Origin of the sequence: Pseudomonas sp. SK3(2021) (assembly GCF_016772375.1) — a bacterium.
Taxonomy (GTDB): Bacteria; Pseudomonadota; Gammaproteobacteria; order Pseudomonadales; family Pseudomonadaceae; genus Aquipseudomonas; species Aquipseudomonas chlororaphis_I.
This window is the reverse complement of the sequence record NZ_CP061943.1, coordinates 2,196,861-2,312,203: the sequence shown is the minus strand read 5'-3', so window position 1 is coordinate 2,312,203 and position 115,343 is coordinate 2,196,861. Positions and strand designations below refer to the sequence as shown.

At 63.1% G+C, this 115,343-nt stretch carries 93 protein-coding genes and 1 other RNA gene (1 of these 94 only partly in view); 53 read left to right on the top strand and 41 right to left on the bottom strand.

Going from position 1 to position 115,343, the window contains the following annotated elements; all coding sequences use genetic code 11:
* Positions 1-1,059, bottom strand: the 5' portion of a protein-coding gene (locus tag IF690_RS10525; RefSeq protein WP_023968535.1) for an ATP-binding cassette domain-containing protein. Its footprint begins 861 nt before the window's first position; the window shows 1,059 of its 1,920 coding nt (coding positions 1-1,059); it begins with the start codon at positions 1,057-1,059; its stop codon lies beyond the left edge, outside the window.
* Positions 1,060-1,272: 213 nt separating this feature from the next.
* On the opposite strand from IF690_RS10525, the gene IF690_RS10520 reads away from it, so the two are divergent.
* The gene (locus IF690_RS10520) at positions 1,273-3,201 is read left to right on the top strand and encodes a transglycosylase SLT domain-containing protein (RefSeq protein WP_202700004.1); all 1,929 of its coding nucleotides are present in this window, start codon (positions 1,273-1,275) and stop codon (positions 3,199-3,201) included.
* A gap of 60 nt (positions 3,202-3,261) precedes the next feature.
* Here the strand turns inward: IF690_RS10520 and IF690_RS10515 are convergent, their stop codons facing one another.
* Positions 3,262-5,037 carry an ABC transporter transmembrane domain-containing protein gene (locus tag IF690_RS10515; RefSeq protein ID WP_202700003.1) on the bottom strand — a complete coding sequence of 592 codons (1,776 nt, stop codon included), beginning with the start codon at positions 5,035-5,037 and terminating at the stop codon, positions 3,262-3,264.
* A 351-nt stretch (positions 5,038-5,388) separates the two neighbouring features.
* Between IF690_RS10515 and IF690_RS10510 the strand changes: the two genes are divergently transcribed.
* Entirely contained in the window at positions 5,389-5,568 is a 180-nt protein-coding gene (locus tag IF690_RS10510) for a PA1571 family protein (RefSeq protein WP_007921326.1), read from the top strand.
* An 81-nt stretch (positions 5,569-5,649) separates the two neighbouring features.
* On the opposite strand, the gene pdxB is transcribed toward IF690_RS10510, so the two are convergent.
* Complete coding sequence (gene pdxB / locus IF690_RS10505) at positions 5,650-6,795, bottom strand: 4-phosphoerythronate dehydrogenase PdxB (protein WP_202700002.1); 1,146 nt, start codon at positions 6,793-6,795, stop codon at positions 5,650-5,652.
* Between the two features lie 179 nt (positions 6,796-6,974).
* Here pdxB and IF690_RS10500 point away from each other — a divergent pair, with 179 nt between their 5' ends.
* A complete protein-coding gene (locus IF690_RS10500; protein ID WP_202700001.1) occupies positions 6,975-8,381 on the top strand; it encodes an MATE family efflux transporter in 1,407 nt (468 codons plus the stop codon).
* Here the strand turns inward: IF690_RS10500 and tusA are convergent.
* Both tusA and rlmM read right to left on the bottom strand, forming a co-directional pair.
* The gene (gene tusA / locus IF690_RS10495) at positions 8,378-8,629 is read right to left on the bottom strand and encodes a sulfurtransferase TusA (protein WP_202700000.1); all 252 of its coding nucleotides are present in this window, start codon (positions 8,627-8,629) and stop codon (positions 8,378-8,380) included. The genes IF690_RS10500 and tusA overlap by 4 nt on opposite strands.
* A 79-nt stretch (positions 8,630-8,708) precedes the next feature.
* Complete coding sequence (rlmM, locus tag IF690_RS10490; RefSeq protein ID WP_202699999.1) at positions 8,709-9,782, bottom strand: 23S rRNA (cytidine(2498)-2'-O)-methyltransferase RlmM; 1,074 nt, start codon at positions 9,780-9,782, stop codon at positions 8,709-8,711.
* 207 nt (positions 9,783-9,989) lie between these two features.
* Here rlmM and acnA point away from each other — a divergent pair, with 207 nt between their 5' ends.
* From acnA to IF690_RS10475, 3 genes are all read left to right on the top strand, one after another.
* The gene (gene acnA / locus IF690_RS10485; protein WP_202699998.1) at positions 9,990-12,731 is read left to right on the top strand and encodes an aconitate hydratase AcnA; all 2,742 of its coding nucleotides are present in this window, start codon (positions 9,990-9,992) and stop codon (positions 12,729-12,731) included.
* 161 nt (positions 12,732-12,892) lie between these two features.
* Positions 12,893-13,684 (top strand): CPBP family intramembrane glutamic endopeptidase, encoded by a 792-nt coding sequence (locus tag IF690_RS10480; RefSeq protein ID WP_202699997.1) that lies wholly within the window; start codon positions 12,893-12,895, stop codon positions 13,682-13,684.
* A 170-nt stretch (positions 13,685-13,854) separates the two neighbouring features.
* Entirely contained in the window at positions 13,855-15,420 is a 1,566-nt protein-coding gene (locus IF690_RS10475; RefSeq protein WP_202699996.1) for a methyl-accepting chemotaxis protein, read from the top strand.
* Positions 15,421-15,606: 186 nt separating this feature from the next.
* Here the strand turns inward: IF690_RS10475 and IF690_RS10470 are convergent, their stop codons facing one another.
* Positions 15,607-16,305: an alpha/beta family hydrolase gene (locus IF690_RS10470; RefSeq protein WP_252189543.1), complete on the bottom strand. Its 699-nt coding sequence runs from the start codon at positions 16,303-16,305 to the stop codon at positions 15,607-15,609.
* Positions 16,306-16,404: 99 nt separating this feature from the next.
* Here IF690_RS10470 and ccoN (IF690_RS10465) point away from each other — a divergent pair, with 99 nt between their 5' ends.
* The 18 genes from ccoN (IF690_RS10465) (at position 16,405) to IF690_RS10380 (ending at position 32,998) form a co-directional block, all read left to right on the top strand.
* Positions 16,405-17,829, top strand: coding sequence for a cytochrome-c oxidase, cbb3-type subunit I (gene ccoN, locus IF690_RS10465; protein ID WP_202699995.1), 1,425 nt, complete (start codon positions 16,405-16,407; stop codon positions 17,827-17,829).
* A gap of 10 nt (positions 17,830-17,839) precedes the next feature.
* Positions 17,840-18,448 carry a cytochrome-c oxidase, cbb3-type subunit II gene (gene ccoO / locus IF690_RS10460; protein WP_062823107.1) on the top strand — a complete coding sequence of 203 codons (609 nt, stop codon included), beginning with the start codon at positions 17,840-17,842 and terminating at the stop codon, positions 18,446-18,448.
* Between the two features lie 3 nt (positions 18,449-18,451).
* A complete protein-coding gene (locus tag IF690_RS10455; protein WP_023968526.1) occupies positions 18,452-18,676 on the top strand; it encodes a cbb3-type cytochrome oxidase subunit 3 in 225 nt (74 codons plus the stop codon).
* Positions 18,673-19,614 (top strand): cytochrome-c oxidase, cbb3-type subunit III, encoded by a 942-nt coding sequence (gene ccoP / locus IF690_RS10450; protein WP_202699994.1) that lies wholly within the window; start codon positions 18,673-18,675, stop codon positions 19,612-19,614. The genes IF690_RS10455 and ccoP (IF690_RS10450) overlap by 4 nt, the downstream gene beginning before the upstream one ends.
* A gap of 495 nt (positions 19,615-20,109) precedes the next feature.
* Positions 20,110-21,552: a cytochrome-c oxidase, cbb3-type subunit I gene (ccoN, locus tag IF690_RS10445; protein WP_007921354.1), complete on the top strand. Its 1,443-nt coding sequence runs from the start codon at positions 20,110-20,112 to the stop codon at positions 21,550-21,552.
* Positions 21,552-22,160, top strand: a complete 609-nt coding sequence (ccoO, locus tag IF690_RS10440; RefSeq protein ID WP_009042961.1) for a cytochrome-c oxidase, cbb3-type subunit II — start codon at positions 21,552-21,554, stop codon at positions 22,158-22,160. The genes ccoN (IF690_RS10445) and ccoO (IF690_RS10440) overlap by 1 nt, the downstream gene beginning before the upstream one ends.
* A 5-nt stretch (positions 22,161-22,165) precedes the next feature.
* Positions 22,166-22,351, top strand: a complete 186-nt coding sequence (locus IF690_RS10435; RefSeq protein WP_003175465.1) for a CcoQ/FixQ family Cbb3-type cytochrome c oxidase assembly chaperone — start codon at positions 22,166-22,168, stop codon at positions 22,349-22,351.
* On the top strand, positions 22,348-23,325 hold the full coding sequence (ccoP, locus tag IF690_RS10430; protein ID WP_007922407.1) for a cytochrome-c oxidase, cbb3-type subunit III: 978 nt from the start codon (positions 22,348-22,350) through the stop codon (positions 23,323-23,325). The genes IF690_RS10435 and ccoP (IF690_RS10430) overlap by 4 nt, the downstream gene beginning before the upstream one ends.
* A 166-nt stretch (positions 23,326-23,491) precedes the next feature.
* Positions 23,492-23,746 carry a type II toxin-antitoxin system Phd/YefM family antitoxin gene (locus tag IF690_RS10425; RefSeq protein ID WP_009047943.1) on the top strand — a complete coding sequence of 85 codons (255 nt, stop codon included), beginning with the start codon at positions 23,492-23,494 and terminating at the stop codon, positions 23,744-23,746.
* Positions 23,746-24,156 (top strand): type II toxin-antitoxin system VapC family toxin, encoded by a 411-nt coding sequence (locus IF690_RS10420; RefSeq protein ID WP_202699993.1) that lies wholly within the window; start codon positions 23,746-23,748, stop codon positions 24,154-24,156. The genes IF690_RS10425 and IF690_RS10420 overlap by 1 nt, the downstream gene beginning before the upstream one ends.
* A 205-nt stretch (positions 24,157-24,361) precedes the next feature.
* A complete protein-coding gene (gene ccoG / locus IF690_RS10415) occupies positions 24,362-25,777 on the top strand; it encodes a cytochrome c oxidase accessory protein CcoG (RefSeq protein ID WP_202699992.1) in 1,416 nt (471 codons plus the stop codon).
* Between the two features lie 11 nt (positions 25,778-25,788).
* On the top strand, positions 25,789-26,328 hold the full coding sequence (locus IF690_RS10410) for a FixH family protein (protein ID WP_023968521.1): 540 nt from the start codon (positions 25,789-25,791) through the stop codon (positions 26,326-26,328).
* Positions 26,329-26,418: 90 nt separating this feature from the next.
* Positions 26,419-28,869, top strand: coding sequence for a heavy metal translocating P-type ATPase (locus IF690_RS10405; protein WP_202699991.1), 2,451 nt, complete (start codon positions 26,419-26,421; stop codon positions 28,867-28,869).
* 24 nt (positions 28,870-28,893) lie between these two features.
* On the top strand, positions 28,894-29,124 hold the full coding sequence (gene ccoS, locus IF690_RS10400) for a cbb3-type cytochrome oxidase assembly protein CcoS (protein ID WP_009047938.1): 231 nt from the start codon (positions 28,894-28,896) through the stop codon (positions 29,122-29,124).
* The gene (locus IF690_RS10395) at positions 29,117-29,800 is read left to right on the top strand and encodes a sulfite exporter TauE/SafE family protein (protein WP_202699990.1); all 684 of its coding nucleotides are present in this window, start codon (positions 29,117-29,119) and stop codon (positions 29,798-29,800) included. The genes ccoS and IF690_RS10395 overlap by 8 nt, the downstream gene beginning before the upstream one ends.
* A gap of 141 nt (positions 29,801-29,941) precedes the next feature.
* Positions 29,942-31,324, top strand: a complete 1,383-nt coding sequence (hemN, locus tag IF690_RS10390; protein ID WP_202699989.1) for an oxygen-independent coproporphyrinogen III oxidase — start codon at positions 29,942-29,944, stop codon at positions 31,322-31,324.
* Between the two features lie 307 nt (positions 31,325-31,631).
* The gene (gene fnrA / locus IF690_RS10385) at positions 31,632-32,366 is read left to right on the top strand and encodes a Crp/Fnr family transcriptional regulator FnrA (RefSeq protein ID WP_009047936.1); all 735 of its coding nucleotides are present in this window, start codon (positions 31,632-31,634) and stop codon (positions 32,364-32,366) included.
* Positions 32,367-32,449: 83 nt separating this feature from the next.
* Positions 32,450-32,998 carry an adenine phosphoribosyltransferase gene (locus IF690_RS10380; protein ID WP_202699988.1) on the top strand — a complete coding sequence of 183 codons (549 nt, stop codon included), beginning with the start codon at positions 32,450-32,452 and terminating at the stop codon, positions 32,996-32,998.
* A 78-nt stretch (positions 32,999-33,076) separates the two neighbouring features.
* On the opposite strand, the gene IF690_RS10375 is transcribed toward IF690_RS10380, so the two are convergent.
* From IF690_RS10375 to dnaX, 5 genes are all read right to left on the bottom strand, one after another.
* Complete coding sequence (locus tag IF690_RS10375; RefSeq protein ID WP_202699987.1) at positions 33,077-34,225, bottom strand: acyl-CoA dehydrogenase family protein; 1,149 nt, start codon at positions 34,223-34,225, stop codon at positions 33,077-33,079.
* 133 nt (positions 34,226-34,358) lie between these two features.
* Positions 34,359-34,961: a recombination mediator RecR gene (gene recR, locus IF690_RS10370; RefSeq protein ID WP_009047933.1), complete on the bottom strand. Its 603-nt coding sequence runs from the start codon at positions 34,959-34,961 to the stop codon at positions 34,359-34,361.
* A gap of 65 nt (positions 34,962-35,026) precedes the next feature.
* Entirely contained in the window at positions 35,027-36,061 is a 1,035-nt protein-coding gene (gene curA / locus IF690_RS10365; RefSeq protein ID WP_202699986.1) for an NADPH-dependent curcumin/dihydrocurcumin reductase, read from the bottom strand.
* 285 nt (positions 36,062-36,346) lie between these two features.
* The gene (locus tag IF690_RS10360) at positions 36,347-36,685 is read right to left on the bottom strand and encodes a YbaB/EbfC family nucleoid-associated protein (protein ID WP_009047931.1); all 339 of its coding nucleotides are present in this window, start codon (positions 36,683-36,685) and stop codon (positions 36,347-36,349) included.
* Between the two features lie 66 nt (positions 36,686-36,751).
* On the bottom strand, positions 36,752-38,857 hold the full coding sequence (dnaX, locus tag IF690_RS10355; RefSeq protein WP_202699985.1) for a DNA polymerase III subunit gamma/tau: 2,106 nt from the start codon (positions 38,855-38,857) through the stop codon (positions 36,752-36,754).
* Positions 38,858-38,996: 139 nt separating this feature from the next.
* Here dnaX and IF690_RS10350 point away from each other — a divergent pair, with 139 nt between their 5' ends.
* Positions 38,997-39,770, top strand: coding sequence for a substrate-binding periplasmic protein (locus IF690_RS10350; RefSeq protein WP_202699984.1), 774 nt, complete (start codon positions 38,997-38,999; stop codon positions 39,768-39,770).
* Positions 39,771-39,773: 3 nt separating this feature from the next.
* Here IF690_RS10350 and IF690_RS10345 read toward each other — a convergent pair whose 3' ends face one another.
* Positions 39,774-41,474 (bottom strand): putative bifunctional diguanylate cyclase/phosphodiesterase, encoded by a 1,701-nt coding sequence (locus tag IF690_RS10345; RefSeq protein ID WP_202699983.1) that lies wholly within the window; start codon positions 41,472-41,474, stop codon positions 39,774-39,776.
* Between the two features lie 602 nt (positions 41,475-42,076).
* Here IF690_RS10345 and IF690_RS10340 point away from each other — a divergent pair.
* Both IF690_RS10340 and IF690_RS10335 read left to right on the top strand, forming a co-directional pair.
* A complete protein-coding gene (locus tag IF690_RS10340) occupies positions 42,077-42,391 on the top strand; it encodes a helix-turn-helix domain-containing protein (protein ID WP_007922376.1) in 315 nt (104 codons plus the stop codon).
* Positions 42,392-42,533: 142 nt separating this feature from the next.
* Entirely contained in the window at positions 42,534-42,908 is a 375-nt protein-coding gene (locus IF690_RS10335; RefSeq protein WP_202699982.1) for a VOC family protein, read from the top strand.
* Here IF690_RS10335 and IF690_RS10330 read toward each other — a convergent pair.
* A complete protein-coding gene (locus tag IF690_RS10330) occupies positions 42,842-43,825 on the bottom strand; it encodes a DMT family transporter (protein WP_202701372.1) in 984 nt (327 codons plus the stop codon). The genes IF690_RS10335 and IF690_RS10330 overlap by 67 nt on opposite strands.
* Before the next feature lie 102 nt (positions 43,826-43,927).
* Here IF690_RS10330 and IF690_RS10325 point away from each other — a divergent pair, with 102 nt between their 5' ends.
* Positions 43,928-44,794, top strand: a complete 867-nt coding sequence (locus IF690_RS10325; RefSeq protein ID WP_202699981.1) for a LysR family transcriptional regulator — start codon at positions 43,928-43,930, stop codon at positions 44,792-44,794.
* A 93-nt stretch (positions 44,795-44,887) separates the two neighbouring features.
* Here IF690_RS10325 and ffs read toward each other — a convergent pair.
* Positions 44,888-44,984, bottom strand: an RNA gene (gene ffs, locus IF690_RS10320) — signal recognition particle sRNA small type.
* A 664-nt stretch (positions 44,985-45,648) separates the two neighbouring features.
* Here ffs and IF690_RS10315 point away from each other — a divergent pair.
* Positions 45,649-46,035, top strand: coding sequence for a DUF6124 family protein (locus IF690_RS10315; protein ID WP_202699980.1), 387 nt, complete (start codon positions 45,649-45,651; stop codon positions 46,033-46,035).
* A gap of 110 nt (positions 46,036-46,145) precedes the next feature.
* On the opposite strand, the gene IF690_RS10310 is transcribed toward IF690_RS10315, so the two are convergent.
* The 5 genes from IF690_RS10310 to IF690_RS10290 form a co-directional block, all read right to left on the bottom strand.
* Positions 46,146-47,312: a zinc-binding metallopeptidase family protein gene (locus IF690_RS10310; RefSeq protein WP_202699979.1), complete on the bottom strand. Its 1,167-nt coding sequence runs from the start codon at positions 47,310-47,312 to the stop codon at positions 46,146-46,148.
* Positions 47,313-47,604: 292 nt separating this feature from the next.
* The gene (ligA, locus tag IF690_RS10305; RefSeq protein ID WP_202699978.1) at positions 47,605-49,971 is read right to left on the bottom strand and encodes an NAD-dependent DNA ligase LigA; all 2,367 of its coding nucleotides are present in this window, start codon (positions 49,969-49,971) and stop codon (positions 47,605-47,607) included.
* 128 nt (positions 49,972-50,099) lie between these two features.
* A complete protein-coding gene (gene zipA, locus IF690_RS10300) occupies positions 50,100-50,948 on the bottom strand; it encodes a cell division protein ZipA (RefSeq protein ID WP_202699977.1) in 849 nt (282 codons plus the stop codon).
* Positions 50,949-51,209: 261 nt separating this feature from the next.
* On the bottom strand, positions 51,210-54,698 hold the full coding sequence (smc, locus tag IF690_RS10295) for a chromosome segregation protein SMC (protein ID WP_202699976.1): 3,489 nt from the start codon (positions 54,696-54,698) through the stop codon (positions 51,210-51,212).
* Positions 54,699-54,700: 2 nt separating this feature from the next.
* The gene (locus IF690_RS10290) at positions 54,701-55,360 is read right to left on the bottom strand and encodes a GntR family transcriptional regulator (RefSeq protein WP_202699975.1); all 660 of its coding nucleotides are present in this window, start codon (positions 55,358-55,360) and stop codon (positions 54,701-54,703) included.
* A gap of 268 nt (positions 55,361-55,628) precedes the next feature.
* Between IF690_RS10290 and xdhA the strand changes: the two genes are divergently transcribed.
* The 4 genes from xdhA (at position 55,629) to guaD (ending at position 61,777) form a co-directional block, all read left to right on the top strand.
* The gene (xdhA, locus tag IF690_RS10285; protein WP_202699974.1) at positions 55,629-57,083 is read left to right on the top strand and encodes a xanthine dehydrogenase small subunit; all 1,455 of its coding nucleotides are present in this window, start codon (positions 55,629-55,631) and stop codon (positions 57,081-57,083) included.
* Positions 57,076-59,475: a xanthine dehydrogenase molybdopterin binding subunit gene (xdhB, locus tag IF690_RS10280; protein WP_202699973.1), complete on the top strand. Its 2,400-nt coding sequence runs from the start codon at positions 57,076-57,078 to the stop codon at positions 59,473-59,475. Before xdhA ends, xdhB begins: the two co-directional genes overlap by 8 nt.
* Before the next feature lie 130 nt (positions 59,476-59,605).
* Positions 59,606-60,448: a xanthine dehydrogenase accessory protein XdhC gene (xdhC, locus tag IF690_RS10275; protein ID WP_202699972.1), complete on the top strand. Its 843-nt coding sequence runs from the start codon at positions 59,606-59,608 to the stop codon at positions 60,446-60,448.
* Between the two features lie 24 nt (positions 60,449-60,472).
* Positions 60,473-61,777 carry a guanine deaminase gene (guaD, locus tag IF690_RS10270; protein ID WP_202699971.1) on the top strand — a complete coding sequence of 435 codons (1,305 nt, stop codon included), beginning with the start codon at positions 60,473-60,475 and terminating at the stop codon, positions 61,775-61,777.
* A 177-nt stretch (positions 61,778-61,954) separates the two neighbouring features.
* On the opposite strand, the gene IF690_RS10265 is transcribed toward guaD, so the two are convergent.
* Positions 61,955-62,719: a GntR family transcriptional regulator gene (locus IF690_RS10265; RefSeq protein WP_007932193.1), complete on the bottom strand. Its 765-nt coding sequence runs from the start codon at positions 62,717-62,719 to the stop codon at positions 61,955-61,957.
* 300 nt (positions 62,720-63,019) lie between these two features.
* Between IF690_RS10265 and IF690_RS10260 the strand changes: the two genes are divergently transcribed.
* Positions 63,020-64,210, top strand: a complete 1,191-nt coding sequence (locus IF690_RS10260; protein WP_202699970.1) for a benzoate/H(+) symporter BenE family transporter — start codon at positions 63,020-63,022, stop codon at positions 64,208-64,210.
* Between the two features lie 232 nt (positions 64,211-64,442).
* Here IF690_RS10260 and IF690_RS10255 read toward each other — a convergent pair whose 3' ends face one another.
* On the bottom strand, positions 64,443-64,787 hold the full coding sequence (locus IF690_RS10255; RefSeq protein ID WP_007932191.1) for a YggL family protein: 345 nt from the start codon (positions 64,785-64,787) through the stop codon (positions 64,443-64,445).
* 233 nt (positions 64,788-65,020) lie between these two features.
* Here IF690_RS10255 and dacB point away from each other — a divergent pair, with 233 nt between their 5' ends.
* Positions 65,021-66,481 carry a D-alanyl-D-alanine carboxypeptidase/D-alanyl-D-alanine endopeptidase gene (gene dacB / locus IF690_RS10250; RefSeq protein ID WP_202699969.1) on the top strand — a complete coding sequence of 487 codons (1,461 nt, stop codon included), beginning with the start codon at positions 65,021-65,023 and terminating at the stop codon, positions 66,479-66,481.
* Between the two features lie 60 nt (positions 66,482-66,541).
* Here the strand turns inward: dacB and IF690_RS10245 are convergent, their stop codons facing one another.
* Complete coding sequence (locus tag IF690_RS10245) at positions 66,542-68,941, bottom strand: sensor domain-containing diguanylate cyclase (protein ID WP_202699968.1); 2,400 nt, start codon at positions 68,939-68,941, stop codon at positions 66,542-66,544.
* Positions 68,942-69,067: 126 nt separating this feature from the next.
* Positions 69,068-71,332 (bottom strand): bifunctional 23S rRNA (guanine(2069)-N(7))-methyltransferase RlmK/23S rRNA (guanine(2445)-N(2))-methyltransferase RlmL, encoded by a 2,265-nt coding sequence (rlmKL, locus tag IF690_RS10240; protein ID WP_202699967.1) that lies wholly within the window; start codon positions 71,330-71,332, stop codon positions 69,068-69,070.
* A gap of 557 nt (positions 71,333-71,889) precedes the next feature.
* Here rlmKL and rmf point away from each other — a divergent pair.
* Positions 71,890-72,105 carry a ribosome modulation factor gene (rmf, locus tag IF690_RS10235; protein ID WP_002553055.1) on the top strand — a complete coding sequence of 72 codons (216 nt, stop codon included), beginning with the start codon at positions 71,890-71,892 and terminating at the stop codon, positions 72,103-72,105.
* A gap of 133 nt (positions 72,106-72,238) precedes the next feature.
* Here rmf and IF690_RS10230 read toward each other — a convergent pair whose 3' ends face one another.
* A complete protein-coding gene (locus IF690_RS10230) occupies positions 72,239-73,258 on the bottom strand; it encodes a quinone-dependent dihydroorotate dehydrogenase (RefSeq protein WP_202699966.1) in 1,020 nt (339 codons plus the stop codon).
* Positions 73,259-73,498: 240 nt separating this feature from the next.
* On the opposite strand from IF690_RS10230, the gene IF690_RS10225 reads away from it, so the two are divergent.
* From IF690_RS10225 to cobA, 8 genes are all read left to right on the top strand, one after another.
* Positions 73,499-74,710: a CmpA/NrtA family ABC transporter substrate-binding protein gene (locus IF690_RS10225; protein ID WP_202699965.1), complete on the top strand. Its 1,212-nt coding sequence runs from the start codon at positions 73,499-73,501 to the stop codon at positions 74,708-74,710.
* Positions 74,711-74,725: 15 nt separating this feature from the next.
* On the top strand, positions 74,726-75,301 hold the full coding sequence (locus tag IF690_RS10220; protein WP_007932173.1) for an ANTAR domain-containing response regulator: 576 nt from the start codon (positions 74,726-74,728) through the stop codon (positions 75,299-75,301).
* Between the two features lie 333 nt (positions 75,302-75,634).
* On the top strand, positions 75,635-76,846 hold the full coding sequence (locus tag IF690_RS10215) for a nitrate/nitrite transporter (protein WP_202699964.1): 1,212 nt from the start codon (positions 75,635-75,637) through the stop codon (positions 76,844-76,846).
* 7 nt (positions 76,847-76,853) lie between these two features.
* Positions 76,854-78,524, top strand: a complete 1,671-nt coding sequence (locus IF690_RS10210) for a bifunctional protein-serine/threonine kinase/phosphatase (protein WP_202699963.1) — start codon at positions 76,854-76,856, stop codon at positions 78,522-78,524.
* A gap of 443 nt (positions 78,525-78,967) precedes the next feature.
* Complete coding sequence (gene nirB / locus IF690_RS10205; RefSeq protein ID WP_202699962.1) at positions 78,968-81,436, top strand: nitrite reductase large subunit NirB; 2,469 nt, start codon at positions 78,968-78,970, stop codon at positions 81,434-81,436.
* A complete protein-coding gene (nirD, locus tag IF690_RS10200; protein ID WP_202699961.1) occupies positions 81,433-81,753 on the top strand; it encodes a nitrite reductase small subunit NirD in 321 nt (106 codons plus the stop codon). Before nirB ends, nirD begins: the two co-directional genes overlap by 4 nt.
* Entirely contained in the window at positions 81,750-84,467 is a 2,718-nt protein-coding gene (locus IF690_RS10195; protein ID WP_202699960.1) for a nitrate reductase, read from the top strand. Before nirD ends, IF690_RS10195 begins: the two co-directional genes overlap by 4 nt.
* 10 nt (positions 84,468-84,477) lie before the next feature.
* The gene (gene cobA, locus IF690_RS10190; protein WP_202699959.1) at positions 84,478-85,239 is read left to right on the top strand and encodes a uroporphyrinogen-III C-methyltransferase; all 762 of its coding nucleotides are present in this window, start codon (positions 84,478-84,480) and stop codon (positions 85,237-85,239) included.
* Between the two features lie 77 nt (positions 85,240-85,316).
* Here cobA and IF690_RS10185 read toward each other — a convergent pair whose 3' ends face one another.
* The 8 genes from IF690_RS10185 to ppsA form a co-directional block, all read right to left on the bottom strand.
* On the bottom strand, positions 85,317-86,303 hold the full coding sequence (locus tag IF690_RS10185) for an OmpA family protein (protein ID WP_202699958.1): 987 nt from the start codon (positions 86,301-86,303) through the stop codon (positions 85,317-85,319).
* Between the two features lie 107 nt (positions 86,304-86,410).
* Positions 86,411-87,001 carry an RNA polymerase sigma factor SigX gene (gene sigX / locus IF690_RS10180; RefSeq protein WP_009042922.1) on the bottom strand — a complete coding sequence of 197 codons (591 nt, stop codon included), beginning with the start codon at positions 86,999-87,001 and terminating at the stop codon, positions 86,411-86,413.
* Positions 87,002-87,089: 88 nt separating this feature from the next.
* Positions 87,090-87,914 carry a mechanosensitive ion channel family protein gene (locus IF690_RS10175; RefSeq protein WP_053260260.1) on the bottom strand — a complete coding sequence of 275 codons (825 nt, stop codon included), beginning with the start codon at positions 87,912-87,914 and terminating at the stop codon, positions 87,090-87,092.
* 2 nt (positions 87,915-87,916) lie between these two features.
* Positions 87,917-88,162, bottom strand: a complete 246-nt coding sequence (locus IF690_RS10170; protein ID WP_007927518.1) for a hypothetical protein — start codon at positions 88,160-88,162, stop codon at positions 87,917-87,919.
* A 63-nt stretch (positions 88,163-88,225) separates the two neighbouring features.
* A complete protein-coding gene (gene cmaX / locus IF690_RS10165; protein ID WP_202699957.1) occupies positions 88,226-89,221 on the bottom strand; it encodes a divalent cation transporter CmaX in 996 nt (331 codons plus the stop codon).
* A 25-nt stretch (positions 89,222-89,246) separates the two neighbouring features.
* Positions 89,247-89,738, bottom strand: a complete 492-nt coding sequence (gene rraA, locus IF690_RS10160) for a ribonuclease E activity regulator RraA (RefSeq protein ID WP_009042919.1) — start codon at positions 89,736-89,738, stop codon at positions 89,247-89,249.
* A gap of 267 nt (positions 89,739-90,005) precedes the next feature.
* Positions 90,006-90,995 carry an alpha/beta fold hydrolase gene (locus IF690_RS10155; protein WP_202699956.1) on the bottom strand — a complete coding sequence of 330 codons (990 nt, stop codon included), beginning with the start codon at positions 90,993-90,995 and terminating at the stop codon, positions 90,006-90,008.
* A gap of 100 nt (positions 90,996-91,095) precedes the next feature.
* Positions 91,096-93,471, bottom strand: coding sequence for a phosphoenolpyruvate synthase (gene ppsA / locus IF690_RS10150; RefSeq protein ID WP_202699955.1), 2,376 nt, complete (start codon positions 93,469-93,471; stop codon positions 91,096-91,098).
* A 173-nt stretch (positions 93,472-93,644) separates the two neighbouring features.
* Here ppsA and ppsR point away from each other — a divergent pair, with 173 nt between their 5' ends.
* The gene (ppsR, locus tag IF690_RS10145) at positions 93,645-94,463 is read left to right on the top strand and encodes a posphoenolpyruvate synthetase regulatory kinase/phosphorylase PpsR (protein ID WP_202699954.1); all 819 of its coding nucleotides are present in this window, start codon (positions 93,645-93,647) and stop codon (positions 94,461-94,463) included.
* 100 nt (positions 94,464-94,563) lie between these two features.
* Here ppsR and prpD read toward each other — a convergent pair whose 3' ends face one another.
* The 6 genes from prpD to IF690_RS10115 form a co-directional block, all read right to left on the bottom strand.
* On the bottom strand, positions 94,564-96,048 hold the full coding sequence (prpD, locus tag IF690_RS10140) for a 2-methylcitrate dehydratase (protein ID WP_202699953.1): 1,485 nt from the start codon (positions 96,046-96,048) through the stop codon (positions 94,564-94,566).
* A 182-nt stretch (positions 96,049-96,230) separates the two neighbouring features.
* Complete coding sequence (gene prpF / locus IF690_RS10135; protein ID WP_202699952.1) at positions 96,231-97,421, bottom strand: 2-methylaconitate cis-trans isomerase PrpF; 1,191 nt, start codon at positions 97,419-97,421, stop codon at positions 96,231-96,233.
* 60 nt (positions 97,422-97,481) lie between these two features.
* Positions 97,482-100,076: a Fe/S-dependent 2-methylisocitrate dehydratase AcnD gene (acnD, locus tag IF690_RS10130; RefSeq protein WP_202699951.1), complete on the bottom strand. Its 2,595-nt coding sequence runs from the start codon at positions 100,074-100,076 to the stop codon at positions 97,482-97,484.
* Between the two features lie 185 nt (positions 100,077-100,261).
* Positions 100,262-101,389, bottom strand: coding sequence for a bifunctional 2-methylcitrate synthase/citrate synthase (gene prpC / locus IF690_RS10125; protein WP_202699950.1), 1,128 nt, complete (start codon positions 101,387-101,389; stop codon positions 100,262-100,264).
* 176 nt (positions 101,390-101,565) lie between these two features.
* A complete protein-coding gene (gene prpB / locus IF690_RS10120; protein ID WP_044462104.1) occupies positions 101,566-102,462 on the bottom strand; it encodes a methylisocitrate lyase in 897 nt (298 codons plus the stop codon).
* The gene (locus IF690_RS10115; RefSeq protein WP_202699949.1) at positions 102,459-103,181 is read right to left on the bottom strand and encodes a GntR family transcriptional regulator; all 723 of its coding nucleotides are present in this window, start codon (positions 103,179-103,181) and stop codon (positions 102,459-102,461) included. Before IF690_RS10115 ends, prpB begins: the two co-directional genes overlap by 4 nt.
* A 269-nt stretch (positions 103,182-103,450) precedes the next feature.
* Between IF690_RS10115 and rloA the strand changes: the two genes are divergently transcribed.
* The 4 genes from rloA to pabB all read left to right on the top strand — a co-directional run bounded on the left by rloA (position 103,451) and on the right by pabB (position 108,101).
* Entirely contained in the window at positions 103,451-103,993 is a 543-nt protein-coding gene (gene rloA, locus IF690_RS10110; protein ID WP_202699948.1) for a retropepsin-like aspartic peptidase RloA, read from the top strand.
* 5 nt (positions 103,994-103,998) lie between these two features.
* Entirely contained in the window at positions 103,999-105,531 is a 1,533-nt protein-coding gene (gene rloB / locus IF690_RS10105; protein ID WP_180924780.1) for an osmotic stress tolerance membrane protein RloB, read from the top strand.
* Positions 105,531-106,517, top strand: coding sequence for an alpha-L-glutamate ligase-like protein (locus IF690_RS10100; RefSeq protein ID WP_202699947.1), 987 nt, complete (start codon positions 105,531-105,533; stop codon positions 106,515-106,517). Before rloB ends, IF690_RS10100 begins: the two co-directional genes overlap by 1 nt.
* Before the next feature lie 240 nt (positions 106,518-106,757).
* A complete protein-coding gene (pabB, locus tag IF690_RS10095; protein ID WP_202699946.1) occupies positions 106,758-108,101 on the top strand; it encodes an aminodeoxychorismate synthase component I in 1,344 nt (447 codons plus the stop codon).
* A 112-nt stretch (positions 108,102-108,213) separates the two neighbouring features.
* Here the strand turns inward: pabB and thrH are convergent, their stop codons facing one another.
* Positions 108,214-108,831 (bottom strand): bifunctional phosphoserine phosphatase/homoserine phosphotransferase ThrH, encoded by a 618-nt coding sequence (thrH, locus tag IF690_RS10090; protein WP_202699945.1) that lies wholly within the window; start codon positions 108,829-108,831, stop codon positions 108,214-108,216.
* 169 nt (positions 108,832-109,000) lie between these two features.
* Here thrH and IF690_RS10085 point away from each other — a divergent pair, with 169 nt between their 5' ends.
* From IF690_RS10085 to IF690_RS10075, 3 genes are all read left to right on the top strand, one after another.
* Positions 109,001-109,735, top strand: a complete 735-nt coding sequence (locus tag IF690_RS10085; protein WP_016704990.1) for a phosphoadenylyl-sulfate reductase — start codon at positions 109,001-109,003, stop codon at positions 109,733-109,735.
* Positions 109,736-110,285: 550 nt separating this feature from the next.
* Positions 110,286-111,833 (top strand): NCS1 family nucleobase:cation symporter-1, encoded by a 1,548-nt coding sequence (locus IF690_RS10080; RefSeq protein WP_202699944.1) that lies wholly within the window; start codon positions 110,286-110,288, stop codon positions 111,831-111,833.
* 55 nt (positions 111,834-111,888) lie between these two features.
* Entirely contained in the window at positions 111,889-112,617 is a 729-nt protein-coding gene (locus IF690_RS10075; RefSeq protein ID WP_202699943.1) for an aspartate/glutamate racemase family protein, read from the top strand.
* A gap of 56 nt (positions 112,618-112,673) precedes the next feature.
* Here IF690_RS10075 and IF690_RS10070 read toward each other — a convergent pair whose 3' ends face one another.
* Complete coding sequence (locus IF690_RS10070) at positions 112,674-113,597, bottom strand: LysR family transcriptional regulator (protein ID WP_202699942.1); 924 nt, start codon at positions 113,595-113,597, stop codon at positions 112,674-112,676.
* Between the two features lie 125 nt (positions 113,598-113,722).
* On the opposite strand from IF690_RS10070, the gene IF690_RS10065 reads away from it, so the two are divergent.
* Entirely contained in the window at positions 113,723-114,469 is a 747-nt protein-coding gene (locus IF690_RS10065; protein ID WP_023968471.1) for a 3-oxoacyl-ACP reductase family protein, read from the top strand.
* A 131-nt stretch (positions 114,470-114,600) separates the two neighbouring features.
* Here the strand turns inward: IF690_RS10065 and IF690_RS10060 are convergent, their stop codons facing one another.
* Complete coding sequence (locus IF690_RS10060) at positions 114,601-115,296, bottom strand: HAD-IA family hydrolase (RefSeq protein ID WP_009047886.1); 696 nt, start codon at positions 115,294-115,296, stop codon at positions 114,601-114,603.
* Positions 115,297-115,343 lie beyond the last annotated feature (47 nt).

Sequence of the window (115,343 nt, the reverse complement as noted above, 5' to 3'; positions counted from 1 at the left end):
GCCGTTGGCGCCGAGCAGGCCGATACGGTCACCGCGCTGCAGGACCATGGAGAAATTCTTGACCAGGAATGGCCCGCCCGGATGAGCGAAGCTCACGTCTTCGAGCACCATGACCTGTTTGCCGGACTTGTCGGCGGTTTCCAGCTGGATATTGGCCTTGCCGGTGCGCTCGCGACGTTCGCTGCGCTCGACCCGCAGGGCCTTGAGGGCGCGCACGCGGCCTTCGTTACGGGTACGGCGGGCCTTGATGCCTTGGCGAATCCAGACTTCCTCCTGGGCCAGGCGCTTGTCGAACAGCGCATTGGCCGTTTCTTCGGCCGCCAGCACCGCCTCCTTGTGCACCAGGAAGCTGGCATAGTCACCGTTCCAGTCGATCAGCCCACCACGGTCCAGTTCGAGAATCCGGGTCGCCAGGTTCTGCAGGAAGGAACGGTCGTGGGTAATAAAGAGGACAGCGCCCTGGAAGTCCTTCAGGGCTTCTTCCAGCCAGGCGATGGCGCCGATATCCAGGTGGTTGGTCGGTTCGTCGAGCAGCAGCAGGTCCGGCTCGGACACCAGGGCCTGGGCCAGCAGGACGCGACGGCGCCAGCCACCGGACAACTCGGCGAGGGTCTTGTCGGCCGGCAGCTGCAGGCGGCTCAGGGTGCTGTCCACCAGCGTCTGCAAGCGCCAGCCATCACGGGCTTCGAGGTCGTGCTGGACGTGCATGAGCTTTTCCAGATCGGCATCGGTGACAATGTTCTGGCTCAGATGGTGATACTGCGCCAGCAGCTCGCCAACACCATCAAGGCCTTGGGCGACGACGTCGAACACCGTCCGCTCGTCGGCCACTGGCAATTCCTGCGGCAATTCGCCGATTTTCAGACCGGGCGCGCGCCATACGGAACCGTCGTCGGGCTTCTGATCGCCCTTGACCAGCTTCAGCATGCTGGACTTGCCAGTGCCGTTACGGCCGATGATGCACACCCGCTCACCACGGGCGATCTGCCAGGACACCTTGTCCAACAACGGCATAGCGCCGAACGCAAGGGACACATCGCTGAATTTGAGCAGGGTCATGAGCTTCTCCAAAAACCGGGCGCGCATTCTACCTGAGTTGAGGCCTCAGAAGGCCGGCATTTTCACTGCTGAAGCGCCCTGAACAACATTTGCAACGAACTGGCGACAAGAGGCCGGCAAAGCTTTCACCCGCTGCTGGCAAAAGGCTAAGCTAGAGAGTAATCAGTGTTGGCATTGTCGGCACTTGTCATGATTTCTCTGCCCGGATGTCTCATGCGCAGTCGCCTTTTCAGTCTTTTGTCCTGCCTGCTTCTTTCTGCCTCTGCCGTGCACACTGCTCAGGCCGCGGACCTCTCACTCCAGCGTCAATATTACGATGAAGCCAAACGCGCCCTGGCCAAGGGCGACACAGGCCCGTATTTCCGCTACCGCCAGGTCCTCGCCGACTACCCGCTCGAGCCCTACCTGGCCTACGACGAACTGACCGCCCGGCTAAAGACCGCCAGCAACGCCGAGATCGAAAAGTTTCTCCGTGAACACGGCGACCTGCCCCAGGCCAACTGGATGAAACTGCGCTGGTTGCGCTGGCTGGCCGAACGCGGCGACTGGGCCACCTTCGTCAAGTATTACGACCCCAAGCTCAACTTCACCGAGCTGGACTGCCTGAACGCGCAATACCAGTTGGGCCACAACCTCAAGGCCGAAGGTTATGCCGCCACCGACAAGCTCTGGCTCAGCGGAAAATCCCTGCCGGCCACCTGCGACGCGCTGTTCGCCCAGTGGGCCGCCGAAGGCCAGTTGACCGAACAGAAGCGCTGGCAGCGCGCCAAGCTGGCCGCCGAAGCCCGCAACTACCCACTGGCCAATAGCCTGGTCAAAAGCATGAGCACCCTCGCCCCTCAGGGTCGGCTGCTGGTGGACGTTGCCCAGAAGCCCGAGCTGCTCAGCCAGCCATCGCGCTTCACTCCGGCCAGCGAAGCCATGTCCGACGTGGTCGGTCTGGGTCTGCGCCGCCTGGCCCGCCAGGATCCGGACAGGGCCATGGCCCTGCTCGACGGTTATGCCAGTAGCATGCACTTCTCCCGTGACGAAAAAGTGGCGATTGCCCGGGAAATCGGCCTGACCTTGGCGCGGCGCTTCGACAGCCGCGGCCTGGAGGTGATGACCAAATACGATCCCGAGCTGCGCGACAACACGGTTTCCGAGTGGCGCCTGCGCCTGCTGCTGCGCCTGGCTCGCTGGGAAGATGCCTACCAGTTGACCCGCAAGCTGCCCCAGGACCTGGCGACCACCAACCGTTGGCGCTACTGGCAGGCGCGCAGCCTGGAACTGGCCGAGCCACAGAACCCTCAGGCCCAGACCCTCTACAAGGGCCTGGCCAACGAGCGTGACTTCTATGGTTTCCTCGCGGCCGACCGTACCCAACTGCCTTATCAGCTGAACAACAAACCGCTGGTGCTCAGCCAGCAGGTGATCAACAAGGTACGCAATACGCCTGGCGTGCGGCGCGCGCTGGAGTTCCATGCCCGCGGCCAGATCGTTGATGGCCGGCGTGAGTGGTACCACGTCAGCCGTCACTTCAACCGTGACGAAATGGTCGCCCAGGCCAAGCTGGCCTACGACTTGAAATGGTACTTCCCGGCCATTCGCACCATCAGCCAGGCGAAGTACTGGGACGACCTGGACATCCGTTTCCCGATGGCCCACCGCGACACCCTGGTGCGCGAAGCCAAGGTCCGCGGCCTGCACTCGAGCTGGATATTCGCGATCACCCGCCAGGAAAGTGCGTTCATGGACGACGCTCGCTCGGGCGTCGGCGCGACCGGCCTGATGCAGTTGATGCCTGGTACCGCGAAGGAAACCGCGCGCAAGTTCAGCATCCCGCTGGCCTCGCCGCAGCAAGTGCTGAACCCGGACAAGAACATCCAGCTCGGTGCCGCCTACCTGAGCCAGGTGCACAGCCAGTTCAACGGCAACCGGGTGCTCGCGTCCGCCGCCTACAACGCCGGCCCCGGTCGTGTGCGCCAATGGCTCAGGGGCGCCGACCACCTGAGTTTCGATGTCTGGGTGGAAAGCATTCCGTTCGACGAAACCCGCCAGTACGTGCAGAACGTGCTGTCCTACTCGGTGATCTACGGCCAGAAACTCAATTCGCCACAACCGCTGGTGGACTGGCATGAGCGGTATTTCGACGATCAATAAGTAATAACGCCTCATAAAAATGCCCGCAGCGATGCGGGCATTTTTGCTTCCAGCGCAGGCTCAGGAAGCAGCCTGGCCATCGCTGAACTGCAGCGCCGCCAGACGCGCATACAGCGGATTGCTGGCAATCAACTCCTGGTGAGTACCCACCGCCACCAACCGCCCCTGATCCATCACCGCGATGCGGTCGGCATTTTTCACCGTGGCCAGGCGGTGGGCGATCACCAGGGTGGTGCGATTCTTCATCAGGCTCGGCAAGGCCTGCTGGATCAAATGTTCGCTCTGGGCATCCAGGGCGCTGGTGGCTTCATCCAGCAACAGGATCGGCGCATCCACCAGCAGCGCCCGGGCAATCGCCAGGCGCTGGCGCTGGCCACCGGAAAGCCCCAGCCCCGCGTCGCCGAGGTGGGTCTGGTAACCCTCGGGCATTTTCTCGATGAAGTCATGGGCGTAGGCGATCCTTGCCGCCTCCCTGACCTGCTCCGGGGTGGCCGAGGGTTTGCCATAACGAATGTTCTCCTCGATGCTGCCGAAGAACAGCGCCGGGCTTTGCGACACCAGGGCAAAACAGCGCCGCACATCCTGCGGGTCGAGCCGGGTCAAGGGCACGCCATCGAGCAGGATGCGCCCCTGCTCCGGATCGTAGAAGCGCAGCAGCAGATCGTAGAGGGTCGACTTGCCCGCCCCCGACGGCCCGACCAGTGCCAGGGTTTCCCCCTCGCGAACCGTCAGGCTCAGGCCATCGACAGCATAACTGTCCGGACGCGACGGATAAGAGAAGCGCAGGTTTTCCAGCACCAGCTCGCCCCGCACCCGCTCGGGCAAGCTGACCAGACCGTCGCTCGGCGGCTGGATGAGGTTTTCCGAACGCAGCAACTCGGCAATCCGCTCCGCCGCGCCGGCGGCCCGTTGCAGCTCGCCAATCACTTCGCTCAGGGTACCGAAGGCACTGCCGACGATCAGGCTGTAGAAGACAAAGGCCGCCAGCTCGCCACTGGAAATGCGCCCGGCAATCACATCCATGCCACCGACCCAGAGCATCACCCCGACCGCCCCCAGCACTAGCACGATCACCAGGGTAATCAGCCAGGCACGCTGGACGATACGCCGCCGCGCGGTGGTGAACGCCTCCTCCACTGTCAGGGCAAAACGCCGCTCATCCTGGGGTTGGTGGTTATAGGCCTGGACGGTCTTGATCTGGCCCAGGGTTTCCGCCACATAGCTGCCGACGTCGGCGATACGGTCCTGGCTCAAGCGCGACAGGCTGCGCACCCGGCGACCGAAAATCAGGATCGGCACCAACACCAGGGGCAAGGCGATCACCACGATGCTGGTGAGCTTGGGGTTGGTGACAAACAACAGCACGATGCCGCCGATGACCATCAATGCATTGCGCAAAAACAGCGAGAGAGACGAACCGATCACCGACTGCAGCAAGGTGGTGTCAGCGGTCAGCCGCGACTGGATCTCCGAGCTGCGATTGTTCTCATAGAAGCCCGGGTGCAGGTAGATCAGATGGTTGAATACCTGCCGACGGATATCCGCCACGCAGCGTTCGCCAATCCACGACACCAGGTAGAAACGCACGAACGTCCCCACCGCCAGCCCCAGCACCAGCAGCAGAAACAAGCCGATGGACTGGTTGAGCAGGTCCGGCGATCCGGTCATGAAGCCCTGGTCCACCAACAGGCGGATACCCTGCCCCATGGATAGGGTGATGCCCGCGGTCACCACCAGCGCCAGCAACGCCCCCAGGGCCTGCCAGCGATAAGGCGCGATAAAACGACTGGCCAGGCGAATCGCCCGGCGTTGACGCGAAGAAAGCATGAAGTTCATCCGGGAGCACACCTGGGAACGGCCCCGCCCCATTCACTGCTGCCTGATCCAGCAGAGCGTGAGGCGAAGCCCTGTTTGTCGGAATCGATTTCCTGGAACCTTCTTTTCCTGAAACCTTCTTTCTTTTTCTGGAACTTCGGTAAATCACAATGAGTCAGGTTAATTATGTCCGCTGACACTAGAGCCTAGATGCTATTGGTCTAAGGTCCGAGTGGAAGTCCACAGGCATTTCTGTTGGACTGAGGACTCCACCGGATAGAAAACGCCGTAGTGGGACCTTGCAGGGAGTTGTCATAGCTTGGTCACCTGGCGGTTTTAAAGTAAGCGCACAACCTGATGAGGAGACAGGCCATGTCCTTGCAAAACAGCAGCAATGACAAGATTGAAGTGATTCGTACCCACCCCGACCAGTCTCTGGGATGCGCCATCATCGACGCTCAGGGTCGCGAAGTACCGATCACCGAAGACATGATCCAGAACGCCTGCCGCGAACTGGAAAAGCGACTGGTCAAGCCTGCGCAGCAAGATTGACACATAGCCTCACGTCCTCTTGACCCGGCCCTGAAGCCGGGTTTTTTATGCCTGCCAGAAACGCCTCGGCTCAAGACCCGTTCAGCGAACCGACACCGCCCCCAGGGCCGATACGATCTGCTGCAAGCCTGGCGCTTCACCCTGGATACGCACGGCCAGCCCATCGATTTCACGTCGCGGCGGATAACCCTTGCGCAACGCATCGAAGGCCGCGCGCTGCTCGGCCACGCTGCCCACCAGGCTGCGGCGCAAATCCGCATCGTCGCGCCGCGGGTCGTAGACCGCCCGACAGATCATCGCCAGGGACCAGGCCGGGTCGCTGCCGGCATCGAGGCTCACCTCCGACAGCCATGGCCGAGGCAGCAGGTCGCGCAAATGAATCGCTTGCGGCTGTCCAAGGTAATCGCACAGCGCCTGATAGATCTGTGCCGTCCCGCGCTGCCGGCCATCGAGGCTGTAACCGGCGATATGCGGCGTGGCCAGCACGCAGAGCTCGGCCAGGGCCACGTCGACCTGGGGTTCGCCTTCCCAGACATCCAGCACCGCCTGCAGGTCTTCGCGTTCGAGCAACACCTCGCGCAGGGCGCTGTTATCCACCACCGCGCCACGGCTGGCGTTGATCAGCCAGGCGCCGGGGCGCAGCTGGCGCAGGCGCTGCTCGTCCAGCAGGTGCCAGGTCGACAGCTCGCCGGCCTTGGTCAAGGGGGTGTGCAAGCTGATGACATCGCACTGGGCGAGGATCTGTTCCAGGCTGACATAGTCGCCACCTTCCGCCACCTGCCGTGGCGGGTCGCAGACCAGGACTTTCCAGCCCAGGCCGCGCAGCACCTCGATCAGCCGTCCACCGACCTCGCCCGCGCCCACCACGCCGTACGTGCGCTGCGTCAGGTCGGCGCCTTCGATTTCCGCCAGGGTCAGCAGGCTGCCCAGCACATAGTCGACCACCCCGCGCGCATTGCAGCCCGGCGCGCTGGACCAGCGAATGCCCGCCTCGTGGAAATACTCGAGGTCCAGGTGATCGGTGCCAATGGTACAGGTCCCGACAAACCGCACCTGGCTGCCCTCGAGCAGGGCGCGGCTGACCTGGGTCACCGAACGGACCAACAGCACATCGGCGCCCTCGATGGCGGCGCGGTCGATGGCCCGCCCCGGGAAACGGCGGATCTCGCCGAATCCGGCAAAAAAGGCATCGAGCAGGGGAATATTTTCGTCGGCAACAATCAGCATGGCAGGCTCCTTTCGCGGAGCCGCAGTTTAGGCTTAGAAGGCCGTGTTGGGCCAGCGAGCAATCCACCCCGCCGGCCACCGCCAGCACTTACAAATAGACAACAGAGGTTTTTTCCTGACTCATCCGTCAATGCGTAGAATACGCCGCCCTGCGCATCAACCCTGTGGACGCTTCGCCTGTGAATTCCGTGACCGATACCCCTGCCACCTCCCTCAACCGCCCGGCCCGGGTGCGCCTTGAACTGCGCAGCCTGCTAACCCTGGCCTTGCCGATCATGATCGCGCAACTGGCGACCACGGCCATGGGCTTCGTCGACGCGGTGATGGCCGGACGGGTCAGCCCACGGGACCTGGCGGCCGTGGCGCTGGGCAACTCGATCTGGATCCCGGTGTTCCTGTTGATGACTGGCACCCTGCTGGCCACCACACCCAAAGTGGCCCAGCGGGTCGGCGCCGGCACCTACGGCGAGATTGGCCCGATCGTGCGCCAGGCGCTGTGGCTGGCCCTGGCGGTCGGCCTGAGCGCCAGCCTGATTCTGCTCAGTGCCGAGCCGGTGCTGCACCTGATGAACGTCGACCCGACACTGATCGGCCCCTGCATGGAATACCTGCACGGCATCGCCAGCGGCCTGCCGGCGGTGGCGCTGTATTACGTGCTGCGTTGCTGCAGCGACGCCCTGGGGCGCACCCGGCCGAGCATGGTCATCGGCCTGTTCGGTCTGGCCCTGAACATCCCTATCAACTACGTATTCATCTATGGCCACCTCGGTGTGCCGGCCATGGGCGGCGTCGGTTGCGGCTGGGCCACGGCGATCGTGATGTGGGCGATGATGCTGGCCATGGCCGGCTGGACCCGCTGGGCCCCGGCCTACCAGAGCAGCCAACTGTTCAAGCGTTTCGACTGGCCGCAATGGGCGGTGATCAAGCGTTTGCTGAGCGTCGGCCTGCCGATCGGCATCGCGGTGTTCGCCGAATCGAGCATCTTCGCGGTGATCGCCCTGCTGATCGGCAGCCTCGGCGCCACGGTGGTGGCCGGGCACCAGATCGCCCTGAACATCAGCTCCCTGCTGTTCATGATTCCGTATTCCCTGGGCATGGCGGTCACGGTGCGGGTCGGCCAGGCCCTGGGCGCCGGCAACCCGTATCAGGCGCGCTTCGCCGCCGGCGTCGGCCTGGGCGCGGCGCTGGCCTTCGCCCTGCTCTCCGCGAGCCTGATCCTGCTGCTGCGTGAGTCCATCGCCTCGATCTACACCCCGGACACCGCAGTGATCCAGGTCGCAGCGATGCTGATCGTGTACGCCGCGCTCTACCAGTTCTCCGACGCGATCCAGGTGATCTGCGCAGGCGCCCTGCGCGGCTACCAGGACACTCGGGTGACCATGGTCCTGACGCTGCTCGCCTACTGGGGCATCGGCTTACCGGTGGGTTATGTGCTGGGGCTGACCGACTGGTTCGGCCCTGCCAGCGGCCCGAGCGGGCTGTGGGAAGGCTTGATCGCCGGCCTGAGCTGCGCGGCGCTGATGCTGTCGATCCGCCTGGCACGCAGCGCGCGCAAGCGAATCCGCATCAGCCGGGTGGCGGGTTAATCGGACTTCTTGCGAATCCAGTACAGATAGGTGCCGGCCTGTTCCTGCTGGGCGACCAGCTCATGGTCGAGGAACACGCAGAACTTGGGGATGTCGCGGCGGGTCGAGGGATCGGTGGCGATCACCTTGAGCAGGCCGCCGGGCTGCAGGTCACGAATATGCTGGTGCAACATCATGACCGGCTCCGGGCAATTGAGCCCGGTGGCATCCAGCGTGCCGTCGACCGGCGTATCGATGATTTGACTCATAACTCACTCCTGAAACTGGCCGGCATTGTCGCGCAATGCCGGCATCGGCGCTATCTGTGACATTGCGCCGCAACTGTGTTCAACGAGCCTTGGGCTTCTTTTCATCCAGCCGCCGCAGGTGGCAGGTCACTTCTTCACGGTCGTGGTACAGCTGCTTGCAGCCGATGGCCACGCGAATGCCACGCGCCTTGAAGCCATCCTCGATCCGCTCGAGCAAACGCTTCACTTCTGCGTAACGCTGCTTCATCGGCAGCTTCAGGTTGACCACCGCTTCGCGGCAGTGCCCCTCGCCGATCCAGGTTTCCAGCAAGGCGGCGTTGCGCGCCGGTTTCTCGACGATGTCGCAGACCATCCAGTCCACCGGCTGCTTGGGCTTGAAGGTGAAACCGTCGGCCATCAGGTGCTGCACCAGGCCGGTGTCCATCAGGCTTTCGGCCATCGGCCCGTTGTCGACAGCGGTGACCAGCATGCCGCGGTTGACCAGTTGCCAGGTCCAGCCACCCGGGGCGGCGCCGAGGTCGACGCCGGTCATGTCGCCGTGCAGGCGCTCGTCCCACTGCTCGCGAGGAATGAAGTGATGCCAGGCCTCCTCCAGCTTCAGGGTCGAGCGGCTGGGCGCTTCACGGGGGAACTTCAAGCGCGGAATGCCCATCGGCCACATGGCCGAATTGCCGGCATCGGCCAGGCCGACAAACACCTCGCGGCCGCTTTTGAAGGTCAGCAGCAAGCGCGGCTTGCCGGCATCGTCCACCAGCTTGCCGGCTGCCGTCAGGGCCTTGCGCAGCGGTGCTTCGAATTTCTTGCAGAAGTTCGACAGCTCTTTGCCGTCATTGGTATCCACCACTTCCAGCCACAGGCTGCCGCAGGTCGGGAAGCTCGCCAGATGGGCCAGGATCACGCTGATACGGTCGGTTTCCGGCAGATCGACGAAGACGCCCCGCGCCCACTGTCGCGGGAAGATCAGTTCGGCAAAACGCAACTCGCGCATCAGACGCTCGGCGCCGTCTTCTTCGCTGCACACAAACTCGGCACAGGCGGTGCTCGGCTTGGCCTTGGCGTACCCGGCCACGTTCAGGCGCGCGGCATGGTCGGCGATCTCGGAACAGACTTCGCCTTCGAAGCCCGGCCGGCAGTGCATAAAGAGGGTGTTCATCGAATCTCCTGGGCAATTGGCAATGAATCATGCGCAAACCCGCTGTAGCAAAGCCTGTCACGAAAACCGGCGCATGATAGCCGAGTTCGGAACCTTGGACTTGTCCATAGAGTCCAGTTATTAGCCAGCTACTGAAAACAGGGCTAGCTTAAGAGCTCTGCCCTTCCCGTCAGGTCCGTAGCCGTGCGGACCAAAAGGAGTGATTCAATGCCGTCCCTCGATAGCCTGAAAACCCTTAAAACATTAAAAGTCGACGACAAGACCTACCACTATTTCAGCCTGCCGGAAGCCGCCAAGCGCCTTGGCGATCTCGACAAGCTGCCGATGTCGTTGAAAGTCCTGCTGGAAAACCTGCTGCGCTGGGAAGACGAAAAGACCGTCACCGGCGCCGACCTCAAGGCCCTCGCCGCCTGGCTCAAGGAGCGTCGCTCGGATCGCGAGATCCAGTACCGACCGGCGCGGGTACTGATGCAGGACTTCACCGGCGTGCCGGCGGTGGTCGACCTGGCGGCCATGCGCGCGGCCATGGCCAAGGCCGGCGGCGACCCGCAACGCATCAACCCGCTGTCGCCGGTGGACCTGGTGATCGACCACTCGGTGATGGTCGACAAGTTCGCCAGCAGCACCGCCTTCGAACAGAACGTCGACATTGAAATGCAGCGCAATGGCGAACGTTATGCCTTCCTGCGCTGGGGCCAGAGCGCCTTCGACAACTTCAGCGTGGTGCCTCCGGGCACCGGCATCTGCCACCAGGTCAACCTGGAATACCTGGGCCGCACGGTCTGGACCAAGGACGAAGACGGCCGCACCTACGCCTTCCCCGACACCCTGGTCGGCACCGACTCCCACACCACCATGATCAACGGCCTCGGCGTGCTCGGCTGGGGCGTGGGCGGCATCGAGGCCGAGGCGGCGATGCTCGGCCAGCCGGTGTCGATGCTGATCCCGGAAGTCATCGGTTTCAAACTGACCGGCAAGCTCAAGGAAGGCATTACCGCCACCGACCTGGTGCTGACCGTCACCCAGATGCTGCGCAAGAAAGGCGTGGTCGGCAAATTCGTCGAGTTCTATGGCGACGGCCTGGCCGACCTGCCGTTGGCCGACCGCGCCACCATCGCCAACATGGCCCCGGAATACGGCGCCACCTGCGGTTTCTTCCCGGTGGACGACGTCACCCTGGAATACTTGCGCCTGTCCGGCCGCCCGGACGCCGTGGTGAAGCTGGTGGAGGCCTACAGCAAGACCCAGGGCCTGTGGCGCCTGCCGGGCCAGGAGCCGGTGTTCACCGACAGCCTGGCGCTGGACATGGGCACGGTGGAAGCCAGCCTGGCCGGGCCGAAGCGGCCGCAGGACCGGGTCTCGCTGCCGAACGTCGGCCAGGCCTTCACTGACTTTCTCGACCTGCAGTTCAAGCCCACCAGCAAGGAAGAAGGCCGCCTGGAAAGCGAAGGCGGTGGTGGCGTGGCCGTGGGCAGCGCGGACCTGATAGGCGAAGTCGATTACGCCCACAATGGCCAGACCTATCGCCTGAAAAACGGCGCGGTGGTGATCGCCGCTATTACCTCCTGCACCAACACCTCCAACCCCAGCGTGATGATGGCCGCCGGCCTGGTGGCGAAAAAGGCCGTGGAAAAAGGCCTCAAGCGCAAACCCTGGGTGAAGAGTTCGCTGGCCCCGGGTTCGAAAGTGGTCACCGACTACTACAAGGCCGCCGGGTTGACCCAATACCTCGACGCCCTGGGTTTCGACCTGGTGGGTTATGGCTGCACCACCTGCATCGGCAACTCCGGCCCCTTGCCGGAGCCGATCGAGAAAGCCATCCAGAAAGCCGACCTGACCGTCGCCTCAGTGCTGTCCGGTAACCGCAACTTCGAAGGCCGCGTGCACCCGCTGGTGAAAACCAACTGGCTGGCCTCGCCACCGCTGGTGGTCGCCTATGCCCTGGCCGGCAGCGTGCGCATCGATATCAGCCGCGAGCCGCTGGGCGAAGGCAAGGACGGCAAGCCAGTCTACCTGCGCGACATCTGGCCAAGCAGCCAAGAGATCGCCGAGGCGGTCACCCAGGTCAACACCCGGATGTTCCACAAGGAATACGCCGAGGTATTCGCCGGCGACGCCCAGTGGCAGGCCATCGAAGTACCGCAGGCCGCGACCTATGTGTGGCAGGCGGATTCCACCTATATCCAGCACCCACCCTACTTCGACGACATCTCCGGCCCTCTGCCGGTGATCAAGGATGTGACGGGCGCGCGGATCCTGGCGCTGCTGGGCGACTCGGTAACCACCGACCACATCTCCCCGGCCGGCAACATCAAGGCCGATAGCCCGGCCGGCCACTATCTGCGCGAGCAAGGCGTGGAACCGCGGGACTTCAACTCCTACGGCTCGCGTCGCGGCAACCATCAGGTGATGATGCGCGGCACCTTCGCCAACATCCGCATCCGCAACGAAATGCTCGGCGGCGAGGAAGGCGGCAACACTATTTACATTCCCACCGGCGAGAAACTGGCGATCTATGACGCGGCCATGCGTTACCAGCAATCGGGTACGCCACTGGTAGTGATTGCCGGCCAGGAGTACGGCACCGGCTCCAGTCGCGACTGGGCGGCCAAGGGCACCAACCTGCTGGGGGTCAAGGCGGTGATCGCCGAGAGCTTCGAGCGCATCCACCGCTCCAACCTGGTGGGCATGGGCGTGCTGCCGCTGCAGTTCAAGCTCGACCAGAACCGCAAGAGCCTGAACCTCACCGGCAAGGAAACCCTGGATATCCGGGGCCTGACCGGCGTCGAACTGACACCGCGGATGAACCTGACCCTGGTGATCACCCGCGAGGATGGCAGCCAGGAAAAGGTCGAGGTGCTGTGCCGCATCGATACCCTGAACGAAGTGGAATACTTCAAGTCCGGCGGGATCCTGCACTACGTCCTGCGGCAGTTGATCGCGGCGTAACACCATGCTGCAAAACCAACACCGCCTACGGGCGGTGTTTTTGTTTCACTTATTCATCGCCCCCGCCTCGTTATACTGGCCCCTCGCTCGTTCTATCCAGTAACCGTCGACGCAGGTGGCGCGAGCGGCTGATTCCATTCTTTTCGCAACAAGGATTTCACATGACTGTTCTGCCATGGATGTACCTGGCACTTCTCTCCATTGGCTACGCCCTGGCCCTGAGCTACGGCCAACTGGGCCTGCTGGCGGCGGTTTCCGTTGCCTTGCTGCTGTGCGCGGGCTTTGCCGTTCGCCAGCAGAAAAGCCCTTACGCGCGTTACCTGGGACACGGCCTGTTCGTGGTACTGGCCCTGGCGCTGGCCATGCATTGGCTGCCCGGTTTCTACAATGGCCGGGCAATTGGCCCGGAACGCTTGACCGCCGATGCCGTGCCGTTCTCCATGTACCTGAACCAGGACAAACCGCTGATCGGCTTCTGGCTGTTGCTGGTCTGCCCCTGGATCATCGGGCGCCGCTCGCTGCGCCTGTCTCTCTACACCACTGCCCTGGCCTTGACCCTGACCGCCCTGGCGGCCCTGGGCGGCGCGGTATTGCTGGGTATCATCGACTGGGCGCCGAAATGGCCGGACCAGGCCTGGCTGTGGGTGCTGAACAACCTGCTGCTGGTCACCCTGGTGGAGGAAGCGCTGTTTCGTGGCTACATCCAGGGTGGCCTGAGCCGTCGCTTCAAGAATCTGCCCTATGGCGAAAACCTGGCGCTGATGTGCGCGGCCCTGCTGTTCGGCCTGGTGCATGTGGGCGCCGGCTGGCAATGGTGGCTGCTGGCGAGCATCGCCGGGGTCGGTTACGGCCTCGCCTACCGTTTTGGCGGCCTGGGCGCTGCGGTGGCCACCCATTTCGGCTTGAACCTGCTGCACTTCGGGTTATTCACCTACCCGATGCTCGCGGGTTGACCCTGGCCAAGCCGGGGCTCCCTGGACGAGCCCCGGCTCTACCGCTCTCCCTCGCCCTTCGCTGCAGGATCAGGTCTCTGTCAATGAGGCACTTCTTAAATTCCTGAAAAAAACTTCAACAATTGGCGAAGACCGCCGACAACCTATCAAAGCCTTGCGGATAGAAAACCATGCGTAACAACCAGCCCGTCACCCAGCGCGAACGTACCTTTCCGGCTCAGCAACGGTTGATCTCCACCACCGATGCCAAAGGCGTGATCACCTACTGCAACGATGCCTTCGTTGAAATCAGTGGGTTTTCTCGTGAGGAACTGGTCCGCGCACCGCACAACCTGGTCCGTCACCCCGACGTTCCGGCCGCGGTGTTCGCGCATATGTGGGCCACCCTGAAACAAGGCTTGCCATGGATGGGCATTGTCAAGAATCGCTGCAAGACCGGTGACCATTACTGGGTCAATGCCTACGTGACACCGGTCTTCGAAGGCCAGCAAGTGGTCGGCTACGAGTCGGTGCGGGTCAAGCCCACCGCCGAGCAGATCCGCCGCGCCGAAGCGCTTTACCAACGCATCAACCAGGGCAAGTCGGCGATTCCGAAACGCGATAAATGGCTGCCGGTGCTCCAGGACTGGCTGCCGTTCATCCTGGTCAGCCAGCTGAGCTTCCTGATTGGCGCCTGGCTCGACTCTTCCTGGGGCTTTGCCCTCGCCGCCGGCCTTTGCGTGCCGCTCGGCCTGCTCGGGCTGAGCTGGCAACAGCGTGGCCTCAAGCGCTTGCTGCGCCTGGCCGAGCAGACCACCTCCGACCCGCTGATCGCCCAGATGTACACCGACAGCCGTGGCGCCCAGGCGCGTCTGGAGATGTCGATCCTCAGCCAGGAAGCCCGCCTGAAAACCTGCCTGACCCGCCTGCAGGACACCGCCGAGCACCTCAACGAGCAGGCACGGCAGTCCGATACCCTGGCGCACAACAGCTCCAGCGGCCTGGAACGCCAGCGTGTGGAAACCGAACAGGTGGCCACCGCGGTCAACCAGATGGCCGCCACCACCCAGGAAGTGGCCAGCCACGTGCAGCGCACCGCCGACGCCACCCAGGAAGCCAATCGCCTCACCGGGCGCGGTCGCGACATCGCCGGGGAAACCCGCGAAGCAATCCAGCGCCTGTCGGTGGTGGTGGGTGAAACCGGCCTGACCGTGACCCAGCTGGCCAAGGACAGCGACGAAATCGGCGGCGTGGTCGATGTGATCAAGGGCATCGCCGACCAGACCAACCTGCTGGCGTTGAACGCGGCCATCGAAGCGGCGCGCGCCGGGGAAATGGGTCGCGGCTTCGCAGTGGTGGCCGACGAGGTTCGCCAACTGGCGCAACGCACCAGCGAATCCACCGGCCAGATCCACAACCTGATCGCCAAGCTCCAGCAAACCGCCAGCACGGCGGTGCAGACCATGGACGCCGGGCATCGTCAGGCCGAGGAAGGCGTGGCCCGGGTGCTGGAAGCCGACCAGGCGCTGGTCGGCATCAGTGAAGCGGTGGCCAACATCACCGACATGACCACCCAGATCGCCGCCGCCACCGAAGAGCAAAGCGCAGTGGCCGAAGAGATCAGCCGCAATATCAGTACCATCGCCCAACTGGCCGACCAGACCTCGGAGCAGGCCCAGAACTCGGCACAGCTCAGCGAAGAGCTGACCCGCACCGCCAACACGCAATACTCGTTGGTCGAACGCTTCAACCGCTAAGCCGCAAAACAAAAAACCCGGAAGGTCCGCCTTCCGGGTTTTTTATTGCCTTTTTCCAGCCCCGCGCGCGTCTTCTGTATCTGTAGCGAAGCTTGCTCGCGATGGCAGCTTGGCAGTCGCCACCGTTGTCGCCTTGAAAACAATCGCGAGCAATCGAGCGTCGACCGGCTGCTACAGAAGAGTCGCTCAAGCATTCAGACTGCGCAAAACCTCGGCAACCTTCTGCGCGGCTGCCTCCAAGTGCTGCTCATGGGTGAAGCCCGAGGCCTTGAGCGGTTTCAGGTCATGGTCGGCGGCGACCAGCCAGAACAGCTCGATAGCCGGTGCCAGCGCATAGGCTTCGACCGCCGCCCGGTTACCCAGGGCGTCGCGCTCGCCCTGGACGATCAGGGTCCTGGTGCGCAATTCGGCCAAGTGGGCGACCCGCGGCTTCTCCGGTTTGCCGGCGGCATAAAACGGATACCCGAGGCACACCAGTGCATCGGCGCCCAGTTCGTCGGCCAGCAAACTGGCCATGCGCCCGCCCATGGACTTGCCGCCGATGGCCAGCCGCCCAGCGACATGAGGTCGCACCTGGGCATACACCTCACGCCAGCACTCCAGCAGCTTCGGCGCCGGGTTAGGCGGCCGTTTTCCACCATCGAGGCGACGCTGGGCCGTGTAGGGAAACTCGAAGCGCAGGACGTTGACCCCATGCGCCGCAAGGCGTGCGGCCATGTCACTCATGAAAGCGCTGTCCATCGGCGCGCCGGCGCCATGGGCCAGGATCAGGGTCAGCGATTCGCCGGCCGGCGGCTGCCGCGCGGCATCCCAGAGCCAGCCCCGTTCCCGCACGCACTGCGCCCATTGATCCCCGTCAATAACAGCCCCTTGCCGTTTGCCCATGCTTACCTCGCTTTTAGTCTGCCTATAACTCCAGAAGAAGTGAGCGCGCCTTGCCGTGCGCAGTCGCTTTCACTTCAGCTGAACCGTGGATGGGGAACCATGAACACTTCTATCAGTACCGCCTACAACTACAAGGTGGTCCGCCAATTCGCCATTATGACGGTGGTGTGGGGCATCGTCGGCATGGGGCTCGGGGTTTTTCTCGCTGCCCAGTTGGTCTGGCCCGAACTCAACTTCAACCTGCCCTGGACCAGTTTCGGGCGCCTGCGCCCGCTGCACACCAACGCGGTGATCTTCGCCTTTGGCGGCTGCGCCTTGTTCGCCAGCTCCTTCTACTCGGTGCAACGCACCTGCCAGACCCAGCTGTTCGCGCCGAAAATCGCCGCGTTCTGCTTCTGGGGCTGGCAGCTTGTAATCCTCTTGGCGGCCATCAGCCTGCCGCTGGGCTACACCAGTTCCAAGGAATACGCCGAGCTGGAATGGCCGATCGACATCCTCATCACCATCGTCTGGGTGGCCTACGCCATCGTGTTCTTCGGCACAGTGATGAAGCGCAACACCAAGCACATCTACGTCGGCAACTGGTTCTTTGGCAGTTTCATCATCACCGTGGCCATCCTGCACATCGTCAACAACCTGGAACTGCCAGTCAGCCTGACCAAGTCCTACTCGGTGTATGCCGGTGCGACCGACGCCATGGTCCAGTGGTGGTACGGCCACAACGCGGTGGGCTTCTTCCTGACCGCGGGCTTCCTGGGGATGATGTACTACTTCGTGCCCAAGCAGGCCGAGCGTCCGGTGTATTCCTATCGCCTGTCCATCGTGCACTTCTGGGCGCTGATCACCCTGTACATCTGGGCCGGTCCGCACCACCTGCACTACACCGCGCTGCCTGATTGGGCACAGTCCCTGGGCATGGTGATGTCGCTGATCCTCCTGGCACCGAGCTGGGGCGGCATGATCAACGGCATGATGACCCTCTCCGGCGCCTGGCATAAGTTGCGCAGCGACCCGATCCTGCGCTTCCTGGTGGTGTCCCTGGCGTTCTACGGCATGTCGACCTTCGAAGGTCCGATGATGGCGATCAAGACGGTCAACGCCCTCTCCCACTACACCGACTGGACCATCGGCCACGTACACGCCGGCGCACTGGGCTGGGTAGCGATGATCTCCATCGGCGCGCTGTACCACATGATCCCGAAAGTCTTCGGTCGCCAGCAGATGCACAGCATCGGCCTGATCAACGCGCACTTCTGGCTCGCCACCATTGGCACCGTGCTCTACATCGCCTCGATGTGGGTCAACGGTATCGCCCAAGGCCTGATGTGGCGCGCCGTCAACGAAGACGGGACCCTGACCTACTCCTTCGTCGAAACCCTGGTGGCCAGCCACCCAGGCTTCATCGTGCGGCTGGCCGGCGGCGCGATCTTCCTCTTCGGCATGTTGCTGATGGCCTACAACACCTGGCGCACCGTGCGCTCGGCACAGCCAGCCGAAATCACCGCCGCTGCGCAGATGGCCTGAGGAGTCCGCCATGAAACACGAAGTCATCGAGAAAAACGTCGGCCTGCTGATGCTGCTGATGGTGTTTGCCGTGAGCATCGGCGGTCTGACCCAGATCGTCCCGCTGTTCTTCCAGGACGTCACCAACAAGCCGGTCGAAGGCATGAAGCCCTACACCGCCCTGCAGTTGGAAGGCCGCGACATCTATATCCGCGAAGGCTGCGTCGGCTGCCACTCGCAGATGATCCGCCCGTTCCGCGCCGAGACCGAACGCTACGGCCACTACTCGGTCGCCGGCGAGAGCGTCTGGGACCACCCGTTCCTGTGGGGCTCCAAGCGTACCGGTCCGGACCTGGCCCGGGTCGGCGCCCGCTACTCCGACGACTGGCACCGCGCGCACCTGTACAACCCGCGCAACGTGGTGCCCGAGTCGAAGATGCCGGCCTACCCGTGGCTGGTCACCCAGCCGGTCGACAGCAGCCACACCGAGACCAAGCTGCGCGCCATGCGCACCCTCGGCGTGCCGTACAACGACGACGATATCGCCGGTGCCGTCGCCTCCCTCAAGGGCAAGACCGAGATGGACGCCCTGGTCGCCTACCTGCAAGTGCTTGGCACTGCGATCAAGAGCAAGAGGTGAGCCATGGGTCTTGAACTCGATAGCGGCATGATCCGCGGGCTCGGCACGCTGGTGGTGATGATTGCCTTCATCGGCCTGTCGATCTGGGTCTTCAACGCCAAGCGCAACCCGGAGTTCGCCCAGGCGCGCCTGCTGCCCTTCGCCGACGAACCTTCGCCGGAAGTGCCCGGCAATCCATCTGATGACGCTCAATCCGAAGAGCATGCGACAAGGAGCATTCGGCCATGACCACCTTCTGGAGTACGTACATCTGCGTACTGACCATAGGCAGCCTGATCGGCCTGACCTGGCTGTTGATCGGCACGCGCAAGGGCGAGACCAAGGGCAGCGTCGACCAGACCATGGGCCACAGCTTCGACGGCATCGAGGAGTACGACAATCCGCTGCCGCAGTGGTGGTTCATGCTGTTCGCCGGCACCTTGGTGTTTTCCGTCGGCTACCTGATCCTCTACCCGGGCCTGGGCAACTGGAAAGGCATCCTGCCGGGCTATGAGGACGGCTGGACCCAGACCAAGGAGTGGGAAAAGGAAATGACCAAGGCGGACGTGAAGTTCGGCCCGATCTTCGCCAAGTTCGCCGCCATGCCCGCGGAAGAAGTGGCCAAGGACCCGCAGGCGCTGAAAATGGGCGGACGCCTGTTCGCTTCCAACTGCTCGGTGTGCCACGGCTCGGACGCCAAGGGCGCCTTCGGCTTCCCTAACCTTGCCGACAACAACTGGCGCTGGGGCGGCAATGCCGACACCATCAAGGCCACCATCATGGGTGGCCGCATGGCGGCCATGCCGGCCTGGGGTGAAGTGCTGGGCGAGGACGGGGTGAAAAACGTCGCGGCCTATGTGCGTCACGAACTCGCCGGCCTGCCGTTGCCCGCCGACAGCAGCGCCGATCTCGTCGCTGGCAAGCAAGCCTTCAGCACCACCTGCGTCGCCTGTCATGGCGCCAACGGCCAGGGCACTGAAATCATGGGAGCGCCGAACCTGACGCAACCGGCGGGCTTCATCTACGGCACCAGCCTGCCCCAGCTGCAACAGACCATTCGCCACGGTCGCCAGGGCCACATGCCAGCGCAGAACGAACTGCTCGGCAACGACAAGGTCCAGCTGCTCGCGGCCTATGTCTACAGCCTCTCTCACGGCGACAAGCCACAAGCTGCAAGCGACAAGTAAAAAACAACGGCAAGCTGCAAGTTTTTGACTTGCAGCTTGCCGCTTGAAGCTTCCCCCCTCCTCCTTTGCGACCAAGTGTCGCACCCTCTCTGTCCCCTGCCTTTCCACTCTCCGGATTCGGGTCTAAGCTGCTTCGCAGTGGACTGGCACTGGCCGGTCACAGACCAGAAGTAGCCGTTCCATTCGAAGCCGTCGTTCGAGGACAGGCCGCAAAGGCTGGTTTATACCGGCTGTCGTGCCACTTACCGTCTGTCGCTCGTTCAAGGGCTTTCCACACACCCGGTTACAGCTGACCTGTACCCCCTCGCCTTTTTCATCCGCTGCGACATTTTGTCCGGGGCCGATTTTGTCCTTACTCCGCGCATGGAAAGGCCGCAGAATCAGCTTTTGAAAGCATTGACCCAGGTCATGGCGCGTTGCAATGACCCCCTGCTTTCTCCATACTTGCGGCCGATTTTTACTCCTAATAAAACACCCAAACCGTGGAACCTTAGAATGAGCACAGCAATCAGTCCGACTGCTTATAACTATAAGGTAGTCCGCCAGTTCGCCATCATGACGGTGGTCTGGGGGATCCTTGGCATGGGGCTCGGTGTCTTCATCGCCTCGCAACTGGTCTGGCCGGAGTTGAACTTCGGTCTGCCATGGACGACCTTTGGACGCCTGCGCCCCCTGCACACCAACCTGGTGATTTTCGCCTTCGGTGGATGTGCGTTGTTTGCCACTTCTTACTACGTCGTGCAGCGAACCTGCCAAACGCGACTGATTTCCGACAGCCTGGCGGCCTTCACCTTCTGGGGTTGGCAAGCCGTGATCGTCGGCGCGATCGTTACCTTGCCGCTGGGTTACACCACTACCAAGGAATACGCGGAACTGGAATGGCCTCTGGCTATCCTGCTGGCTATCGTCTGGGTCACCTACGGTCTGGTGTTCTTCGGCACCATCGTCAAGCGCAAGACCAAGCACATCTATGTGGGTAACTGGTTCTACGGTGCCTTCATCGTGGTCACCGCGATGCTGCACATCGTCAACCACGCGTCCCTGCCGGTCAGTTTCTTCAAGTCCTACTCTGCCTACTCGGGCGCGACCGACGCCATGATCCAGTGGTGGTACGGCCACAACGCGGTGGGTTTCTTCCTGACCACGGGCTTTCTGGGGATGATGTACTACTTCGTGCCGAAACAGGCCGAGCGTCCGATCTACTCCTATCGCCTGTCCATCGTGCACTTCTGGGCGTTGATCACCCTGTACATCTGGGCCGGTCCGCACCACCTGCACTACACCGCGCTGCCGGACTGGGCGCAGTCCCTGGGCATGGCCATGTCGATCATCCTGCTGGCGCCAAGCTGGGGCGGCATGATCAACGGCATGATGACCCTCTCGGGCGCCTGGCATAAGCTGCGCACCGACCCAATCCTGCGCTTCCTGGTGGTGTCCCTGGCGTTCTACGGCATGTCGACCTTCGAAGGTCCGATGATGGCGATCAAGACCGTCAACTCGCTGTCGCACTACACCGACTGGACCATCGGCCACGTACACGCCGGCGCACTGGGCTGGGTAGCGATGATCTCCATCGGCGCGCTGTACCACATGATCCCGAAAGTCTTCGGTCGCCAGCAGATGCACAGCATCGGTCTGATCAACACCCACTTCTGGCTGGCAACCATCGGTACCGTGCTCTACATCGCCTCGATGTGGGTCAACGGCATCACCCAGGGCCTGATGTGGCGTGCAATCAACGATGACGGCACCCTCACCTACTCCTTCGTCGAAGCCCTGCAGGCCAGCCACCCTGGTTTCATCGTGCGCGCCCTGGGCGGTGCGTTCTTTGCCGCCGGCATGCTGTTCATGGCGTACAACGTGTTCCGCACCGTTCGCGCCTCGAACCCGGCTGAAGCTGAAGCCGCCGCTCAGATCTCTGTAGTTGGAGCTCACTGATGAAGCATGAAGCAGTAGAGAAGAATATCGGCCTGCTGGCCTTCTTCATGGTCATCGCCGTCAGCATCGGCGGCCTGACCCAGATCGTCCCGCTGTTCTTCCAGGACGTCACCAACAAGCCGGTGGAAGGCATGAAGCCGCGCACCGCCCTGGAACTGGAAGGCCGCGACGTCTATATCGCCAACGGCTGTGTCGGCTGCCACTCGCAGATGATCCGTCCGTTCCGTGCCGAAACCGAACGCTACGGCCACTACTCGGTCGCCGGTGAAAGCGTCTGGGACCACCCGTTCCTGTGGGGTTCCAAGCGTACCGGTCCGGACCTGGCCCGCGTCGGTGGTCGTTACTCCGACGACTGGCAGCGTGCGCACCTGTACAACCCGCGCAACGTTGTACCTGAGTCGAAAATGCCGGCTTACCCGTTCCTCGTAGAAAACAAGCTCGACGGCAAGGACACCGCGAAAAAAATGGAAGTCTTGCGCACGCTCGGCGTCCCTTACACCGACGAAGACATCGCCGGTGCCAAGGATGCCGTGAAGGGCAAAACCGAAATGGACGCGCTGGTGGCCTATCTGCAAGGCCTGGGCACCATCATCAAAAGCAAACGGTGATTTAGATGGATATCGGGATGATTCGTGGCCTGGGCACCGTAGTGGTGATGGTGGCCTTCATCGGCCTGGCACTGTGGGTGTTCAGCCCCAAGCGCAAGTCCGAGTTCGAAGACGCGACCTTGCTGCCGTTCGCGGATGATCCCGAAGCCATCAAGCACGTCGAGCAAGCTTCTAGGAGTAACAAAGAATGACTACGTTCTGGAGTCTGTACGTCACAGTCCTCAGTCTGGGTACCATCTTCGCCCTGACCTGGCTGCTGCTGTCGACCCGCAAGGGCCAGCGCGCCGAGCAGACCGACGAGACGGTCGGCCACTCCTTCGACGGGATCGAGGAGTACGACAACCCGCTGCCGAAATGGTGGTTCATGTTGTTCGTCGGCACCATCGTCTTCGCCCTGGGTTACCTGGTGCTGTACCCGGGCCTGGGTAACTGGAAAGGCCTGCTGCCAGGCTACAACTACCTGGATACCGAAAAGCAGACCCCCTTCGCCAACGGCCAGACCGGCTGGACCGGCGTGCACGAGTGGGAAAAGGAAATGGCCAAGTCGGATGCCAAGTTCGGTCCGATCTTCGCCAAGTTCGCCTCCATGCCGATCGAAGAAGTCGCCAAGGACCCGCAAGCCCTGAAGATGGGTGGCCGCCTGTTCGCCTCCAACTGCTCGGTCTGCCACGGTTCCGACGCCAAGGGCGCCTATGGCTTCCCGAACCTGACCGACGCCGACTGGCGCTGGGGCGGCGAGCCGGAAACCATCAAGACCACCATCATGGGCGGTCGTCACGCGGTGATGCCGGCCTGGGCCGAAGTCATCGGCGAGCAAGGCGTCAGCGATGTGGCCGCCTATGTACTGACCAACCTCGATGGCCGCAAGCTGCCGGAAAGCGCCAAGGCCGATCCGGCCAACGGCCAGAAGATCTTCGCCGCCAACTGCGTGGCGTGCCACGGTCCGGCCGGCAAAGGCACCCCAGCCATGGGCGCGCCTGACCTGACCCACCCGGGCGCGTTCATCTACGGCTCGAGCTTCGCCCAACTGCAGCAGACCATCCGTTACGGCCGCCAGGGCCAGATGCCTGCCCAGGAACAACTGCAAGGCAACGACAAGGTTCACCTGCTGGCCGCTTACGTCTACAGCCTGTCCCACAGCGACAAGCCGGCGGACGCCGAGTAAGGCAGACACCTTCGGGTAACAGAAAAGGCCCCGCCAATGTCCATTGGCGGGGCCTTTTTATTTTCCTCTCCCCTCACGTCCGTCGCTCCACCCCCACTTGAGATTGCCCCTTTCCCGTCAGGAGTAGTAACGTTGCTACATTAAATTTTTTGTCGAGGGTATGACGATGCCTACCACCACCATCTCCAGTCGCGAATTCAATCAGGACACAAGTGGTGCCAAAAAAGCCTCAAGAAACGGCCCGGTCATCATCACCGACCGTGGCAGGCCCGCCCATGTGCTGCTAAGCATTGAGGACTACGAAAAACTGAGCGGTCTGAACACCAGCATCGTCGACATGCTGGCCATGCCTGAAGCGCCTGAAATCGACTTCGAAACAGAGCGCGCAACCATCATTCCTCGCGAGATCGATCTGTCCTGATGTTTTTGCTCGATACCAACGTTGTGTCCGAATTACGCAAGCCCAATGCTGATTGCAAGGTAGTGGCCTGGGCTCAGACCGTGGCGCCCACCAACCTGTTTTTATCAGTCATTACGTTATTGGAACTGGAAACCGGCATCCTGCGGTTGGAACGCCACGATCGCACCCAAGGGGCGCTGCTGCGTGCCTGGCTGGAACTGCGCGTGATGCCCGCTTTCGACGGACGAATACTGGCCATTGACCACGCTGTTACTATGCGCTGCGCCCGATTGCACGTTCCGGATCGCAGCAATGAATACGATGCCCTGATTGCGGCGACCGCCCTGGAACACGGGCTGACAGTCGTTACCCGCAACATCGCCGACTTCCAGTCCAGCGGTGTGCAACTGCTCAACCCGTGGAACGATTGAACGCGGTCGCGGCAAAAAGCGTCCATAATTCACTAGTCAATTGATTCAAGTCACTACACCATCAATTGATTTCCCCCAACGCGACCAAAGGTCGCACCCTTGAGCTAGAGCGACAGGCGTATCATTGCGCCACTGCAACACCCCTATTTGATCGCGGTCGGCACGTACTGACCGGGGCATTTCTCCACTGCCGTGGGATGCAATGATGAGCAACCAGATTCCGGTACATGACGTTACCCCGCCTGCCAAGAATTCGAACAACAGCGTAGACCTCTACGCCTCTCGGGAAAAAATCTACACACGCGCTTTCACTGGCCTCTTCCGCAACTTGCGAATGGTGGGCGGCGCAGCTCTGTTCCTGCTGTATTTCGGTACGGTGTGGCTCAACTGGGGCGGCCACCAGGCCGTCTGGTGGAACCTGCCGGAGCGCAAGTTCTTCATCTTCGGCGCTACCTTCTGGCCCCAGGATTTCATCCTGCTGTCCGGGCTGCTGATCATCGCCGCCTTCGGCCTGTTCTTCATCACCGTGTACGCCGGGCGCGTCTGGTGCGGCTATACCTGCCCGCAAAGCGTCTGGACCTGGATTTTCATGTGGTGCGAGAAGGTCACCGAAGGCGACCGCAACCAGCGCATCAAGCTCGACAAGGCGCCGATGAGCGCCAACAAGTTCTTGCGCAAGTTCAGCAAGCACAGCCTCTGGCTGCTGATCGGCTTCGTCACCGGCATGACCTTCGTCGGCTACTTCTCGCCGATCCGCGAGCTGGTCATCGACTTCTTCACCGGCCAGGCCGATGGTTGGTCGTACTTCTGGGTCGGCTTCTTCACCCTCGCCACCTATGGCAACGCCGGCTGGCTGCGCGAACAGGTGTGCATCTACATGTGCCCATACGCCCGCTTCCAGAGCGTGATGTTCGACAAGGACACCCTGATCGTCTCCTACGACCCGCGTCGCGGCGAAGGTCGCGGCCCGCGCAAGAAAGGTGTCGACTACAAGGCCATGGGCCTTGGCGACTGCATCGACTGCACCATGTGCGTGCAGGTCTGCCCGACCGGCATCGACATCCGCGACGGCCTGCAGATCGAATGCATCGGCTGCGCCGCCTGCATCGACGCCTGCGACAACATCATGGACAAGATGGGCTACCCGCGCGGCCTGATCAGCTACACCACCGAACACAACCTGTCCGGGCAGAAAACCCATAAACTGCGGCCACGCCTGATCGGCTATGCGCTGGTGCTGCTGGCGATGATCAGCCTGCTGATCACCGCCTTCTTCATGCGTTCGCTGGTGGGCTTCGATGTCAGCAAGGACCGCGTGCTCTATCGCGAGAACGCCGAAGGCCGGATCGAGAACGTCTACAGCCTGAAGATCATGAACAAGGACCAGCGCGACCATACCTACGTACTGGACGCCGCCGGCCTGCCGGACCTCAAGCTGCAAGGCCGACGCGAGGTCAAGGTGGCGGCCGGCGATATCGTCAGCATGCCGGTCGAGCTGTCGAGTTCGCCGGAGCAACTGCCGTCGAGCACCAACGAGGTGAAATTCATCCTCAAGGACGCCGACGACGAAAGCGTCCACGTTGAAGCCAAGAGCCGGTTCATCGGCCCACAAATTCGTTAAGAGAAGTCATCATGCCCGCAGCGACCGCCACAAGCCCCTGGTATAAGCACCTCTGGCCCTGGATCATCATCGGCATCCTGGCCTGCTCGGTGGCCCTGACCCTGTCCATGGTGACCATTGCGGTGAACAACCCGGACAATCTGGTCAACGACAACTACTACGAGGCAGGCAAAGGCATCAACCGTTCCCTGGACCGCGAACTGCTGGCCCAGACCCTGCAACTGCGCGCCAGCGTGCACCTGGACGACCTCACCGGCGAAGTCGACCTGCGCCTGAGCGGCAACAGCATGCCCGCCACCCTGGAACTGAACCTGATCTCGCCGACCCAGCCGGAAAAAGACCGCAAGATCACCCTCGCCCGCAGCGAAACCGAACAAGGCCGCTACATTGGCCAACTGAGCGACAAGGTCGATGGCCGCCGTTTTGTCGAACTGCTGGGTGTCGAGGGCGACAAGACCTGGCGCATGTTCGAAGAAGAACAGGTCAGCCACGACAAGGACCTGCTGCTGGGTGACGAACCGCTGCAAGGCGCGGAACACCTGGACAAGTAAGCGCCCTCCGTACATCGCCGGCTGGCTACTGTCTTCTCCCAAGCAGTGGCCTGCCGGCGATGAGGTCCGTCCCTGGAACAAAGACCCGCGATGACCACGCCACTGCCCTGCTACCACTGCGCCCTGCCCGTTCCTCCCGGCAGCCGCTTCACTGCCGTCGTGCTCGGCGCGCCCCGCGAGTTCTGCTGCCCGGGTTGCCAGGCGGTGGCCGAAGCCATAGTCGCCGGCGGCCTGGAAAGCTACTACAGCCATCGCAGCGAAGCCTCCGCCAACCCGCAAGCCCTGCCGGTGCAACTGGTGGACGAGCTGGCGCTCTACGACCGGGCGGATGTGCAGCAACCCTTTGTCCGGCATGAAGGCGAACTGGCCGAAACCACTCTGCTGATGGAAGGCATCAGTTGCGCCGCCTGTGGCTGGCTGATCGAGAAACACCTGCGCAGCCTGCCGGCGGTGGCCGAGGCGCGGCTGAACCTGTCCAACCATCGCCTGCATGTGCGCTGGGCCGACAGCCAGTTACCGCTGAGCCAGGTGCTCAGCGAACTGCGCCTGATCGGCTATGCCGCGCACCCCTACCAGGCCGACCGCGCCTCCGAGCAACTGGCCAGCGAAAACCGCCTGGCCCTGCGCCAGCTGGGCGTGGCCGGGTTGCTATGGTTCCAGGCGATGATGGCGACCATGGCCACCTGGCCAGAATTCAATATCGACCTGAGCCCCGAACTGCACACCATCCTGCGCTGGGTCGCGCTGTTTCTCACCACGCCGATCGTGTTCTACAGCTGCGCGCCGTTTTTCAAGGGCGCCCTGCGCGACCTGCGCACCCGCCACCTGACCATGGACGTTTCCGTGTCCCTGGCGATTGGCGCCGCCTACATCGCCGGGATCTGGACCTCGATCACCGGGGTCGGCGAGCTGTACTTCGATGCCGTGGGCATGTTCGCCCTGTTCCTGCTGGCCGGGCGCTACCTGGAGCGCCGTGCCCGCGAACGCACCGCCGCCGCCACCGCGCAACTGGTGAACCTGCTGCCAGCCTCGTGCCTGCGCCTGGGCGCCGACGGCCAGAGCGAACGCATTCTGCTCAGCGAACTGCGCCTGGGCGACAAGGTGCTGGTGCATCCCGGCGCCATCCTGCCGGCGGACGGCAAGATCCTCGATGGCCAGTCGAGCATCGACGAATCCCTGCTCACCGGCGAATACCTGCCGCAACCGCGCAGCATCGGCGATGCGGTCACCGCCGGCACCCTCAACGTCGAGGGCGCGCTGACCGTGGAAGTCCTGGCCCTGGGGCAGGACACACGCCTGTCGGCCATCGTCCGCCTGCTGGACCGGGCCCAGGCGGAAAAACCGCGTCTGGCGGAAATCGCCGACCGCGCCGCCCAGTGGTTCCTGCTGTTCTCCCTGATCGCCGCGGCCGCCATTGGCCTGCTCTGGTGGCAACTGGATGCCTCCCGGGCGTTCTGGATCGTCCTGGCGATGCTGGTCGCCACCTGCCCCTGCGCCCTGTCCCTGGCCACCCCGACCGCACTGACGGCCGCCACCGGCACCCTGCACAAACTCGGCCTGCTGCTGACCCGCGGCCACGTGCTCGAAGGCCTGAACCAGATCGACACGGTGATTTTCGACAAAACCGGCACCCTCACCGAGGGGCGCCTGGCCCTGCGCTCGATTCTTCCTGTGGGCGACCTCGACAGCCAGCAGTGCCTGGGCCTGGCCGCTGCCTTGGAAAACCGCTCCGAACACCCGATTGCCCGGGCCTTCGGCCGTGCGCCACTGGCTGCCGAGGAAGTCCTGAGCATGCCCGGGCTGGGCCTGGAAGGCCGGGTAGGCGAGCAACGCCTGCGCATCGGCCAGCCCGCGTTTGTCTGCGAGCTCAGCGCCTGCACGGTCCCGGCGATGCCGGACGAAGCCGGACAATGGCTGCTGCTCGGCGATACCCAGGGGCCGCTGGCCTGGTTTGTCCTCGACGATCGCCTGCGCAGCGATGCACCGGCGCTGCTGGCCGCCTGCAAGGCGCGGGGCTGGAATACCCTGCTGCTCTCGGGTGACAGTTCGCCGATGGTCGCCAGCGTCGCCGCCGAACTGGGCATCGACGAGGCCCGCGGGGGCCTGCGTCCGGACGACAAGCTGCACGTGCTGCAACAACTGCATCGCCAGGGCCGCAAAGTGCTGATGCTCGGCGACGGGGTCAACGATGTCCCGGTGCTGGCCGCCGCCGATATCAGCGTGGCCATGGGCTCGGCCACCGACCTGGCCAAGACCAGCGCCGATGCGGTGTTGCTGTCCAACCGCCTGGATGCGTTGGTGCAGGCCTTCGGCCTGGCCCGTCGCACACGCCGGATAATCGTCGAGAACCTGCTGTGGGCTGGGCTGTACAATGGCCTCATGCTGCCGTTCGCCGCCCTCGGCTGGATCACTCCGGTATGGGCCGCCATCGGCATGTCCATCAGTTCGTTGACCGTGGTGCTCAATGCCCTGCGCCTGACTCGCCTGCCGCGTCAGCCCCAGGCCGAGGCCACGCCCCAAACCCGCCCGCTGCCGGCCTGAGCCGCGCGGGCATGGAGCCTACCCATGCCAGCTCTTTACGTGATGATCCCGGCGGCGCTGCTGATCGTGGCCATCGCCATCTACATCTTCTTCTGGGCGGTCGACAGCGGCCAGTACGATGACCTCGACGGCCCGGCACACAGCATTCTGTTCGACGACCAGGACCCCAAACACACCGCCGCCATCGACGAGGCCAAGGGCCAGCCGGCGGCCGAGCAGCCGCCACACAAAGACCAGGCGCCGCCCCATGCTTGAGCTGGCGCCACTGCTGGTTTCCGCGGTGATCCTCGGCCTGCTCGGCGGCGGCCACTGCCTGGGCATGTGCGGCGGCCTGATGGGCGCCTTGACCCTGGCCATTCCCCAGGAGCAGCGCAGCCGGCGTTTTCGTCTGCTGCTGGCCTACAACCTGGGGCGCATCCTCAGTTATGCCACTGCCGGCCTGCTGATCGGCCTGGCTGGCTGGGCCGTGGCCAGCAGTCCGGCGGCCATGGCCCTGCGTGTGCTCGCTGGCCTGCTGCTGATCGCCATGGGCTTGTACCTGGCCGGCTGGTGGAGCGGCCTGACCCGCATCGAAAGCCTCGGACGTGGCCTGTGGCGGCATATACAGCCCGTGGCCAGCCGCCTGCTGCCGGTGTCGAGCCTGCCGCGCGCCTTGCTGCTGGGCGCGCTCTGGGGCTGGCTGCCGTGTGGCCTGGTCTACAGCACCCTGTTGTGGTCCGCCAGCCAGGGCAATGCCCTCGACAGCGCCCTGCTGATGCTGGCCTTCGGCCTGGGTACCTGGCCGGTGCTGCTGGCGACCGGGCTCGCGGCGGAACGGGTCACCGCGCTGCTGCGTCGGCGCAGCGTGCGCATGACCGGTGGCCTGCTGGTGATCCTGTTCGGCATCTGGACCTTGCCCGGCCCGCATCAGTATTGGTTGATGGGGCACTGAGGCTGTCGGCCATCAACAACAATCACACAAGCCCCGCCCGGCAGGCAGCGCGCGCCCGCCAGCCTTGATGCAAATCAAGATGGCCCGGGCGCCAACCCCCTAGACTCGCGAACACTGCCTGCCTACCGGGGGAATTCCCGCATGCTCGACGCCATTCGTTGGGACACCGATCTGATCCGCCGTTACGACCTGGCGGGACCGCGCTACACCTCTTATCCCACTGCTGTGCAATTCCACAGCCAGGTGGGCACCTTCGACCTGCTCCACGCCTTGCGCGAAAGCCGCAAGGCGCTGCGTCCGCTGTCGCTGTACGTGCATGTGCCGTTCTGCGCGAACATCTGCTACTACTGCGCCTGCAACAAAGTCATCACCAAGGACCGTGGGCGCGCCCTGCCCTACCTGCAGCGCCTGGAACAGGAAATCCAGCTGATCGCCTGCCATCTCGACCCCCGACAGAAGGTCGAGCAACTGCACTTTGGCGGCGGTACCCCGACCTTTCTCAGCCATGACGAACTGCGGCAACTGATGGGCCATCTGCGCCAGCACTTCAACCTGCTGGACGACGACTCGGGCGACTACGGCATCGAGATCGACCCGCGCGAAGCCGACTGGTCGACCATGGGCCTGCTGCGCGAGCTGGGCTTCAACCGGGTCAGCATCGGCCTGCAGGACCTCGACCCGGCGGTACAGCGCGCAGTCAATCGCCTGCAGAGCCTGGAAGAAACCCGGGCGGTGATCGAAGCGGCGCGCACCCTGCAATTTCGCTCGATCAATATCGACCTGATCTACGGCCTGCCGAAACAGACGCCGGACAACTTCGCTCGCACCGTCGAGGAAGTCATCAACCTGCAGCCGGACCGGCTGTCGGTGTTCAACTACGCCCACCTGCCGGAGCGCTTCATGCCGCAACGGCGGATCAACAGCCACGAACTGCCGGCGCCGGCGGAAAAACTGCAGGTGCTGCAACGCACCATCGAACAACTGACAGCCGCCGGCTACCGCTACATCGGCATGGACCATTTCGCCCTGCCCGACGACGAGCTGGCGATCGCCCAGGAAGAGTCGACTCTGCAACGCAACTTCCAGGGCTATACCACCCATGGCCACTGCGATCTGATCGGCCTGGGCGTCTCGGCCATCAGCCAGATCGGCGACCTGTACTGCCAGAACAGCAGCGACCTGACTCAGTACCAGAACCTCTTGGGTGGCGCGCAACTGGCCACCAGCCGCGGCCTGGTGTGCAATCAGGACGACCGCATCAGACGCGCGGTGATCCAGCAGCTGATCTGCAACTTCAACCTCGACTTCGAGGCCATCGAGCAGCAGTTCAACATCGACTTTCGCGGGTATTTCGGCGAGTTGTGGCCGCCACTGCAAGCCATGGCCGAAGACGGCCTGATCAATCTGAGCAATGAAAGCATCGAAGTGCTGCCCGCCGGGCGCCTGTTGGTGCGTTCGGTATGCATGGTGTTCGACACGTATCTGGAGCAACAGAATCGACAGCGTTTCTCCCGGGTCATCTAGAGCGTCAGGAGCGGTGACCTGACCGCCAGGCGCGGCAACTTGTCGCAGGTGACGGGCAAAAACTGTCGGGAGAGACAGGGCGCAAGCAAGCCTGATACTTGACGGCGAGACAATCGGCGAGTGCAAGTGACGGCCAGCGCTGGAAATACCTTGAACGGACTGCACGAGCGCATTTTTCCGCAGTGGCCTGGAGGCTACAAACGGACAGCTTTACGACTAAGCGCCAATACGGCACGGACTGGCCGGAACCTCCTCCCGTGAGTTACCCTTACGGCTTATGTGTGTTTTCCCACAAGGATTCTATTGAATGTCCGAGCCAGTAAAACTGCGCGCTCACAACCAGGCCCATTGCAAGGATTGCAGCCTGGCCCCCCTCTGCCTGCCACTTTCTCTGAATCTGGAAGACATGGATGCGCTGGACGAAATCGTTAAACGCGGTCGCCCCCTGAAAAAAGGCGAGTTCCTGTTTCGCCAGGGCGACGCATTCGACTCCGTCTATGCTGTGCGCTCCGGTGCCCTGAAGACCTTCAGTCTCAGCGACAGCGGCGAAGAACAGATCACCGGCTTCCACCTGCCCAGCGAACTGGTCGGTCTGTCCGGCATGGACACCGAGATCCACCCGGTTTCCGCCCAGGCCCTGGAAACCACGTCGGTCTGTGAAATCCCCTTCGAACGCCTCGACGAACTGGCCCTGCAGTTGCCCCAACTGCGCCGCCAGCTAATGCGGGTGATGAGCCGCGAGATCCGCGACGACCAGCAGATGATGCTGTTGCTGTCGAAAAAGACCGCCGACGAGCGCATCGCCACCTTCCTGGTCAACCTGTCGGCACGCTTCCGTGCCCGTGGTTTCTCGGCCAATCAGTTCCGCTTGAGCATGTCGCGCAATGAAATCGGCAACTATCTGGGCCTGGCGGTGGAAACCGTATCCCGGGTGTTCACCCGCTTCCAGCAGAACGCGTTGATCGCCGCTGAAGGCAAAGAGGTGCACATTCTCGACCCGATCCAGCTGTGCGCCCTCGCCGGCGGCTCCCTGGAAGGCTGAGGCAGAGCCCCCGCCCGAGCCAAGCGGCTCGGGCGGGGCTATACTGGCGCGCTCCACCTCATGCCCGCCAGGACACTGCCACGATGGCCTTCGACTCCTTCGACATCAAATCCCTGATCCGCCCAGTCATCGACTTCCCCAAGCCGGGCGTGATCTTCCGTGACATTACCCCGCTATTCCAATCGCCCAAGGCCTTGCGCCTGGTCGCCGACAGCTTTGCCCAGCGCTATGTCGAAGAAGACTTCAGCCACATCGGCGCCATGGACGCCCGCGGCTTCCTGATCGGCTCGATCATCGCCTACCAGTTGAACAAACCGCTGATCCTGTTCCGCAAGCAAGGCAAGCTGCCGGCCGATGTGCTTGCCGAGGGTTACCAGACCGAATACGGCGAAGCCTTTCTCGAGGTCCATGCCGACAGCCTGTGCGAAGGCGATTCGGTGGTGATGTTCGATGACCTGATCGCCACCGGCGGTACCCTGATCGCCGCGGCCAACCTGGTGCGCCGCATGGGCGCACGTGTCTACGAAGCCGCCGCCATCATCGACCTGCCTGAGCTGGGCGGCTCGCAACGCCTGCGAGACATGGACATTCCAACCTTCTGCCTGACGCAGTTCTCGTTGAGCGAACGGTAAAGCACACCGTAGACAAGGGGGCCGGGGCGGTACTATCGCGAGCAAGCTACGTGATAGCGCCCTACCCCTTCAGCGGGCCTACAGCCCCATCTGCTTGCTGATGATTTCGTTCATCACTTCCCGGGTGCCGCCGCCGATGGAAAGGATGCGGTTGTCGCGGTACAGCCGCTCCACCAGGCTTTCACGCATATAACCCAGCCCTCCGAGAATCTGCACGGCATCGTGGGTGATGCGGTCGGCCGTGTCGGTGGCGAAGTTCTTGGCCATGGAAATTTCCTTGATCACACTCTGGCCCGCCGCCATTTTCGCTGCCTGCCGATAAGTGAATTCGCGGGACACCTCCAGCGCGGTCGCCATCTCCGCCAGGCGATGCTTGATCACCTGGAACTTACCGATGGGCTTACCGAACGCCTCGCGCTCCCGGGCCCACTTCAGGCTCTCCTCCAACGCCAGTTGTGCGGTCATGTTGGCCATCAGGGCCAGCGCCAGGCGCTCGCTCTGGAAGTTGCCCATGATGCAGGCGAAGCCCATGTTCTCGACCCCGATCAAGTGGTTGGCCGGCACCCGGCAATCGTCGAAAAACAGCTCGGCGGTATCCGACGCCCACCAGCCCATCTTCTTCAGTTGCCGGCCGACGGTGAATCCCGGCGTGCCCTTGTCGATCAGCAGCAGGCTAATGCCGCCGAAACCAGGCTCGCCGGTGCGCACGGCCACCGTATAGAAGTCGGCGCGCACGCCACTGGTGATAAAGGTCTTGCTGCCGCTGACGCGGTAGAAGGCGCCATCGCGCAGTGCCCGGGTCTGTAGGTTGGCCACGTCCGAGCCGCCGCCGGGCTCGGTGACCGCCAGGGCGCTGATCTTCTCTCCCGCCAACACCTGCGGTACCACCCGTTCGCGAACCTCGGGCCGCGCCCATTTGACGATCGGCGGCAAACCGATGTCCAGCGAGCCCAGGCCCGCCACCAGGCCGCCGGAGCCACAGCGCATCAATTCCTCGCTGGCGGCGATCTTGGCGAACAGGTCGCCCTCGTGGCTGCCGCCCAGGGCTTCTGGATAGCCAATGCCCAGGATGCCGGCCGCGCCAGCCTTGAGATACAGCTCGCGGGGGAAGCCTTGCGCCTCCTCCCATTGATCGATGTCCGGGAGGATTTCCCGCTCGACGAAACGTCGAACGCTGTCGCGGACCAACTGATGGCTAGGGTCGAAGTATTCCTGGCAGGCAGACATCGGCAAGCTCCTCTGAAGGTTGAGGAAACTTACCTAGCGCTTGCTTGGTTTTCAAGAAAAGTCGCGTTTAACCGACAGAGCGCGGCCAGCGAGCAAGCCACTCCTGCAGCGGCGAGCTTGCTGGCCGAAACGCTTACAGGCTGATTGGCTTACGCCCGGCAAACGAGTGCGCCAGGGTGCCGCCGTCCACCAGCTCCAACTCGCCGCCCAAGGGCACGCCGTGGGCGATACGCGAGGTGATCAGGCCTTTGTTGGTCAACAGTTGGGCAATGTAATGAGCCGTCGCCTCGCCTTCCACCGTCGGGTTGGTGGCCAGGATCACCTCGGTGAAACTGCCCTGCTCTTCGATCCTAGCCAGCAGCTGGGGAATGCCGATGGCTTCCGGGCCCAGACCGTCGAGAGGCGATAAATGCCCCTTGAGCACGAAATAGCGACCGCGATAACCGGTCTGTTCCACCGCGTAGACATCCATCGGTCCCTCGACCACGCACAGCAGCGTGTCGTCACGGCGCGGATCGGCGCATTGCGGGCACAGATCGTCCTCGGTGAGGGTGCGGCACAGGCGGCAGTGACCCACGCCCTCCATGGCCTGGCTCAGCGCCTGGGCCAACCGCGTACCGCCGCTGCGGTCGCGCTCCAGCAGCTGCAAGGCCATGCGCTGGGCGGTTTTCTGACCCACGCCCGGCAAAGTGCGCAGGGCATCGATCAGTTGGCGAATCAGGGGGCTGAAGCTCATGGGTAAAGGTCCGACAAAACGACGAGACGCGGTTTATACTCGCGCCTCCGATTAGCGTCAAATGCTCAGTCCGGGGCGACCCGCACCACCAGCTTGCCAAAGTTGCGTCCTTCCAGCAGCCCGATAAAGGCTTGCGGCGCGCGCTCCAGGCCGTCGACCACATCTTCCTTGAACTTGACCTTGCCTTGCAGCACCCAGGGTGCCATGGCGCTGACAAACTCCGGTTGCCGGTCGCCGTAGTCGTCGAACACGATAAAACCCTGGATGCGCACGCGCTTGGTCAACAGCTGGCGCTGCAACAGTGGCAGGCGATCGGGCCCCGGCGGCAGTTCCTGGGCATTGTACTGGGCGATCAGCCCGCACAGCGGAATCCGCGCCTTGGGGTTGAGCAACGGCAGCACCGCATCGAACACCTTGCCGCCGACGTTTTCAAAGTAGATGTCCACGCCCGCGGAGCAGGCCTGTGCCAGCTCGTCGGCAAAATTCGGGCTGTGGTGATCGATACAGGCATCGAACCCCAGTTCCTCGACCACATAGCGACACTTGTCGGGACCACCCGCCACACCGATCACCCGCAGCCCCTTGATCTTGGCCACCTGCCCCACCACCGAGCCCACGGCACCCGACGCCGCGGCCACCACCAGGGTCTCTCCGGCCTTGGGCTGGCCAATGTCCATCAGCCCCATATACGCGGTCATCCCCGGCATACCCAGCACGCCCAGGGCCATCGAGGGGCTGGGCAAACCCGCCGGCACCGGTATCAGGTTACGACCATCGGAAATGCTGTGGCTTTGCCACCCGGTGGCGCCCACTACCAGGTCGCCTTCCTGGAATTTTGGATTCAGCGAGCGCTCGACCCGGCTGACCGCGCCGCCGGTCATCACTTCGTTTATTTCCACCGGAGCGGCGTAGGACGGCGCATCACTCATGCGCCCGCGCATATAAGGGTCCAGCGACAGATAAAGGGTCTTGAGCAGCACCTGGCCATCCGCCAGATCCGGCAGCGCCACCCGCTCCAGGCGAAAGTTTTCCGGCACGGGCGCGCCCCGGGGCCGGGAGGCCAGAACGATGCGCTGGTTGAGGGTCAATGCTTGCGACATCAGAGCAACTCCTTATCGAGAATTAAATCGAGCCATACAAAATGCAGACCCTCGTACAGCGCCCGGCGTTCGATGTTTCTCCTCCCGCGCCGCTGCCGCGGGCTGCGATCGATTGCACAGCAATCGCAAACTCCACAACCGCAATCATCCAGCCGGACTCCATCGCCTGCATGACGACCGCTCCGCGCTCGATCGCAGCCCGCGGCAGCGGCTACAGGCGGCACAAACAAAAATGCCAGGCGCGATGCCTGGCATTTTTAAGTCCGACCGATGCGCTGACGCGAATCAGAACGGCAGCTTCATACCCGGTGGCAGCTGCATGCCAGCGGTCATACCGGACATCTTGTCCTGGCTGTTGGCTTCGATCTTGCGCACGGCGTCGTTGACGGCGGCGGCGAACAGATCTTCCAGCACTTCGCGGTCATCTTCGCTGACGCCTTCCAGCAGGCTTGGGTCGATGCTCACACGCTTGATGTCGTGACGACCGGTCATGACCACGGTGACCATATCGCCACCCGCCTTGCCAGTGACTTCGGCGTTGGCCAGCTCTTCCTGCATCTTGGCCATCTTTTCCTGCATCTGCTGCGCCTGCTTCATCAGGCCGGCCATGCCACCTTTCATCATGGGAATCACCTCAAAGTACTTGGATAAAAACAGCGCCCGGCCTCAAGGCCCGGCGCCCTTCAGTTATTAACCCTGGCTGACCAGGGCCTCGACAGGTTCAATAGTATCGTGACGGACCACCGCGCCGAACTCCCGCACCATCTGCTGGATGAACGGATCGCCGTGGATCGACTCCTCGGCTTCGCGCTGGCGATTGGCACGGCGGCGCGAAGCGGCCTGGGCCGGGGTTTCCTGCTCGGGCTTGATCAGCTCGATGCTCACCGTCAGCGTGCGCTGGTGATACTGGTTCAGGGCATCGTTCAGGCGCCGCTGCTGGGTGGCGTTGAACAAGGCGCTGTGGGCCGGATCCAGGTGCAGCAACCAGTTGTCGCCCTCGGCGGCGATCAAGGTGCAGTTGGCGGCGATGCTCGCCGTCATCCCGGAAATCGGCAGTTTCGGGAACAGTTCCAGCCACTCCAGGGCCAGGCCGGTGGCCGGCTGGGCAGCCGGTAGCGGCTCGGGTTCCGGCTCGGGATCGGCGGCGTGTTCGCTGGCCAGTTCGTCCAGGTAGCTGTAGGCCGAATCCATGTCCGGCTCGATGTAGTCTTCGTCCAGCGGCGGCTCGTCATCCAGGTCGATGCCCGGCGTCGCGGCATCGACCTCGGCAACGCTGGGCTCCGGCACCGGGGCGCTGACCCACTCCGGCGCATCCGGCACCACGCTGTCCGGGGCTGGCGTCGGCATCGGGGTCAGCTCAGGCTGCTCCGCGGCGATCTCCAAAACGGGCTCGGCGGCCGGCTGCTGCGCGACGACCGGTTCGACCGGATCGTTCCACGGCAGGTCGACCACCTCTTCGACAGCCACAGGCGCTACCTCTGGCGGAGTCTCGACCACGGGTTGCGGCGCAGGCGCCACCGGCGCTACAGGAGCCGGTGCAACGACAGCGGCAACCGCTGCCGGAGCCGCCTCGACCACCGGTGCCGCAACCGGAGCGGCGGCAACACTTACCGGAGCAGCAACGGCTGCGCCAGCCACGGATTGGGCGGAATCAACTGTGGCCTGGCTGATCCCCACTGGCTTTAGCGGCTGTCTCGGCGCGTCTGCCGAGTCCGCAGGCCGGAAGGCCAGCATCCGCAGCAGGACCATTTCGAAACCACCGCGCGGGTCCGGCGCCAGCGGCAGGTCGCGCCGGCCGATCAGGCCCATCTGGTAATAGAACTGCACATCTTCGGCCGGCAACGCCTGGGCCAGGGCCAACACCCGGTCACGGTCGCCATGCCCATTGTCGACACCGTCCGGCAAGGCCTGGGCAATGGCCACACGGTGCAGGACATTGAGAATCTCCGACAGCACACCGTTCCAGTCCGGGCCCTGTTCGGCCAGGTGACGCACAGCCTCGAGCAAGGCCTTGGCATCGCCGTTGATCAGCGCATGCAGGACGTCGTAGACCTGGCCGTGATCGAGGGTGCCGAGCATCGCCCGCACATCGGCGGCCATCACCTTGCCTTCGCCGAAGGCAATGGCCTGGTCGGTGAGACTCATCGCATCGCGCATCGAACCGTCGGCGGCACGGCCCAACAGCCACAGCGCGTCGTCTTCGAACGGCACGTTCTCGACGCCCAGCACGTGGGTCAGGTGCTCGACCACCCGTTCCGGGGTCATGTTCTTCAGGGAGAACTGCAGGCAGCGCGAAAGAATCGTTGCCGGAAGTTTCTGCGGATCAGTGGTCGCCAAAATGAATTTGACGTAGGGCGGCGGCTCTTCCAGGGTCTTCAACAAGGCATTGAACGAGTGGCTGGACAGCATGTGCACTTCGTCGATCAGGTAGACCTTGAAGCGCCCGCGGCTTGGGGCGTACTGCACGTTGTCCAGCAGCTCGCGGGTGTCCTCGACCTTGGTCCGGCTCGCGGCGTCGATCTCGATCAGGTCGACGAAACGCCCTTCGTCGATCTCGCGACATACCGAGCAAGTGCCGCAGGGCGTGGAAGTAATGCCTGTTTCACAGTTCAGGCATTTGGCAATGATCCGCGCGATGGTGGTCTTGCCCACCCCGCGGGTACCGGTAAACAGGTAGGCATGGTGCAGCCGCTGGCTGTCCAAGGCATTGATCAGAGCCTTGAGCACATGGGTCTGGCCGACCATTTCGCGGAACGAGCGCGGACGCCATTTACGTGCAAGAACCTGATAACTCATCGAAAACCGTCGCAACTGGGAAGCGGAAGCCCGTAATGCTAGCGGAGCAAGGGCGAAATTGCATCCGGTGCGCTCGTCTAATCTGGCTAAGCTGCTCTTTGTCAGGCTCGTCAGTGGCCTTTTCCCGCGTGGAGACTCTATGCGTTTAGCCTTGGGCGCCTTTCTGCTGGTTGCCATGAATGGTCTTGCCGCAGAACCTGCCCTGCGCTTCTCGATCCCCGACAGCTGGGCCATGCCCGTGGTACAGATCGAACGCGGCCGGCCCACCCAAGGCATTCTCCACGACATGCTGGCCAGTCTCTCCACCCAGGTCGGCAATCCGGCCGAATTCCACGTCCTGGCCCGGGCCCGCGTGCAGGCGGCGATGGATCATGGGGAAATCGATGTCCGCTGCTATGCCGCCCAGTCCTGGTTGCCCAACCAGGCCGGCGATTACATCTGGAGCATCCCGCTGTTCGTCCAGCGCGACCTGCTGGTCAGCCGCGAGCGGCACCCGTTCCCGGTCACGCCCAGGGATCTGCCGACGCAGCCCGTCGGCACCGTCCTCAGCTACACCTACCCTTCCCTGCAACCCTTGTTCGACAGCCGCCAATTGCTCCGCGACGACGCGCGCAACCAGGAACAGGTGCTGCAAAAACTCTGGGCCGGCCGCTATCGCTATGCGGTAAGCAACCAATGGACGCTGGACTGGTTCAATCAGACCCTGGCGCCCGAGCAGCAACTGCACAGCGTGGCCATCCTCCAGGAACAGGCGGTCGGCTGCGTCATCCGCAACGATCCGGCGCTACCGGTGCAGCGAGTGCTGCGCACCTTGTTGCGCATGAAGATGTCAGGAGAAATCGACGACATCATCGGCCTGTACACCGGCCGCAGGCCGACCGAGAGCGCCCCGCAGAACTACGAGGCACCTTAGGCGTCAACCGACTTCGTCCTGCGGACACCACTCCAGCGGCGGCAGGAAGGTCGCCACCCAGCCCGGCACCTCGCTGGCGGGCATGGGCGGGGCGATGAAATAGCCTTGCGCCACGTCGCAACCCAGCGACATCAGCAACTCACCATGCTCCACGGTTTCAAGGCCTTCGGCCACCACCTGCCGGTCAAACGCCCGGGCCAGGCCGATCAGGGCCTGGGTCAGCGCCAGGTCGCCCTTGTCGTGCAGCATGTCGCGCACGAACATACGGTCGATCTTGATGGTCTGGGTGCGCAAGCGCTTGAGGTAGCTCAGCGACGAATGCCCGGTGCCGAAATCCCCCAGGGAGAACTGTACCCCCAGCGCCTGGCAGGCCTCGAGGCAAGCGCTGACGTGCTGGATATTCTCCACCGCCATCGCCTCGACGATTTCCAGGTCCAGCAACTGCGGGGCAATCTGCGGATGGCGCTCGAGCACCGCCTTGAGCCGATCGACGAAATCCGCCCGCTGAAAATGCCGGGCAGCGATATTGACGCTGATCGGCCAGCGCTGTCCGGCCAGCTGCCATTGCCGCAACTGGGCCATGACCTGCTCCATCACCCACTCGCCGATATCGACGATCAGGTCGGTTTCCTCCACCAGCGACAGGAACTCCCGAGGCGCGACCATGCCCCGCTGTGGATGCTGCCAACGCAGCAACGCCTCGAAACCCACCACCTCACCGCTGCGCATATTGACCTTGGGTTGAAAGTGCAGGCACAGCTCGCCGGCCGCCAGCGCCTGCCGGACCCGCTCCACGGTCTGGTGGGTGGCCTTGACCTCGCGGTCCCGCGACACATCGAACAAGTGAAAGCGATTACGCCCGCTCTGCTTGGCCACGTACATCGCCTGGTCGGCATGCCGCAGCAAGGTGTCGGCATCGTCGTTGTCGGCGGGAAACAGCGTCACGCCGATGCTGGCGCAGACGTTGATCTCCTTGTCCTGGATCAGATAAGGCGCGGAGATCACCCCCAGCACCCGATGCAGCGCCGCCCGCAACTCGCGGATGTCGCGCACATGACGCAGGATCAGCACGAACTCATCCCCCGCCAGGCGCGCCACCACGTCTTCGCCGCGAATGACCGAGCGCAGGCGCGCCGCCACCTCCACCAGCAACAGATCGCCGCTGGCGTGCCCGTAGCCATCGTTGACCGCCTTGAAGCCGTCGAGATCGAGCATGCACACCGCCAGCGCGATGTTTTCCTTGCGCGAGTAATCCAGCGCCTGGTTGAGCAGGTCGGAAAGGAAGGAACGGTTGGGCAAACCGGTCAGCACATCGTGCCCGACCCGCCATTGCAGCGAGTGCAACAAGCGCCGTTTTTCACTGATATCGAAGCGGATCGCCACATATCGCTGGACCCGACCAGTGGCCTCATCGAGCAAGGGCACGACGGTGCTGTCGACCCAATACAAAGTCCCGTCTTTGGCCCGGTTGCAGATCTCCCCCTTCCAGACCTGGCCCAGGGCAATGGTGCGCCACATGGTGCTGAAGAATTCAGGAGGGTGCAGGCCGGAGCCGAGGATTCGGTGATTGGCGCCCAGCAGCTCTTCGCGGCTGTAGCCGGAAATCGAACAGAACTGGTCGTTGACGTAAGTGATCCGGCCGGTCAGGTCGGTCTCGGAAAAAATGGCGGCTGCATCCACGGCCCTGCGGTATTTCTCATCCATGAGTCTGACTCACTGTCGCTAGCGGTTGAACCGCTCGACCAGGGCACGGGGCCCGGAAGAGATGTTTGGGCGTTCACTCTCAATATTTTCGCAATCCCAGGCAGGCCTAGGCTGCTGGTCCGAAAATATCTGCTCAACAGAGGTGACCGGCACATTCAGACGCACGTTAAAACTCCATAGACAGCATTCGACAATGCCAGCCCAAACAAGCCGGCAAGAGGCCGACTCACGGAAAATGGCGCACCGTCTTGCCCCACCTGACACAATTGCAACCGTACAGCGACCGACTCCGTCATTGACCTTTGAATCAACGAAGATCAACTAAAATCAGTTAGGGATCAGCCGAATTTGGCGGGTGGGACACTGGCAATCATCAGCGAGACGTTCGCGCCTGCGCCATACCCTCGATTCTGGTGAACAAGGAAAATGCCAATGAGTTCTTGTTTCATCAGTTCATCTTCTGAAACTAGATCACCAAATGCCTGTCCGAAGCGTCGATTCTACGAATTGCATCACATTTTGCAAGGCAAGGTGATGAATCATGGCGTTGCCTAATGCAAAGATTTATCGTTAAGTTCTTGATTCTAAATGGGAATTGAGCGATGCAAATTTCAAGTTTGGGTCCAGCCATCAGGCGCTACCGCAAGGTAGCGGGGCTTACTCAGGCTGAACTAGGCGAAAAAACCGGTTTTGACCCTAAAACCATCAGCCGCTTCGAAACCGGCACCTACACCCCCAGCGTGGAAGCCCTGTTCCTGCTGGCCGATGTACTGGGAGTGAAGCTGAAAGCCTTTTTCGCAGATCTGGGCGACGAAGACGAACAGCGGGCGTATCTGTTCGGTGTCATTCACAAAGCCACCCCGAAGGACCTGGGAAAGCTGATAGCAGCGGTAGACCTGGCCTTGTCCAAGCCTTAGAGCCGAGCAACACGCAGAGGAGGCAGCCCTATCGAAGCCGATAGCCTGCCTCCGCTTTATTTCCCCCAGATGACTCCTGACAGGAACTGACAGCGGCGCCCCTTAAGCTGGCGTGCGCAGCCCAACCTTTCCAGGAGTCCAGATGATCGCTACCAACACTTACCTTCTGCTATACGTCGACAGCCCCGCCACCAGCGCCAACTTTTACAGCCGCCTGCTGGACAGGCCGCCGGTCGAACTGTCGCCAACCTTTGCCTTGTTCATCCTCGATTCAGGGCTCAAGCTTGGCCTCTGGTCCAGGCAGGATGTCGAGCCAGCCACCCAGGTCACCGGCGGTGGGGGCGAACTGGCCCTGGCCGTGGCCGACAACCCGGCCGTCGATCAGCTACACGACCAATGGGCCGAGTCCGGCGTGAGCATCGCCCAGGCCCCGACCCGCCTGGACTTCGGCTACACCTTCGTCGCCCTGGACCCGGACGGGCATCGACTCAGGGTGTTCTGCCCGGCCCTGGAGTGAACGGGCGTCGCGGCGACAGCACCCGGCAGCACCGAGCGACGCCGCGCCCAGCGCCCCTCCAGCTGCATCGCCATCACGCTGCCGAGGACGATTGCCGCCCCCACGATCACCGTGCCATGTACCCGCTCCTGCAAGACCAGCGCCGCCAGCAGCATGGCGATCGGCGGTATCAGGTACATGGCGATGGATGCCCGGCTGACCTCGACCCGCGCCAGCACATAGGCCCACGCCAGGTAGGCCAGGGCACTGGGAAACAGCCCCAGCAACAACACCGCCAGATTCACCCGCCACGGCGCCTGGACCACCGCGACCGTCAGCCCCGGCCAATACAGGCTTAACAGCAAGGTGCCGGCCCAGACCATGTAGCACACGGTGGTCAGCAGGTCGTAACGCCCCGAATAACGCCGCTGCAACACGAAGTACAAGCCCCAGGAGAAAGCCGCCAGCAACACCAGCAGTCCCTGGGGCTTGATCGATGCCGCGCCCTGGTCGCCCCAGACCACCACGATCGCTCCCAGCAACCCCAGCCCTACACAAGCCCAGCGCCAGCCACTGACTGGCTCCTTCAACCAGAAAAACGCAATCAGGGTACTGAAGATCGGCGCCGACTGCGCCAGCACACTGGATGCCCCCGCGCTCAAACCCTGCTGGCCATAGTTGAGGCTGACGTGATGCAGGGCGATGGCAAAAAAGCCCAGCACCAGCAACCAGGGCAGATCGCGCCAGCGCGGCAAGGCGATTCTTTTCACCAGGGCGATGCCCCCCATGAACAGCGAAGCAATCAGAAAACGCAGCAACGCCAGATGACCAGGCTCGTAGCCTTCCAAGCCAATGTGGATACCCACCGGGGAATAGGCCCAGCACAGAATGACCGCGACGGTCGCCAGGACCAGCTTCAACGCAGGGGAGATATTCAAGACACAGACACTCGGCAGCACCAGGAAGGCCTTCAGTCTCTCGTCCGCCACAACTCACCACAATTAACCGATACTGAGGTAAAACCTCATTGGAAATGAGCAATGGAACTGAGCCAGCTGAAGATGGTGAAAGCAGTCGCCCGCACCGGCAGCATTGCCCGGGCGGCCGAACAACTGCACTGCGTACCCTCCAACATCACCAACCGCCTCAAGCAACTGGAAGACGAGCTGGGCACCCGCCTGTTTATCCGCGCCGGCCGCGGGCTGAAAATCAGCCCGGACGGGGAAATCTTTCTCGGTTACAGCGAGCGCATCCTGGCCTTGGTGGATGAAGCCAAACGCGCGGTCGACCGTCAGGCCGAACCTAGCGGCATCCTGCGCATCGGTGCCATCGAGTCCTGTGCCGGCGGACGCCTGCCGCCGCTGCTAGCGGAATTCCATCAGCGCTTTCCCCAGGTCACCCTGGAACTGGTAACCGGCACCTGGTCGCAGCTGTTCGAAGAACTGCAACACCACCGGATCGACGGCGCGCTGGTGGCGGTCGACACGCCCCAGCCGAAGCTGGAGCGCACCGCCCTCTACAGCGAGCCCCTGGTACTGGTCGCCAGCGCCGACGCCGCGCCCGTGCTGAACCCGCGCGACCTGCAGGACCAGACCCTGTTCATGTGGCCCGGCGGCTGCCCTTACCGCCGCGCCCTGGAGCATTGGCTGAACACCCACGACGTAACCGCGACCATCATCGGCTACGCCAGCTGGGGCACCATCATCGACTGTGTCAGCGCCGGCGCCGGCATGACCCTGGCCCCGGAAGGCGTGCTCGACCGCTACACCCTGTCCGCGGGCCTGACGCGCCACCGCTTCGCCGACCTGCAGCCGATCGACATTCGTTTTGTCTGGAACAAGGAAATAGAACGCCACACCGCACGGGACGCGTTTGCGCAATTGTTGCAGGAGCGATTGGGGAAATGAAACGAGCGACTGGCGAGAGGCCAGATCAGGATGAACGCAGGGGGAGTATTCAGAACATTCGTCGAGGACCGACAGAGGGCGTTATGGAGGCAACCCCACCAGCCACACCCCGGCACACAATGTCACCGCTGCGGCTGCTCCCTTCCAGGCCTGACCGGGTTCACGGCTGATCGTTGCGAGGGGACCAATGGGGTCACCATAACGACGCTCACCTGACGGCGAGCCGCGCCATTGTACCTATCTGCGGCGAAGTTACAACCGCTCTGTACAGATTAAAAAATCTGAACGGCTTCAAGTACTTGGATCATTGCCCATTGCCCCCGCCCCTTGCCGATTCCTGTAGCTGCTGCCGCAGGCTGCGCTCGGTCGCGCAGCGATCACGGGCGACACCGTGTTTCGGTTACAGCTTGGTAAATGGTTGGCGACGGCTTTGCAGTCGATCGCAGCCTGCGGCAGCAGTTACAGGGAACCGCGCATGAGCGAGATGGCCGTTTTGCGGCGAACCGGCAGTCGATTTTTCGCTTTGTTTTGTAAGGGGTTTCCTAGAAACTCTGGAACGCCTTTGGGCGGGTTGTACCCCTGAATTTGATCGGGCAGTCTGCGTGGGTCGTTGCAGTTTCAACGACCCGGATGTGGAAGTCTGGAAGAGTCATTGGTACAGCGCTCAACAGCGACTGCTGGCGTTTTGCGTCCGCAGATCCGTGTTATGGCGACCATGCGTGGGGCACCTTCGAGTGCGCCGGGTTTGGGGTACCAAGGACTCCCCGGTCTTCCACACCCACGCATGGCTGCCACCCTCTCGTGTGGAAGCGAGACTGGCGGCTTTCACCTTTCAGAGAGTCGTAGGTACCCATATGAAAAAGCTCGTCCCCGATCCACCCCTCACCACCCCGCGCCAACTACGCGATCCCGAACTGGATGCGGCCAATGTCTCCCTGCTCCTGTCGCTCAATGACCAGCAGCAACCGCTGCTCACACAACTGAAAGAAACCCGCAGCCAACCGTTCGGCCTGCGCGACGCCTATCAGCGTCCGTTGTTCGCGGTACAGGCCGGGGTAAATGCCGAAGAAGCCTTGATGCATGTTTCGCTGCTGCTCAAATGCGCCGAAGAAGTCTCGGATGAAATCACCGAGCAGGGCAGCGGCATCGAGCGCGGGCTGATCTGGTCCATGGTGCACTCCGTGGAGATGGCTCGCGCGGTGGTCGATGCCCTGCTCGATGGTGTGCGCACCAGCCGCTGACGGCCTTATCCGGGAGCTGGCTTGTTCGCGATGCAGGCGATGCAGTCTGGGAGAGGACCGCGTAGATGCCATCGCGAGCAAGCTTCGCTCCTACAGAAGCGGGAGGTGGGTCAGACTTGTTCGAGTACTTCGTCGGCCTTGCCGCCGGCTTGCTGGATCACCAGGTGGATGAAGTGCAGTTTAGTAATCACCGCTGGCGGCAGGATGAAGGGATAGAAGTCCGGCTGGCCCATGCTGCGTGACAATTCGTTGAGCATGCCGGCCAATTCGATCCAGGCGTTGACGAAGGACAGGAACGCCGGGCCGCCGGGATGCTGCGGGTCATACAGGGTATCCAGTGGGAACGGCTGGTAGTCGAAGTCCATTTCCCGGGCACTCATGCCGAAGCCCAGCGCGGTGTCGAGCGCGTCCATCATGTGCAGGTAATGGGCCCAGGTTTCCGCCCAGTCTTCCCAGGGGTGCATGGTGGCGTAGGCGCTGACACAGGCCTGCGACCAATCGCTGGGCGCACCCTGTTGATAATGCCGGTCCAGGGCCTCGGCGTAGCTCGCACGTTCGTCGCCGAATAACACACGACAAGGCTCCAGCCAATGGCTGTCGGCGATCAGCCGGTCCCAGTAGTAATGCCCCACCTCGTGCCGGAAGTGGCCAAGCAAGGTGCGATAGGGTTCGTGCATCTGCACCCTTACCTGCTCGCGATAGGCGTCATCGGCTTCCTTGATGTCGAGGGTGATCAGGCCATTGGCGTGGCCAGTCATAGACGCCTTGCCCTGCAGATCGACACCGAGGAAATCAAAAGCCAGGCCAGCCGCCTCATCCTCGGTCTTGGCGATCGGCGGCAACCCCAGGCTCACCAGTTGCGCCACCAGGCGGCGCTTGGCGATTTCCACCTTGCGCCAGCGCTCGGGGTTTTCCGGCACGCCAAGATCGGGAATGGCCCGGTTCAACCTGCACGCCATACACAAGGTGCCGGCGCCATAAGCCGGCAGCAGCCAGTTACAGGCCGCCGGGGTATCGAGGTTGGCGCAGCGCCGGAACAACCCCGCTTGCGGGTCGGCATCCAACAGCCAGGTATCGACCTCCGGCCCTGGCCGCAGCGACGACAGGCGACTCTGCTCGGGCTGATAACCCAGGGCCGCCGAACAGGCCAGGCACTGACTGTTGCGAAAGAACAGCGACTGCCCGCAGCGGCACGGCCAGACTTTGCTGTTGCGGCCGTCCTCACGGACAAAGGGCGCGGCGATACGGGAACTGAGCTGTTCGAAGAAGCGGTACATGGCGATCTCTCCCTGGGCTTGCCAAGACTAGATCATGGGGACGGGACTATTGTTCCATCGCCTTGATGGCGATCCGCTTTTCTGCAGGAGCGAGCTCGCTCGCGAAGCGATTGCCATGTCGCATCCTGTGCAAGCCTGGAGTTTTTTTCGCGGGCAAGCTCGCTCCTTCAAGGGAACGCGATTCCATGTAGCCGCTGCCGCAGGCTGCGATAAGGTCCGCAGGACCTTCTGGCGCCCGACAGAGCAACGCCCGCTGCGCGGTCGATCGCAGCCTGCGGCAGCGGCTACAGGGTTATGCCGAGATGCCGTGCTGGCCGAGGAAGGCCACGAAGGCATCTTCATCCAGCACCTTGAGGCCCAGCTCGCTGGCCTTGGCCAGCTTGGAGCCAGCACCAGGACCGGCCACCACGCAATGGGTCTTGGCCGAAACCGAGCCGGCGACCTTGGCGCCCAGGCTTTCCAGCTTGTCCTTGGCCACGTCGCGGCTCATCAACTCCAGCGAGCCGGTGAGCACCCAGGTCTGGCCGGCCAGCGGCAGCCCTTCCACCACCTTCTTCTCGCTCCGCCAGTGCATGCCGAAGGCTTGCAACTGCGCCTCGATGGCCAGCGCCCGCATGGCGTTTTGCGGAACGTCGAAGAACTCGCGCACGGCCTTGGCCTGCTTCTCCGGCAGGGCCTGGCGCATGTCCAGCCAGTCCGCCTTGATCACACCGTCGAGAGTCACGAACTTGTCCGCCAGCTTCTGCGCCGCACCCGGCCCCACCGATGGAATGTTCAGCTTGTCGAGCATGCCGCCCAAGGTGGTGCTGGCGGCGAACTCGGCGCCGAGGTCGCCCTGGTCCTGCAACTGCAGCCCGCACTGCTGTGGATCGAGCAAGGCGCCGATCACCTGCTGGTTATGGCCGTCCTCGAAGAAGCTGTGAATCTCGTGAGCCACTTCCAGGCCGATATCCGGCAGGTAGGTCAGCACTTCCGGCAAGGCCTGCTGCACGCGCTCCAGCGAGGCCAGGGAGCGCGCCAGGACCTTGGCCGTCTCCTCGCCCACATCGGGAATGCCCAGGGCATAGATGAAGCGCGCCAGGCCCGGCTTCTTGCTGTCTTCGATGGCCTTGAGCAGCTTGTTGCTGGAGACCTCGGCGAAGCCTTCCAGGTCGATGATCTGCTCGTACTTGAGCTTGTAGAGATCGGCCGGCGAGCCGATGAGTTTTTCGTCCACCAGCTGTTCGATGGTCTTGTCGCCCAACCCTTCGATGTCCATCGCCCGGCGGGAAACGAAGTGGATGATCGCCTGCTTGAGTTGAGCGCCACAGGCCAGGCGACCGACGCAGCGGTACACCGCGCCTTCGCTGATGGTTTCCTTGCCCTTGCTGCGCTTGACCAATTGCGTGCGTTCGACATGGGAACCGCACACCGGGCAGGTTTCCGGGATATGCACCTGGCGTGCGTTTTCCGGACGGCGCTCGGTGACCACCTGCACCACTTGCGGAATTACATCGCCGGCGCGACGGACAATCACAGTGTCGCCGATCATCAGGCCCAGGCGCGCCACTTCGTCCATGTTGTGCAGGGTTGCATTGGAGACGGTGACACCCGCCACCTTGACCGGCTTCAGGCGCGCCACCGGAGTCACCGCGCCGGTACGCCCGACCTGAAACTCCACATCCAGCAGCTCGGTCAGCTCTTCCATCGCCGGGAACTTGTGGGCGATTGCCCAGCGCGGCTCACGGGCCCGGAAGCCCAGTTCGCGCTGCGAGGCAATGCTGTTGACCTTGAACACCACGCCGTCGATTTCATAGGGCAAGCCATTGCGGCGCTCGCCGATATCGCGGTAGTAAGCCAGGCATTCGTCGATGCCCTTGGCCAGCTTCAGCTCGCGACTGACAGGCATGCCCCAGTGCTTGAGCTGCTCCAGATTGCCGATATGAGTGTCGGCGATGTCAGCGGTGACCAGACCGATCCCGTAGCAGCAGAATTCCAGCGGACGGCTGGCGGTGACCTTCGAATCCAGCTGGCGCAAGCTGCCGGCCGCGGCGTTGCGCGGGTTGGCGAAGGTCTTGCCGCCGACCTCCAGCTGCGCAGCATTCAGTCGCTCGAAACCGGCCTTGGACATGTAGACCTCGCCGCGCACCTCGAGGGTCGCCGGCCAGCCGCTGCCCTGCAGCTTCAGCGGAATGTTGCGCACGGTGCGCACGTTGACGCTGATGTCTTCGCCGGTGGTGCCGTCGCCGCGGGTCGCGCCGCGCACCAGTACACCGTCCAGGTACAGCAGGCTGACCGCCAGGCCATCGAGCTTCGGCTCGCAGCTGTATTCCACCGCCGCCCCGCCACCGAACAGGTCGCCCACCGGCAGGTCGAGGCCCTCGGTCACCCGCCGATCGAACTCGCGCATGTCGGTTTCTTCGAAGGCGTTGCCCAGGCTGAGCATAGGGATTTCGTGGCGCACCTGAGTGAAGGCCGAAAGCGCCGCGCTGCCTACGCGCTGGGTAGGCGAGTCGCTGCTGACCAGTTCCGGATGCTCGGCTTCCAGTGCCTTGAGCTCGTGGAACAGGCGATCGTATTCGGCGTCGGGAATGCTCGGCTCGTCGAGGACGTGGTAGCGGTAGTTGTGCTGATCCAGCTCAGCGCGCAACTCAAGAATGCGGGTTTCGGCGGCGTTCATGGTGTTCTCTCAAAAAGCAAAAGAGCAGCCTAGGCTGCTCAATATTTGTCTGGAGGGTCTTGCAACCCTGTCGCGAACCCGCTCCGGCAAACCAAGGGTTATGCCGGAACGGCTGGCTCGCGAAGCGCTCAGCGCTTCTGGGTCAGGGCGCGACGTTCGAATTCGACGATGCGCTGACGGTAATGTTCGATGGTCTGGGCGGTCAGCACGCTGCGCTGGTCGTCCTTCAGTTCGCCATTCAGTTCCTGGGACAGCTTGCGCGCCGCAGCCACCATCACGTCGAAAGCCTGCTTCGGATGACGTGGGCCTGGCAGGCCGAGGAAGAAGCTCACGGCCGGGGTACTGAAGTGGTCGATGTCGTCCAGGTCGAACACGCCTGGCTTGACCGCATTGGCCATGGAGAACAGCACTTCGCCGTTGCCGGCCATGCTTTCGTGACGGTGGAAAATATCCATCTCGCCAAAACGCAGGCCGCTTTCCAGGATGTTCTGCAACAGCGCCGGCCCCTTGAAGCCGCCGGCGTCACGGCAGATCACACTGATCACCAGCACTTCTTCGGCTTGCGGCTGCTCCTTGTCGGCGTAGCCGGAAGCCTTGGTTTCATCCGGGAAGTCGTCGTCACGGCTGCTGAAGCTCGGGCCGCCGTCCAGATCCAGATTGAGGTTCAGGTCGCCCTGCTGTGGCTCGCTGGCACGTTTGCCACGCTTGGAACCGGATTCGCGCGGTTCGCGCACCGGCGCGCTCATCGACGGCAGATCGTGCTCATCGAGTTGCGGTTCCTTATGGGTATCCAGCACGCGAGGCGGGCCCAGCAGTTCGGCACTGCTGTCGTCGTCCGGCAGGTTGGACAGGCTACGATCCAGACGGAATTTCAACTTTCCCTTGCCGCCGCGCATACGGCGCCAGCCATCAAAAAGAATACCGGCAATGACAATGATGCCGATGACGATCAGCCACTCGCGCAGACCGATTTCCATGTAATCCCGTGCCTCTATGAAAAATGCTGAAAAATAAGAGGTTTAGCAAACTGCAAACCGCTTTAAAACGTGGCGCCAACTCTATGTTCTGACTGGCCTTTTGCCCACGTATAGGAAAAATTGACATTAAACTAGCACGACCAAAGACAACTTTACACCGTCTGTCGCAACGGCTTCATTCAATATGTCGATCAGCCAGTACTCGGCGCAGGTAAAAACCTCTTACTTGTCACTTACATACCGGCCTTGGTCGCCCGGATATCAGGCGTCCACCATCGCCATCGCCTCCTCGACATCCACTGCCACCAAGCGCGAACAGCCGGGCTCGTGCATCGTCACGCCCATCAATTGATCGGCCATTTCCATGGCGATCTTGTTGTGGGTGATATAGATGAACTGCACCGTCTGCGACATCTCTTTAACCAGCCTTGCGTAGCGTCCAACGTTAGCGTCATCCAGCGGGGCGTCAACTTCGTCGAGCATGCAGAACGGCGCCGGGTTCAACTTGAAGATGGCAAATACCAGCGCCAGGGCCGTCAATGCTTTCTCACCACCGGACAACAAATGAATGGTGCTGTTCTTCTTCCCTGGCGGACGCGCCATGATCGTTACCCCTGTATCGAGTAGATCTTCGCCCGTCAGTTCCAAATAAGCGCTGCCGCCACCGAAAACTTTTGGAAAGAGTGCCTGTAAACCGCCGTTAATCTGATCAAAGGTATCCTTGAAACGATTACGGGTTTCCTTGTCGATCTTGCGAATCACGTTTTCCAGGGTTTCCAGGGCTTCCACCAGATCGGCGTCCTGGGCATCCAGATAACGCTTGCGCTCGGACTGCTGCTGGTACTCATCGATGGCCGCAAGGTTGATCGCCCCCAGGCGCTGGATACGCGCGGCAATCCGCTCGAGTTCTTCCTCGGCCTCTTTCTCGCTGGCCTGTTCGGTCAGCGTGGCGAGCACGCCCTGCAAGTCGTAGCCGTCTTCCAGCAACTGGTCCTGCAAGGTCTTGCGGCGCACGCTCAGGGCCTGCCATTCCATGCGCTGCTGTTCGAGTTGGCCACGGATCAATTGCGATTGCTGCTCGGCCTGGCTCCGGCGTTTTTCCGCATCGCGCAATTCGCGGTCGGCATCCTCCATGGCGATCTGCGCGCTCTTGAGCTCGACATCGACGGTCATGCGTTTTTCCAGCAATTCCTCGAGTTTCAGGCGCAGCTCTTCCAGGGGCGCAGCCCCCTCTTCGAGGTTCAGGCTGAGCTGTTCGCGCTTCTCCGTCAGGCGTTCCGATTGCAGCTCCAGGCGCTCCAGGGCCTGCCGGGTGGAATCGTGCTGGGCCTTGAGCGAACCCAGGCGCACCGCCAGCTGATGAGCGTGATCCTTGTGCTGGCGCGCCTCCTGGCGTACCCGGTCCAGGCGCTCGCGCAAACTGTCGCGCTGGGCCAGCAGCAATTCGCGCTGCTCGGTGTCCAGGGCCATGCTGTCGAGGGCTTCCTGCAGCTGCAGACGGGCTTCGCCCACCTGCTCGTGTTCCACGGCGCGCTGCTCGCCCAACTCCGCCACTTCTTCATCCAGGCGGGTACGGCGCAGGGCCAGCTGTTCGGCCTTGGCCTTGCCGGCGGAAAGCCTGGCTTTCAATTCACCCTGCTGACGGGCTTCGTCCTGCAGCAGACGGCGCAGGTGTTCGCGACCATTCTCCTGCTGGCGCTGTTGCGCACGCAGGTTCTGCAAACGGGTTTCCAGGTCTTCCACGCTGGCTTCGCGCTCGTCGCGCTCTTGGCTCAACTGTTCGATTTCCTGGTTGCGCGCGAGCATGCCGCTTTCCGCTTCGCTGGCGCGGCGCACCCGCAGGAAGTGCCGGCCGATCCAGAAGCCGTCGCGGCTGATCAGGCTCTCGCCGGCCGCCAACTGGCCGCGCAGCGCGAGGGCCTGTTCAAGACTTTCCACCGGTTTGACCTGGCCCAGCCAGGGCGCCAGGTCGACCTGGGCATCGACCTTGTCCAGCAGGCTGCCGGGTATCCGCGCGCCCTCGCCCGCCAGTTGGAGCAGGCGCAGATCGCCCTGCTCGAACCCGGCCAGGTCGAAGCCAGCAAAATCGTCGACCAGCACCGCCTGCAGGTCGGCGCCGAGCACGGTTTCCACCGCCAACTCCCAGCCTGCCTCGACCTTCAAGCCTTCGGCCAGACGCGGACACTCGGCCAATTGTTGCTCCTGCAGCCATTGCGCCGCGCCAGTCCCCGGATTGAGCGCCGCCTGCTGCAAAGCCTCCAGCGAGGCCAGGCGCCCGTTGAGACGCTGCAGTTCGCCCTGGGCCTGCTGCTGGGCCTGGGTCGCCTGATGCAGCTCCTGGCGCAGCTGCTCCAGGCGCTCGACCTGACCGTCTTCGCTGGCTTGCAAATCTTCCAGGGTCGCCTCGCTGGCTGCGAGCTGTTCATTGAGTTCGAGGATCGCCGCGTCTTCCGGATCGGCAGCGAGCAACGCACGCTCCTCAATCAGGCGCCGCTGGCGCTCGCCCAGGCGTTCCATGCTGCTTTCGAGCTGCTGGATACGCGACTGCTGCACTTCGGCCTGACGCCGCGGTTCGGCGGACTTGAGGTTGAATGCGTCCCACTGCTCCTGCCAGCCGTGCATGGTGGTTTCGGCTTGTTCCAGGGTCGCGGCGGCCTCTTCGGCGGCGGCGCTGCTAATCTCCTGCTCGGGCTCGAGCATTTCCAGCTCTTCGCCGAGGGTGGCGAGCAAGGTGCGGTCGTGGCCCAGGTGGGATTCGGTCTCCTGGCGCGCGCGCTCGGCCTCGCGCAAGTCGTCCTGCAACTGGCGCAAACGCTGCTGGCCGTGCTGGATGCTCTGTTCGACCCGGGCGATGTCGCCGCCGACCGAATAGAAGCGCCCCTGCACCAGATTGAAGCGCTCGGACAGCTCATGGTGACCGTCGCGCAGGCGCTCGATGGCGGCATCGGCATTGCGTTGCTCCGCCACCAGGGCTTCAAAGCCGACTTCCTGGTTGCCGATGATCGATTCGCGCTGGCCGACCTGCTCGTTAAGCTCCTGCCAGCGCAGTGCCGACAGCTGGGCCTTGAGCTGACGCTCCTCGGCTTTGTATTCCTGGTACTTCTCGGCCGCCTGGGCCTGCCGGTGCAGGCGTTCGAGCTGGCGCTCCAGTTCTTCGCGCAGGTCGGTCAGGCGCGCCAGGTTCTCGTGGGTACGGCGGATGCGGTTTTCGGTTTCCCGGCGGCGTTCCTTGTACTTGGAAATCCCCGCCGCTTCTTCGATGAAATTGCGCAGGTCTTCCGGCTTGGCCTCGATCAGCTTGGAGATCATGCCCTGCTCGATGATCGAGTAGCTGCGTGGCCCCAGGCCGGTGCCGAGGAAGATATCGGTGATGTCGCGGCGGCGGCACTTGGCGCCGTTGAGGAAATAGCTGTTCTGGCTGTCGCGGGTAACCTTGCGGCGGATGGAGATTTCCGCGTAGGCCGCGTACTCGCCGACCAGGGTGCCGTCGGAGTTGTCGAAGACCAGCTCGATGCTGGCCTGGCTCACCGGCTTGCGGCTGGTGGAACCGTTGAAGATGACGTCGGTCATCGACTCGCCGCGCAGGTTCTTGGCCGAGCTCTCGCCCATCACCCAGCGCACGGCGTCGATGATGTTCGACTTGCCGCAACCATTGGGCCCGACCACCGCCGCCATGTTACTGGGGAAGTTCACCGTGGTCGGGTCGACGAAGGACTTGAACCCCGCCAGCTTGATGCACTTGAGCCGCACGCTCAGGCAACCGTCAAGGCGGCGACTACCAGGTCGCAACTGCGCCGGGCATAGGCCGTCAGCACCAGGCGGATCGTCGGCAGGTCACGGGCCAGCACGGCGGCCAGCAGTTGCTCGAACAGGTCGAGGAATTCGCTCATTTCCGCCTTGCGCTGCTCCAGGGCCAGGAAATAGGCACGGCTCATCGCCGGCTGCAGGTTCTCGACGGTTTCCTGCAGGTACGGGTTGTTGGCGAACGGATAGGCGGCGCGCATCACGTTGAAGCTGTCTTCGACGAAGCTGCGGATGTCCTGGCGCTCGTAGGCGGCGATCAAGCGTTGCTGGATCTGCAGGAACGGCGCCATGTCGGCTTGCAGTTCCCAGCCGTTGGCCACCGAGTTGCCCAGCAGGATGTACAGCTCGCTCATCAGGGTGCACAGGCTCTGCACCTTGTGCGGGGTGAGTTCGGTCACATGGGCGCCACGACGCGGCAGGATGGCGATCAGGTGGCGGCGTTCGAGGATCAGCAGGGCCTCGCGGACCGAGCCGCGGCTGACGTTGAGGGCCAGCGTGACCTTCTGTTCCTGAATCCGCTCCCCAGGCTTGAGCTCGCCGCGAATGATGCGTTCGGCGAGGTGGTGAGCGATTTGCTCGGCGAGGCTGTCCGGCGCCTTGAACGTCATGGTTTTCCTTCAAACTCTTAGATCGGTACAAGCGGCGCAGTGTAGCGCAATTGCTACCTCATGGCGGAGTGCCCAAGGGCCTGAATTTGGCACGGAATAAGCAAAAAGCACTGCGACCCGGGAGGGTCAATACTGTTTGAAAGCGCTTGTTGATCGGCAAAAAATAATTTCCTGACCCTTAAGTCAGAAATTAATTGACCGAAAAGTCAGACATGACTAAATTCGGCCCACGTCGGTTACCAATAATAATGAGTCTGCGAGGCCTTCCGTGATCCAGTTTTTACTCAACCAGGAACTCCGTAGCGAGCACAGCCTGGACCCGAACCTGACGGTGCTCAACTATCTGCGCGAGCACCTGGGCAAGCCCGGCACCAAGGAAGGCTGCGCCAGCGGCGACTGTGGCGCCTGCACCGTGGTGGTCGGTGAATTGCACACCGATGACACGGGCGCGGAGCATATCCGTTATCGCAGCCTCAACTCGTGCCTGACCTTCGTCTCGTCGTTGCACGGCAAGCAGTTGATCAGCGTCGAAGACCTCAAGCACCAGGGCCAGTTGCACAGCGTGCAGAAGGCCATGGTCGAGTGCCACGGCTCGCAGTGCGGCTTCTGTACGCCGGGCTTCGTCATGTCGCTGTTCGCCCTGCAGAAGAACTGCGCACAACCCGACTCGCACAAGGCCCATGAAGCCCTGGCCGGCAACCTGTGCCGCTGCACCGGCTACCGGCCGATCCTCGCCGCCGCCGAGCAGGCCTGTTGCGGCAAGCAGCCTGACCAGTTCGACGCCCGCGAAGCCGAGACCATCGCGCGCCTGAAAGCCATCGCCCCCAGCGACACCGGCGAGCTGAACAGTGGCGACAAGCGCTGCCTGGTACCGCTGACGGTGTCCGACCTGGCCGACCTGTATGACGCCTACCCACAAGCCCGGCTGCTGGCCGGCGGCACCGACCTGGCGCTGGAAGTCACCCAGTTCCATCACCCGTTGCCGGTGATGATCTACGTCGGCAACGTCGCCGAGATGAAACGCATCGAGCGCTTCGACGACCGCCTGGAAATCGGCGCCGCCACCGCCCTCTCCGATTGCTACGACGCCCTCAAGGCCGAGTACCCGGACTTTGGCGAACTGCTGCAACGCTTCGCCTCGCTGCAGATCCGCAATCAGGGCACCCTGGGCGGCAACATCGGCAACGCCTCGCCCATCGGCGACTCGCCACCCTTGCTGATCGCCTTGGGCGCGCAGATTGTCCTGTGCAAGGGCAACACCCGCCGCACCCTGGCCCTGGAAGACTATTTTATCGACTACCGCGTCACCGCGCGCCAGGAAAGCGAGTTCATCGAAAAGATCATCGTGCCGCGGGCCAGCGCCCAGCAGCTGTTCCGCGCCTACAAGGTGTCCAAGCGCCTGGACGACGATATTTCCGCGGTCTGCGCGGCCTTCAACCTGCGCATCGAGAACGGCGTGATCGTCGATGCCCGCGTGGCCTTCGGCGGCATGGCCGCCACCCCGAAACGCGCCAAGCACTGTGAAACCGCGTTGCTCGGCGCGCCCTGGAACGAGGCCACCGTCGAACGTGCCTGCGCCGCCCTGGGCGAGGACTTCACCCCGCTTTCGGACTTCCGCGCCAGCAAGGAATACCGCCTGCTCAGCGCCCGGAACCTACTGCGCAAATACTTCATCGAACTGCAAACACCGCACATCGAGACCCGGGTGACCGCTTATGTCTAATCATCACAAAGTCGAGAAGACTCAAGCCGAACTGAGCGCCCTGTTTCAACAGGACCTGGCCACCGGCGTCGGGCGCAGCGTCAAGCACGACAGCGCCGCCAAGCATGTGTCCGGCGAAGCGGTGTACATCGATGACCGGCTGGAATTCCCCAACCAGCTGCATGTGTACACGCGCCTCTCGGACCGTGCCCACGCGAAGATCCTCAGCATCGACACCGCGCCCTGCTACGCCTTCGACGGCGTGCGCATCGTCATCACCCACAAGGATATTCCGGGGCTGAAAGACATCGGCCCGCTGCTGCCCGGTGACCCGCTGCTGGCCATCGACGACGTGCAGTTCGTCGGCCAGCCGGTGCTGGCGGTGGCCGCCCGCGACCTGGAAACCGCGCGCAAGGCGGCCATGGCCGCGGTCATCGAATACGAGGACCTGGAGCCGGTGCTGGACGTGGTCGAAGCCCTGCGCAAACGCCACTTCGTCCTCGACAGCCACACCCACCAGCGCGGCGACTCGGCCAAGGCCCTGGCCAGCGCCGAGCATCGCCTGCAGGGCACCCTGCACATCGGCGGCCAGGAACACTTCTACCTGGAGACCCAGATCTCCTCGGTGATGCCCACCGAAGACGGCGGCATGATCGTCTACTGCTCGACCCAGAACCCCACCGAAGTGCAGAAGCTGGTGGCCGAGGTGCTGGACGTGTCGATGAACAAGATCGTGGTCGACATGCGCCGCATGGGCGGTGGTTTCGGCGGCAAGGAAACCCAGGCCGCCAGCCCGGCATGCCTGTGCGCGGTAATCGCGCACCTCACCGGCCAGCCGACCAAGATGCGCCTGCCACGGGTCGAAGACATGCTGATGACCGGCAAGCGCCACCCCTTCTATATCGAGTACGACGTCGGCTTCGACAGCACCGGGCGCCTGCATGGCATCCAGCTGGAGCTGGCCGGCAACTGCGGTTGCTCGCCGGACCTGTCGGCCTCGATCGTCGACCGGGCGATGTTCCACGCCGACAACTCGTACTACCTGGGCGACGCCACCATCAACGGCCATCGCTGCAAGACCAACACCGCTTCGAATACCGCCTACCGCGGTTTCGGCGGCCCGCAAGGCATGGTCGCCATCGAAGAAGTGATGGACGCCATCGCCCGCCATCTGGCGCTCGACCCGCTGGCGGTGCGCAAGGCCAACTACTACGGCAAGACCGAACGCAACGTCACCCACTACTACCAGACTGTCGAGCACAACATGCTCGAAGAGATGACCGCCGAGCTGGAAGCCAGCAGCCAGTACGCCGAGCGTCGCGAAGCGATCCGCCGCTACAACGCAGGCAGCCCGATCCTGAAAAAGGGCCTGGCGCTGACCCCGGTGAAATTCGGCATTTCCTTCACCGCCAGCTTCCTCAACCAGGCCGGCGCGCTGGTGCACGTCTACACCGACGGCAGTATCCACCTGAACCACGGCGGCACGGAAATGGGCCAAGGCCTGAACACCAAGGTGGCGCAGGTGGTGGCCGAGGTGTTCCAGGTGGAAATCGACCGGGTGCAGATCACCGCGACCAACACCGACAAGGTGCCCAACACCTCGCCGACCGCCGCCTCCAGCGGCGCCGACCTGAACGGCAAGGCCGCGCAGAACGCCGCCGAGACCATCAAGAAACGCCTGGTGGAGTTTGCCGCCCGGCAGTACAAGGTCAGCGAGGAAGATGTGGAATTCCACAACGGCCATGTGCGGGTCCGCGACCAGATCCTGAGCTTCGAGGAACTGATCCAGCAGGCCTATTTCGCCCAGGTCTCGCTGTCCAGCACCGGTTTCTACAAGACCCCGAAAATCTACTACGACCGCGCCCAGGCCCGTGGCCGGCCGTTCTACTACTTCGCCTACGGCGCCGCTTGCGCCGAGGTGATAGTCGACACCCTGACCGGCGAGTACAAGATGCTGCGCACCGACATCCTGCATGACGTCGGCGCCTCGCTGAACCCGGCCATCGACATCGGCCAGGTGGAAGGCGGCTTTATCCAGGGCATGGGCTGGCTGACCATGGAAGAGCTGGTGTGGAACGCCAAGGGCAAATTGATGACCAACGGCCCGGCCAGCTACAAGATTCCGGCAGTGGCCGACATGCCGCTGGACCTGCGGGTCAAGCTGGTGGAAAACCGCAAGAACCCGGAAGACACAGTGTTCCATTCCAAGGCCGTGGGCGAACCGCCGTTCATGCTCGGCATCTCCGTCTGGTGCGCGATCAAGGACGCCGTGGCCAGCCTTGGCGATTACCGGCACCAGCCAAGGATCGATGCACCGGCCACGCCGGAGCGGGTGTTGTGGGGCTGCGAGCAGATGCGCCAGTTGAAGGTGACGCAGGCCGTCGAGGCCGAGTCCGAACTGGCGCCGCTCTAGACCGAGATGCGCCCATCGCGGGCAGGCCTCGCACCCACAGGTTGTGCGTCGTTCGCGCGCCCCCTGCCCGTAGGAGCAAGGCTTGGCCGCGATGATGGCCGAACAGACAACAGCGATGTTGAGGTGAAACATGTACAACTGGATCAGCGCCCTCGCCGACCTGCAAACCCGCGGTGAACCCTGCGTGCTGGTGACCATCATCGAAGAGCTGGGTTCGACGCCACGCAATGCCGGCTCGAAGATGGTCATCAGCGCCACCCAGAGTTTCGACACCATCGGCGGTGGCCACCTGGAATACAAGGCCATGCAGATCGCCCGCGAAATGCTCGCCAGCGGCAAGCAGGATACCCACCTGGAGCGCTTCAGCCTGGGCGCCAGCCTCGGCCAGTGCTGCGGCGGCGTGACCGTGTTGCTGTTCGAACCCATGGGCCAGGCCCAGGCGCAGATCGCGGTCTTCGGCGCCGGCCATGTCGGCCGCGCCCTGGTGCCGCTGCTGGCCAGCCTGCCGTGCAAGGTGCGCTGGATCGACTCGCGGGAACAAGAGTTCCCCGAGCAGATCCCCCAGGGCGTGCACAAAATCGTCAGCGAAGAACCCGTCGATGAAATCGACGACCTGCCCGCCGGCAGCTACTGCATCGTCATGACCCACAACCACCAGCTCGACCTGGAGCTCACCGCCGCGATCCTCAAGCGCAACGACTTCGCCTACTTCGGCCTGATCGGCTCGAAAACCAAGCGGGTGAAGTTCGAACACCGCCTGCGCGAGCGCGGCTTCGACAACGGCGTGCTGCAACGCATGCGCTGCCCGATGGGGCTCGGCGAAGTCAAAGGCAAGCTGCCTGTGGAAATCGCCATCTCCATCGCCGGCGAAATCATCGCCACCTATAACGCCAATTTCGGCCAGCACAGTGCCCGCGCCGAACCCATTGCCAAGCTGCTGCCGGCCTCGCGCCGCAGCCATGCCTCCCATTAAAAAGCCCCGAACCGAGACTGCCTCATGCCTCTGACTCGCAAAGCCTACCGTGCCGCCATCCTGCACAGCATCGCCGACCCCGCCGAGGTCGGCATCGAAGCCTCCTACGAGTATTTCGAGGATGGCCTGCTGGTGGTCGACAACGGCCAGATCAGCGCCCTCGGCCATGCCAGCGAATTGCTCGCCAGCCTGCCCGCCGACATCGAGATCACTCACTACCAGGATGCGCTGATCACCCCAGGCTTTATCGACACCCATATCCACCTGCCGCAGACCGGCATGGTCGGTGCCTATGGCGAGCAGTTGCTGGACTGGCTCAACACTTACACCTTCCCTTGCGAAAGCCAGTTCGCCGACCAGGCCCATGCCGAGGCAGTGGCGGAGATTTTCATCAAGGAACTGCTGCGCAACGGCACCACCACCGCCCTGGTCTTCGGCAGCGTGCACCCGCAATCGGTGAATGCCTTTTTCGAAGCGGCCGACAAGCTCGACCTGCGGATGATCGCCGGCAAGGTGATGATGGACCGCAACGCCCCGGGCTACCTGACCGACACCGCCGAATCCAGCTACCTGGAAAGCAAGGCGCTGATCGAGCGCTGGCACGGCAAGGGTCGCCTGCACTACGCGGTGACACCGCGTTTCGCCCCGACCAGCACCCCGGAACAACTGACCCTCGCCGGGCAGTTGCTCGGTGAATACCCCGACCTGTACATGCAGACCCACATCAGCGAAAACCTGCAGGAAGTCGAATGGGTCAAGGAGCTGTTCCCGGAGCGCAAGGGCTACCTGGATGTATACGACCACTACCAGTTGCTGGGCGAGCGCTCGGTGTTCGCCCACGGCGTGCATCTGTGCGACGACGAATGCGCGCGCCTGGCGCAGACCGGTTCGGCCGTGGCCTTCTGCCCGACCTCGAACCTGTTCCTTGGCAGCGGCCTGTTCAACCTGCCGATGGCCGAGAAGCACAAGTTGAATGTCGGCCTCGGTACCGACGTCGGCGGCGGCACCAGCTTCTCGCTGCTGCAGACCCTGAACGAAGCCTATAAGGTCATGCAGTTGCAAGGGGCGCGCCTGAGCCCGTTCAAGTCGCTGTACCTGGCCACCCTCGGCGGCGCCCGCGCACTGCGCCTGGAAGAGCGGATCGGCACCCTGCAGCCGGGCACCGACGCCGACTTCCTGGTGCTCGACTACAACGCCACGCCGCTGCTGGGCTATCGCCTGAAGCAATCCAAGAGCATCGCCGAGACCCTGTTCGTGCTGATGACCCTGGGCGACGACCGTACCGTGGCGCAGACCTATGCCACGGGCAATCTGGTCCACCAGCGCTAATCCCGGAAACGAAAAATCCCCCGCCTCATGCACTGGGGCGGGGGATTTTTCTACCTGCTGTAAACCCTGTAGGAGCGAGCTTGCTCGCGAAAAGATCGCCAACGATGACGCGTCTTGGCAGACAGGTCGCCGCTTCGCGGCTATCGCGAGCAAGCTCGCTCCTGCAAAGAGATGGCGTTACAGCTTGGCGGGAGAACGGCCCGGCTTCTTGGTCTGCAGCAGGTGCGAGAACACCGCGTGCAGGTCGTCCGAGGCACTTTCCTCGTCGAGGTTGAGCTTGCTGTCGATGTGATCCATGTGATGCATCATCAGGGTCACCGCCAACTCCGCGTCGCGGGCCTCGATGGCGTCGATCAACTGGGTGTGTTCATCGTAGGAACAGTGCGAACGGTTGCCGCTTTCGTACTGGGCGATGATCAGCGACGTCTGCGAGACCAGGCTGCGCTGGAAGCTGATCAGCGGGGCATTCTTCGCCGCTTCGGCAAGTTTCAGGTGGAACTCGCCCGACAGGCGGATACCAGCGCCGCGATCGCCGCGGGAGAAGCTGTCGCGCTCGTCGTTGACCATCTGCCGCAGCTCGGCAAGTTGCTCGGCCGTGGCGTGCTGCACCGCCAGCTCGGTGATCGCCCGCTCCACCAGCCGGCGCGCCATGAATACCTGGCGGGCTTCCTCGACACTCGGGCTGGCCACCACCGCGCCGCGATTGGGCCGCAGCAGCACCACGCCTTCATGGGCCAGGCGCGACAGCGCACGACGAATGATGGTACGGCTGACCCCGAAAATTTCCCCCAGCGCCTCTTCGCTCAACTTGGTGCCAGGCGCCAGGCGCTGTTCGAGGATGGCCTCGAAGATGTGCGCGTAGACAATATCGTCCTGGGTCCCGCTGCGCCCGGCCTTGCCTGCTCGCGGTTGTTTCTTGAGGGGTTGCAACTGTTCGTTCATGGGCACTCGAGTCGGGAGAACTGCGGCGAATTGACCGTGACTGTAATACGGCACAGTGGGTCGCTGACAAGTATCGCGTAAAAACAATGGCACATTGTACACAACCCATGGGGTCCATTCGCAATAACTGTATGGTCCACAGGCTGTCGCAACGACTGTACGGCCATTTGCCGCCCTGGCTGTATTGCAATGAATGGTTACTTTTACGTTTAGGCTTGGGCCCTGCTTTCGCCACCCATTGCCCCCCTGCCGGGCTTTCGGGTGGCAGATATCTTCATCAGTACAAGGAAACAACGCTCCATGTCCGACGCCTCCCTCGCGCCGTTACGCCCCCTGGCCGACACTTCGCCCTCGGCCGTAGTCGCCGGCTTCATCGCGATGATGACCGGCTACACCAGCTCCCTGGTGCTGATGTTCCAGGCCGGACAGGCCGCCGGGCTGAGCAGCGGGCAGATTTCCTCCTGGATCTGGGCCATCTCCATCGGCATGGCCGTGTGCAGCATCGGCCTGTCCTTGCGCTACCGCACCCCGATCACCATCGCCTGGTCGACCCCCGGCGCCGCGCTGCTGATCACCAGCCTGTCCGGGGTGAGCTACGGCGAAGCCATCGGCGCCTACATCACCTGTGCGGTGCTGGTGACCATCTGCGGCCTGACCGGCAGCTTCGAACGCCTGGTCAAGCGCATCCCGGCCTCGCTCGCCGCGGCACTGCTGGCGGGCATCCTGTTCAAGATCGGCAGCGAAATCTTCGTCGCCGCGCAACACCGCACCGGCCTGGTGCTGGGCATGTTCTTCAGCTACTTGCTGGTCAAGCGCCTGTCGCCACGCTATGCGGTGCTTGCCGCGCTGCTGATCGGCACTGCATTGGCCGGGATGATGGGCCTGTTGGACTTCAGCGAGTTCCACCTGCAAGTCGCCACGCCGGTGTGGACCACTCCGCACTTCTCCCTGGCGGCGACCATCAGCATCGGCATCCCGCTGTTCGTGGTGGCCATGACCTCGCAGAACATGCCCGGGGTCGCGGTGCTGCGCGCCGACGGCTACAACGTGCCGGCCTCGCCACTGGTCACCACCACCGGTATCGCCTCCCTGCTGCTGGCGCCATTCGGCTCCCACGGCATCAACCTGGCGGCCATCAGCGCGGCGATCTGCACCGGGCCCCATGCCCACGAAGACCGCAACAAGCGCTACACCGCGGCGGTCTGGTGCGGGATTTTCTATGGCATCGCCGGGATCTTCGGCGCCACCCTGGCGGCCTTGTTCGCGGCACTGCCCAAGGAACTGGTGCTGTCGATCGCCGCCCTGGCCTTGTTCGGCTCGATCATCAACGGCCTGAGCATCGCCATGAGCCAAGTGAAGGAACGCGAGGCAGCGTTGATCACCTTTATGGTGACCGCCTCGGGCCTGACCCTGTTTTCCGTCGGCTCGGCGTTCTGGGGAATCGTGGCCGGTGTGCTGACCCTGGTGATCCTGAACTGGAACAACGAATAAGCCTGTAGCCGCTGCCGCAGGCTGCGATAAGCCCGAAGGGCTTCAGCGATCTCAAGACCTTGCGCGTCCTGCGATCGCGATCGCAGCCTACGACAACGGCGACAACCCGCCCACGCGAAATCCCGGGAAACAGGCCCGAGGCATATAAAGGTTCTGCGGGGGAATAAATAGATAAAGGCTGTACAGCGACAGCCGTGAGTCGGCGGCCCGGACGGGCCACCGACTCAGCACATCAGGCTACCGGATTGATCGAGTTTTCCGGGTACCAGACGTCCAGCAGCGGGCTGACTTCAACGCTGGTCAGCTCGGTGCGGGCCTTGAGCCAGGCTTCGACCTTGGCACGTTGCTCTTCGCTGACCGAACCGCGTTTGCTCAAGCAAACCAGACCGAAGTCATCGCCACCCACATAGCCGAGGCCGTTGGCTTCCATCGCTTCTTTGAGGAACGCGTCGAGGAAAGCGTCAATAGCCTCTTCGGCCAGATCTTCTTTGAAATCCAGGTTCAGCTCAAAACCCAGCTCCTGAAATTCATCTACGCACAGTTTTTTGCGCAGACGGCGGGAACGGTTAGTGGCCATGGAACAATCCTCATAAGTAATAACGGGCGGCACTTTACCAGTTTAAGTAACCGATTGCCTGACTCTATGAGGGCCTCGGCCTGCCATTGGGAAAAAAATAGCGGGTTCGCCCGACGCGGCACGGCACAAGCCGCTATACCTTGGGGCATAATGCCGACACTTTCGTGACCACTGAGGGAATTTATCGTCATGCCCTCGTCTTTTCTCCCCTCGGCTGTAGGGTTTTACTTCACATGATCAAATCTTTGCGTCCACTTTTTCTTGCCGGTCTTCTTCTGCCCCTGGCCATTTCCGTTTCCGCCGCCCCCGTCAACACCACCCTTTCGCCCAAGGTTCAACAAGCCCTCAAAGCCAGCAAACTGCAAGACAACGCCCTGTCGCTGGTGATGATCCCGCTCAACGGCCCGGGCACGGCCACGGTCTACAACGCCGACGTATCGGTCAACCCGGCCTCCACCATGAAACTGGTCACCACCTACGCCGCCCTGGAAATGCTCGGCCCGACCCACCAGTGGAAAACCGAGTTCTATACCGACGGTACCCTGAGCGGCGGCATCCTCAATGGCAACCTGTACCTCAAGGGCGGCGGCGACCCCAAGCTGAACATGGAAAAACTCTGGCTGCTGATGCGCGACCTGCGGGCTAACGGCGTGCAGCAAGTGACCGGCGACCTGGTGCTGGACCGCAACTTCTTCGTGCAGCCGCAACTGCCGCAGTTCAACGATGACGGTAATGACGAGAACAAGCCGTTCCTGGTCAAGCCCGACGCCCTGCTGGTCAACCTCAAGGCCCTGCGCTTCGTGGCGCGCAACGATTCGGGCAAGGTGCTGATTTCCGTCGAGCCGCCGATCGCCAGCATTCGCATCGACAATCAGGTCAAGGCCGTCGGCGGCAAACAGTGCGCCGGCAACGTTCGCTACAACCCGGTACCGCAGGCGGACGGCGGCGTCACCGTGACCGTCAACGGCCAGTTGGGCGACGGCTGCAGCTCGCAGACCTACCTGTCGCTGCTCGACCATGCGACCTACACCGCCGGCGCCGTACGCGCCATCTGGAAGGAACTGGGCGGCAGCATCCAGGGCAAGGACCGCCTGGCCGCCGTTCCATCCAGCGCCAAGGTGCTGGCCCGGGCCTTCTCGCCGGACCTGGCGGAGATCATCCGCGACATCAACAAATACAGTAACAACACCATGGCCCAGCAACTGTTCCTCAGCCTCGGCGCGCAATACCGCACTGAAGCCGATGGCGACGATGCCAAGGCAGCACAACGGGTGGTGCGTCAGTGGCTGGCCAAGAAAGGCATCACCGCGCCGCATCTGGTAATGGAAAACGGTTCGGGCCTGTCCCGTGCCGAACGGGTCAGCGCCCGGGAAATGGCCTCCATGCTGCAAGCGGCCTGGAGAAGCCCGTACTCGGCGGAGTTCATCAGCTCGATGCCGATCGCCGGCATGGACGGCACCATGCGCAAGCGCCTGAAACGCACCGCCATGTCCGGTGAAGCCCACGTGAAGACCGGAACCCTGAACACCGTGCGCGCCATCGCCGGCTACAGCCGCGACAGCAATGGCAACACCTGGGCCGTGGTGGCGATCCTCAACGATCCGAAGCCCTGGGGCGCGTCCTCGGTGCTCGACCAGGTGCTGCTGGATCTGTATCGCCAACCGAAACTGGCGACCACCGCTTCGACCCTGTAAGCCGTCACTCGCAGGTGGCACGGCAACCCCGCGCCACCTCGCTCCTCTGCTCCATCCGCCTCAAGCCATCTCGGCCTGGACCCGGTCGCGCCCTGCCTGCTTGGCCGCATAGACCCCGGAATCCGCCCGCAGCAACAGCCCGTCGGCCCCTTCGTGCTCCCGCCAACTGGCGATGCCGAAACTGGCCGTGACAATGCCCACGCCATCGATCGGCGAGCTGCGCAGCCCGCGCCACAACTCCTCGGCCAGGACATAGGCCTGCTGGCCATCGGTGTCCGGGCACAGCACCATGAATTCTTCGCCGCCCAAGCGGCAAAACACATCCGTGCGGCGCAGACGAAGGCTGATGCGCTCACAGACAGCGCGCAGCACCCTGTCGCCGATGGCATGCCCATGCTGGTCGTTGATCCGCTTGAAGTGGTCGATATCCAGCATGATCACCGCCAGATTGCCCACCCCGCGCTCGACCCGCGCCATTTCGGTCTGCAGGCGCTCCTGGAAATAGCGCCGGTTGTGGATGCCGGTCAGGGAGTCGGTGACCGACAAGGCCCGCAACTCCTCCTCGACCCGCTTGAGGTCGGAGATGTCCGACAGATAGCCATGCCACAGCACCCCGCCCCCTGGCAGTTTTTCCGGGGTCGCCTCGCCACGCACCCAGCGCAGGCCGCGTTGCGGCAGCTGCACGCGATACTCCTCGCGCCAGGGGCTGAGCCTCTTCGCCGACGTCCAGATCGAGGTACGCACCCTGGCCACATCGCCGGGGTGAATACGCTCGAACACCGGCTCGGCGTCCAACTGCAGTTGTTGCGGCTCGATCTCGTAAATGTCGCGGATGCCGTCACTGACGTAAGGGAAACTGGCATGACCTTCGACATCCACCTGGAACTGGTAGATACCGCCAGGCACATGGGCACTGAGTTTTTTCAGCAGGCGATCGCGAGCCGCCAGCGCTTCATGGACCCGCTTGCGTTCGGTGATGTCGATGCAGATGGCCAGGTGCCCGACCCATAGCCCGTGATCGTCCAGGACCGGGGTCGCCAGCATGTTCACCACCAGATGGCTGCCATCGCGGCGTACCAGGGTCCACTCGCGGGTTTCCTCGCCACGCTCTTCGGAACCGTCCACCAGCATCGCCTGGCACATCGGGATCTGCCGGCCGTAACGCTGGCTGAGGGCTTGCGCGCGCGCATTCAGCTCCGCGGGCAGATGCAGGCTTTCCAGAGTCAGATGGCCCACTACCTCGGCGCTCTTATAGCCGAGCATGCGTTCGGCCCCGGCATTGAAGGTGCTGATCACGCCCCGCAGGTCGGTGGCGATGATCGCCACCTGGGTCGCCGCATTGAGCACGCTGCGCAGTTGCCCATGGGTACCGCGCAATTCCTGCTCCCTGACCCGCAGCTCCTCGGTGCGCTGCTCCACCAGCCGCAGCGCGCGCTGCCGCTGGCTGACCAGGACATACAGCAAGGCGCTGAGCAGCAGGCTGAGCAGAGTCCCGAGGACCACCTGGCTGGACACCGAAGAATGGTTGGCCTGGAGGAACACCGCGCTGGGGCGGATGTTCACCTGGTAATCATGATCGGCCAGGCTCAGCACCCGACTCACCGCCAGCGGGCTGCCCCCCGGGCCGTTGCTCGATTCATAGAGCTTGCCGTACGACTCGGCGGTCGACAGGTCGATGATCTGCACGAACAGGTTGTCCTGGCGCTGCTCGGGCAGTCCATCGACCACCAGTTGGCGCATGCTGATCACCGCAATCACATAACCGTATGGCTCGGGGGTCGACATGGCCACATCGGCGCGCAGGATGACGGGAGTCGCCAGGATGATTCCACGCGCGTAGGAAGGCTCGACTCCGACCAGCCGCACCGGTTGGGAAACCGCCATGCCCCCGCGCTGCCGCGCCCGTTCGAGGGTATCGCGACGCATCGGCTGGGCCAGCAGGTCGAACCCCAGGGGCGAACCCAGCGGGCTTTGGGTCTGGCTGTAGAGCACCGGCACATACTCATCGCGCTGGGCCGCTCGCTGCAGCTTGCCCTCGGCATTCAGCTCGGCAATGAAATAATCCGGCGCGCCCTGCTCCTGCGCCATGCGCTCGAACAACGCACGCTCGGCGCCGCTGACGCGCGGCGCCCAGGCATAGGCCTGGGTGCGATGCAGGAGAGGTTTGGTGTAGCCATCGAAGTCCTGGCGCGAGACGGTGCCGGAATTGACGAAGAAGCGTTTGAGACCATCCAGGCGCTGCTCCTGATCTTCGAAACGCTCTTCGATGCGGCTATAACGTTCGCTGGCCAGCAGCTGGAAGCGTTGGCGCAACTGCTGCTGATACAGGTTGAGGGTCGACCAGGCCAGCAGCCCGGTCAATACACAACCGAACAGCAATACCAGTAGCGCGACCAGCCAGGCCGACACGTCTTCGCTGATGAAGCCCAAGATTTTCGGGCGTACCGAGTGCAACGACATAAGCAAAACTCATAACGCCAGCGAACGTGAACGTCACATGGGCTTGCATTGAGTTATAGCTATTCGCCACTAATTTGGCTAGAGCAAAGAGCCTTGAAAATCAAGGCTCTGTGGATCCAATCAACATCAGCGGGCAGTGATTTTCCAGGCGCGGTGGATCTTGCCGTTACGGACAAAATCCGGGTCGATGGTCTTGGCGGTGATCTCCTCGACGGCGTAGCGCGCCGCCAGGTTTTCCTCGAGCTGGAACTTGCGGAAGTTGTTGGAGAAATACAGCACGCCACCGCTGGCCAACCGGGCCATGGCCAGGTCGAGCAGTTGCACGTGGTCACGCTGCACGTCGAACACCCCTTCCATGCGCTTGGAATTGGAGAAGGTCGGCGGGTCGATGAAGATCAGGTCGAACTCATCGCGGCAGCTCTCCAGCCAGGCCATGACATCGCCCTGCTCCAGACGGTTCTTGTCGGAGAAACCGTTGAGCGACAGGTTGCGCCGGGCCCAGTCCAGGTAGGTTTTCGACAGGTCGACGCTGGTGGTGCTGCGCGCCCCGCCCTTGGCCGCGTGCACGCTGGCGGTGGCGGTGTAGCAGAACAGGTTGAGGAAACGCTTGCCGGCGGCTTCCTTCTGAATGCGCAAGCGCATCGGCCGGTGGTCGAGGAACAGCCCGGTGTCGAGATAGTCGGTGAGGTTGACCAGCAACTTCACGCCGCCTTCGGTGACTTCGGTGAACTTGCCCTGGGCACTCTGGCGTTCGTACTGCCTGGTGCCGCTCTGGCGCTCGCGACGCTTGATCACCACTCGGCTCTTGTCGACGTTCAACGCTTGCGGAATAGCCGCCAGGGCATCGAACAGACGGGCCTGGGCCTTTTCCGGGTCGATGGATTTCGGCGCAGCGTACTCCTGCACGTGCACCCAGTCGTGGTACAGGTCGATGGCCAGGGAGTATTCCGGCATGTCGGCATCGTAGACGCGATAGCACTCGACGCCTTCGCGCTTGGCCCACTTGCCCAGCACCTTGAGGTTCTTCTGCAGGCGGTTGGCGAACATCTGCCCGCCTTCGCTCAGGCGTGCCTGCTCGACCACCGGCGCCGGCGGCGGCTTGATCGGGTTGCCGTTCTTGTTGTACTGGCGCTCCTGCGGAACCAGCGGCGCCTTGTCGGCCTCGGCCTGTTCGCGCTCGATCTGCCGCTGCTCCGGAGTACGACGCTCACCGGTGACGAACTGGTCCGGCTGCACCTTGATCAGCAGCAGCTTGCAGGGCAAGGCGCCGTTCCAGAACGAATACTGCTTGTGGCTGCGAATACCCATGCGCTTGCCCAGGTCCGGCGCGCCGGTGAACACCGCCGCTTCCCAGCCCAGGCAGGCCTGACGCAGGCGTTCGCCGAGGTTCTGGTAGAGATACAGCAGGCTGGCTTCGTCACCCAGGCGCTCGCCGTAGGGCGGGTTGCTGATCACCAGGCCTTTCTGGTTCTGGTCCGGGCGCGGCTCGAAGGTCGCCACTTCGCCCTGGTAGATCTTGATCCACTCACTGAGACCGGCGCGCTCGACGTTGTTGCGCCCTGGCTGGATCAGCCGCGGGTCGGCTTCGTAACCGCGAATCCACAGCGGCGGCTTGGCCAGGCCGGCCTGCGCCCGCGCCTGGGCTTCTTCGTGCAGCTTGCGCCACAAGGCCGGGACGTGACCGAGCCAGGCGGTGAAACCCCACTGCTCGCGCTTGAGGTTGGGGGCGATGTCGGCGGCGATCATCGCCGCCTCGACCAGGAAAGTGCCCACGCCGCACATCGGGTCGGCCAGGGCGCCGCCATTGGCCGCAATACGTGGCCAGCCGGCACGGATCAGGATCGCCGCCGCGAGGTTTTCCTTCAGCGGCGCCGCGCCCTGCTGCAGGCGATAGCCACGCTGGTGCAGGCTGTGGCCGGACAGGTCGAGGGAAAGGATCGCTTCGCCGCGATCCAGGCGCAGGTGAATGCGCAGGTCCGGGTTGAGCTTGTCGATGGAGGGACGCTCGCCGGTCGGCGTGCGCAGCCGGTCGACGATGGCATCCTTGACCTTCAAGGCGCCGAAGTGGGTGTTGTCGATGCCCGAGCCGTGGCCGCTGAACTCCACCGCCAGGGTGCCGTCCGCCAGCATGTGGTCCTGCCAGTCGACGTCGTGCACGCCGTGATAGAGGTCTTCGGCGTCCTTCATCGGGAAGCGCTTGAGCACCAGCAGTACCCGGTTGGCCAGGCGCGACCAGAGGCACAGGCGGTAAGCGGTCTCCATGTCGGCCATGCCGCGCACGGCCGAGGTATGTTCGCGCGCTTCTTCAAGGCCAAGCCCGGCGGCTTCCTCGATGAGCAGGCCTTCAAGGCCTTTGGGACAGGTGAGGAAGAGTTCGTAGCGATCCGACATGGGAGTTCAGGGCCTTTAGCAATAAGTGAACGGACAACGCATCGTCCGCCCGGTTTTCAATCAAGCGCTTTTCTTGAAGAGCGCTCGCGTGGCACGAATCTGTGCCGTCCCGCCCCTGCTGTTCAGCTCGCCGCTAGCGGTGACCACTGGGGGTCAAAAGAGCTTAGATGCCGGGGCAGATAAATAAGTCAGCGTAACAAAAGGTCATAACTCGACCTTTCATCGAATAATACCTGAGTGCAACGGAATGAGATTCTCACTAAAGCATTAAGCCCATCATCCAGTAAGAGGCTGATCAGAGCGAGGTTTGCCTGACTGACCCGATGTAAAGCAGGTCGTTCTTATGGCCTTAGCATCATTATCGTTACGTCCTTATGACAAAACGATCATTCCCACGTTGTGACGCATTGGTTAGAAATCAACTCAGGTTGGCGCCGCAACGACGCCAGCACCACGCTCGCGACGCCGGCAGCGAGCACCAACGGCAGAAGCATTCTGCCCGGCCTCAAACGAGGCCGACGGGACATAAGACAGTCAACAAGTGAGGGAAACACCCTATGAGAAGACTTAAGCGTGATCCGTTGGAAAGAGCATTTTTGCGCGGATATCAGTATGGCGTTCATGGCAAGTCCCGTGAGCTTTGCCCATTTACTCTACCGTCGGTACGCCAAGCCTGGATCAATGGCTGGCGAGAAGGACGCGGCGACAACTGGGACGGTATGACCGGCACTGCGGGAATCCACAGACTCAACGAACTTCACGCCGTCGGCTAAAACAGGGCACACATTCCGACACCAACATCTGAATACGTAACGACTTAACCACGCACGTCCCATCCGGACGGCGGGCTGCGGCCCAGGGGCTCCTTTCAGGAGCCCTTTTTATTGGCCGCGCAACAAGCGCTCCTCAGCGCAACGCCGCGATCGCGTCCACCGATTCGCGAATCAGCGCCGGGCCCTTGTAGATGAAACCCGAATACAACTGCACCAGGCTGGCGCCGGCAGCGATCTTTTCCGCCGCATGCTTGCCTTCGGTGATACCGCCCACCGCGATGATCGGCAAACGCCCGGCCAGCTCGCCCGCCAGCACCTTCACGGTGTGGGTGCTCTTGTCGCGCACTGGTGCGCCGGACAGGCCGCCCGCCTCGTCGCCATGCTCCATGCCTTCGACGCCGACGCGGCTCAGGGTGGTGTTGGTGGCGATGACCGCGTCCATCCCGGTTTCGATCAGGGCTTGCGCCACTTCGGCGGTTTCTTCGTCGGTCATGTCCGGGGCGATCTTGATCGCCAGCGGCACCCGCTTGCCATGCTGCACCGCCAGCTCCTGCTGACGCTGGCTGAGGGCGCCGAGCAGCTGCTTGAGCGACTCGCCGAACTGCAGGCTGCGCAGGCCCGGGGTGTTGGGCGAGCTGACGTTGACCGTCACGTAGCTGGCGTGGGCATACACCTTGTCCAGGCAGATCAGGTAGTCATCCACCGCGCGCTCGACCGGGGTGTCGAAGTTCTTGCCGATGTTGATCCCCAGCACGCCCTTGTACTTGGCCGCGGCCACCCGGGCCAGCAGGTGATCGACACCCAGGTTGTTAAAACCCATGCGGTTGATGATCGCTTCGGCTTCCGGCAGGCGGAAGAGCCGTGGCTTGGGGTTGCCCGGCTGCGGGCGTGGAGTAATGGTGCCGATTTCGACGAAACCGAAACCCAGCTGGGCAAAACCGTCGATGGCCGCACCGTTCTTGTCCAGGCCCGCCGCGAGCCCGACCGGGTTCGGGAAGTCCAGGCCCATGACCTTCACCGGCATCTGCGCCGGCGCCTTGCACAGCAAGCCATTGAGGCCCAAACGCCCGCCCGCGCCGATCAGGTCCAGGGACAGATCATGGGAGGTTTCCGGGGAGAGTTTGAACAACAGCTGGCGGGCCAGGGTATACATGGGCGGGTTTGACTCGGTGGCGGCGAAATGAGGCGGCGATTATAGCCGGGCATGAGGCTGGCAGGCGAGGCACACGGCGAAATCAGCGGTGAATGGCATATGCCTTGCACCACAGCCTGCATCAGCACCCAGGCCAATGGCGGCATGGGCCGCAAGACAAAGGCGTCGTTACCCCGCCGGCTCTGCCTGGCGTGGGTGCGACGTTTTTTTATGGCCGCTTTTTATGGAGGGCTCCACCCCATGAACGAACTCCCCGTCAGCCCGCTGGCCTGGGTCAACGGCAGCGATGCCCCGGAAAAGACCGCGATCAACCTCGGTTTCATGGCCTTGAGCGACTGCGCCTCAGTGGTGGTCGCCGCCACCCAGGGCTTTGCCCAGCCTTATGGCCTGACCCTGAACCTCAAGCGCCAGGCGTCCTGGGCCAACCTGCGGGACAAGCTGGTGAGCGGCGAGCTGGATGCCGCCCACAGCCTGTACGGCCTGATCTACGCCGTGCACCTGGGCATCGGCGGGGTCAACGCCAGCGACATGGCGGTGCTGATGGGCCTGAACCAGAACGGCCAGAGCATCAACCTCTCGCGGGAGCTCCAGGCGCTGAATGTGACCAGTCCTGAAGCGCTTCACCAGCATGTGCACCAAAGCCGGGCAAGACTGACCTTCGCCCAGACCTTCCCCACCGGCACCCACGCCATGTGGCTGTATTACTGGCTGGCCGCCCAGGGCATCCATCCGTTGCAGGACGTCGACAGCGTGGTGGTGCCACCGCCACAAATGGTCGCGCACCTGCAGGCCGGGCGCATCGACGGCTTTTGCGTGGGCGAGCCCTGGAGCGCCAGCGCGGTGAACCAGAACCTGGGCTTCACCCTGGCCACCAGCCAGGCGATCTGGCCCGACCACCCGGAAAAAGTCCTCGGCTGCACCCGCGCCTTTGTCGAGCAGTACCCCAATACCGCAAGGGCCCTGGTCATGGCGATCCTCGAGGCCAGCCGCTTCATCGAGCAGAGCCGCGAGAACCGCCAGGGCACCGCGCAACTGCTGAGCGCCCGCGAGTACCTCGATACGCCGCTGGGCTGCATCGAGCCGCGCCTGCTCGGCGAGTATGCCGACGGCCTCGGCAACCGCTGGCAGGACCCGCACGCACTGCGCTTTCATAATGAAGGCGCGGTCAACCTGCCGTATCTGTCCGACGGTATGTGGTTCATGACCCAGTTCCGCCGCTGGGGTTTGCTGCGCGAAGACCCTGACTACCTGGGCATCGCGCGCCAGGTGCAGCAACTCGAGCTCTATCGTGAAGCCGCCAGCGCAGTCGGTGTCGCGTCCTGGGGCCAGGACATGCGCAGCAGCCAGTTGATCGACGGCAAGCGGTGGGACGGGTCGGACCCGGCCGCCTATGCCCGCAGCTTCCGGCTGCACGCCATGAGCGACAGCTCGCCTCTTCTCGCCAGCCGCTGACAGGAGCCCGAGACCATGTTGCGTATCCTGCTGATCAACGACACCGCCAAGAAGGTCGGTCGGCTCAAGGCGGCCCTGATGGAAGCCGGTTTCGAGGTAATCGACGAGTCGGGCCTGACCATCGACCTGCCGACGCGCGTCGAAACGGTGCGCCCGGACGTGATCCTGATCGATACCGAATCACCGAGCCGCGATGTGATGGAGCAAGTGGTGCTGGTCAGCCGCGACCAGCCACGGCCGATCGTGATGTTCACCGACGAGCACGACCCCGACGTGATGCGCCACGCTATCAAGTCCGGGGTCAGCGCCTACATAGTCGAAGGCATCCAGGCCCAGCGCCTGCAGCCCATTCTCGATGTGGCCATGGCCCGCTTCGAGAGCGACCAGGCCTTGCGCGCGCAGCTGCAGGCCCGCGACCAGCAACTGGCCGAGCGCAAGCGCATCGAGTTGGCCAAGGGCCTGTTGATGAAGATGAAAGACTGCAACGAAGAACAGGCCTACACCCTGATGCGCCGCCAGGCCATGAGCCGGCAGCAGAAGCTGATCCAGGTGGCGGAGCAGATCATCGCCATGAGCGAGTTGCTTGGCTGAATCCCACGGCTGCGGTGCGGCGGCCTATCGCGGGCAAGCCTCGCTCCTACGGAAGATGACCGTGAGTTTCCACAGGCACGAGGCTTGCCCGCGATGAGGAACGCCGGGACTGCAACTCTTGGCACAGATCTGGCTATGTAATCGACACAGGTAACCAACGGCGGTTGCCCCACCTACGACAAAGACGTCGCACACCCTTCTCGCCTCAGGCGATACGGGTTGCGGCGTTTTTTCGTTTTGGCCCCACAGCCCGGGGCCGGTGGAGCGGCCGTAATGGCGCCCCACGCAAAAGCTCATGACTCCTTTCGAGACTCTTTACAGCTGAGGTGCGCGATGAATTCAAGCTTCTGGAAATCCGGCCACACCCCGACACTGTTCGCGGCCTTCCTCTACTTCGACCTGAGCTTCATGGTCTGGTACCTGCTCGGCCCGCTGGCCGTGCAGATCGCCGCCGACCTGCAACTGACCACCCAACAGCGTGGGCTGATGGTGGCCACGCCTATCCTGGCTGGCGCCGTGCTGCGTTTCGCCATGGGCCTGCTGGCCGATCGCCTGTCCCCCAAGACCGCCGGGCTGATCGGCCAGGTGATCGTCATCGGCGCGCTGTTCTGCGCCTGGAAGCTGGGCATCCACAGTTATGAACAGGCCCTGCTGCTGGGGCTGTTCCTGGGCATGGCCGGCGCCTCGTTCGCCGTGGCCCTGCCGCTGGCCTCGCAATGGTATCCACCGCAGCACCAGGGCAAGGCGATGGGCATCGCCGGGGCCGGCAACTCCGGCACGGTATTCGCGGCCCTGTTCGCGCCCTTGCTGGCCGGTGCCTTCGGCTGGAGCAACGTATTCGGCTTCGCCCTGATCCCGCTGGTCCTGACCCTGGTGCTGTTCGCCTGGATGGCCAAGAACGCCCCGGAACGGCCCAAGGCCAAATCCATGGCCGACTACTTCAAGGCCCTGGGCGACCGCGACAGCTGGTGGTTCATGTTCTTCTACAGTGTGACCTTCGGCGGCTTCATCGGCCTGGCCAGCGCCCTGCCTGGCTACTTCAACGACCAGTACGGCCTGAGCCCGGTCACCGCCGGCTACTACACCGCCGCCTGCGTGTTCGGTGGCAGCCTGATGCGGCCACTGGGTGGGGCGCTGGCCGATCGTTTCGGCGGCATTCGCACGCTGCTGGTGATGTACAGCGTTGCGGCGGTGTGCATCGCCGCGGTCGGCTTCAACCTGCCCAGCTCCTACGCGGCCCTGGCCCTGTTCGTGTGCACCATGCTTGGCCTGGGTGCGGGTAACGGCGCGGTCTTCCAGTTGGTGCCACAACGCTTCCGCCGCGAGATCGGGGTGATGACCGGGCTGATCGGCATGGCCGGCGGCATCGGCGGTTTCGCCCTGGCCGCGGGCATGGGCGCGATCAAGCAAAGCACCGGCAGCTATCAAATGGCGCTGTGGCTGTTCGCCAGCCTGGGCGTGCTGGCCTGGTTCGGCCTGCACGGGGTGAAACGCCGCTGGCGGACCACCTGGGGCTCCGCCGCGGTCACCGCGGCCCGGGTCTGAACCGTCCATGAGCCTGCGACTGAGCCATGCCCAGGCTAGCGCCATCGGGCCGCGCGCGGAAAACCAGGACGCCTTGCGCCTGGTCACCCCGGCGCCGACCCTGGCCGCCAGCAAGGGCCTGCTGTTCGCCATCGCCGACGGCGTCAGCCAATGCGCCGACGGCGGCCTCGCCGCGCGCTCGACCTTGCAGGCGCTGGCGCTGGACTACTACGCCACCCCGGAAACCTGGGCCGTGGCCCAGGCCCTGGAGCGCCTGCTGCTGGCGCAGAATCGCTGGCTGCAGGCCAACGGTGGCGGCCAGCCGCTGCTGACCACCGTCAGCGCCCTGGTGCTGCGCGGCCGGCGCTTTACCCTGGCCCATGTCGGCGACTGCCGGGTCTATCGCTGGCATGCCGATCAGTTGCAACGCATCAGCGTCGACCACGTCTGGGACCAGCCCGGCATGCAGCACGTGCTCAAGCGTGCCCTGGGCCTGGACCAGCACCTGGTAGTGGACTTCCTCGACGGTGAGCTGCGGGAAAACGAAAGTTTCCTGATGCTCAGCGACGGGGTCTGGGCCACTCTGGGCGACACCGCCATCGCCGCGATCCTGCGCGACCAGCCCGACCTCGACAGCGCGGTGCAGACCCTGGTCAACGCCGCGCACCTGGCCGGCAGCCAGGATAATGCCAGTGCCTTGCTGGTGCGGGTCGAAGCCCTGGGCGAAAGCTCCATTGGCGACGCCCTGATTCACTTGCAGCAATGGCCATTGCCACCGCCCCTCAAGCCGGGCCAGCACTTCGAAGGCTGGCAGGTCGCCGAAGTAGTCGGGCAGAGCCAGCAGTCCCTGCTGTACCGCGTGCTCGATGTGCAACAACAACCCTGGCTGCTGAAAACCCTGCCCGCTCATCTGCACGACGATCACCAGGCCGGGCAATCGCTGCTGTCAGAGGAATGGTTCCTGCGGCGGGTGGCCGGACGGCACTTTCCCGAAGTGCATGCCGCGACCGCCCGCCAGCATCTGTATTACGTGATGCGCGAATACCCGGGGCAGACCCTGGCCGACTACCTGCAACAACAGGGCCCCTTGCCGCTGGCGCAGTGGCAGGACCTGGCCGAGCGCCTGCTGCGGGCCGTGGGCCTGCTGCACCGCCGGCAGATCCTGCACCGCGACATCAAGCCGGAAAACCTGCTGCTCGGGGACGATGGCGAGTTGCGCCTGCTGGACTTCGGCCTGGCCTATTGTCCCGGCCTGTCCGAGGACCAGGCGCACCTGCTGCCCGGCACCCCGAGCTACATCGCCCCAGAGGCTTTCACCGGCGTGGCGCCGACACCGCGGCAGGACCTGTACGCCGTGGGCGTGACCCTCTACCACTTGCTGACCGGGCATTTTCCCTACGGCGAGATCGAAGCCTTCCAGCGCCCGCGCTTCACCACCCCGGTCAGCCCCAGCCGCTATCGCCCGGACTTGCCGGACTGGCTCGAACAGAGCCTGGAACGCGCGGTACAGGCCGATCCGGCCCAACGCTATGAAACCGCCGAAGAGTGGTTGCTGGTGCTGGAACAAGGCGAACGCCGCAGCCTCAGCGTGCGCCCCAGGCCACTATTGGAACGCGAGCCGTTGAAAGTCTGGCGCACCCTGGCGCTGGTCTCGCTGCTGCTCAACCTGCTGTTGCTGTACCTGTTCCTGCATCAATGACCACCCCGTCCCCTGTAGCCCTGTAGCCGCTGTCGAGCCTCAGCGAGGCTGCGATCGACCGCGTAGCGGGCGCCAACACCGGGCCGGCAGGTTTTACGGGGCTGCGCCCCGATCGCAGCCTCGCCATGGCTCGGCAGCGGCTACAGGTGCTCCAGAAACGGGCAAGGCGCGTTGAATCGGTGCAGATTTCCCCCTTTCCACTCCCGAAAACCGCCCCGTCCTCGCTAAAACCCACGCTTGGCGAAACTTGGCACAAGCACTGCATTAACTCCCCCAACAGCACATACGACCCGGCCTTCAACGACGAAGGATGGGTTTTCCCGAGAGAACGGGACCGGACAAAGGCGTCCTGCCAGGCAACTGGCGGGACGCCTTTTTTGTTTGCGCAACGTTTATCGAGCCAGGCCCGGCACACCCGACGGCCTGTCTACGCGGAGAGCGAAATGAAACAACTCAAGCTGGTGATGATCGGCAACGGCATGGCTGGGGTACGCACCCTGGAAGAGCTGCTCAAGCTGAGCAATGAGCTGTACGACATCACGGTCTTCGGCGCGGAACCCCACCCCAACTACAACCGCATCCTGCTCTCCCCGGTACTGGCCGGCGAACAGACCTTCGAAGAGATCGTGCTCAACGACCTCGGCTGGTACCTGGACAATCACATCAAGCTGCTGCTCAACCGCAAGGTGGTAGAGATCGACCGGGTCAAGCGCCGGGTGATCGCCGAAGACGGCAGCGAAGCCGAATACGATCGCCTGCTGATCGCCACCGGCTCGACCCCGTTCATCCTGCCGATTCCCGGCAACGCCCTGCAGGGCGTGATCGGCTACCGTGATATCGCCGACACCCAGGCGATGATCGACACCGCCAAGACCTACAAGCACGCGGTAGTCATCGGTGGCGGCCTGCTCGGCCTGGAGGCCGCCAACGGCCTGATGCTGCGCGGCATGGACGTGACAGTGGTGCACATCGGCGAATGGCTGCTGGAACGCCAGCTGGACAAGACCAGCGGCCAGCTGCTGCAAGCCGCCCTGGAAAGCCGCGGCCTGAAGTTCCGCCTGAGCGAACAGACCCAGGCCCTGCATGACTCAGGCAATGGCCGGGTCGGGTCGGTGCAATTCAAGAACGGCGACATCATCCCCGCCGACCTGGTGGTGATGGCCGCCGGCATCCGGCCCAATACCACACTCGCGGAAAAAGCCGGCCTGCCGTGCAGCCGCGGGATCCTGGTCAACGACACCCTGCAGACCTACGACCCGCGCATCTATGCCATCGGCGAATGCGCCAACCACCGCGGTATCGCCTACGGCCTGGTGGCCCCGTTGTTCGAACAGGCCAAGGTCTGCGCCAACCACCTGGCGCAACTGGGCTTCGCCCGCTACCAGGGCTCGGTGACCTCGACCAAGTTGAAAGTCACCGGCATCGACCTGTTCTCCGCCGGCGACTTCATGGGCGGCGAAGGCACCGAGACCATCACCCTCTCCGACCCCATCGGCGGCGTGTACAAGAAGCTGGTGATCAAGGACGACGTCCTGGTCGGCGCCTGCCTGTACGGCGACACCGCCGACGGCGGCTGGTACTTCCGGCAGATCCGCGAGAACCACGCCATCGGCGAGATCCGCGACCACCTGATGTTCGGTGGCTCAAGTTGCATGGAGCAGGCCTTGGGCGACGTCGGCCACCAGGGCCAGGACAAAGCCATGAGCATGGCCGACAGCGCCGAAGTCTGCGGCTGCAACGGCGTGTGCAAGGGCACCATCGTCAAGGCAATCCAGGAGCACGGCCTGTTCAGCGTCGATGAGGTCAAGAAGCACACCAAGGCCGCCAGCTCCTGCGGCTCCTGTGCCGGCCTGGTGGAACAGCTCCTGATCAACACCGTCGGTGGCGCGGCCGACGTCAAGCCGAAAAGCGAGAAAGCCATCTGCGGTTGCAGCGACCTCAACCACGGGCAGATCCGCCAGGCGATCCGCGAACAGCACCTGCTGACCGTAGCCAGCACCATGAGCTACCTGAACTGGCGCACGCCCAACGGCTGCGCCACCTGCCGCCCGGCGCTGAACTACTACCTGATCTCCACCTGGCCGGGCGAGGCCAAGGACGATCCGCAATCGCGCCTGATCAACGAACGGGCCCACGCCAACATCCAGAAAGACGGCACCTACTCGGTGGTGCCGCGGATGTGGGGCGGCGTCACCACCCCCTCCGAACTGCGGCGCATCGCCGACGTGGCGGACAAGTACCAGGTGCCGATGGTCAAGGTCACCGGCGGCCAGCGCATCGACCTCTTGGGCATCAAGAAGCAGGATTTGCCCGGGGTCTGGAAGGACCTGGACATGCCCTCCGGCCATGCCTACGGCAAGTCCATCCGCACCGTGAAAACCTGTGTCGGCAGCGAGTTCTGCCGCTTCGGCACGCAGAACTCCACTCAGTTGGGCATCGAACTGGAGCACGACCTGTTCAACATGTGGTCGCCGCACAAGGTCAAGCTGGCGGTCTCCGGTTGCCCGCGCAACTGCGCCGAGGCCGGGATCAAGGACGTCGGCATCATCGGCGTCGAATCGGGCTGGGAGATGTACATCGGCGGCAACGGCGGGATCAAGACCGAGGTCGCGGAGTTCTTCGTCAAGCTGAAAACCGCCGACGAGGTACGCGAATACAACGGCGCCTTCCTGCAGCTGTACCGCGAGGAAGCCTTCTACCTGGAGCGCACCGTGCACTACCTGCAACGGGTCGGCATGGCGCACATCAAGCAAGCCATCATCGAAGACCCGCAACGGCGCAAGGCCCTCAACGAGCGCCTGCAATTCGCCCTGTCTTTCGAACAGGACCCATGGAAGGAGCGCCTGGAACAGCCGCTGCTGAAAAAAGAGTTCGAGCCGATCCGCGTCAAGCAGCTGGAGGTGCCGCTATGAACTGGCTGGATATCTGCGCCCTGGACGAGATCAATGCCCTGGGCTCGCGCATCGTCAACGGCCCCAAGGGCGACATCGCGATCTTCCGCACCAGCGACGACGAAGTCTTCGCCCTCGACGACCGTTGCCCGCACAAGGGCGGCCCCCTGTCCCAGGGGTTGATCTACGGCAAGAAGGTCGCCTGCCCGCTGCACAACTGGCAGATCGACCTGGAATCCGGAGAAGCGCAGGCACCGGATATCGGTTGCGCCCATCACCACCTGGCGCGGGTGGAAAACGGCCGCGTGCTGCTGGCCCTGCGGGATGCCGGCCGATGAACCGCCAGACGACCGCCTCGATCTGCTGTTACTGCGGCGTTGGCTGTGGCGTGCTGATCGAGCACGACGGCGAACGCATCCTCGACGTCAGTGGCGACCCGAGCCACCCGGCCAACCACGGCAAACTGTGCAGCAAGGGTTCCACCCTGCACCTGACCGGCGACCTCGCGGCCCGCGCACTGTACCCGGAGTTGCGCCTGGGCAAGGCCCTGGCACGCAGCCGTACCGACTGGGATACCGCGCTGGAGCACGCGGCCAACGTATTTGCCGCAACCATCGCCGAACACGGCCCGGACAGCGTGGCCTTCTATATCTCCGGACAATTGCTCACCGAGGACTACTACGCCTTCAACAAGCTGGCCCGGGCCCTGGTGGGCACCAACAACATCGACAGCAATTCGCGGCTGTGCATGTCCTCGGCGGTGGTCGGCTACAAACGCAGCCTCGGTGCCGACGCCCCGCCCTGCAGCTACGAAGACCTCGAACTGAGCGACTGCGTGATGATCGTCGGCAGCAACATGGCCTACGCCCATCCAGTGCTGTTCCGCCGCCTGGAGCAGGCCAAGCGCTTGCGCCCGCAGATGAAAGTGATCGTCATCGACCCACGGCGCACCGACACGTGCGACCTGGCCGACCTGCACCTGGCGATCCTGCCCGGCACCGATGTCGCGCTGTTCCACGGCGTCCTGCATCTGCTGCTGTGGCAGGACTGGATCGACCGCGACTTCATCCAGGCGCATACCGAAGGCCTGACCGAGCTGAAGAACCTGGTCCACGACTACACCCCGCACATGGTCGCGCAGCTGTGCGGCATCAGCGTCGAGCAACTGCGCCAGTGCGCCGAATGGGTCGGCACCTCGCCGAGCTTCCTGTCGCTGTGGTGCATGGGGCTGAACCAGTCCAGCGCCGGCAGCGCGAAAAACAGCGCGTTGATCAACCTGCACCTGGCCACCGGGCAGATCGGCCGCCCCGGCGCCGGTCCCTTCTCCCTCACCGGCCAGCCGAATGCCATGGGTGGCCGGGAAACCGGCAGCCTGTCGAACCTGCTGCCAGGGCACCGGGACGCCGCCAACCCGGAGCATCGAGCCGAAGTCGCGGCCTATTGGGGCGTCGAGCAATTACCGGCCAACCCCGGCCTGACCGCGATCGAACTGTTCGAACAGTTGCGCGGCGGCAAGATCAAGGCACTGTGGATCGCCTGCACCAACCCGGCGCAATCGCTGCCCGACCAGAACGCAGTGCGGGAGGGCTTGCTGGCCTGCCCGTTCGTGGTCCTGCAGGAAGCCTTTCGCACCACCGAGACCGCGGCCTTTGCCGACCTGCTGCTGCCCGCCGCCAGTTGGGGCGAGAAGGAAGGCAGCGTGACCAACTCGGAACGGCGCATCTCCCATGTGCGCCGCGCCGTGGCCGCTCCAGGCGAAGCACGCCCGGACTGGACCATCACCCTGGACTTTGCCCGGCGCCTGGAACAGCGCCTGCGTCCGCAACAACCCAGCCTGTTCGCCCTGGATACGCCTGCCCAGGTGTTCGATGAGTACAAACTGCTGACCCGCGGCCGCGACCTGGACCTTTCCGGCATCAGTCACGCGCTGATCGACCAACTGGGGCCGCAGCAATGGCCCTTCCCCGCCGGCGCCGAACAAGGGACAGCGCGGCTGTACGTTGACGGCCGCTTCCCGACCGCCAGCGGACGAGCTCACTTCGTCAGCGACCCATATCGCGCGGCCAAGGAACAGCGTGATGCACGCTTCCCCCTGACCCTGATCACCGGCCGCCTGCGGGATCAGTGGCATGGCATGAGCCGTACCGGTACCGCGGCCCAGCTGTTCGGGCACGTCAGCGAAGCCGTCCTCAGCCTGCACCCGGACGAACTGCGCCGGCAGAACCTGCAAGCGGGCGACCTGGTGTCGCTGAAAAGCCGGCGCGGCAGCGTGATAGTCGCCGTGGCGGACGACGACAGCGTGCGCCCGGGCCAGGCTTTTCTACCGATGCATTGGGGCGACCGCTTCCTCAAGGGCGGCGTCAATGCCGTGACCCAGCCGGCGTTCGACCCACTGTCCAAACAACCGGAACTCAAGCACAGCGGTGTACGCCTGGAGCCGGTACAACTGCCGTGGCAGCTGTTCGCCCTGATTGAAGGCGACGTGCAGCGGCACTTCGAAGCCCTGCGCCCGCTCTGCGAAAGCTTCGCCTACGTCAGCCTGAGCCTGGCCGGTCGCGAACGCCCGGCCCTGCTGCTGCGGGTGGCCAATGCCGAGGCGCCGGCGCCGCAGTTGCTCAAGGACATCGACCAGTTGCTGGGGCTCAACGAAGGCCCGGTACTGGCCTATGACGATCCGCGGCGCTCCATCGGCAAGCGGGTACGTATCGAACAGGGACGGATCACCGCTCTTCGCCTGGCCGGTGAAACCCTCGCCCAGCACTGGCTGCAGAACCTGTGGCTGGAAGGCAAGGCCGATGAGCAATTGCGCCGCTGGCTGCTGGCGCCGATGAGCGCGCCACCGGGGGCGGCCGGGCTGATCGCCTCGGCAGGCAAGACCTTGTGCAACTGCAAGAACGTCAGCCAGAGCGCGGTCTGTGCCGGGATCTCCCGTGGCCTGGACCTTGATGGCCTGAAACAGGAACTGGGCTGCGGCACTCAATGCGGCTCCTGCGTCCCCGAAATCAAACGTCTGCTGGCCAGCTCGGCACAGCCCGTCGCAATCCCCCTGTGAGGAAACAAACATGAGCGCAAAAGTCTGGCTGGTGGGTGCGGGCCCTGGCGATCCTGAACTGCTGACCCTCAAGGCCGTGCGCGCCCTGGGCGCGGCGGATGTGGTGCTGATCGACGATCTGGTGAATCCGGCGGTGCTGGAGCACTGCCCCCGGGCACGGGTCATTGCCGTGGGTAAACGCGGCGGCTGTCGTTCGACGCCCCAGGCGTTCATTCATCGGCTGCTGCTGCGCTACGCCCGCCATGGCAAGTGCGTGGTACGCCTCAAGGGCGGCGATCCGTGCATCTTCGGCCGTGGCGGTGAGGAAGCGCAGTGGCTGCAGGAACGTGGCGTCGAGGTGGAACTGGTGAACGGCATCACGGCCGGCCTGGCGGGGGCTACCCAGTGCGGGATACCGCTGACCCTGCGCGGTGTCGCCCGTGGCGTCACCCTGCTGACGGCCCATACCCAGGACGACAGCAGCCTGAACTGGCAAGCCCTGGCGCAAAGCGGTACGACGCTGGTGATCTATATGGGGGTGGCCAAACTGGGCGAGATACGTGAACAACTGACCATTGGCGGCATGGCGCCACATACCCCGGTGGCCATGATCGAAAACGCATCCCTGCCCGGGCAGCGCCTGTGCCGGAGCAATCTGTACACCATGCAGGACGATGCCCATGCCTTCCAGCTGAAAAGCCCGGCCATCCTGGTCGTTGGCGAGGTGGCTGCTTGCGGCGCCCAACTGCCAGCCCTTTCCGAAGCAGCCCTGGCGGCAGCATTCTCGGCCTGACACCAGGCTCTTTCAGCAAATCGCGGACAAAGAAAAACCCGGCCTAGGCCGGGTTTCTCAAAGCTGCAAGCTACAGATTACTGAGCTTGTTGAGCTTGTGCTTCAACCTGCGCTTCTACGCGACGGTTTACAGCGCGGCCAGCTTCAGTTGCGTTATCAGCAACTGGGCGGGACTCACCGTAACCAACGGATTGAACGCGGCTCGACTCAACACCGTACTGGTTGGTCAGAACTTGCTTAACGGCATTTGCACGACGCTCAGACAGTTTCTGGTTGTAAGCGTCAGGACCGACGGAGTCAGTGTGACCTTCAACAACGGTGGTGGTTTGTGGGTACTGCTTCATGAAGTCAGCGAGGTTCTTGATGTCAGCGTAGCTGTTAGGCTTAACGACCGACTTGTCGAAGTCGAACTTCACGTCCAGCTCAACACGAACAACTTCAGCAACCGGAGCTTCTGGTTCTGGAGTTGGCTCTGGAACTGGAGCAGGAGCTGGAGCAACCTTGCCAGCGTTGCCGCCGAAGTTCACACCCAGACCAACCAGAGCGGAGTAGTCCCACTTGCCGTTGTCCATTGCGTAGTCGGCTTCAACGCCGGCACGAGCGAACAGGTTGTCGGTGAAGTAGTACTTAACACCGGTACCGATGATAGCCAGAGTCGACTGGTCGCGACCGCTGTGGCCGTCAGCCAGGACGTTGGTACGGCTCTGGTGACCGAAACCACCCGAAACGTATGGACGCAGGGAGTCCACGCCAGCTTGACCGAAGTGGTAGGTAGCCAGCAGGCTGCCGGTGTCACCTTTGATCTTCTGGTTGCCAGTGCCGTCGTTCGAACGGGTGTGGTTGGTTTTGTCGTAGTTCAGGTCCAACGACAGGTCATCGGTCAGGAAGTAGCCGATACGAGCGCCTGGGTTGAAGCCGTCTTCGATGTGCTTAACGCTGTCGTTGTACTGTTTTTTGTAAAACAGTTCACCCTCGACCGCGCCTTGGCCTTGCGCCAGAACGCCGAACGAAGTCACGGCAACAATAGAACCAATGGCAATGCCCAAGGTGTTTTTCAGTTTCATCCGTTAAATCCCCATCTGGTGATTGTAAAGCAGTCCCACATACCGGGGGACAACTCGGCGGTAAGTCTATCAGAACTTACCTAGACGTAAGAGATATTTGCGCCGAACTAAGTTTCAGCAATGCCTGCAAATTTCTCACGCAATTTATCAAGCGCACGCTTGTACCGCATTTTCGTAGCACTCAACCCCATGTGCATGATGTCTGCGATCTCCTGGAACTCCAGTTCTGCGACAAATCGTAGCACCAGAATCTCCCGATCGATCGGGTTCACATGCACCAACCAGCGGTCAAGTCCGCCCTTTTCCTCAGGTTTCGGCGCCTTATCTTCAGACGCTTCCTCGAGGGGATCAAGACTTAACGCATCCATCAAGCGACGCTTGCGCCGTTCTTTCCGATACTGCGTGATGCATTCGTTGTACGTGATGCTATAGAGCCATGTCTTGAACTTCGATTTCCCCTCGAAGTTCTTGAGGCCATACAGCACCTTTAACATCACCTCCTGACAGACATCATCAGCATCACGATCGTTCCCTAAATAACGTGCACAAACGTTGAAGAGGGTTCGCTGATAGCGTCGCATCAACTCTTCATACGCACGCGTCACATGAAACAGCTCCGTGTGCGAGCGCGCAACCAACTCCTCGTCAGAGAGCTCACGGGGGTCATAGCGCGTGGATAGCGATTGGGCTTTATTCAAAACGAGTCGGGCCGACAGTCAGGTCAATGTCCACCGCAGCCCAGACAAGGGCATTTTGCGGCGGCATACATTAGCAGGGTTTGCCGGGTTAGCGGCTACTTACATGCTGCTCCAGCAGGATCCGATTGGAGAGAGAGACCAGCTCGCCCTCATCGGTCAGCAGTGTAGTCTTAACCGTGCCGATCTCCTCGATCTGCCCTTCGACCTCGCCAACTCGCACTTGTTGCCCAACCTGATACAACTCACGCACATAGATTCCCGCAAGAATCTGACCGGCAATATCCCGGCTTCCCAACCCCATGGCCAAGGCAACGGCCAGACCAACGGTAATCAAAACGATCACGATCACATGGTTGAGCAGGTCGGTTTTGACCTCCAACTGACTGATCGCAACGGAAATACTGATGATGATCACCAGCCCCTGGGCGATTCGCCCCAGGCCACTGGCGTAATCCAGACCGACCCCTTCGGCCGCTCCACGCACCAGCCCATTGGCCAGTTGCGCCAGCAATACCCCCACCAGCAGCACCAGCGCAGCCCCGAAAACCTTCGGTAAATACAGCGCCAGCATGTCGAGCGTAGCCGAAACCCGCTCCAGGCCAAGGGATTCTGCAGCAGAAACCAGAAAAATCAGTAAAACAAACCAATACACGATTTTGCCGATCAAGGTAGAAATCGGCACCTGCAGACCCGCACGGGACAGCAGTTTGGTCAAACCGGTACCGCCCATCAAGCGGTCCAGCCCCAGTTTGGCGAGTAATTTGGAAAGCAGGGTATCAAGCAGCTTGGCAACCACGAACCCCAACAGCAGCACGACCAGCGCGCCAAACAGATTGGGAATGAAGTTCGCTACCTTGGTCCACAACGCAGTCATCGCAGTGACGAGGCTCTGAGTCCAGAGATCAAGTTCCATATTCAATCAGCCTTATCAGCAGTGCGAGCAGTAGGTTTACGACGGGAAACCGGCGAGATATGGGCCGATCCGTTATTCAGAGCAATCATCAGCGCCGGCAACCAGCGGCCGAGCAGGCTGAACAGATCGCCCGCCCCCACCTGCCGGTTGGCGGTTTTCAGTACGCGGCCCAGGCACGCATCGTCGTCCCGGGTGGACGGTGTGGCCTTGAGCATGTCACGCAACGACTGTTCAAACGGATCGTGCATACGCACCTCTCGATATGTCTGTGAAAGACGCGATCAAAATTCCCTGGGTCACATAGCTCATGATCAGACCCAGCGCAAACGTCGGAATAACCACCACTGTCCCAGCGCTACCAGCGCCATCAACAGGCAGGCCACCAGAAACCCGTAGGGGCTGTTGGAAAGCGGAATGCCTCCGACGTTGATCCCCAGCAAACCGGCCAGGAAACTCATCGGCAGAAAGATCCCGGTGATGATTCCGAAGCGAAACATGATGCGGTTCATGCGTACGCTCAGGCGCCGGTCTTCGGCCTCCAGCACAAGCCCCACGCGCTCTCGGGTCAATTCGAGCTCTTCCAGGTAGCGGGTCAGGCTGTTGTTCAATTCGTTCCAGTAATCGCCATCGTCATCGGCGAACCAAGGCAGCCTGATACGACTGAGCTGACCGAAAATATCCCGCTGCGGAGCGAGGAAACGCTTGAGTCCGGCAGCCCGTCGACGGATCTGCAGAATGTTGCTGTGCTCCGGGGTATACCGTTCGTCGGCATCCAGTTTTTCTTCCTCGGCATCGACCACTTCCGACAGGTCGCTGACCAGATCCTGCACCTTATGGGTCAGATACTCAGCCATATAAAGGATGAGTTCGGAGGCGGTTTTCGGCCCCTTGCCTTCGCCCAGTTGCACCAACAGTTCATCGGTCGCGCGCAATGGCCGCAGGCGCAGGGAAATCACTCGCTGGGTCGAACCGAAGATGCGTACCGAAACCATGTCCTCCGGCTCCGCGCCGGGGTTGAGGTTGATGCCGCGTAAAAACAGCAGGAACTCGGAATCCGGCAGCGCCAACAGGCGCGGCCGGGTGTTTTCTTCAAGCAGGAGGTCACAGCTGAACTCGCTCAGACCGCTGGATTTACGCAGCCAGGTCTGGGTTTGTGGATGGCTGCGATCCCAATGCAGCCAGAGGCTCTCATGGGCTTGCAGCTGCAGGTCGTCCAGTTCAGTTCGGGCAATCGCACGCGCACCACCTTTACCGTCCAGCACCAGGGCATGTACCAGCCCCCATTGCGCGTTGTCTTCCTCGAACATCCTCATCCCTTGCTTGGTCGACTGCTTATTCAGGCATTTTCAGCGGGCTTGGCGAAACGATCACACCATTGTTGTCGGCATAGACATATTCACCCGGACGGAAAGTCACCCCGGCAAAAGTCACCGCCACGTTGAGATCGCCAATGCCGCGCTTGTCGGTTTTCATCGGGTGGCTGGCCAGCGCCTGAACGCCCAGGTCGGTTTGCGCGATGACGTCGACGTCACGGATGCAGCCGTAGATCACCAGCCCTTCCCAACCGTTCTTGGCGGCCTTCTCGGCCAGCATGTCGCCCAGCAGCGCGCGGCGCAGGGAGCCACCACCGTCGACCACCAGCACCTTGCCGTGGCCCTTGAGCTCGACCTGTTCCTTCACCAACGAGTTGTCTTCGAAACATTTGATGGTCACGATTTCGCCGCCGAAGGAGTCGCGACCACCGAAATTGCTGAACATCGGTTCAACCACCTGCACCAGATCCGGGTAGGCGTCGCACAGGTCGGGAGTGAGGTAATGATTCATCGAGAAACTCCTGTAATGGAAAGAACACATCGCAGTGTCGGAATTCGCAGGGTTCATGCTGAGTGACGAGCGCTGGCGGCGAATGTTTAACACCTTGCCTTGGCCCTCGATCCCCATGCAGTCACCACCATACGCCAATTTCAGCAGGTGCAATGAGCACGAACGGGATACCGAACCAGCGACCGAATGTGACCAAAACCGCGCAATGCGTCATATCTTAGCCGCAAGCGCAGCGGAACGAAATGCTCTTGTCAGCGCCTTCCGAACTCAACTCGCGGCAGCCAGTTTGGCACTCGATGCCAACAACGGGCTCTGCTGATCCTTCAACCAACGCGCCACCAAAGGCCAGACTTCAACCTGGGCGGCTTTGCTCACCAGCATCTCGACATGGCCGAAATTGCCGCTGAAGCCTTGTTCGCGCCCCAGGCAGACAAACTGTTTGTGCTCGGAACTCAACTGGTCAAACAACTTGCGGCAGGCCCAGGTCGGATCCTGATGGTCCCCAGCCGCGCTCACCGCCAGTACCGGCAGCGACACATCGGACAAACCGGCCCACCAGTCCTTCTGCCCATCCCCGAAACGCCCGAACAGCCCGTACCAGCGCATGCCTTCCAGGGCCAGGCCAATGGGTTCGTCCTCGGGACCGCGCTTGAGTCGCGAGCCGGACAACTGGGCAAAACGCTTGAGAATGAAACGACCGCCCCACTCCACCGCCGGGATTTTCAATGGCCAGTAGGTACGGCTGACCTGACAACCGAACAGCGCCGCCGACGCCACTGCCGCCTCCCCCAGGTACTGGCCGCCCAGGGCCGCCGCCAGGGTAATGCCACCCAGGGAATGGCCGATCCAGTGCGGAACCTGGCCGCTTTGTTCCCGCACGAAGGCGCCGATGGCGGGCAGATCGTATTGCGCATAATCGGCGACGCGATTCTTGCGATAGTCGGCATTACGTCGCGACAGGCCGTGGCCACGCATCTCGGGGATCCATACGTCGAAGCCCATGCGCGCCAGATACGCGCCCAGGCCGATACCTTTGGGTGAATACCAGAAGCGCCGATTGGAGAAGCTGCCGTGCAGCAGGATCACCGGCACGCCACGGGATTCAGGCTCGTCTGCCATTCCCAGGCGGGTGACGGCCAACTCGACCGTGGTGTCCGGGCTATTGCCAGGCTTCAGGCGGTAGACGTCTTCACTCAGGTCGCCTCGACGTTCGGCACTGATCAAGGCGACGGGAAATAGGTTGCTGCTGCTTTGCATAATGCTCTTGCACAAAAAAGGGCGGCTTCCAGATGGAGCCCGCCCTACTTGAATCTCAAAGCACCGGCCAGCCCGAAGGCTGGCCGGTGCTTCATTCCGCTTAGACCGCACCCTGCCCCTCGGCCAGGAAGAACCAGGTTTCCAGTACGGAGTCCGGGTTCAGCGAGACGCTTTCGATGCCTTGTTCCATCAACCATTTGGCCAGGTCCGGATGGTCGGACGGGCCCTGGCCGCAAATACCGATGTACTTGCCAGCCTTGTTGCAGGCGGCGATGGCGTTGGCCAGCAGCTTCTTGACCGCCGGATTACGCTCGTCGAACAGGTGCGCGATGATGCCCGAATCGCGGTCCAGGCCCAGGGTCAGTTGGGTCAGGTCATTGGAACCGATGGAGAAACCGTCGAAGAACTCGAGGAACTCCTCGGCCAGGATTGCGTTGGAAGGCAGCTCGCACATCATGATCACGCGCAGGCCGTTTTCGCCGCGCTTGAGACCGTTTTCGGCCAGCAGATCCACCACCTGGCTGGCTTCGCCCAGGGTACGGACGAACGGCACCATGATCTCGACGTTGGTCAGGCCCATGTCGTTGCGCACACGCTTGAGGGCGCGGCACTCGAGCTCGAAGCAGTCACGGAAGGATTCGCTGATGTAACGCGAAGCACCGCGGAAGCCCAGCATCGGGTTTTCTTCTTCCGGCTCGTAGAGCTTGCCGCCGATCAGGTTGGCGTATTCGTTGGACTTGAAGTCCGACAGGCGCACGATGACCTTTTTCGGCCAGAACGCTGCGGCCAGGGTGCTGATGCCCTCGACCAGCTTGTCGACGTAGAAACCGACCGGCTCGTTGTAACCGGCAATGCGCTTGTCGACGCTTTCCTTGATTTCATGGGGCAGGCCGGCGTAGTTCAGCAGTGCCTTGGGGTGCACGCCGATCATGCGGTTGATGATGAACTCCAGGCGGGCCAGACCGACACCGGCGTTCGGCAGCTGGGCGAAGTCGAAGGCGCGATCCGGGTTGCCGACGTTCATCATGATCTTGAACGGCAGCTCCGGCATGGCGTCGACGGAGTTTTTCTTCACGTCGAAGCCCAGCTCGCCTTCGAAGATGAAACCGGTGTCGCCTTCAGCACAGGACACGGTCACGCCCTGGCCGTCCTTCAACAGTTCGGTGGCGTTGCCGCAACCGACAACGGCCGGGATCCCCAGCTCGCGAGCGATGATCGCGGCGTGGCAGGTACGGCCGCCACGGTTGGTGACGATGGCGCTGGCGCGCTTCATCACCGGTTCCCAGTCCGGGTCGGTCATGTCGGATACCAGCACGTCGCCGGCCTGGACCTTGTCCATCTCCGACACGTCCTTGATGATCCGCACCTTGCCGGCGCCGATGCGCTGGCCGATGGCGCGACCTTCCACCAGCACGGTGCCGGTTTCCTTCAACAGGTAACGTTCCATGACGTTGGCCTGGGTGCGGCTCTTCACGGTTTCCGGACGGGCCTGGACGATGTACAGCTTGCCGTCGTCGCCGTCCTTGGCCCACTCGATGTCCATCGGGCACTTGTAGTGTTTCTCGATGATCATCGCCTGCTTGGCCAGCTCGCTGACTTCGGCATCGGTCAGGCAGAAACGCGCGCGATCGGCCTTGTCGACGTCGACGGTCTTGACCGAGCGACCGGCCTTGGCTTCGTCGCCGTAGATCATCTTGATCGCCTTGCTGCCCAGGTTGCGGCGCAGGATGGCCGGGCGACCGGCTTGCAGGGTGCCCTTGTGGACGTAGAACTCGTCCGGGTTCACCGCACCTTGAACGACGGTTTCACCCAGGCCGTAGGCGCCGGTGATGAACACCACGTCACGGAAGCCCGACTCGGTGTCGAGGGTGAACATCACGCCGGCGGTACCGGTTTCCGAACGCACCATGCGCTGCACGCCGGCAGACAGGGCGACCAGCTTATGGTCGAAGCCCTGGTGCACGCGGTAGGAAATGGCGCGGTCGTTGAACAGGGAAGCGAAGACTTCCTTGGCGGCGCGAATGACGTTCTCGACGCCACGGATATTAAGGAAGGTTTCCTGCTGGCCGGCGAAGGAAGCGTCCGGCAGGTCTTCGGCGGTGGCCGAGGAGCGCACGGCCACGGCCATGTCAGGGTTGCCCGCGGACAGCTTGGCGAACGCGGCGCGGATTTCGCTATTCAGTTGCTCGGGGAACTCGGCTTCCATGATCCATTGACGGATCTGGGCGCCGGTCTTGGCCAGGGCATTCACGTCATCGACGTCCAGGGCGTCGAGCGCGGCGTGGATCTGGTCGTTAAGACCGCTCAATTCGAGAAAATCACGATAGGCCTGGGCCGTCGTGGCAAAGCCTCCAGGGACCGATACACCAGCGCCTGCAAGGTTACTGATCATCTCGCCCAGGGATGCGTTCTTGCCCCCCACATGCTCTACATCATGGACGCCGAGCTTATCGAGGGAAACTACGTACTCTACCAAGGTGATCTCTCCACTAACTGTGTTGGAAAAGCTCAGAAGCCGGCTGCTCGGGGAGCGCTTGCCAGCTGTATGGCCTGGACCTGGAAAATAAGTGAGAATGCGGGCCATTGGAGGCCGGCAAATCGCGCCTATCATATCCAAGAATCGTCACTAGCTTAAGGCCCAAGGTGCAAATGAAACGATCTGCTTTCTTCATCTCCGACGGTACCGGCATCACCGCTGAAACCCTCGGCCAGAGCCTCCTGGCGCAGTTCGAAAACATTACCTTCAGCAAAATCACGCGGCCGTATATCGACAGCGTAGATAAAGCGCGGGCCATGGTACAACAAATCAACATTGCCGCCGAAAAGGACGGATTTCGTCCGATTATCTTCGACACCATCGTCAATCAGGAGATCCGTGAGATCCTCGCGACGTCCAATGGTTTCATGATCGACATCTTCTCGACCTTCCTCGCCCCCCTGGAACTGGAGTTGAGCGAGCACTCGTCGTACTCGGTCGGCAAGTCCCACTCCATTGGCGGCAACTCCAACTATATGGAGCGGATCGAGGCGGTGAACTTCGCCCTCGACAACGACGACGGCGCCCGCACCCACTACTACGACAAGGCCGACCTGATCCTGGTCGGCGTGTCGCGCTGCGGCAAGACTCCGACCTGCCTGTACATGGCCATGCAGTTCGGCATCCGCGCCGCCAACTACCCGCTGACCGAAGACGACATGGAACGCCTGCAGTTGCCGACTGCCCTGCGTGCCCACCAGCACAAGCTGTTCGGCCTGACCATCGACCCCGACCGGCTCACCGCCATCCGCAACGAGCGCAAGCCCAACAGCCGTTATTCGAGCTATGCCCAGTGCGAGTTCGAAGTGCGCGAGGTGGAAAACCTGTTCCGCCGCGAGAACATTCCGCACATCAATTCCACCCATTTCTCGGTGGAAGAGATCTCGGCGAAGATCCTCGTGGAAAAAGGTGTCGAGCGGCGCTTCAAGTAGTTCTTTTCTGACCAATAGAACGCTATTGCGAGCAAGCTCGCCCCTACAAAATCTTGTAGGGGCGAGCTTGTCACGATCGGACCAACGGTCCGCCCTGCCCTCAGATCACCAACAGATCCACGAACCGGTGCACCGCCGTGGCCTCCAGCTGCGCCTGGTCCTTGCACAGGGCAAAGATCTGCGCCGAACGCTGGGCCGTGAAGCGGGTGGCCAGGTTGGCCTTGAACTTGTCTTCCAGCAGCGGAATGCCTTCGGCGCGACGCCGGCGATGGCCGATCGGGTATTCCACCACCACCTGCCCGGTGCTCGAACCATCCTTGAAAAATACCTGTAGCGCATTGGCGATGGAGCGCTTGTCGGCCTCCAGGTATTCGCGGGTGTAGCGTGGATCCTCGACGACCTGCATCTTCTCGCGCAGCTGGTCGATGATCGGGTGGGCGGTATGGAAGCTGTCTTCATAGTGCTCGGCCACCAGGTTGCCGAACGCCAGCGGCACGGCGGTCATGTACTGGATGCAGTGGTCGCGGTCGGCGGCGTTGGCCAGCGGGCCGACCTTGGAAATGATGCGGATCGCCGATTCGTGGGTGGTGATGACGATCCTGTCGATCTCGTGCAAGCGATTACGTACCAGCGGGTGCAGGGTCACCGCCGCCTCGCAGGCGGTCTGCGCGTGGAACTCGGCCGGGAAGCTGATCTTGAACAGCACGTTTTCCATCACATAGCTGCCATATTTCTGCGACAGGCTGAAACGGCGCTGGTCTTCGGGTTTGAGCGCCAGGTCCTTGTTGGTGTGGCTGAACAGCACGTCGTAGAAACCCCACTGTGGCGCGCTCAGCACTCCCGGGATGCCCATCTCGCCGCGCAGGGCGATATCCGCCAGGCGCACACCACGGCTGGTGGCATCTCCCGCCGCCCAGGACTTGCGCGAACCGGCGTTCGGCGCATGGCGGTAGGTACGCAGCGCCTGGCCATCGACAAAGGCATGGGACAACGCCGCCAGCAGCTGTTCGCGGTTGGCCCCCATCAGCTTGGCGGTGACCGCGGTCGAGGCGACTTTCACCAGCAGCACATGGTCGAGGCCAACCCGATTGAAGGAGTTCTCCAGGGCGATCACCCCCTGGATCTCATGGGCCATGATCATGGCCTCGAGCACCGCGCGCATGGTCAACGGTGCCTCGCCATTGGCCACACGCTTTTGCGACAGGTGATCGGCCACGGCAAGGATGCCGCCGAGGTTGTCGGAAGGATGGCCCCACTCGGCGGCGAGCCAGGTGTCGTTGTAATCCAGCCAACGGACGATGCAGCCGATATCCCAGGCCGCCTTGACCGGGTCCAGCCGCAAGCGGGTGCCCGGCACCCGCGCGCCAAACGGCACGACCGTGCCCTCCACTATCGGCCCCAAGTGCTTGGTGCACTCCGGAAAGCGCAGGGCCAGCAGGCCGCAGCCGAGGGTGTCCATCAGGCAGTTGCGGGCGGTATCCAGGGCCTCGTGGGACTCGATCCGGTAGGTCAGAACATAGTCGGCAATGTCCTGCAGGACCTGGTCGTAATCGGGGCGTTCGTTCAGATCAACGTTGGCGCTCATGGGCAGTTCACTCCATCAAGGGTTAGCTATGGGTTGCATCCTCAAGGTCAGGCTGATCGAGTTTTTTATTCATCCCATTGTAGGAGCGAGCTTGCTCGCGATGACGGATGGACTGTCGACATCGATGTCGACCCTGGTATCGCTATCGCGAGCAAGCTCGCCCCTACAAGGGTGGGGTGTTTTTAGAAAGCATCACCGGGAACACGCACCCAGCCTTCCATCAAGACCCGCGCGCTGCGGCTCATGATGGCCTTGGTCACGCTCCATTCGCCGCTGTCCTGCACGGCTTCGGCGCCGACCCGCAAGGTTCCCGACGGATGGCCGAAACGCACCGCGCTGCGCTCCCCGCCGCCGGCCGCCAGGTTGACCAGGGTGCCGGGGATCGCCGCTGCCGTGCCGATAGCCACCGCGGCGGTGCCCATCATCGCGTGGTGCAGCTTGCCCATGGACAGCGCGCGCACCAGCAGATCGATATCTGCGGCCTTCACCGCCTTGCCGCTGGACGCCTGGTAGTCCGCCGGTGGGGCGACAAAGGCGACCTTGGGCGTGTGTTGGCGCTTGGCCGCTTCGTCCAGGTGCTGGATCAGCCCCATGCGCAGCGCGCCGTGGGCGCGGATGGTCTCGAACATCGCCAGCGCCTTGGGGTCGCCGTTGATATCGCCCTGCAGCTCGGTGCCGCTGTAGCCGATGTCGCGGGCATTGATGAAGATGGTCGGGATCCCGGCATTGATCATAGTGGCCTGGAAAGTCCCGACGCCCGGCACCTCCAGGTCGTCCACCAGATTGCCGGTGGGGAACATCGAGCCACCAGCGCCCTCTTCCTCGGCCGCCGGGTCCATGAACTCCAGCTGCACTTCGGCCGCCGGGAAGGTCACGCCATCCAGTTCGAAATCGCCGGTTTCCTGCACCGCACCGTTGGTCATCGGCACATGGGCGATGATGCTCTTGCCGATATTGGCCTGCCAGATACGCACCACGGCCACGCCGTTCTGCGGGATGCGCTCGGCATCCACCAGGCCGCTGCTGATGGCGAAGGAACCGACCGCCGCCGACAGGTTGCCGCAGTTGCCGCTCCAGTCGACAAAAGGCTTGTCGATGGAGACCTGGCCGAACAGGTAATCCACGTCGTGACCGGGCTTGATGCTTTTCGACAGGATCACCGTCTTGCTGGTGCTGGAAGTGGCGCCGCCCATGCCGTCGATCTGCTTGTCGTACGGGTCGGGGCTGCCGATCACCCGCAACAGCAACGCGTCGCGGGCCGCGCCCGGCAGCTGCGCCGCCTCGGGCAGGTCTTGCAGGCGGAAGAACACGCCCTTGCTGGTGCCGCCACGCATGTAGGTGGCGGGAATCTTGATTTGCGCTACGAAAGCCATGGATTTCGGTCCTGATAAAGACCGAGGGCGGCGCCTTGCGGCCCGCCCCCGGTACGTCACTTAACTGGCGACAGCCGATTCGAGGAAGTCCTGGGCAAAACGCTGCAACACGCCGCCCGCTTCGTAGATCGACACCTCTTCGGCGGTGTCGAGGCGGCAGGTCACTGGCACCTCGATGCGCTCGCCGTTCTTGCGCCGGATCACCAGGGTCAGGGTGGCGCGCGGCTTGCGCTCGCCCACCACATCGAAGGTTTCGGTGCCGTCGATGCCCAGGGTCTTGCGGTCGGTGCCCGGCTTGAACTCCAGCGGCAATACGCCCATGCCCACCAGGTTGGTGCGGTGGATACGCTCGAAGCCCTCGGCGGCGATGGCCTCGACCCCGGCCAGGCGCACGCCCTTGGCCGCCCAGTCGCGGGACGAACCCTGGCCGTAGTCGGCGCCGGCGATGATGATCAGCGGCTGCTTGCGCTGCATGTAGGTCTCGATGGCTTCCCACATGCGGGTGACCTGGCCTTCCGGCTCGATCCGCGCCAGCGAACCCTGCTTGACCTTGCCGCCTTCCTGGACCATTTCGTTGAACAGTTTCGGGTTGGCGAAAGTCGCGCGCTGCGCGGTCAGATGGTCGCCGCGGTGGGTCGCGTAGGAGTTGAAGTCCTCCTCCGGCAGGCCCATTTTCGCCAGGTACTCGCCAGCCGCGCTGTCCGGCATGATGGCGTTGGACGGCGACAGGTGATCGGTGGTGATGTTGTCCGGCAGCACTGCCAGCGGACGCATGCCGGTCAGGCTACGCGCCCCGGCCAGGGCGCCTTCCCAGTACGGCGGCCGACGGATATAGGTACTCATTTCACGCCAGTCGTACAGCGGCTCGACCTTGGGCCCAGTGTCTTCGTGAAGGGCGAACATCGGGATGTACACCTTGCGGAACTGTTCGGGCTTCACCGAAGCCTTGACCACCGCGTCGATCTCTTCGTCGCTCGGCCAGATGTCCTTGAGGCGGATTTCCTTGCCGTTGGCGTCCAGGCCCAACACGTCCTTCTCGATGTCGAAGCGGATGGTCCCGGCAATCGCGTAAGCCACCACCAGCGGCGGCGACGCGAGGAAGGCCTGCTTGGCATAGGGATGGATGCGTCCGTCGAAGTTGCGGTTGCCCGACAGCACCGCGGTGGCGTACAGGTCGCGGTCGATGATTTCTTTCTGAATCACCGGGTCCAGCGCGCCGGACATGCCGTTGCAGGTGGTGCAGGCGAAGGCCACGACGCCAAAGCCCAATTGCTCCAGCTCCCTGGTCAAGCCGGCTTCGTCCAGGTACATGGCCACCGTCTTGGAACCCGGCGCCAGCGACGACTTGACCCAGGGCTTGCGGGTCAGGCCGAGCTTGTTGGCGTTGCGCGCCAGCAGGCCGGCGGCGATCACGTTGCGTGGGTTGCTGGTGTTGGTGCAACTGGTGATGGCCGCGATGATCACCGCGCCATCGGGCATTTGCCCCGGCACTTCTTCCCACTGGCCGGCGATGCCCTTGGCCGCCAGGTCGCTGGTCGCCACCCGGGCGTGGGGGTTGCTCGGGCCCGCCATGTTGCGCACCACCGAGGCCAGGTCGAACTGCAAGCCGCGCTCGTACTGCGCGTCTTTCAGGCTGTCGGCCCACAGGCCGGCCTGTTTGGCATAGGTTTCGACCAACTGCACTTGCTCGTCTTCGCGGCCGGTGAGCTTGAGGTAGTCGATGGTCTGCTGGTCGATGTAGAACATCGCCGCGGTGGCGCCGTATTCCGGGGCCATGTTGGAGATGGTCGCGCGGTCGCCCAGGGTCAGCGCCGCGGCGCCTGCGCCGAAGAACTCAAGGTAGGCGCCCACCACCTTCTGCTGGCGCAGGAACTCGGTCAGTGCCAGCACCATGTCGGTGGCGGTGATGCCCGGTTGCAGCTTGCCGGTCAGCTCGACGCCGACGATTTCCGGCAGGCGCATCCAGGACGCCCGGCCGAGCATCACGCTTTCGGCTTCCAGGCCGCCGACGCCGATGGCGATCACGCCCAGGGCATCCACGTGCGGGGTGTGGCTGTCGGTGCCGACGCAGGTATCGGGAAAGGCCACGCCATCGCGCGCCTGGATCACCGGGGACATTTTCTCCAGGTTGATCTGGTGCATGATGCCGTTGCCCGGCGGGATCACGTCGACGTTCTTGAAGGCTTTACTGGTCCAGTCGATGAAGTGGAAACGGTCTTCGTTGCGCCGGTCTTCCACCGCGCGGTTCTTGGCGAACGCATCCGGATCGAAGCCGCCGCACTCCACCGCCAGCGAGTGGTCGACGATCAACTGGGTCGGCACCACAGGGTTGACCTGGGCCGGATCGCCACCCTGGTCGGCGATGGCATCGCGCAGGCCGGCCAAATCCACCAGGGCGGTCTGGCCAAGAATGTCGTGGCACACCACGCGGGCCGGAAACCACGGGAAGTCGAGGTCGCGCTTGCGCTCGATCAGTTGTTTCAGGGAAGCGGTCAGGGTCGCCGGATCGCAACGACGCACCAGGTTTTCCGCGAGCACGCGCGAGGTGTACGGCAAGGTGTCGTAGGCGCCGGGCTGGATCGCCTCGACAGCCGCGCGGGTGTCGAAGTAGTCCAGTCGGGTACCGGGTAACGGTTTACGAAATTCTGTGTTCATCGTCAGGACTCGGTCACGGTGATTGCAAAAGGCGGTGCTGCTGAAACCGTTCCCTGTAGGAGCGAAGCTTGCTCGCGATAGCAGTTTGACGGTCGACACCAATGTTGAATGTCAGTCCGTCTTCGCGGGCAAGCCTCGCCCCTGCAGGGCTCTGGATTTATCCAGGGCGTTCAGGCAGCCACCATTCAGCGACGTTCGATTGGCACGAACTTGCGCTGTTCGACGCCGACGTACTCGGCGCTTGGACGAATGATGCGGTTGTTGGCGCGCTGTTCGAACACGTGGGCCGCCCAGCCGGTCAGGCGCGAGCAGACGAAGATCGGGGTGAACAGCTTGGTCGGGATGCCCATGAAGTGGTACGCCGAGGCATGGTAGAAGTCGGCGTTGGGGAACAGCTTCTTCTGCTCCCACATGGTCTTGTCGATAGCTTCGGAAACCGGGAACAGCACCTTGTCGCCCACTTCATCGGCGAGTTTTTTCGACCAGCCCTTGATCACCTCGTTGCGCGGGTCATTGTCTTTGTAGATCGCGTGGCCGAAGCCCATGATCTTGTCCTTGCGCTCGAGCATGCCGAGGGTGCCCTTGATCGCCTCTTCCGGCGAAGCGAAGCGCTCGATCATCTCCATCGCCGCCTCGTTGGCGCCACCGTGCAGCGGGCCGCGCAGCGAACCGATGGCCGCGGTGACGCAGGAGTACAGGTCGGACAGGGTCGAGGCACAAACCCGGGCGGTGAAGGTCGAGGCGTTGAACTCGTGCTCGGCGTAGAGGATCAGCGACACGTTCATTACCTTGACGTGCAGCTCGCTCGGCTTCTTGTCGTGCAGCAGGTGCAGGAAGTGGCTACCGATGCACGGCTCGTCGGTCACGCAGTCGATGCGCTTGCCGTCGTGGCTGAAGCGGTACCAGTAGCACATGATCGCCGGGAACGCGGCCAGCAGGCGGTCGGTGACGTCACGCTGCTGGGAGAAGTCATGCTCCGGCTCGATATTGCCGAGGAACGAGCAGCCGGTGCGCATCACATCCATCGGATGGGTGTCGGCCGGAATGCGTTCCAGCACTTCTTTCAGCGCCTGCGGCAGGTCGCGCAGCTTGCTCAGTTTCTGAGCGTAGGCATCCAGTTGCGCCTGGGTCGGCAGCTCGCCGTACAGCAGCAGGTAGGCCACTTCCTCGAACTGCGCGTCGGCCGCCAGTTCGCGCACGTCGTAACCCCGGTAGGTCAGCCCGGCACCGGCCTGGCCCACGGTCGACAAGGCAGTTTGTCCGGCCACCTGGCCACGCAGGCCAGCGCCACTCAATACTTTTGCTTCGGCCATTGCTCTCTCCAATCTTGAATTTGTTAGGGAATCGGCAACTACACGGGTCGGGATTTACCCCGACACTGTAGGAGCGAGCTTGCTCGCGATGCTGGTCAACACACCCCGGTGTATCAGTGGCTGCGCGTTATCGTTAACGTCCATCGCGGGCAAGCCTCGCTCCTACAAGGATGGGTTCAGCCCTTCTTCTGGGCGAACAGTGCATCGAGCTTCTGCTCGAAGGTGTGGTAGTCGATGCGGTCGTACAGCTCCATGCGGGTCTGCATGGTGTCGATCACGTTCTGTTGGGTACCGTCGCGACGGATCGCGGTGTAGACGTTTTCCGCCGCCTTGTTCATGGCGCGGAACGCCGACAGCGGGTACAGCACCAGGGAAACGTCCACGGACTTCAGTTGTTCGGTGGTGTACAGCGGCGTGGCGCCGAACTCGGTGATGTTGGCCAGGATCGGCGCTTTTACCCGGCTGGCGAAGATCTTGTACATCTCCAGCTCAGTGATGGCTTCCGGGAACACCATGTCGGCGCCAGCCTCGATGCAGGCGGCGGCGCGCTCCAGGGCCGACTCCAGCCCCTCCACCGCCAGGGCGTCGGTGCGGGCCATGATCACGAAGCTGTCGTCGGTGCGGGCATCCACCGCGGCCTTGATGCGGTCGACCATTTCCTGTTGGGAGACGATCTCTTTGTTCGGCCGGTGGCCACAGCGCTTGGCGCCGACCTGGTCCTCGATGTGAATCGCCGCCGCACCGAACTTGATCATCGACTTGACAGTGCGCGCCACGTTGAACGCCGACGAACCGAAACCGGTGTCCACGTCCACCAGCAGCGGCAGGTCGCAGACGTCGGTGATGCGGCGCACGTCGGTCAGCACATCGTCCAGCCCGGTGATGCCCAGGTCCGGCACACCGAGGGAGCCGGCCGCCACCCCGCCACCGGACAGGTAGATCGCCTTGAAGCCGGCGCGCTTGGCCAGCAGCGCATGGTTGGCATTGATGGCGCCGACCACCTGCAACGGTCGTTCGCTGGCGACCGCATCGCGAAAGCGCTGGCCTGGAGTGCTCTTGTTATTGGAACTCATGACTCACCTCGTGGAGTGGCTGTCTGCTGGGCGCCGTCCTGGTAATGACGGGCAATGTTGCGTTTGGAAGCGCCGATGTGACGGCGCATCAACAACTCGGCCAGTTCGCCGTCGCGATCGGCAATGGCATCGAGAATCCGGTGGTGCTCGGCGAACGCCTGGTGCGGGCGGTTGGGCGTGGCGGAAAACTGGATGCGGTACATGCGCACCAGTTGGTACAGCTCGCCGCAGAGCATCTGCGTGAGGGTGCGGTTGCCCGCGCCCTGGATGATCCGGTAGTGGAAGTCGAAATCGCCTTCCTGCTGGTAGTAGCCGACCCCGGCCTGGAACGCCGCGTCGCGCTCGTGGGTATCGAGGACCCGGCGCAGCTCGTCGATGTCCTCGTTGGTCATGCGCTCGGCGGCCAGGCGGCAGGCCATGCCTTCCAGGGACTCGCGGATTTCGTAGAGCTCGATCAGCTCGGCATGGCTCAAGGACACCACCCGCGCCCCGACATGGGGTACCCGCACCAGCAGGCGCTGGCCTTCCAGGCGGTGGATCGCCTCGCGCAACGGGCCGCGGCTGATGCCATAGGTGCGCGCCAGTTCCGGCTCGGAAATCTTGCTGCCCGGGGCGATCTCGCCCTTGACGATGGCCGCCTGAATGCGCCTGAAGACGTTTTCGGACAAGGTTTCCGAATCGTCCTGCGCTACGGCGGGGTGATCGAGCTGATCCAGCATATTGTCGACACCTTGAAAATCAATGCGACAAAAACTAGCCAATACAACTCATCCAGTCAAAGGAAAAATAGATATTGTCGACAATCGTCTAATAACCCTTTGCACCAAACCGGCACAAAAGCCCCCGCCCCACCGCTGGCGCCATAAAACCAGCATGCTAGAATGCCGCCCGCATTTGCCTGTCACATCAATAAGGCAGCACACGAGGGAGCTTGCGCAGCAATGCCAGTCGCCTTGAACTGAAGAACCCATGCAACGCACCAGGATCTATGAGACTCAAGGCCTTCTCCATACTGTTCTGCCTGATCGGCCTGCCGGGCCTGAGTGCCGCCGCCGGCAAGACCGTTTACGGTCTGAATGAATACGCCAGACTGTCCGGGATCGACCTGGAAGTCGCCGCCAAGCTCGACACCGGCGCCAAGACCGCCTCCCTCAGCGCCCGCGATATCAAGCGTTTCAAGCGCAATGGCGAGTCCTGGGTTCGCTTCTACCTGGCCATCGACGCCGCCCATTCCCACCCCATCGAACGTCCGCTGGCCCGCGTCAGCAAGATCAAGCGCCGCGCCGGCGACTACGACCCCGATGAGGAAAACAACAAGAAGTACACCGCGCGCCCGGTCATCGAGTTGGATATCTGCATGGGCACGGCCCTGCGCAGCATAGAAGTGAACTTGACCGACCGCAGTGCATTCCAATACCCGCTCTTGATCGGCTCCGAAGCGCTCAAGCGCTTCGATGCACTGGTCGACCCCAGTCTTAAATACGCTGCTGGCAAACCTGCCTGCGCCACCGACGCTCATACCGCAGAGTAATTCCAATGCGCTCTCTTACCCTCCATCTGAAAATCCTGATCGCCATCCTGGTGGTGCTGGGCATCTCGATCACGGCCTATCAGATTTTCGTGCTCGGCATCCCGGTGACCGAAGACGCCACCGACGACCTGTGGAACATCGACGCCAAGGTCGAATTCGTCGCCAACGCCAAGGACCCGATCAAGATCCAGATGTTCGTGCCGCCGCTGAGCCGCGACTACGTCAGCCTGAACGAGAGCTTCATCTCCAATAACTACGGGGTGGCGGTGAACCGCGTCGACGGCAACCGCAAGGTCACCTGGTCGGCACGCCGCGCCAAGGGCAACCAGACCCTCTACTACCGCCTGGTCCTGACCAAGCGCTACACCGCGGAAAAAGCCAAGATCAAGGGTCCGACCTTCCGCGACAGCATCGCCGTCGAAGGCCCGGAAAAGATCGCCGCCGAGGCCCTGCTCGCGCCGATCCGCCAGCACTCGGCCGACGTCGAGACCTTCATCAGCGAAGCCATCAAGCGAGTCAACAACAGCAACGACGACAACGCCAAGATGCTCCTGGCGGGCGATCCGTCGCCGGCGAACAAGGCCAAGATCGTCGACCTGCTGCTGTCCATCGCCCACGTGCCGATGGAAAAGGTCCACACCATCCGCCTGGTGGCCGACCAGCCGCAGGCCCCGGAACTGTGGCTGCGCAGCTTCAACGGTACCGACTGGCTGTACTTCAACCCGGAAACCGGCGAACAGGGCCTGCCCAGCGACCGCCTGTTGTGGTGGATCGGTGACGACAACCTGATCACCGTCGATGGCGGCAAGAAAGCCACCGTCACCTTCAGCCTGAACAACAGCGAAATGAACGCCATTCGCCTGGCCAAGCTGACTGACGAGAACACTGACGCCAACTTCCTCGAATACTCGCTGTACGGCCTGCCGCTGCAGACCCAGCAGACCTTCATGATCATGGTGATGATCCCGATCGGCGTGCTGGTGATCCTGGTGCTGCGCAACCTGATCGGCCTGCAGACCCTGGGGACCTTCACCCCGGTGCTGATCGCCCTGGCCTTCCGCGAAACCCAGCTGGGCTTCGGCATCGTGCTGTTCACGGTGATCACCGCGCTCGGACTGTCGCTCAGGTCCTACCTGGAACACCTGAAGCTGCAGATGCTGCCGCGGCTGTCGGTGGTGCTGACCTTCGTCGTGGTGCTGATCGCCGCCATCAGCCTGTTCAGCCACAAGCTCGGCCTGGAACGCGGCCTGTCGGTCGCCCTGTTCCCGATGGTGATCCTGACCATGACCATCGAACGCCTGTCGATCACCTGGGAAGAACGCGGCGCCGGCCACGCGATGAAAGTCGCCATCGGCACGCTGTTCGCCGCCTCCCTGGCCCACTTGATCATGAGCGTGCCGGAGCTGATCTACTTCGTCTTCACCTTCCCGGCGATGCTGCTGATCCTGGTGGGCTTCATGCTGGCGATGGGTCGCTACCGCGGCTACCGCCTGACCGAGCTGATCCGTTTCAAAGCCTTCGTCAAGGCGGACTCGTAATGTTCGGCCTGTGGAAGACCTGGAAGGCCCTGGAAGCCCGGGGCATCATGGGGATCAATCGGCGTAACGCGGACTACGTGCTCAAGTACAACAAGCGCAGCCTGTACCCGATCGTCGACGACAAGATCATCACCAAGGAACGCGCGATCAAGGCCGGCATCCATGTGCCGGAACTGTATGGCGTGATCTCCACCGAGAAGGAAATCGACAAGCTCGACGAGATCATCGGCAGGCGCAACGACTTCGTGATCAAGCCGGCGCAAGGCGCCGGCGGCGACGGCATCCTGGTGATCGCCGACCGCTTCGAAGGCCGTTACCGCACGGTGTCGGGCAAGATCATCAGCCACGAGGAAATCGAACACCAGATTTCCAGCATCCTCACCGGCCTCTATTCCCTGGGCGGCCACCGTGACCGGGCGCTGATCGAATACCGGGTAACCCCGGACCAGATCTTCAAGAGCATCAGCTACGAAGGCGTGCCGGACATCCGCATCATCGTGCTCATGGGCTACCCGGTGATGGCCATGCTGCGCCTGCCGACCCGCCAGTCCGGCGGCAAGGCCAACCTGCACCAGGGCGCCATCGGCGTCGGCGTCGACCTGGCTACCGGCCTGACCTTGCGCGGCACCTGGCTGAACAACATCATCACCAAGCACCCGGACACCACCAACGCGGTGGATGGCGTGCAACTGCCCTACTGGGACGGCTTCATGAAGCTGGCGGCCGGCTGTTACGAGCTGTGCGGCCTGGGCTACATCGGGGTCGACATGGTGCTGGACCAGGAAAAGGGCCCGCTGATCCTCGAACTCAACGCCCGCCCCGGCCTGAACATCCAGATCGCCAACGACTGCGGCCTGACCCAGCGCACCCATGCGGTCAAAGCGCACCTGGCAGAACTGAAAGCCCGCGGCATCAGTGAAACCGTCGAGCAGCGCGTGCAGTTTACCCAGGACCTGTTCGGCCATATCCCGGCGGTGGAAGGCTGATCCACCGTCGCTCGACGCTCAATGGATAACCCCTGTAGCCGCTGCCGAAGGCTGCGATAGGACCGAAGGTCCTCAGCGATTTCAAGAGCAGCGCCCGCTTCGCGGTCGGGCGCAGCCTTCGGCAGCGGCTACAGGGTTGTACGTCGTAAACCGGGCAATCCCCGACATCCCCACTAGGAGCAAATCCTTGAGGGGACTACAATCGCCAGCCGCGCTCCTCCGATGGCTGATCCACCCCGCATGTCGACCTGCTCCGTACACCCGCTGCCCTATCGCCCCAACCCCGCCGAATATTTCGCGGCGATCCGCCATGCCCCTGGCGCCGTCCTGCTCGACAGCGGCCGACCCAGTGCCGAGCGCGGCCGCTATGACCTGCTCAGCGCCTGGCCACGGGCCCAGCTGGCCGTCCTCAAGGACGAAAGCGGCGAAGACTTCCTGCAACGCCTGCGGCTCAATCTGGATCAGCTGGGCCAGGCGGTGATCCCCGCGCCTTACCAGCTGCCTTTTGCCGGCGGACTGATCGGTTACCTGAGCTACGACTTCGGACGCCACCTGGAACACCTGCCCAGCCAGGCCCTGGACGACCTGCAACTGCCCGATGCGCGCTTCGGCCTCTACGACTGGGCGCTGATCAGCGACCATCAGCAGTGCACCAGCCAACTGGTGTTCCACCCGGCCGTCGCCGCCGCCGAACGCCAGCGCCTGATCGCCCTGTTCGGCCAGGCGCCAGCCAGCACCGACGGCAGCTTCAAGCTCAGCGGGCCGATGCGCCCCGACCTCAGCGCCGCGCAGTATCAACAGGCGTTCGAGCGTATCCAGGCGTACATCCAGGCCGGCGACTGCTATCAGGTCAACTTCGCCCAGCGTTTTCGTGCGCCCTGCGTCGGCGATCCGTGGGCTGCCTACTGCGCGCTGCGGAGGGCCTGCCCGACGCCTTTTTCCGGGTTCCAGAGCCTGCCGGAAGGTGGCGCGGTGCTGAGCCTGTCGCCGGAGCGCTTTGTGCGGATCAGTGAGCGCCAGGTGGAAACCCGGCCGATCAAGGGCACCCGCCCACGCAGCCAGGATGCCGCCGAAGACGCAGCGAACGCCGCCGAACTACTGGCCAGCCCCAAGGACCGCGCGGAAAACCTGATGATCGTCGACTTGCTGCGCAACGACCTGGGCCGCACCTGCCGCATCGGCTCGGTGCGGGTGCCGGAGTTGTTCAGCCTGGAAAGCTACCCGAACGTGCACCACCTGGTGAGCAGCGTCACCGGCGAGCTGGCGGACGACAAGGACGCCCTGGACCTGATCGCCGGCAGCTTCCCCGGCGGCTCGATCACCGGCGCGCCGAAGATCCGCGCCATGCAGATCATCGACGAGCTGGAGCCGACCCGACGCGGGCTGTATTGCGGTTCGTTGCTGTACCTGGATGTGCGTGGCGAGATGGACAGCTCGATCGCCATCCGCAGCCTGCTGGTCAAGGACGGGCAGGTCTGCTGCTGGGGCGGTGGCGGGATTGTCGCGGACTCGGACTGGCAGGCCGAATATCAGGAGTCCATCACCAAGGTGAAGGTGCTGCTGGAGACCTTGCAGAGCCTCTGATCTGTAGCCGCTGCCGCAGGCTGCGATAGGGCCGCAGGCCCTTCAGCGTTGGGGAGGACGCCGCGGCCGTACCGGCCGATCGCAGCCTTCGGCAGCGGCTACAGGTACAGCATTACAAGCTCAATTCGCGGTTCGATGCCTTGAGGAATTCCTGCTTCAGCTCGGCAAAGCTGTGCACCGCCGGGAACTGCGGGAACTCGCGAATCACGTTATCCGGGGCATGGAACAGAATGCCGGCATCGGCCTCGCCGAGCATGCTGGTGTCGTTGTACGAATCCCCTGCCGCGATCACCCGGTAGTACAGGCTCTTGAAGACCAGCACCGACTGACGCTTGGGGTCTTTCTGGCGCAGCTGGTAACCGGTTACCCGGCCGCTGTCGTCGGTGACCAGGCGGTGGCACAGCAGCGTGGGGAAACCCAGCTGGCGCATCAGCGGCTGGGAAAACTCATAGAAGGTGTCGGACAGAATCACCACCTGGAAACGCTCGCGCAGCCAGTCGACGAACTCGATGGCGCCGTCCAGCGGCTTGAGGGTGGCGATCACTTCCTGAATGTCCGAGAGCTTCAGGCCGTGCTCGTCGAGAATCCGCAGGCGCTGCTTCATCAGCACATCGTAATCGGGGATATCCCGGGTGGTCGCCCTGAGGGAGTCAATCCCGGTTTTTTCGGCAAAGGCGATCCAGATTTCCGGGACCAGTACACCTTCCAGGTCGAGACAGGCAATTTCCACGAGACACTCCCATTTGTATTGGTTATTCGAGCGAGCCAAAGGACTGCCGAACTCTAGCGATTCGCCCCAGCCCACGCAACGCAAGGAGCGCGCCAGCCGGGGATGGATTTTGTTACCATCGCCAGTATCTAGAGCGCTCAGCGCCACCGACCTGTAGGAAACCGCCCTGATGAGCCCATCGTTCAATGTCGCTGAACTCGCCGCGACCTATGCCCAAAAATCCGCCCAGGACATTCTCAAGCTGGCCTTTGCCGAGTTTGGCGATGACCTGTGGATCTCTTTCAGTGGTGCCGAGGATGTGGTGCTGGTGGACATGGCCTGGAAGCTGAACAAGAACGTCAAGGTCTTCAGCCTCGACACCGGCCGCCTGCACCCGGAAACCTACAGGTTCATCGAGCAGGTACGCGAGCACTACAAGATCGACATCGAGGTGGTTTCGCCGGACCACGCCAAGCTCGATCCTTTCGTCAAGGAAAAAGGCCTGTTCAGCTTCTACAAGGACGGCCACGGCGAGTGCTGCGGCATCCGCAAGATCGAACCGCTGCGCCGCAAGCTGTCCACTGTCAGCGCCTGGGCCACCGGCCAGCGTCGCGACCAGAGCCCGGGTACCCGCAGCCAGGTGGCGGTACTGGAGATCGACAGCGCCTTCTCCACCCCGGAACGCACCCTGTACAAGTTCAACCCGCTGGCACAGATGACCAGCGAAGAGATCTGGGGTTACATCCGCATGCTCGAACTGCCATACAACAGCCTGCACGAGCGTGGTTTCATCAGCATCGGCTGCGAGCCTTGCACCCGTCCGGTGCTGCCCAACCAGCACGAGCGCGAAGGCCGCTGGTGGTGGGAAGAAGCCACGCAGAAGGAATGCGGCCTGCACGCCGGCAATATCATCAGCAAGGGCTAAAGCTCCCGATTCCTCTTTCCTCTGGTCTGTCGGAGTGAAGCTTGCTCGCGAAGCGGTGGGTCAGGTACGCCGTCTCGCGAGCAAGCTTCGCTCCTACAGAAGCCCTCCTCTCGGTAAAAATCTTGTACACATAAGTGTCACCACAGGTGCCATTTTTGTGTGCACTTTATGCCTCGACGCCCCAAAAGGTTACACCCTTCTCCTTGGGCCATCCTCCACCGCGCTCACACCCCATCCCCTCGAAAAATAAATACCTGTTCGAACGGTCAATTTATAACCTCGTAGTTTCAGTTACTTAGAAATCATCAATAACAAACCGAAATTATCAGTCGCTTGCTTAGATTGGATTCTGGCACGGAAGTGGCTTAAGTCGCCTTGTATCTTGTATACAACTTAAATAAAAAATACATACACTTTATATCTGCAAGCCGGGCTCCCGAATCCGCCTGCAGATGCCCAGAACCCAGTGATTCCCGGACCCGCGCCGAAGACTGCCGAGCCTTGCGCTCAAGCACAGTCAGCGCGGGTCCGCGATCAGGAGCCTGCCGGAATGCGTACAAGCCTTGCCAACGACATCGCACTGGATTTGCCCTCCTCCCACGTCCACGCCAACCTCGATCCCAGCATCGCCCACGGCACCGCCGCCACGGTCGACCTCAGCCCACGCCTGCATAACCGCGACCTGGCGCCGACCAAGGTCGAAGGCCGGCGCTGGGGTGGCTACAGCATCTTTGCCCTGTGGACCAACGACGTGCACAACATCGCCAATTACTCCTTCGCCATCGGCCTGTACGCCCTGGGCCTGGGCGGCTGGCAGATCCTCCTGTCCCTGGGGATCGGCGCGGCGCTGGTGTACTTCTTCATGAACCTGTCCGGCTATATGGGCCAGAAGACCGGCGTGCCCTTCCCGGTGATCAGCCGCATCAGCTTCGGTATCCATGGCGCGCAGATTCCGGCGCTGATCCGCGCGGTGATCGCCATCGCCTGGTTCGGCATCCAGACGTACCTGGCCTCGGTGGTGTTCCGGGTCTTGCTCACGGCCATCCACCCCGGCTTCGCCGCCTACGACCACGACTCGATCCTCGGCCTGTCGAGCCTGGGCTGGGTGTGTTTCGTGGCGATCTGGCTGGCCCAGCTGGCAATCCTCGCCTATGGCATGGAAATGGTCCGGCGCTACGAAGCCTTCGCCGGCCCGGTGATCCTGGTGACCGTTGCCGCCCTCGCCGCCTGGATGTTCACCCAGGCCAACGCCAGCATCGCCTGGTCGATCCGCGAGCCCTTGAGCGGTGGCGAGATGTGGCGCCAGATCTTCGCCGGCGGTGCGCTGTGGCTGGCGATCTACGGCACGCTGATCCTCAACTTCTGCGACTTCGCCCGCTCCTCGCCCTGCCGCCGGACCATCAAGATCGGCAACTTCTGGGGGCTGCCGGTGAACATCCTGGTGTTCGCGACCATCACCGTATTGCTCTGCGGCGCGCAGTTCCAGATCAACGGCAGGATCATCGAAAGCCCGACCGAAATCATCGCCTCGATCCCCAACACCTTCTTTCTGGTGCTCGGTTGCCTGGCGTTCCTGATCGTCACCGTGGCGGTGAACATCATGGCCAACTTCGTCGCCCCGGCCTTCGTGCTCAGCAACCTGGCGCCGAAATACCTGACCTTTCGCCGCGCCGGGCTGATCAGTGCGACCCTCGCGGTGCTGATCCTGCCGTGGAATCTCTACAACAGCCCGCTGGTGATCCTGTACTTCCTGTCCGGGCTCGGCGCCCTGCTGGGGCCGCTGTACGGGGTGATCATGGTCGACTACTGGTTGCTGCGCAAAGGCCGGATCAACGTACCCGAGCTGTACAGCGAGAACCCGCAAGGCGCGTATTTCTACAGCCGCGGGGTCAACCTGCGGGCGGTGGCGGCGTTCATTCCGGCGGCGCTGATCGCCATTGTCCTGGCCCTGGTGCCGGGGTTTGCCAGCGTCTCGCCCTTCTCCTGGCTGATCGGCGCCGGCATTGCCGGCCTGCTGTACCTGATCATCGCCAAACGCCAGCCGCACTATGCGGATGTCAGCGGCGAATCCATCGCCGTCGACAACGTCTGCCACTAACCTTGAACGGCCCGCATGCGGCGGGCCCCGAATACCTCATCGATAAGGACAGTCCATGCGAATTCTCGTGGTCAACGTCAACACCACCGACTCCATCACCCAGGCCATCGCCCGCCAGGCCCAGGCCGTGGCCGCGCCCGGCACTGAAATCATCGGCCTGACCCCACACTTCGGCGCCGACTCCATCGAAGGCAACTTCGAAAGCTACCTGGCCGCCATCGCCGTCATGGACCGCGTGCTGTCCTACGACCAGCCCTACGACGCGGTGATCCAGGCCGGTTATGGCGAGCACGGCCGCGAAGGCCTGCAGGAGCTGCTCAACGTGCCGGTGGTGGACATCACCGACGCCGGCGCCAGCACCGCGATGTTCCTCGGCCACGCCTACTCGGTGGTGACCACCCTGGATCGCACCGTGCCACTGATCGAGGATCGCCTGAAACTCTCCGGCCTGTACGACCGCTGCGCCTCGGTACGCGCCAGCGGGCTGGCGGTGCTGGAACTTGAAGAAGACCCGGCACGCGCCGTCGAAGCCATCGTGCGCCAGGCCGAACTGGCGGTCAGCGAAGACAAGGCCGAGGTGATCTGCCTGGGCTGCGGCGGCATGGCCGGCATGGACGAGCAGATCCGCCAGCGCACCGGCGTGCCGGTGGTGGACGGCGTGACCGCGGCGGTGACCATCGCCGAATCCCTGGTGCGCCTGGGGCTGTCCACCTCCAAGGTGCGCACCTACGCTACGCCGCGACCGAAGACCATCATCGGCTGGCCAGGGCGGTTCGGACGCTGAATCGGCGCTTTCGTCGAGGGTCTATCGCGAGCACGGCAGCAGGTTGACGCGCGCCTTCAAACCGCGCTGAAGCGCTGCTCCAGGCCCTGCTCGGCGAACTGCTCGATCACGAAGTCGACGAAGGCCCGGGTCTTGCCCGGCAAGAGTTTGTGCTCGGCGTAGTAGATCGAGATGTTGCCGTCGTCGACGTACCAGTCCGGCAATACCCGCTGCAGGGTGCCGGCATTCAGATAACCGACCGCGAATGGCATGCTCACCAGGGCCACTCCCAGGCCTTGGGCGGCGCTGGCGCAGGCCGCTTCCGAATCGCTCATGGTCATTCGCGCCTTCAGGTTCAGCGGGCTTTGCTGCCGGGTGCGGCTGGTCAGGGCCCAGGAGCGCACCCGCCCGGTCTGCGGCGAGCGGATCAGGATACCTTCGCAATGCTGCAAATCCTCGGGTCGCTCGACCGCCGCGCAGCGCGCCAGGTACTCCGGCGAGGCCACCAGGATGCGATGAGCCGGGGTCAGCCGTCGCGCCACCACCCCTTGAGGCAGTTCAAAGCCGCCGCCAATCGCCGCGTCGAAGCCCTGGCCGATCAGGTCCACCTGGCGATTATCGAAATGCCAGTCCGGGCTGATCTCCGGAAAACGCCGCAGGAACTCGCCGAGCATGGGCACTATGTACAGCCGCCCGAACACCGTGCCCATGCTGACTTTCAGGGTACCCGCCGGGCGCCCTTCGGCGCTGGCCAGGTTGGCCACGGCATTCTGGATGGTGTACAGGCTGGCGCTGACCTCATCGAGAAACAGCTTGCCGGCCTCGGTCAGGGTCAGGCGGCGGGTGCTGCGCTGAAACAGCCTGACCCCGAGCCGAGCCTCGAGCTTGGCCACGCTTTTACCCACCGCGGCGGGGGTCAGGCTCAAGCGTCGCGCGGCTTCGGCAAAACTGCCGACTTCGGCGCTGCGCACGAAGCATTCGATGCTGCTGAAGGTTTCCATGGCGCCTCATTCTAAACTTCTGGTTTATACAGACTAGAGCGATTCCTATCTACACAACACCTAATCCGAGGTCGATACTCGACTCCAACCACAAGGCAGCCCGCCTTGGACTTTTGGAGAATGACATGACCAGCCAATCCCTCAGCGGCAAAGTAGCCTTGGTTCAAGGCGGTTCCCGCGGCATCGGCGCCGCCATCGTGCAACGCCTGGCAGCCGAAGGCGCCGCTGTCGCCTTCACCTACGTCAGCTCCACCGCCAAGGCCCAGGCCTTGCAGGACAGCATCACCCAGGCCGGCGGCAAGGCCCTGGCGATCCTCGCCGACAGCGCCGATGCCGCGGCCATCCGCCAGGCGGTCGACAGCACGGTCGAAACCTTTGGCCGCCTGGACATCCTGGTCAACAACGCCGGCGTCCTGGCCGTCGGTCCGCTGGAAGACTTCAAGCTGGAAGACTTCGACCGGACCCTGGCCATCAACATCCGCAGCGTGTTCGTCGCCACCCAGGAAGCGGCCCGGCACATGGGCGAAGGCTCGCGCATCATCAACATCGGCAGCACCAATGCCGAACGCATGCCTTTTGCCGGCGGCGGCACCTATGCCATGAGCAAGTCGGCCCTGGTCGGCCTGACCAAAGGCCTGTCCCGCGACCTCGGCCCACGGGGCATCACCATCAATAACGTGCAGCCCGGCCCGGTCGATACCGACATGAACCCGGCCCACGGCGACTTCGCCGAAAGCCTGATCCCGCTGATGGCCATCGGGCGCTACGGCCATGCGGAAGAAATCGCCAGCTTCGTGGCCTACCTGGCAGGCCCGGAAGCGGGTTACATCACCGGGGCCAGCCTGAGCATCGATGGTGGCTTCAGCGCCTGATTCCTGCGCCCATGAAAAACGCCGGGCCACCTTCATCAGGTGGCCCGGCGTTTTTTGTAGGGGCTGTCGCAGGCTGCGATAAGCCCGATAGGGCTTCAAGAACGGCGCCTCCTGCGGCAGCGGCTACAGGTTCAGCTCCATTGCAGCAGCGGCAAGCCACAGGCCGCCGGCTGGAACCCCTTCAACGAACGCAGAATGGCGTCGGCATGGGCGTACTTGGCGTCCGCCATCGCCGGGTCGGGAATGGCGATCGCGGTCATCCCCGCCGCTTTTGCCGCGGTGACACCAAAGGGTGAGTCCTCGAACACCAGGCAATCCTCGGGGGCGACGCCCAGGCGCCGCGCGGCGGTCAGGAAGATGTCCGGCGCCGGCTTGGCCGCGCCCACTTCCGGGTCGTCGGCGGTGACTATGGTGTCGAACAGCGCGAACCAGTCGCCATGCAAGGTGGTTTTCTGGGCGAAAGACTGGCGCGAAGAGCTGGTGCCCACGGCGATCGGCACGTTATTGGCCTTGAGGTGCTGCACCAGCTCCTGCGCCCCCGGCATCGCCAGCGCGCGGGGAAAACGCTCGCGCATCAGCGGCTCGCGAATCACCAGGAACTCCTCCGGCGTGATCGGCAGATCCAGGGCTTCGACCACGTAGCGGGCCAGGTCCGCGGCACCACGGCCGATGATGTTCTGCTTGACCGTCCAATCGAAGGTGCGGCCGTAACGATCGGCGATCAGCTGGGTCACCTCGGTGTAGATGCCTTCGGTGTCCAGCAGCAAACCGTCCATATCGAAAATCACGGCCTTGATCGGGCCCACATCATTCAACTGTGCATTCATCGCATCTGATCCGTTAACAAAAAACATCCCGGGGAGCGGCTCAGGTA

Coding starts and splice junctions, on each gene's coding strand:
- acnA (WP_202699998.1), top strand. CDS start 9,990: ATGCCGTCCCTCGATAGCCTGAAAACCCTTAAAACATTAAAAGTCGAC.
- IF690_RS10220 (WP_007932173.1), top strand. CDS start 74,726: ATGTTGCGTATCCTGCTGATCAACGACACCGCCAAGAAGGTCGGTCGG.
- IF690_RS10510 (WP_007921326.1), top strand. CDS start 5,389: ATGTCCTTGCAAAACAGCAGCAATGACAAGATTGAAGTGATTCGTACC.
- IF690_RS10225 (WP_202699965.1), top strand. CDS start 73,499: ATGAACGAACTCCCCGTCAGCCCGCTGGCCTGGGTCAACGGCAGCGAT.
- ppsR (WP_202699954.1), top strand. CDS start 93,645: ATGAAACGATCTGCTTTCTTCATCTCCGACGGTACCGGCATCACCGCT.
- ccoP (WP_202699994.1), top strand. CDS start 18,673: ATGACCACCTTCTGGAGTACGTACATCTGCGTACTGACCATAGGCAGC.
- IF690_RS10155 (WP_202699956.1), bottom strand. CDS start 90,995: ATGCAAAGCAGCAGCAACCTATTTCCCGTCGCCTTGATCAGTGCCGAA.
- IF690_RS10185 (WP_202699958.1), bottom strand. CDS start 86,303: ATGAAACTGAAAAACACCTTGGGCATTGCCATTGGTTCTATTGTTGCC.
- IF690_RS10335 (WP_202699982.1), top strand. CDS start 42,534: ATGATCGCTACCAACACTTACCTTCTGCTATACGTCGACAGCCCCGCC.
- nirD (WP_202699961.1), top strand. CDS start 81,433: ATGAACTGGCTGGATATCTGCGCCCTGGACGAGATCAATGCCCTGGGC.
- dnaX (WP_202699985.1), bottom strand. CDS start 38,857: ATGAGTTATCAGGTTCTTGCACGTAAATGGCGTCCGCGCTCGTTCCGC.
- recR (WP_009047933.1), bottom strand. CDS start 34,961: ATGAGCTTCAGCCCCCTGATTCGCCAACTGATCGATGCCCTGCGCACT.
- IF690_RS10170 (WP_007927518.1), bottom strand. CDS start 88,162: ATGCACGATCCGTTTGAACAGTCGTTGCGTGACATGCTCAAGGCCACA.
- IF690_RS10260 (WP_202699970.1), top strand. CDS start 63,020: ATGTCCGACGCCTCCCTCGCGCCGTTACGCCCCCTGGCCGACACTTCG.
- IF690_RS10455 (WP_023968526.1), top strand. CDS start 18,452: ATGGGTCTTGAACTCGATAGCGGCATGATCCGCGGGCTCGGCACGCTG.
- prpF (WP_202699952.1), bottom strand. CDS start 97,421: ATGGCTTTCGTAGCGCAAATCAAGATTCCCGCCACCTACATGCGTGGC.
- IF690_RS10380 (WP_202699988.1), top strand. CDS start 32,450: ATGGCCTTCGACTCCTTCGACATCAAATCCCTGATCCGCCCAGTCATC.
- guaD (WP_202699971.1), top strand. CDS start 60,473: ATGCCTCTGACTCGCAAAGCCTACCGTGCCGCCATCCTGCACAGCATC.
- rloA (WP_202699948.1), top strand. CDS start 103,451: ATGAGACTCAAGGCCTTCTCCATACTGTTCTGCCTGATCGGCCTGCCG.
- IF690_RS10245 (WP_202699968.1), bottom strand. CDS start 68,941: ATGTCGTTGCACTCGGTACGCCCGAAAATCTTGGGCTTCATCAGCGAA.
- IF690_RS10210 (WP_202699963.1), top strand. CDS start 76,854: ATGAGCCTGCGACTGAGCCATGCCCAGGCTAGCGCCATCGGGCCGCGC.
- ccoS (WP_009047938.1), top strand. CDS start 28,894: ATGCCAGCTCTTTACGTGATGATCCCGGCGGCGCTGCTGATCGTGGCC.
- rraA (WP_009042919.1), bottom strand. CDS start 89,738: ATGAATCATTACCTCACTCCCGACCTGTGCGACGCCTACCCGGATCTG.
- IF690_RS10340 (WP_007922376.1), top strand. CDS start 42,077: ATGCAAATTTCAAGTTTGGGTCCAGCCATCAGGCGCTACCGCAAGGTA.
- IF690_RS10425 (WP_009047943.1), top strand. CDS start 23,492: ATGCCTACCACCACCATCTCCAGTCGCGAATTCAATCAGGACACAAGT.
- ccoP (WP_007922407.1), top strand. CDS start 22,348: ATGACTACGTTCTGGAGTCTGTACGTCACAGTCCTCAGTCTGGGTACC.
- IF690_RS10070 (WP_202699942.1), bottom strand. CDS start 113,597: ATGGAAACCTTCAGCAGCATCGAATGCTTCGTGCGCAGCGCCGAAGTC.
- dacB (WP_202699969.1), top strand. CDS start 65,021: ATGATCAAATCTTTGCGTCCACTTTTTCTTGCCGGTCTTCTTCTGCCC.
- pabB (WP_202699946.1), top strand. CDS start 106,758: ATGTCGACCTGCTCCGTACACCCGCTGCCCTATCGCCCCAACCCCGCC.
- tusA (WP_202700000.1), bottom strand. CDS start 8,629: ATGAGTCAAATCATCGATACGCCGGTCGACGGCACGCTGGATGCCACC.
- IF690_RS10515 (WP_202700003.1), bottom strand. CDS start 5,037: ATGAACTTCATGCTTTCTTCGCGTCAACGCCGGGCGATTCGCCTGGCC.
- cobA (WP_202699959.1), top strand. CDS start 84,478: ATGAGCGCAAAAGTCTGGCTGGTGGGTGCGGGCCCTGGCGATCCTGAA.
- rmf (WP_002553055.1), top strand. CDS start 71,890: ATGAGAAGACTTAAGCGTGATCCGTTGGAAAGAGCATTTTTGCGCGGA.
- fnrA (WP_009047936.1), top strand. CDS start 31,632: ATGTCCGAGCCAGTAAAACTGCGCGCTCACAACCAGGCCCATTGCAAG.
- IF690_RS10100 (WP_202699947.1), top strand. CDS start 105,531: ATGTTCGGCCTGTGGAAGACCTGGAAGGCCCTGGAAGCCCGGGGCATC.
- IF690_RS10230 (WP_202699966.1), bottom strand. CDS start 73,258: ATGTATACCCTGGCCCGCCAGCTGTTGTTCAAACTCTCCCCGGAAACC.
- IF690_RS10395 (WP_202699990.1), top strand. CDS start 29,117: ATGCTTGAGCTGGCGCCACTGCTGGTTTCCGCGGTGATCCTCGGCCTG.
- IF690_RS10350 (WP_202699984.1), top strand. CDS start 38,997: ATGCGTTTAGCCTTGGGCGCCTTTCTGCTGGTTGCCATGAATGGTCTT.
- IF690_RS10470 (WP_252189543.1), bottom strand. CDS start 16,305: ATGGGCAAACGGCAAGGGGCTGTTATTGACGGGGATCAATGGGCGCAG.
- IF690_RS10065 (WP_023968471.1), top strand. CDS start 113,723: ATGACCAGCCAATCCCTCAGCGGCAAAGTAGCCTTGGTTCAAGGCGGT.
- IF690_RS10325 (WP_202699981.1), top strand. CDS start 43,928: ATGGAACTGAGCCAGCTGAAGATGGTGAAAGCAGTCGCCCGCACCGGC.
- IF690_RS10290 (WP_202699975.1), bottom strand. CDS start 55,360: ATGACGTTCAAGGCGCCGGACAGCCTCGCCGAGCAAATCGCTCACCAC.
- IF690_RS10475 (WP_202699996.1), top strand. CDS start 13,855: ATGCGTAACAACCAGCCCGTCACCCAGCGCGAACGTACCTTTCCGGCT.
- pdxB (WP_202700002.1), bottom strand. CDS start 6,795: ATGCTGATTGTTGCCGACGAAAATATTCCCCTGCTCGATGCCTTTTTT.
- xdhC (WP_202699972.1), top strand. CDS start 59,606: ATGTACAACTGGATCAGCGCCCTCGCCGACCTGCAAACCCGCGGTGAA.
- ccoO (WP_009042961.1), top strand. CDS start 21,552: ATGAAGCATGAAGCAGTAGAGAAGAATATCGGCCTGCTGGCCTTCTTC.
- IF690_RS10265 (WP_007932193.1), bottom strand. CDS start 62,719: ATGAACGAACAGTTGCAACCCCTCAAGAAACAACCGCGAGCAGGCAAG.
- IF690_RS10345 (WP_202699983.1), bottom strand. CDS start 41,474: ATGGATGAGAAATACCGCAGGGCCGTGGATGCAGCCGCCATTTTTTCC.
- IF690_RS10405 (WP_202699991.1), top strand. CDS start 26,419: ATGACCACGCCACTGCCCTGCTACCACTGCGCCCTGCCCGTTCCTCCC.
- IF690_RS10375 (WP_202699987.1), bottom strand. CDS start 34,225: ATGTCTGCCTGCCAGGAATACTTCGACCCTAGCCATCAGTTGGTCCGC.
- curA (WP_202699986.1), bottom strand. CDS start 36,061: ATGTCGCAAGCATTGACCCTCAACCAGCGCATCGTTCTGGCCTCCCGG.
- prpC (WP_202699950.1), bottom strand. CDS start 101,389: ATGGCCGAAGCAAAAGTATTGAGTGGCGCTGGCCTGCGTGGCCAGGTG.
- IF690_RS10115 (WP_202699949.1), bottom strand. CDS start 103,181: ATGCTGGATCAGCTCGATCACCCCGCCGTAGCGCAGGACGATTCGGAA.
- IF690_RS10075 (WP_202699943.1), top strand. CDS start 111,889: ATGCGAATTCTCGTGGTCAACGTCAACACCACCGACTCCATCACCCAG.
- rlmM (WP_202699999.1), bottom strand. CDS start 9,782: ATGAACACCCTCTTTATGCACTGCCGGCCGGGCTTCGAAGGCGAAGTC.
- IF690_RS10480 (WP_202699997.1), top strand. CDS start 12,893: ATGACTGTTCTGCCATGGATGTACCTGGCACTTCTCTCCATTGGCTAC.
- IF690_RS10195 (WP_202699960.1), top strand. CDS start 81,750: ATGAACCGCCAGACGACCGCCTCGATCTGCTGTTACTGCGGCGTTGGC.
- prpB (WP_044462104.1), bottom strand. CDS start 102,462: ATGAGTTCCAATAACAAGAGCACTCCAGGCCAGCGCTTTCGCGATGCG.
- IF690_RS10360 (WP_009047931.1), bottom strand. CDS start 36,685: ATGATGAAAGGTGGCATGGCCGGCCTGATGAAGCAGGCGCAGCAGATG.
- IF690_RS10315 (WP_202699980.1), top strand. CDS start 45,649: ATGAAAAAGCTCGTCCCCGATCCACCCCTCACCACCCCGCGCCAACTA.
- IF690_RS10435 (WP_003175465.1), top strand. CDS start 22,166: ATGGATATCGGGATGATTCGTGGCCTGGGCACCGTAGTGGTGATGGTG.
- ccoN (WP_007921354.1), top strand. CDS start 20,110: ATGAGCACAGCAATCAGTCCGACTGCTTATAACTATAAGGTAGTCCGC.
- ccoN (WP_202699995.1), top strand. CDS start 16,405: ATGAACACTTCTATCAGTACCGCCTACAACTACAAGGTGGTCCGCCAA.
- ccoG (WP_202699992.1), top strand. CDS start 24,362: ATGAGCAACCAGATTCCGGTACATGACGTTACCCCGCCTGCCAAGAAT.
- IF690_RS10175 (WP_053260260.1), bottom strand. CDS start 87,914: ATGGAACTTGATCTCTGGACTCAGAGCCTCGTCACTGCGATGACTGCG.
- IF690_RS10420 (WP_202699993.1), top strand. CDS start 23,746: ATGTTTTTGCTCGATACCAACGTTGTGTCCGAATTACGCAAGCCCAAT.
- IF690_RS10080 (WP_202699944.1), top strand. CDS start 110,286: ATGCGTACAAGCCTTGCCAACGACATCGCACTGGATTTGCCCTCCTCC.
- IF690_RS10410 (WP_023968521.1), top strand. CDS start 25,789: ATGCCCGCAGCGACCGCCACAAGCCCCTGGTATAAGCACCTCTGGCCC.
- nirB (WP_202699962.1), top strand. CDS start 78,968: ATGAAACAACTCAAGCTGGTGATGATCGGCAACGGCATGGCTGGGGTA.
- hemN (WP_202699989.1), top strand. CDS start 29,942: ATGCTCGACGCCATTCGTTGGGACACCGATCTGATCCGCCGTTACGAC.
- acnD (WP_202699951.1), bottom strand. CDS start 100,076: ATGAACACAGAATTTCGTAAACCGTTACCCGGTACCCGACTGGACTAC.
- rloB (WP_180924780.1), top strand. CDS start 103,999: ATGCGCTCTCTTACCCTCCATCTGAAAATCCTGATCGCCATCCTGGTG.
- cmaX (WP_202699957.1), bottom strand. CDS start 89,221: ATGTTCGAGGAAGACAACGCGCAATGGGGGCTGGTACATGCCCTGGTG.
- IF690_RS10520 (WP_202700004.1), top strand. CDS start 1,273: ATGCGCAGTCGCCTTTTCAGTCTTTTGTCCTGCCTGCTTCTTTCTGCC.
- ccoO (WP_062823107.1), top strand. CDS start 17,840: ATGAAACACGAAGTCATCGAGAAAAACGTCGGCCTGCTGATGCTGCTG.
- IF690_RS10255 (WP_007932191.1), bottom strand. CDS start 64,787: ATGGCCACTAACCGTTCCCGCCGTCTGCGCAAAAAACTGTGCGTAGAT.
- IF690_RS10310 (WP_202699979.1), bottom strand. CDS start 47,312: ATGTACCGCTTCTTCGAACAGCTCAGTTCCCGTATCGCCGCGCCCTTT.
- IF690_RS10215 (WP_202699964.1), top strand. CDS start 75,635: ATGAATTCAAGCTTCTGGAAATCCGGCCACACCCCGACACTGTTCGCG.
- IF690_RS10060 (WP_009047886.1), bottom strand. CDS start 115,296: ATGAATGCACAGTTGAATGATGTGGGCCCGATCAAGGCCGTGATTTTC.
- prpD (WP_202699953.1), bottom strand. CDS start 96,048: ATGAGCGCCAACGTTGATCTGAACGAACGCCCCGATTACGACCAGGTC.
- rlmKL (WP_202699967.1), bottom strand. CDS start 71,332: ATGTCGGATCGCTACGAACTCTTCCTCACCTGTCCCAAAGGCCTTGAA.
- zipA (WP_202699977.1), bottom strand. CDS start 50,948: ATGGAAATCGGTCTGCGCGAGTGGCTGATCGTCATCGGCATCATTGTC.
- IF690_RS10085 (WP_016704990.1), top strand. CDS start 109,001: ATGAGCCCATCGTTCAATGTCGCTGAACTCGCCGCGACCTATGCCCAA.
- ligA (WP_202699978.1), bottom strand. CDS start 49,971: ATGAACGCCGCCGAAACCCGCATTCTTGAGTTGCGCGCTGAGCTGGAT.
- xdhB (WP_202699973.1), top strand. CDS start 57,076: ATGTCTAATCATCACAAAGTCGAGAAGACTCAAGCCGAACTGAGCGCC.